The sequence below is a fragment of the Oceanobacillus sp. Castelsardo genome (assembly GCF_001659985.1).
Lineage (GTDB): Bacteria > Bacillota > Bacilli > Bacillales > Amphibacillaceae > Oceanobacillus.
Window position 1 is genome coordinate 115,344 of the sequence record NZ_LYCS01000002.1, and the last position, 115,343, is coordinate 230,686.

The 115,343-nt window shown below is 34.4% G+C and carries 107 protein-coding genes, 1 tRNA gene, 1 other RNA gene and 1 pseudogene (2 of these 110 cut by a window edge); 25 read left to right on the top strand and 85 right to left on the bottom strand.

What is annotated here, in order from left to right; translation table 11 throughout:
- From A9178_RS04810 to A9178_RS04825, 4 genes are all read right to left on the bottom strand, one after another.
- Positions 1-942, bottom strand: partial view of a TniB family NTP-binding protein gene (locus tag A9178_RS04810; protein ID WP_068672904.1) — the 5' portion only. It extends 210 nt beyond the left edge of the window; the window shows 942 of its 1,152 coding nt (coding positions 1-942); it begins with the start codon at positions 940-942; its stop codon lies beyond the left edge, outside the window.
- Positions 943-1,099: 157 nt separating this feature from the next.
- A complete protein-coding gene (locus A9178_RS04815) occupies positions 1,100-2,110 on the bottom strand; it encodes a DDE-type integrase/transposase/recombinase (RefSeq protein WP_068672905.1) in 1,011 nt (336 codons plus the stop codon).
- Complete coding sequence (locus tag A9178_RS04820) at positions 2,111-4,777, bottom strand: Mu transposase C-terminal domain-containing protein (RefSeq protein ID WP_068672906.1); 2,667 nt, start codon at positions 4,775-4,777, stop codon at positions 2,111-2,113.
- The gene (locus tag A9178_RS04825) at positions 4,761-6,128 is read right to left on the bottom strand and encodes a TniQ family protein (RefSeq protein ID WP_068672908.1); all 1,368 of its coding nucleotides are present in this window, start codon (positions 6,126-6,128) and stop codon (positions 4,761-4,763) included. Before A9178_RS04825 ends, A9178_RS04820 begins: the two co-directional genes overlap by 17 nt.
- Positions 6,129-6,422: 294 nt before the next feature.
- Here A9178_RS04825 and A9178_RS04830 point away from each other — a divergent pair, with 294 nt between their 5' ends.
- Entirely contained in the window at positions 6,423-7,232 is an 810-nt protein-coding gene (locus A9178_RS04830) for a hypothetical protein (RefSeq protein ID WP_068672910.1), read from the top strand.
- Between the two features lie 245 nt (positions 7,233-7,477).
- Positions 7,478-7,672, top strand: a complete 195-nt coding sequence (locus tag A9178_RS04835; protein WP_068672915.1) for a DUF7695 domain-containing protein — start codon at positions 7,478-7,480, stop codon at positions 7,670-7,672.
- Between the two features lie 316 nt (positions 7,673-7,988).
- Here A9178_RS04835 and A9178_RS04840 read toward each other — a convergent pair whose 3' ends face one another.
- The gene (locus tag A9178_RS04840) at positions 7,989-8,624 is read right to left on the bottom strand and encodes a YdhK family protein (protein ID WP_068672917.1); all 636 of its coding nucleotides are present in this window, start codon (positions 8,622-8,624) and stop codon (positions 7,989-7,991) included.
- Positions 8,625-9,028: 404 nt separating this feature from the next.
- On the opposite strand from A9178_RS04840, the gene A9178_RS04845 reads away from it, so the two are divergent.
- Positions 9,029-10,543 (top strand): multicopper oxidase domain-containing protein, encoded by a 1,515-nt coding sequence (locus A9178_RS04845; RefSeq protein WP_068672919.1) that lies wholly within the window; start codon positions 9,029-9,031, stop codon positions 10,541-10,543.
- 285 nt (positions 10,544-10,828) lie between these two features.
- Entirely contained in the window at positions 10,829-11,218 is a 390-nt protein-coding gene (locus tag A9178_RS04850; RefSeq protein WP_068672921.1) for a hypothetical protein, read from the top strand.
- Positions 11,219-11,365: 147 nt separating this feature from the next.
- Here the strand turns inward: A9178_RS04850 and copZ are convergent, their stop codons facing one another.
- The 4 genes from copZ to A9178_RS04870 all read right to left on the bottom strand — a co-directional run bounded on the left by copZ (position 11,366) and on the right by A9178_RS04870 (position 15,079).
- Entirely contained in the window at positions 11,366-11,572 is a 207-nt protein-coding gene (gene copZ / locus A9178_RS04855) for a copper chaperone CopZ (protein ID WP_068672923.1), read from the bottom strand.
- 29 nt (positions 11,573-11,601) lie between these two features.
- The gene (locus A9178_RS04860) at positions 11,602-13,986 is read right to left on the bottom strand and encodes a heavy metal translocating P-type ATPase (protein WP_068672925.1); all 2,385 of its coding nucleotides are present in this window, start codon (positions 13,984-13,986) and stop codon (positions 11,602-11,604) included.
- Positions 13,987-13,999: 13 nt separating this feature from the next.
- Positions 14,000-14,305, bottom strand: coding sequence for a metal-sensing transcriptional repressor (locus A9178_RS04865; protein WP_060681789.1), 306 nt, complete (start codon positions 14,303-14,305; stop codon positions 14,000-14,002).
- 165 nt (positions 14,306-14,470) lie between these two features.
- The gene (locus A9178_RS04870; RefSeq protein ID WP_068673598.1) at positions 14,471-15,079 is read right to left on the bottom strand and encodes an NAD(P)/FAD-dependent oxidoreductase; all 609 of its coding nucleotides are present in this window, start codon (positions 15,077-15,079) and stop codon (positions 14,471-14,473) included.
- Positions 15,080-15,368: 289 nt separating this feature from the next.
- On the opposite strand from A9178_RS04870, the gene A9178_RS04875 reads away from it, so the two are divergent.
- From A9178_RS04875 to A9178_RS04910, 8 genes are all read left to right on the top strand, one after another.
- Positions 15,369-16,094: a cytochrome c biogenesis CcdA family protein gene (locus tag A9178_RS04875; protein ID WP_068672927.1), complete on the top strand. Its 726-nt coding sequence runs from the start codon at positions 15,369-15,371 to the stop codon at positions 16,092-16,094.
- Between the two features lie 12 nt (positions 16,095-16,106).
- Positions 16,107-17,495, top strand: a complete 1,389-nt coding sequence (locus A9178_RS04880) for a sensor histidine kinase (RefSeq protein WP_068672929.1) — start codon at positions 16,107-16,109, stop codon at positions 17,493-17,495.
- On the top strand, positions 17,488-18,168 hold the full coding sequence (locus A9178_RS04885; protein ID WP_068672930.1) for a response regulator transcription factor: 681 nt from the start codon (positions 17,488-17,490) through the stop codon (positions 18,166-18,168). The genes A9178_RS04880 and A9178_RS04885 overlap by 8 nt, the downstream gene beginning before the upstream one ends.
- Positions 18,169-18,355: 187 nt before the next feature.
- Positions 18,356-20,527 (top strand): copper-translocating P-type ATPase, encoded by a 2,172-nt coding sequence (locus A9178_RS04890; protein ID WP_068672932.1) that lies wholly within the window; start codon positions 18,356-18,358, stop codon positions 20,525-20,527.
- Positions 20,528-20,713: 186 nt separating this feature from the next.
- Positions 20,714-21,289, top strand: coding sequence for a thiol-disulfide oxidoreductase ResA (gene resA, locus A9178_RS04895; RefSeq protein WP_068672934.1), 576 nt, complete (start codon positions 20,714-20,716; stop codon positions 21,287-21,289).
- Positions 21,290-21,319: 30 nt separating this feature from the next.
- Complete coding sequence (locus A9178_RS04900; RefSeq protein WP_060681782.1) at positions 21,320-22,024, top strand: cytochrome c biogenesis CcdA family protein; 705 nt, start codon at positions 21,320-21,322, stop codon at positions 22,022-22,024.
- 163 nt (positions 22,025-22,187) lie between these two features.
- Positions 22,188-22,715 (top strand): CueP family metal-binding protein, encoded by a 528-nt coding sequence (locus A9178_RS04905; RefSeq protein WP_068672936.1) that lies wholly within the window; start codon positions 22,188-22,190, stop codon positions 22,713-22,715.
- Positions 22,716-22,934: 219 nt separating this feature from the next.
- Positions 22,935-23,270: a hypothetical protein gene (locus A9178_RS04910; RefSeq protein ID WP_068672938.1), complete on the top strand. Its 336-nt coding sequence runs from the start codon at positions 22,935-22,937 to the stop codon at positions 23,268-23,270.
- A gap of 331 nt (positions 23,271-23,601) precedes the next feature.
- On the opposite strand, the gene A9178_RS04915 is transcribed toward A9178_RS04910, so the two are convergent.
- The 4 genes from A9178_RS04915 to A9178_RS04930 all read right to left on the bottom strand — a co-directional run bounded on the left by A9178_RS04915 (position 23,602) and on the right by A9178_RS04930 (position 27,094).
- Complete coding sequence (locus A9178_RS04915) at positions 23,602-24,132, bottom strand: spore coat protein (RefSeq protein ID WP_068672940.1); 531 nt, start codon at positions 24,130-24,132, stop codon at positions 23,602-23,604.
- Between the two features lie 61 nt (positions 24,133-24,193).
- On the bottom strand, positions 24,194-24,754 hold the full coding sequence (locus tag A9178_RS04920) for a hypothetical protein (RefSeq protein ID WP_068672942.1): 561 nt from the start codon (positions 24,752-24,754) through the stop codon (positions 24,194-24,196).
- Between the two features lie 278 nt (positions 24,755-25,032).
- Positions 25,033-26,403 carry a sensor histidine kinase gene (locus A9178_RS04925; RefSeq protein WP_068672944.1) on the bottom strand — a complete coding sequence of 457 codons (1,371 nt, stop codon included), beginning with the start codon at positions 26,401-26,403 and terminating at the stop codon, positions 25,033-25,035.
- Positions 26,378-27,094, bottom strand: a complete 717-nt coding sequence (locus A9178_RS04930) for a response regulator transcription factor (RefSeq protein ID WP_068672946.1) — start codon at positions 27,092-27,094, stop codon at positions 26,378-26,380. Before A9178_RS04930 ends, A9178_RS04925 begins: the two co-directional genes overlap by 26 nt.
- 131 nt (positions 27,095-27,225) lie before the next feature.
- Here A9178_RS04930 and A9178_RS04935 point away from each other — a divergent pair, with 131 nt between their 5' ends.
- Complete coding sequence (locus A9178_RS04935) at positions 27,226-27,465, top strand: hypothetical protein (RefSeq protein ID WP_068672949.1); 240 nt, start codon at positions 27,226-27,228, stop codon at positions 27,463-27,465.
- A gap of 445 nt (positions 27,466-27,910) precedes the next feature.
- On the opposite strand, the gene arsC is transcribed toward A9178_RS04935, so the two are convergent.
- From arsC to A9178_RS04970, 7 genes and pseudogenes are all read right to left on the bottom strand, one after another.
- Positions 27,911-28,333 carry an arsenate reductase (thioredoxin) gene (arsC, locus tag A9178_RS04940; RefSeq protein ID WP_068672951.1) on the bottom strand — a complete coding sequence of 141 codons (423 nt, stop codon included), beginning with the start codon at positions 28,331-28,333 and terminating at the stop codon, positions 27,911-27,913.
- A 13-nt stretch (positions 28,334-28,346) separates the two neighbouring features.
- Positions 28,347-29,644 (bottom strand): annotated as a pseudogene (locus tag A9178_RS04945) (arsenic transporter).
- A 44-nt stretch (positions 29,645-29,688) separates the two neighbouring features.
- Complete coding sequence (locus tag A9178_RS04950; protein ID WP_068672953.1) at positions 29,689-30,096, bottom strand: ArsI/CadI family heavy metal resistance metalloenzyme; 408 nt, start codon at positions 30,094-30,096, stop codon at positions 29,689-29,691.
- 57 nt (positions 30,097-30,153) lie between these two features.
- Positions 30,154-30,480 carry an ArsR/SmtB family transcription factor gene (locus A9178_RS04955; RefSeq protein WP_068672955.1) on the bottom strand — a complete coding sequence of 109 codons (327 nt, stop codon included), beginning with the start codon at positions 30,478-30,480 and terminating at the stop codon, positions 30,154-30,156.
- 223 nt (positions 30,481-30,703) lie between these two features.
- Positions 30,704-31,321 carry a CadD family cadmium resistance transporter gene (locus A9178_RS04960; protein WP_068672957.1) on the bottom strand — a complete coding sequence of 206 codons (618 nt, stop codon included), beginning with the start codon at positions 31,319-31,321 and terminating at the stop codon, positions 30,704-30,706.
- Between the two features lie 79 nt (positions 31,322-31,400).
- Positions 31,401-33,791 carry a heavy metal translocating P-type ATPase gene (locus A9178_RS04965; RefSeq protein WP_068672959.1) on the bottom strand — a complete coding sequence of 797 codons (2,391 nt, stop codon included), beginning with the start codon at positions 33,789-33,791 and terminating at the stop codon, positions 31,401-31,403.
- A complete protein-coding gene (locus A9178_RS04970; RefSeq protein ID WP_060681771.1) occupies positions 33,784-34,152 on the bottom strand; it encodes an ArsR/SmtB family transcription factor in 369 nt (122 codons plus the stop codon). Before A9178_RS04970 ends, A9178_RS04965 begins: the two co-directional genes overlap by 8 nt.
- Positions 34,153-34,811: 659 nt before the next feature.
- On the opposite strand from A9178_RS04970, the gene A9178_RS04975 reads away from it, so the two are divergent.
- Complete coding sequence (locus A9178_RS04975; RefSeq protein ID WP_068672961.1) at positions 34,812-36,224, top strand: hypothetical protein; 1,413 nt, start codon at positions 34,812-34,814, stop codon at positions 36,222-36,224.
- Positions 36,225-36,919: 695 nt separating this feature from the next.
- Positions 36,920-37,888 carry an arsenic resistance protein gene (locus tag A9178_RS04980; protein ID WP_068672962.1) on the top strand — a complete coding sequence of 323 codons (969 nt, stop codon included), beginning with the start codon at positions 36,920-36,922 and terminating at the stop codon, positions 37,886-37,888.
- 907 nt (positions 37,889-38,795) lie between these two features.
- Here A9178_RS04980 and merA read toward each other — a convergent pair.
- Together merA and merR are read right to left on the bottom strand one after the other, a co-directional pair.
- Positions 38,796-40,436 carry a mercury(II) reductase gene (gene merA / locus A9178_RS04985; RefSeq protein WP_068672964.1) on the bottom strand — a complete coding sequence of 547 codons (1,641 nt, stop codon included), beginning with the start codon at positions 40,434-40,436 and terminating at the stop codon, positions 38,796-38,798.
- A gap of 24 nt (positions 40,437-40,460) precedes the next feature.
- The gene (gene merR / locus A9178_RS04990; RefSeq protein WP_068672966.1) at positions 40,461-40,853 is read right to left on the bottom strand and encodes a mercury resistance transcriptional regulator MerR; all 393 of its coding nucleotides are present in this window, start codon (positions 40,851-40,853) and stop codon (positions 40,461-40,463) included.
- Positions 40,854-41,145: 292 nt separating this feature from the next.
- Between merR and A9178_RS04995 the strand changes: the two genes are divergently transcribed.
- The 3 genes from A9178_RS04995 (at position 41,146) to A9178_RS05000 (ending at position 42,191) form a co-directional block, all read left to right on the top strand.
- On the top strand, positions 41,146-41,334 hold the full coding sequence (locus tag A9178_RS04995; RefSeq protein WP_197482153.1) for a nucleotidyltransferase family protein: 189 nt from the start codon (positions 41,146-41,148) through the stop codon (positions 41,332-41,334).
- Positions 41,309-41,428 carry a hypothetical protein gene (locus tag A9178_RS19630; RefSeq protein WP_369801949.1) on the top strand — a complete coding sequence of 40 codons (120 nt, stop codon included), beginning with the start codon at positions 41,309-41,311 and terminating at the stop codon, positions 41,426-41,428. The genes A9178_RS04995 and A9178_RS19630 overlap by 26 nt, the downstream gene beginning before the upstream one ends.
- A gap of 391 nt (positions 41,429-41,819) precedes the next feature.
- Complete coding sequence (locus A9178_RS05000) at positions 41,820-42,191, top strand: hypothetical protein (protein ID WP_068672968.1); 372 nt, start codon at positions 41,820-41,822, stop codon at positions 42,189-42,191.
- A gap of 1,165 nt (positions 42,192-43,356) precedes the next feature.
- Here A9178_RS05000 and ssrA read toward each other — a convergent pair.
- The 6 genes from ssrA to secG form a co-directional block, all read right to left on the bottom strand.
- Positions 43,357-43,722: a transfer-messenger RNA gene (gene ssrA, locus A9178_RS05005) on the bottom strand.
- A gap of 188 nt (positions 43,723-43,910) precedes the next feature.
- Positions 43,911-44,381, bottom strand: a complete 471-nt coding sequence (gene smpB, locus A9178_RS05010) for an SsrA-binding protein SmpB (RefSeq protein ID WP_068672970.1) — start codon at positions 44,379-44,381, stop codon at positions 43,911-43,913.
- A gap of 66 nt (positions 44,382-44,447) precedes the next feature.
- A complete protein-coding gene (zupT, locus tag A9178_RS05015) occupies positions 44,448-45,254 on the bottom strand; it encodes a zinc transporter ZupT (protein WP_068672972.1) in 807 nt (268 codons plus the stop codon).
- Between the two features lie 208 nt (positions 45,255-45,462).
- Positions 45,463-47,697, bottom strand: a complete 2,235-nt coding sequence (rnr, locus tag A9178_RS05020) for a ribonuclease R (RefSeq protein WP_068673600.1) — start codon at positions 47,695-47,697, stop codon at positions 45,463-45,465.
- Positions 47,698-47,746: 49 nt separating this feature from the next.
- Positions 47,747-48,493 (bottom strand): alpha/beta hydrolase, encoded by a 747-nt coding sequence (locus A9178_RS05025; RefSeq protein WP_068672974.1) that lies wholly within the window; start codon positions 48,491-48,493, stop codon positions 47,747-47,749.
- A gap of 173 nt (positions 48,494-48,666) precedes the next feature.
- A complete protein-coding gene (gene secG, locus A9178_RS05030) occupies positions 48,667-48,897 on the bottom strand; it encodes a preprotein translocase subunit SecG (protein WP_068672976.1) in 231 nt (76 codons plus the stop codon).
- Between the two features lie 109 nt (positions 48,898-49,006).
- Here secG and A9178_RS05035 point away from each other — a divergent pair, with 109 nt between their 5' ends.
- Together A9178_RS05035 and ptsP are read left to right on the top strand one after the other, a co-directional pair.
- Positions 49,007-49,927 (top strand): alpha/beta hydrolase, encoded by a 921-nt coding sequence (locus A9178_RS05035; RefSeq protein ID WP_068672978.1) that lies wholly within the window; start codon positions 49,007-49,009, stop codon positions 49,925-49,927.
- Between the two features lie 25 nt (positions 49,928-49,952).
- A complete protein-coding gene (gene ptsP / locus A9178_RS05040; RefSeq protein WP_068672980.1) occupies positions 49,953-51,665 on the top strand; it encodes a phosphoenolpyruvate--protein phosphotransferase in 1,713 nt (570 codons plus the stop codon).
- 49 nt (positions 51,666-51,714) lie between these two features.
- Here ptsP and A9178_RS05045 read toward each other — a convergent pair whose 3' ends face one another.
- The 10 genes from A9178_RS05045 to rpoN all read right to left on the bottom strand — a co-directional run bounded on the left by A9178_RS05045 (position 51,715) and on the right by rpoN (position 62,380).
- Positions 51,715-52,293 carry a nitroreductase family protein gene (locus A9178_RS05045; RefSeq protein ID WP_068672981.1) on the bottom strand — a complete coding sequence of 193 codons (579 nt, stop codon included), beginning with the start codon at positions 52,291-52,293 and terminating at the stop codon, positions 51,715-51,717.
- A gap of 56 nt (positions 52,294-52,349) precedes the next feature.
- Positions 52,350-53,321 carry a nucleoside hydrolase gene (locus A9178_RS05050; protein WP_068672983.1) on the bottom strand — a complete coding sequence of 324 codons (972 nt, stop codon included), beginning with the start codon at positions 53,319-53,321 and terminating at the stop codon, positions 52,350-52,352.
- Positions 53,322-53,443: 122 nt separating this feature from the next.
- Positions 53,444-54,730 carry a phosphopyruvate hydratase gene (gene eno, locus A9178_RS05055; RefSeq protein ID WP_068672985.1) on the bottom strand — a complete coding sequence of 429 codons (1,287 nt, stop codon included), beginning with the start codon at positions 54,728-54,730 and terminating at the stop codon, positions 53,444-53,446.
- A gap of 105 nt (positions 54,731-54,835) precedes the next feature.
- Positions 54,836-56,377 (bottom strand): 2,3-bisphosphoglycerate-independent phosphoglycerate mutase, encoded by a 1,542-nt coding sequence (gpmI, locus tag A9178_RS05060; RefSeq protein WP_068672987.1) that lies wholly within the window; start codon positions 56,375-56,377, stop codon positions 54,836-54,838.
- Positions 56,374-57,132 (bottom strand): triose-phosphate isomerase, encoded by a 759-nt coding sequence (gene tpiA / locus A9178_RS05065; RefSeq protein ID WP_068672988.1) that lies wholly within the window; start codon positions 57,130-57,132, stop codon positions 56,374-56,376. The genes gpmI and tpiA overlap by 4 nt, the downstream gene beginning before the upstream one ends.
- Before the next feature lie 44 nt (positions 57,133-57,176).
- Positions 57,177-58,358: a phosphoglycerate kinase gene (locus A9178_RS05070; RefSeq protein WP_068672990.1), complete on the bottom strand. Its 1,182-nt coding sequence runs from the start codon at positions 58,356-58,358 to the stop codon at positions 57,177-57,179.
- A gap of 191 nt (positions 58,359-58,549) precedes the next feature.
- The gene (gene gap / locus A9178_RS05075) at positions 58,550-59,557 is read right to left on the bottom strand and encodes a type I glyceraldehyde-3-phosphate dehydrogenase (protein ID WP_068672993.1); all 1,008 of its coding nucleotides are present in this window, start codon (positions 59,555-59,557) and stop codon (positions 58,550-58,552) included.
- A gap of 77 nt (positions 59,558-59,634) precedes the next feature.
- Positions 59,635-60,657 (bottom strand): sugar-binding transcriptional regulator, encoded by a 1,023-nt coding sequence (locus A9178_RS05080; protein WP_068672995.1) that lies wholly within the window; start codon positions 60,655-60,657, stop codon positions 59,635-59,637.
- Positions 60,658-60,827: 170 nt separating this feature from the next.
- Positions 60,828-61,088, bottom strand: a complete 261-nt coding sequence (locus A9178_RS05085) for a glutaredoxin family protein (RefSeq protein ID WP_068672997.1) — start codon at positions 61,086-61,088, stop codon at positions 60,828-60,830.
- Positions 61,088-62,380, bottom strand: a complete 1,293-nt coding sequence (gene rpoN / locus A9178_RS05090) for an RNA polymerase factor sigma-54 (RefSeq protein WP_068672999.1) — start codon at positions 62,378-62,380, stop codon at positions 61,088-61,090. The genes A9178_RS05085 and rpoN overlap by 1 nt, the downstream gene beginning before the upstream one ends.
- A gap of 301 nt (positions 62,381-62,681) precedes the next feature.
- On the opposite strand from rpoN, the gene A9178_RS05095 reads away from it, so the two are divergent.
- A complete protein-coding gene (locus A9178_RS05095) occupies positions 62,682-63,545 on the top strand; it encodes a YitT family protein (protein WP_068673001.1) in 864 nt (287 codons plus the stop codon).
- A gap of 119 nt (positions 63,546-63,664) precedes the next feature.
- On the opposite strand, the gene aroD is transcribed toward A9178_RS05095, so the two are convergent.
- Positions 63,665-64,429, bottom strand: coding sequence for a type I 3-dehydroquinate dehydratase (aroD, locus tag A9178_RS05100; RefSeq protein WP_156520703.1), 765 nt, complete (start codon positions 64,427-64,429; stop codon positions 63,665-63,667).
- 311 nt (positions 64,430-64,740) lie between these two features.
- On the opposite strand from aroD, the gene A9178_RS05105 reads away from it, so the two are divergent.
- The 3 genes from A9178_RS05105 (at position 64,741) to clpP (ending at position 66,408) form a co-directional block, all read left to right on the top strand.
- Positions 64,741-64,816, top strand: a tRNA-Arg gene (locus tag A9178_RS05105).
- 163 nt (positions 64,817-64,979) lie between these two features.
- Entirely contained in the window at positions 64,980-65,540 is a 561-nt protein-coding gene (locus tag A9178_RS05110; protein WP_068673005.1) for a shikimate kinase, read from the top strand.
- A 280-nt stretch (positions 65,541-65,820) separates the two neighbouring features.
- Entirely contained in the window at positions 65,821-66,408 is a 588-nt protein-coding gene (gene clpP / locus A9178_RS05115; RefSeq protein WP_068673007.1) for an ATP-dependent Clp endopeptidase proteolytic subunit ClpP, read from the top strand.
- A 46-nt stretch (positions 66,409-66,454) separates the two neighbouring features.
- Here clpP and A9178_RS05120 read toward each other — a convergent pair whose 3' ends face one another.
- The 30 genes from A9178_RS05120 to A9178_RS05260 form a co-directional block, all read right to left on the bottom strand.
- Positions 66,455-66,709, bottom strand: coding sequence for an HPr family phosphocarrier protein (locus tag A9178_RS05120; RefSeq protein ID WP_068673009.1), 255 nt, complete (start codon positions 66,707-66,709; stop codon positions 66,455-66,457).
- A gap of 232 nt (positions 66,710-66,941) precedes the next feature.
- A complete protein-coding gene (gene whiA / locus A9178_RS05125; protein WP_068673011.1) occupies positions 66,942-67,901 on the bottom strand; it encodes a DNA-binding protein WhiA in 960 nt (319 codons plus the stop codon).
- 64 nt (positions 67,902-67,965) lie between these two features.
- Complete coding sequence (locus tag A9178_RS05130) at positions 67,966-68,925, bottom strand: gluconeogenesis factor YvcK family protein (protein WP_068673013.1); 960 nt, start codon at positions 68,923-68,925, stop codon at positions 67,966-67,968.
- A 1-nt stretch (position 68,926) separates the two neighbouring features.
- Positions 68,927-69,814 carry an RNase adapter RapZ gene (rapZ, locus tag A9178_RS05135; protein WP_068673015.1) on the bottom strand — a complete coding sequence of 296 codons (888 nt, stop codon included), beginning with the start codon at positions 69,812-69,814 and terminating at the stop codon, positions 68,927-68,929.
- A 354-nt stretch (positions 69,815-70,168) separates the two neighbouring features.
- Positions 70,169-71,122: a thioredoxin-disulfide reductase gene (trxB, locus tag A9178_RS05140; protein WP_068673017.1), complete on the bottom strand. Its 954-nt coding sequence runs from the start codon at positions 71,120-71,122 to the stop codon at positions 70,169-70,171.
- A 168-nt stretch (positions 71,123-71,290) separates the two neighbouring features.
- Positions 71,291-72,289 carry a tetratricopeptide repeat protein gene (locus tag A9178_RS05145; RefSeq protein WP_068673019.1) on the bottom strand — a complete coding sequence of 333 codons (999 nt, stop codon included), beginning with the start codon at positions 72,287-72,289 and terminating at the stop codon, positions 71,291-71,293.
- Positions 72,290-72,430: 141 nt separating this feature from the next.
- Entirely contained in the window at positions 72,431-74,101 is a 1,671-nt protein-coding gene (locus A9178_RS05150) for a glycerol-3-phosphate dehydrogenase/oxidase (protein ID WP_068673029.1), read from the bottom strand.
- 190 nt (positions 74,102-74,291) lie between these two features.
- Positions 74,292-75,785, bottom strand: a complete 1,494-nt coding sequence (gene glpK, locus A9178_RS05155) for a glycerol kinase GlpK (protein WP_068673031.1) — start codon at positions 75,783-75,785, stop codon at positions 74,292-74,294.
- 20 nt (positions 75,786-75,805) lie between these two features.
- On the bottom strand, positions 75,806-76,618 hold the full coding sequence (locus A9178_RS05160) for an MIP/aquaporin family protein (protein WP_068673033.1): 813 nt from the start codon (positions 76,616-76,618) through the stop codon (positions 75,806-75,808).
- A gap of 471 nt (positions 76,619-77,089) precedes the next feature.
- Positions 77,090-77,635, bottom strand: coding sequence for a glycerol-3-phosphate responsive antiterminator (locus tag A9178_RS05165; protein WP_082918096.1), 546 nt, complete (start codon positions 77,633-77,635; stop codon positions 77,090-77,092).
- Between the two features lie 8 nt (positions 77,636-77,643).
- Complete coding sequence (locus A9178_RS05170) at positions 77,644-78,165, bottom strand: acyltransferase (protein WP_068673035.1); 522 nt, start codon at positions 78,163-78,165, stop codon at positions 77,644-77,646.
- Positions 78,166-78,804, bottom strand: coding sequence for a pyrophosphatase PpaX (gene ppaX, locus A9178_RS05175; RefSeq protein WP_068673038.1), 639 nt, complete (start codon positions 78,802-78,804; stop codon positions 78,166-78,168).
- Complete coding sequence (locus tag A9178_RS05180) at positions 78,779-79,726, bottom strand: nucleoside recognition domain-containing protein (RefSeq protein ID WP_068673041.1); 948 nt, start codon at positions 79,724-79,726, stop codon at positions 78,779-78,781. The genes ppaX and A9178_RS05180 overlap by 26 nt, the downstream gene beginning before the upstream one ends.
- A gap of 52 nt (positions 79,727-79,778) precedes the next feature.
- The gene (gene lgt, locus A9178_RS05185; protein ID WP_068673042.1) at positions 79,779-80,642 is read right to left on the bottom strand and encodes a prolipoprotein diacylglyceryl transferase; all 864 of its coding nucleotides are present in this window, start codon (positions 80,640-80,642) and stop codon (positions 79,779-79,781) included.
- Positions 80,643-80,655: 13 nt separating this feature from the next.
- Positions 80,656-81,594, bottom strand: a complete 939-nt coding sequence (hprK, locus tag A9178_RS05190) for an HPr(Ser) kinase/phosphatase (RefSeq protein WP_068673044.1) — start codon at positions 81,592-81,594, stop codon at positions 80,656-80,658.
- 190 nt (positions 81,595-81,784) lie between these two features.
- Positions 81,785-82,450 carry a bacillithiol biosynthesis deacetylase BshB2 gene (gene bshB2, locus A9178_RS05195; RefSeq protein WP_068673047.1) on the bottom strand — a complete coding sequence of 222 codons (666 nt, stop codon included), beginning with the start codon at positions 82,448-82,450 and terminating at the stop codon, positions 81,785-81,787.
- Between the two features lie 49 nt (positions 82,451-82,499).
- Positions 82,500-82,853 carry a YojF family protein gene (locus A9178_RS05200; protein ID WP_068673049.1) on the bottom strand — a complete coding sequence of 118 codons (354 nt, stop codon included), beginning with the start codon at positions 82,851-82,853 and terminating at the stop codon, positions 82,500-82,502.
- 143 nt (positions 82,854-82,996) lie between these two features.
- The gene (gene uvrA / locus A9178_RS05205; RefSeq protein WP_068673051.1) at positions 82,997-85,879 is read right to left on the bottom strand and encodes an excinuclease ABC subunit UvrA; all 2,883 of its coding nucleotides are present in this window, start codon (positions 85,877-85,879) and stop codon (positions 82,997-82,999) included.
- A 7-nt stretch (positions 85,880-85,886) separates the two neighbouring features.
- Complete coding sequence (gene uvrB, locus A9178_RS05210) at positions 85,887-87,872, bottom strand: excinuclease ABC subunit UvrB (protein WP_231889794.1); 1,986 nt, start codon at positions 87,870-87,872, stop codon at positions 85,887-85,889.
- A 252-nt stretch (positions 87,873-88,124) separates the two neighbouring features.
- Positions 88,125-89,315, bottom strand: a complete 1,191-nt coding sequence (locus A9178_RS05215; RefSeq protein WP_068673606.1) for a PDZ domain-containing protein — start codon at positions 89,313-89,315, stop codon at positions 88,125-88,127.
- 137 nt (positions 89,316-89,452) lie between these two features.
- Positions 89,453-90,919, bottom strand: coding sequence for a S41 family peptidase (locus A9178_RS05220; RefSeq protein WP_068673053.1), 1,467 nt, complete (start codon positions 90,917-90,919; stop codon positions 89,453-89,455).
- Positions 90,920-91,147: 228 nt separating this feature from the next.
- Positions 91,148-92,584 carry a murein hydrolase activator EnvC family protein gene (locus A9178_RS05225; protein WP_068673608.1) on the bottom strand — a complete coding sequence of 479 codons (1,437 nt, stop codon included), beginning with the start codon at positions 92,582-92,584 and terminating at the stop codon, positions 91,148-91,150.
- A 100-nt stretch (positions 92,585-92,684) separates the two neighbouring features.
- Complete coding sequence (gene ftsX, locus A9178_RS05230) at positions 92,685-93,578, bottom strand: permease-like cell division protein FtsX (RefSeq protein WP_068673055.1); 894 nt, start codon at positions 93,576-93,578, stop codon at positions 92,685-92,687.
- Positions 93,568-94,254, bottom strand: a complete 687-nt coding sequence (ftsE, locus tag A9178_RS05235) for a cell division ATP-binding protein FtsE (protein ID WP_068673057.1) — start codon at positions 94,252-94,254, stop codon at positions 93,568-93,570. The genes ftsX and ftsE overlap by 11 nt, the downstream gene beginning before the upstream one ends.
- Before the next feature lie 242 nt (positions 94,255-94,496).
- Entirely contained in the window at positions 94,497-94,904 is a 408-nt protein-coding gene (gene cccB, locus A9178_RS05240) for a cytochrome c551 (protein ID WP_068673059.1), read from the bottom strand.
- Between the two features lie 274 nt (positions 94,905-95,178).
- Positions 95,179-96,280 (bottom strand): peptide chain release factor 2 gene (gene prfB / locus A9178_RS05245; protein ID WP_156520704.1). Its coding sequence is split into 2 segments (ribosomal slippage): positions 95,179-96,207 and positions 96,209-96,280, totalling 1,101 coding nucleotides; the frame shifts between segments, so codons are not numbered across the junction.
- A gap of 68 nt (positions 96,281-96,348) precedes the next feature.
- Positions 96,349-98,868, bottom strand: coding sequence for a preprotein translocase subunit SecA (gene secA, locus A9178_RS05250; protein ID WP_068673061.1), 2,520 nt, complete (start codon positions 98,866-98,868; stop codon positions 96,349-96,351).
- Between the two features lie 285 nt (positions 98,869-99,153).
- The gene (locus A9178_RS18905; protein ID WP_156520705.1) at positions 99,154-99,321 is read right to left on the bottom strand and encodes a hypothetical protein; all 168 of its coding nucleotides are present in this window, start codon (positions 99,319-99,321) and stop codon (positions 99,154-99,156) included.
- Positions 99,322-99,642: 321 nt separating this feature from the next.
- Positions 99,643-100,434: a YibE/F family protein gene (locus A9178_RS05255; protein WP_068673063.1), complete on the bottom strand. Its 792-nt coding sequence runs from the start codon at positions 100,432-100,434 to the stop codon at positions 99,643-99,645.
- Positions 100,431-101,537, bottom strand: coding sequence for a YibE/F family protein (locus A9178_RS05260; protein ID WP_156520706.1), 1,107 nt, complete (start codon positions 101,535-101,537; stop codon positions 100,431-100,433). The genes A9178_RS05255 and A9178_RS05260 overlap by 4 nt, the downstream gene beginning before the upstream one ends.
- A gap of 368 nt (positions 101,538-101,905) precedes the next feature.
- Between A9178_RS05260 and A9178_RS18565 the strand changes: the two genes are divergently transcribed.
- Positions 101,906-103,891, top strand: a complete 1,986-nt coding sequence (locus A9178_RS18565; RefSeq protein WP_082918097.1) for a diguanylate cyclase domain-containing protein — start codon at positions 101,906-101,908, stop codon at positions 103,889-103,891.
- 359 nt (positions 103,892-104,250) lie between these two features.
- On the opposite strand, the gene hpf is transcribed toward A9178_RS18565, so the two are convergent.
- From hpf to A9178_RS05345, 16 genes are all read right to left on the bottom strand, one after another.
- Positions 104,251-104,805, bottom strand: coding sequence for a ribosome hibernation-promoting factor, HPF/YfiA family (gene hpf / locus A9178_RS05270; RefSeq protein ID WP_068673066.1), 555 nt, complete (start codon positions 104,803-104,805; stop codon positions 104,251-104,253).
- Positions 104,806-104,981: 176 nt separating this feature from the next.
- Positions 104,982-105,335, bottom strand: a complete 354-nt coding sequence (gene fliT / locus A9178_RS05275) for a flagellar protein FliT (protein ID WP_068673068.1) — start codon at positions 105,333-105,335, stop codon at positions 104,982-104,984.
- A gap of 1 nt (position 105,336) precedes the next feature.
- Positions 105,337-105,741, bottom strand: coding sequence for a flagellar export chaperone FliS (fliS, locus tag A9178_RS05280; protein ID WP_068673070.1), 405 nt, complete (start codon positions 105,739-105,741; stop codon positions 105,337-105,339).
- A gap of 124 nt (positions 105,742-105,865) precedes the next feature.
- The gene (locus A9178_RS05285; RefSeq protein WP_068673072.1) at positions 105,866-107,326 is read right to left on the bottom strand and encodes a flagellar hook-associated protein 2; all 1,461 of its coding nucleotides are present in this window, start codon (positions 107,324-107,326) and stop codon (positions 105,866-105,868) included.
- Between the two features lie 13 nt (positions 107,327-107,339).
- Entirely contained in the window at positions 107,340-107,696 is a 357-nt protein-coding gene (gene flaG / locus A9178_RS05290) for a flagellar protein FlaG (protein WP_082918098.1), read from the bottom strand.
- A gap of 71 nt (positions 107,697-107,767) precedes the next feature.
- Positions 107,768-107,995: a carbon storage regulator CsrA gene (csrA, locus tag A9178_RS05295; RefSeq protein ID WP_068673074.1), complete on the bottom strand. Its 228-nt coding sequence runs from the start codon at positions 107,993-107,995 to the stop codon at positions 107,768-107,770.
- On the bottom strand, positions 107,995-108,447 hold the full coding sequence (gene fliW, locus A9178_RS05300) for a flagellar assembly protein FliW (RefSeq protein WP_068673076.1): 453 nt from the start codon (positions 108,445-108,447) through the stop codon (positions 107,995-107,997). The genes csrA and fliW overlap by 1 nt, the downstream gene beginning before the upstream one ends.
- 29 nt (positions 108,448-108,476) lie before the next feature.
- Positions 108,477-109,040 (bottom strand): DUF6470 family protein, encoded by a 564-nt coding sequence (locus tag A9178_RS05305; RefSeq protein WP_068673078.1) that lies wholly within the window; start codon positions 109,038-109,040, stop codon positions 108,477-108,479.
- A 71-nt stretch (positions 109,041-109,111) separates the two neighbouring features.
- The gene (flgL, locus tag A9178_RS05310; protein ID WP_068673080.1) at positions 109,112-109,978 is read right to left on the bottom strand and encodes a flagellar hook-associated protein FlgL; all 867 of its coding nucleotides are present in this window, start codon (positions 109,976-109,978) and stop codon (positions 109,112-109,114) included.
- Positions 109,979-109,989: 11 nt separating this feature from the next.
- On the bottom strand, positions 109,990-111,456 hold the full coding sequence (gene flgK / locus A9178_RS05315) for a flagellar hook-associated protein FlgK (protein ID WP_068673082.1): 1,467 nt from the start codon (positions 111,454-111,456) through the stop codon (positions 109,990-109,992).
- Positions 111,457-111,477: 21 nt separating this feature from the next.
- Positions 111,478-111,969: a flagellar protein FlgN gene (locus A9178_RS05320; RefSeq protein WP_068673084.1), complete on the bottom strand. Its 492-nt coding sequence runs from the start codon at positions 111,967-111,969 to the stop codon at positions 111,478-111,480.
- 35 nt (positions 111,970-112,004) lie between these two features.
- Positions 112,005-112,268, bottom strand: coding sequence for a flagellar biosynthesis anti-sigma factor FlgM (gene flgM, locus A9178_RS05325; protein WP_068673086.1), 264 nt, complete (start codon positions 112,266-112,268; stop codon positions 112,005-112,007).
- A gap of 82 nt (positions 112,269-112,350) precedes the next feature.
- Positions 112,351-112,776, bottom strand: a complete 426-nt coding sequence (locus tag A9178_RS05330; RefSeq protein WP_068673088.1) for a TIGR03826 family flagellar region protein — start codon at positions 112,774-112,776, stop codon at positions 112,351-112,353.
- A gap of 34 nt (positions 112,777-112,810) precedes the next feature.
- A complete protein-coding gene (locus A9178_RS05335; protein WP_068673090.1) occupies positions 112,811-113,491 on the bottom strand; it encodes a ComF family protein in 681 nt (226 codons plus the stop codon).
- A complete protein-coding gene (locus A9178_RS05340) occupies positions 113,488-114,609 on the bottom strand; it encodes an ATP-dependent helicase ComFA (protein WP_369801952.1) in 1,122 nt (373 codons plus the stop codon). The genes A9178_RS05335 and A9178_RS05340 overlap by 4 nt, the downstream gene beginning before the upstream one ends.
- Positions 114,610-115,078: 469 nt before the next feature.
- Positions 115,079-115,343 carry the 3' end of a DegV family protein gene (locus A9178_RS05345; protein ID WP_068673094.1) on the bottom strand. It continues 578 nt past the right edge of the window, so the window shows 265 of its 843 coding nt (coding positions 579-843); the start codon falls outside the window, past its right edge; it ends in the stop codon at positions 115,079-115,081.

Below are 115,343 nucleotides of genomic sequence, written 5' to 3' on the forward strand. Positions count from 1 at the left end.
TTTCAAATTTTGATAGGTGATAGTTTTCTCCTCTCTTTCTAGAGCGTCTGAAAGACACCTTTGCAACCAATTCTTTAAAATCCCCGCACACCCAATGGAATTTTCATATATATATTCCGAATACTTCTTTAAATCAGGTTCCTTCTCTACAGGTAACAATTTCTGAAAAGTCAATAATAAAGCTTGGAAGTACTTTCTATCTTCAGCATTGGTATAATCATACCTCGGAAAGTGAATTTCCTTAACCCTTCTAGATAACTGACCATCTAAATTGAAAACAGCATTTAAATCATAAGTTCCAAATAAAACAATTTTTGTGGTACTCATGTTTGCTAATGATTTAATAGAATTAAATTGCCTCTGGTTCTGTTCACTGTTACCCCTTTTTTCTGAATTAATTTTAAAAAAGTGCTGAGCTTCATCAATTAGAAGTGCTTTTGTTTTCCTGTTAAAAAATGCACTCTCTATCGATCTACGTAGCTCTGGCGCAGTATTTGCATTAAGGGGGTTGTTACTGTTACTTTTCTTATTTTTCCTATTTTTCTTGACAATATCAGTAACATCAATCTTATAATCAATTAATGGATCCCTTAATGATGAAAGTACTCTATAATAGAAATCTTTCCAATTGAACTTCCCTAAATCTGGATTTGGAAGCTCTATACCAGAGATAGGGATAATGCTTCTATCTTTCTCAGTTTCTTCTTCCATATCTTTAAGAACAGATAACATTGTTGCAGAAAAGAGTCTGGATTTCCCAACTCCTGATGGGCCAACGACCATAATGATGTTTTGAGAGCCTTTATAAATTTCATTTTTTAATTCATCTGAAACTTGTTTCATTTTTGTATGGCTAACAGTAAAATCATTAAAAAATTTTTCGCGCTCTTTCTTAGATTTTGTTAAAAGCTCTTCTTCAAATAATCTTTGTTTTTTTGTCACCTAAACCAACTCCTCGCAACCCCACAATTATCATATACGCTCTCTGAACAATTGAATCGCCCATAGTTTCACTTTATTTAATCAGATTTCTTCATTATTAATTATCTTTAAGTCAGGCCTTACAGCTTATAATTTTATCCATTCTCTGTCTTACCATTTAAATACTTATAACACTGAGTTGGCATCGAATCCATTGATTATTAACATACGCATATAATATTCCAGTATTTAATGGATCAAATTTAACCTCAACCTTAGTATACTCAATCATTGGATCGTTAAATTGTTCGCACCAATAATATAAATAGTTTAATTTAATCCCCCGTCTTGGTTGAACTTTTCTGGTTTTACCTTTTGGGGAAGGTAGTGTCATCAAAATAAATTTTTCGTCATAAGGAATATAGATATTCGGACGTCCGGATACTTCAAAAGAATTAAGGAATATTTCTTTGGGACTTTGTTGAAGTGATAGGTTTATATAATTGTCATATACATTATAAATCCAATTTTCAAGTCGTTTATTTAAGGTCTCAAGTGTCCATACAACGTAGTTTTTGGAGTCCACAGAATTATTAACCTGCTGTACATTTCTTGTGTTTCCCATAAGGATTTGGATAAATAATTTATTTGTTAAACCAAATAATCTTTCTACCACATTATTAAATCCTGCTTTTAGAAGTGGTCTTTGTTTCGTATGGATTCCATAAGTTGTAAGCAAAGTTTCAAAATCAACACTATTAAATTCCATTCCACTATCTACTACCAATTTTTTTGGAAGCCGGTTATATTTTTTTACGCACTTCCTTATAACCATCATACAACTATTGTAAGAGGGTTCTTCAAAGGTTAGATAAAAGGCAAGAACCCTTCTTGAATAATCATCAATCATTAGTGTTAACCAAAGTCGCTTAGAATGCTTACCATCAATTTCTATTTCTATATCTAATTTGGCATGGTCAATATATACTGTTTCGAAAATACCTTCAGCATATTTCGAATTAGTAAATTCTAGTTCTTTATAAAATCCCTCATATTTATATAAGGTTCTTATTCCTTCCTTTCCAAGTCCATACTTTTGCTCATTTGTAATTTCATTTAAAATATCTTCTCGTTCATTCTTAGATTCTGATGAAGGGTATTTTTCAAATAATCTTTTTTCCTTTGTCACCTATATCAACTCCCCAAATATCTCAAGATCATCGTCATCATAAATATCATCTGTTTCATTAGAATTACATTCTTCTACATTTTCATCATTTGATCTATCATTGCTTTCAAAGACCTTTAATTCAGGTTTAGTTGAAGATAAATTTTCATTTATTAATTCTTCTTCTTTTAATTCAGAGTCTATAATATATTGCGCAATCATTTTTGCTGTCACTGTATTGTTTTGTGAATATAATTTATTCTTTTGCCTGATTTCTTCTGTAATAATTTTCATTTGTTTTTCACTTTTACCATATAAATATTTGTAACCTTCAGATTGGCATTCTACCCATTGATCTCCTACATATGCATATGCAATTCCAATATTGAACGGATCATATTTTACTTCAACTTGGGAATTTTCAATTTTTGGATTTCTGAATTGGTCACACCAATAATATGAATATGATAATTTAATACCTTTACCCGGATGTACTTTTCTAGTTTTCCCTTTTGGAGATGGTAATGTCATTAAAATAAAAGTATCATCATAAGAAATATAGGTATTCGGACGACTTCCAGAAACATTAATTGATTCTTCATATGATTCTTTTGGACTTTGATGAAGCGATGGATTTATTTTATTGTCATAAACTATATTAAACCAGTTCTCAAGGGCTTCATTTAAAGTTTCTAGTGTCCAAATTGCATGGTTTTTCGGATTTACTGATTTAGTAACTTGTCTTACATTTTTTGTTAATTGTGTGTTTCCAGCAAGGTTATGAATAAACAATTTATTAGCTATGCCGAATAATCTTTCCACATCATTTCCATATCTTGATTTTGCAGCAGGTCTCTGTTTCTTGTGAACACCGTAAAAGGCCAGTAAAGACTCAAAATATACACTATGAAATTCTTTTCCCCCATCCAAAACAAGGAAGTTAGGTAGTCGGTTATAATTCTTTACACATTCTCTAATAATCATCATGCAACTCCGGTATGAAGGTGGTTCAAATGTTAGATAAAAGGCAAGGACCCTTCTAGAAAAGGCATCAATCATCACGGTAAGCCACGGTCTCATGGTCTTATGACTAGTAAGTTTTAGTTCAATATCTAGCTCAGTATGATCAATATGCGCCAGTTCGAAAATACGCTCCCCATGCTTCGGAGTAGTAAATTCTAATTCAGTATAAAATTCCTCAAACTTATATGCTGCTCTTCTTCCTTTTCTAGATTCTGCTACTTCATATTTAGAAAGATTATTAATCGCAGTACACAATGTTTGGTATGATGGTGGATCAATATTAAATTCCTCACATTTAACTAACAATTCACGATAAACTTGTTTCGCTGTTTTAGACTTAATGTTTTTATAACTTTGATCAATTACATCATTCATTATTTTTTCTGTTTCCGGTGGCAATTTCGAATTTTTATTTCCTTTTTTTTTTGTTCTGGGAAGAAGTCCGACAAAACCATTTCCATACAATTCTTCTGCATCATTGTATTTTTTTACCCAATTTCTGAGACTTCTTCTAGTAACATTTAAATCAACATTTTCTCCGTTTAGATACTTTGTAACAATTTCATATTTCTTATTTGCCTCTTCTAAGTCCTTTTCACTAGCTTCGGCAATCATCTTGTTTAATTTATTACTTTCTTTATTGTTATTACTTTCCACAGCCTTTATATAACCTTCTGATATATATGATTCAAACAAGTTGATTGGTAATTCAGCATGTTCTTTTGTACTTTTTGAATATAAAAACACTTTTTTATTGCCATTATCGTAATTTAAAATAGTCCAAGCACTATCTCCCCATAAAATACTGTTCCCGTTTTTTATTTCAATCATCTTAGGTGAAATTCTTTTTCTACTTGATTTTTCAATTATCGAAAAACCCTTACGTTGTTCTTTATTTAGATATACCTTTACACTCTCTGGTTCGGTTATTAAATCGTTGTACATATCAATATAGATGATGTTATTTGCTATTAGGTCATATATATCATCAGGGGTAAATCGTTCCTCTGCATTTTGAATAAGCTCTAGTATGGTTATACCGGGCGCTGATATTATTGCCTCCTTAATCTTTGCAATAATTTGATCTTCGGGTATATGCCCATTGGTAATATAATCTTCCAGAAATTCAAGGTTACGTTGAAGTATCCAATTAATCTCAGATGACGAACGTACAAGGAAATCCAAACCAAACTGTATTGCATAATTTTTTCCGAGTGCGAATTCCCATCTTCCATTATCTCTAAAATATCTATCTGGTTTTTCCTGAGACTTCTTAATAAGATGTTCTTCTGTCTTGCACTCTACCCAATAAGCTCTTTTCTTTTCGATTACAAAAAAATCTGCTGTATACCAATAAGCCATTTTTCTATTTTTGTCTTTCTTACTTTGAAAATAATTCATTTTTATTTTGGGTGGTTGATCATAATACTCCAATACATCATCATTAAATTCCATCATATAGATAGCTGGTAATTCAACCTTATGGCTCTCAAATTGAATGGTAACCCCCATCTTTTTACTACTATACCTTCCGCTAACGTTATTTCTACCTCCCCCAACCCGTCTTGCTGGAGGGGACTGTCTTATCCGTTGAATTTCCTTCTTTGCCTCTTCCTTTAAGTCCATTCTTGCTGCCCATTCTTCAAACTCACTTGAACTCATCATTTAAATATGTCCTCCTATTCTTATACTCATAACCACTTTGCACTAATAAAAATTTCCAATAATCTTGTAAAACCTTTTCTTTTAAAACCCCATTTTTATTAATCTTGTCTTCAATTTTTCTACGACTAGGATATAATCCTTCATTTTTCAACTCATTAAAGGCTAGATTAATTTGTTCTTTTAACGTTTTAATTCTTAGCTCTGACTTTTCTTTTATATAGTCGTAATATCTCCTCGATATTTGTTTACAAAGATCCGGAAAATTTCTGTACAATACTCTCTTATCCCGACCAATTACTTTTGCAACTGAATTCATCGATATTGGAGTATCTGTACTTAAATGTTCAATCAGTTTTTTCTCAATCACATCATAATTAAGTGGTTTTCGAGTTTGTTTTGTTTTATTATTAATGACCCGCTTGTCATTAATTTGAAATATATTAACATCTAGTTTTTGAGATTCTAAGAGGAAATCTAAAATTTCTTTATTTAATTTAAAACATATTTTTAGTATGTTATCTAAAGAAGGAAAGTTTTGACCATATAGCCAATATCGGAGAGTGCTTTGTGGGATACTTAGGTGTCTTGAAAAACCCGCAACATTATTTGAAAAACGTTCTTCATTTATTACTTTCAATTTGTTTATAAATGTATGCTTAAAACTTTGAAAATCTATCTTGTTATGATTTATTGATAAAATATCCTTCACATTTTCATAAACATAAAGTTCCCACCTGAATTTTTCTAGATTGATCCTTTTGCTTTCACTTTCTTGGGCTAATATAGAGGTACAATTTGGACAATAACCGGGAACCATTTGCCTGCGTATGATATCAACTTTCTTTTTACATATAGGACATCTATCAACTAAAAAACGACTATGTTTTTTGCAAATCTCTACAGGTTTTAAATGCCATATCAGCGGATAATATATAACCTCTCCATCCTTCTCCCAAGTTCTAATACAGTCAGGACACCAAGTGAGTGTATCCTTCAATAAATTTCTCAATGGAATGAATTCTTTTAGGTTGTACAAGGTTAAATTAATTAGGTCATCTCTGGATGTTAACTTTTCAACTGTCCATGCAAGTTCAACAGCAATTTCCATGTATCCATTTACAGTTTTTGCCTTTTCATAAAAGCGGTTCCCTCCATAAGCTGAAGCCCGTTCTAAATAACTCTTATTCATTTCAGGAAAAATCATCTTATTGAATAAATGACCAACAGAGAGGTTGTGTTCATATGCTACCCTAATTAAATAACTGCTCAGGCTTTCAACTAACTCAGTTTGCAAACCAATTGGTTCAATACTGTATAAATCACTTCTAGAATCTAAATTTATTTCTATCATTCTATTACACCCCATAAATTTAATAGATTAATAGTTATTATTGCCATATAGAACATTTAACTATTCACCTTTTCCATATCAGGTCGTTTTACGGGCATAAACGGTCTGTTTAGGGCCTTATTTGGATTAAAGTAAGGTATATTCACACCTAAAAATAAGGTCTAAATATACAATTCAGAGTACATTTAGACCTTATTTTTAAATTAAAAAATTAAATAAAAAATTATAGTTAGCTATTCGAATAGCTGTTCTATTAGAGTATAATACTTAAAATAATCTTAGGAGGTTTATTAAATGCTATCATTTAGAGCTGTTTTTACTATGGAAGAGGAAAAAAATAATTATAATTATAATCGTGTAGATGTAACTTGGTACGATTGTCCAATTGACGGACCGTTTAACTATCAATACTTCGAAAACGAATCAAATAGCTATATTGCATGGACAGAGGATCTTATTAATTTTCACCGATGGATTTTTAAATATTTTTATCAAGGTTATGTACTCCAACAATTTGAGTTGATAATATACCAAAACCATAATCAGACTGAAGATGAAGTCCTATTCTCGATTCCACATTTTAATATTAAATATAAGGATTGTTTAAATGTAATTCACGATGGATTAGTTAATTATAAAAGAGATATAGTAGAAATTAACTTTATTAAATCAGTGCAAAATTATGAGCAAATTTTTAATAGAATCATTCTATATAAAAATCATTGGTTAAGATTGGCAAATATAGCAAATATAAGTAGTAACAAAGAAAATGAATTAATTGAGAATGACCTTATATTTGACTTACCATTCCTGATATATTTTGCAAATAGCACAGAGGAATTCAAAGAAATAATTAATAAGGTAATCAAGCATTTCAATGGTATATTTAAACTATTAAACAAGAATAGTAATGACCAAAACGTAAGAAAGGTCAAAAATATATTGGTACTACTATTAGATGATTTAAGAAATGAGGAAAGAAATATAAATGAATTTAGTTGGATGTTTAAAATCAATGGAAATGAAATTCATAAAGAAAATAAAGATGATATTGAACTACATTTTCCACTCGAAGAAGAATTCGATGATAATTTACCCCTCTAATTTAAATTAAACTATATTGGCTGTCTAAACAGAACTTAACGGCTCTATGGGCAGCCTATTTTTATGATAAAAACGATTAATTACCTACCCTTAATGACTTCTTTGCTGTTCTAAAACATAGCGCATTGAAATCCAGTTACATTGATTCTGCTTCACTATTTTTCAGTCAATCTATTGTCATTTAATAACTACATAAATTATAATCATATAGAATTCTAAAACATTATATAGAAGGAGACAGTAAAATGAATAAAAAGATAAAAAGAAATAGAATTCGTTGTAAATGCTGCGGAGATATTATTGAATCAAGACAAATATATGATTTTCAACAATGTTCATGCAAAACGGTAGCGATTGATGGTGGACTAGAGTATGCCAAAAGAATTTTTCCTAGTAATCCTTCTGAAAATTTTTATGATGAATTAGTAGAATATGAATGATTCCGTATATATACTTGACGAACTAAGACTGGTCCCACTAGCAAGTATAATTATTGCTGTTATTGCTGTTCTAATCTAGGTAATCGGTTGGTGAATTTCGAAAGATGCCGTTGCCGTATTAATGGGGGTACTCAAAAGAATGTTGAGAACGATAGAACAATAATTAAGCATAAAGGTATAGGCCACGAAACCTTATACAACTGAATCATTTCTTAGATATGTGAATAATAATAATAATAATAATAAATCTCTGTTATAATTCAACTACTACAAAAAGAACTTACCCGATTTACGGATAAGTCCCTAATTTCAAAAATTATTCTACTGGTGACAATTCACTTTCCGTTACCCATTTGTGGTTTTTCACCTCTTCTCCAGAATCGGTAGCTACAAAATCAACCATATATACGGTTGTTTCTTTCGCTGAATCGATCACTGCAGTTGCACGGTCCATACCCTCCATGTGATCTGCATTAAGGGTTACTTCAGTTCCCGGTTCAAAAGGTTCGTCTCCTGCTTCTTCAATCTCTTCATGGATAACCCATTTATGATTTTCTATTGGTTCTCCACCAGTTGTTGGTGTGTAGGAAACAGTATATACCATAGTGTCATATGCGCCAACAATTGTCGCCTCAGCACCATTCATACCCGACATATGATCAGATTCAATTATTGCTTGGCTACCAACCTGATAAGTAGGGTTATCCGCTTCTTGTAAGCCTTCGGGAACTTCGCCAGTGCTAGAATGGTTCATACCAGAATGATCCATGCCTTCCATATCTTCATTGGTATCAGATTCTTCCATATCCATTTCATCATTATTGGATTCCACATTTTCTTCCTTATTAGATTCGGTTTCTGTATTCCTCTTTTCATCTGCACCTGCACATGCAGATAAGATAAGTACTGTGAATATAGTAATTATCCCTATTATGATTTTTCTACTTTGCATTTAAATAATCCCTCCTAATAAAATAAAGCTTGCCTATATTCTAACCAGTAAATTTGCAGGTTATATGCAGACTTCGCAAAATATGAATTACGATTTCTAAAATAAATCTTCATCCCTTTTCCAAGTGGATACAAAAGGTTATGAAAAATACAGTCATTGAATATCAATGACATTTCAGTAGAATAATCCATTTTATACTCAACATCTAAATTAAATAGTGATTAGTTTTTACTCCAATTATGCATTATTTCTCGATATTTGTTCGGTATGATAATTGCGAGAGATTGAATCGTAAGGGAAGGAGGAAAATGTATTAAAGGTTGTTTTCTCACTCGTAGTGATTACAACTATATAACACATCTGAAGTCTAAATGCAAAGAACGAACGAATAAAGGAGCGACCAAATGAAAAAAATTATAATGGCAGGTGCAGGCTTGTTGCTAATATTGACGGGTTGTACAAACGTCACAACAGAACAACAATCTGGAGAACAAACTATGGAATCTGAAGAAATGCAACATGAAGAAAATATGGATATGAACCATGAGAACATGGAAGGTATGGAAGAACACATGGACCATGATAATATTCCCTCTCTTCAAGCCTCCAAAGGCACTCAGGAGTTAGTAATACCACCCCTGCTGGAAAAACAGAAGGACTCAGACTTCGATTATGAGGTGGTCGCACAAGAAGGCACGACGCAATTCTTTGATGGTTCTCTATCCAATACTTACGGATATAATGGGAATTTGTTGGGACCGACTTTACAGCTTAATGAGGGTGAGACCGTAAAAATGAAAGTCAGGAATGAGTTAAATGAACCAACAACATTTCACTGGCATGGTCTTGAAGTACCGGGAAGTGAAGATGGTGGTCCGGGTGATGTAATCCAGCCGGGTGAAAGTAAAGTCGTCACCTTAAAAGCAGATCAGCCGGCAGCGACATTGTGGTATCACCCACATCCACATGAAATGACTGCTGAACAAGTGTTCAAAGGGCTTGCAGGAATGCTCTATGTGGAGGAGACGGATGAAGAAGCTCCTGCTTTGCCTCATACTTATGGTGTAGATGATATCCCTCTCATTTTTCAGGATCGTCTCTTTGACGAAAACAAGCAACTGGATTATAAGAATCTGATGAACAACGATGGAACAATCGGGGATGTATCGCTCGTTAACGGTACGGTCAATCCGAAACTGACTGTGACAAAACCGCTGATGCGTTTTCGAATCCTTAACGGTGCGAATGCCCGAAATTACACGTTCCGTTTAAGCAATGATGCCTCATTCACCCAAATTGCTTCGGATGGCGGGTTATTGCGTGAGCCAGTTGGAACAGATGAGATTACTTTATCCCCATCGGAACGTGCAGAAATCCTAATTGACTTTTCTGCGATGGAATCCGATGAGCCAATTGCCATCACTGATGAGGAAGGTAATGCCCTATTGCCTTTTGATTTGGAATATGATGGCGAAATGAAAAAGATGGAATCCATATCTTGGCCAGACAACACTACCTTCCTTACAGAAGAAGAGAAATCCTTGCCAGTTACCAAGGAAATCGAATTGTTTGGAATGATGGATAAGGTCACCATTAACGGCAAGAAATTCGATCCTGACCGGATTGACTTACGGCAAAAGAAAGGAGTCCCGGAAGTTTGGGAAGTTTATAACAAGCCAGACGAAATGGGGGGAATGATACATCCATTCCATATTCATGGTACTCAGTTCAAAATCATATCGCGTGATGGAAGGGAACCAGCTCCGAATGAACAAGGTCTGAAAGATAATGTTCTTATTGAACCGGGCGAACGAGTCAGACTGCTCGTCACCTTTCCGGAAGAGGGAATCTATATGTACCATTGCCATATTCTAGAGCATGAAGATAACGGTATGATGGGGCAGGTAGAAGTATACTAATTTCACGGAATAAACATTAAGAAGGGCTGTCCGGAATTGTTTTGGATTACGTACAGCCCCTCTCTATTCCATTGACAATTCGCTCTATGACATTGGTTAAAACTGAGGGTGTTTTAATGATTATTAATTATTTAGGTATCCTTGAAATCATCTACTGTCGTCTTAGAAAAATTCCACTAATTTTAATTAACAGTTTAAAATATTTTCATATGATATAATAATAGTAAATTTGTATCTAAATAACTTTTTTGTTTTAGGGAAAAAGTGGAGTAGAGGTGAGATGTTTTGTGTTTTTCCTATAGTTTTATTGAACAACAAACTCATGAAATGTCCAAAAAGATATGGGATAGCTCCTTATACAAATTAATTAGGATTGACTTCGCAGGCGGCAACTGTTTTAAGGTCCAAAGTAATTTAAGTGATTGGGTAAGTCTTGAAACGGAAATGGGGAATAAGTCCACTTTAATTACAAAGGTCATTTTGGAAGACATAGAAGGAAAGCTTTATTCTATTGAACCGAATGACAATGGGTTAAGATTTGCAAAAGGAGAACTCACTTATAAAGAGTATAAAAATCTTCAAGAGAAAGGGAACGCTCTTTGGATTACAATCTTTATTGTTGGGTTTTTATTAATTTTTACGTTGATGTCTGTGTTGGTAAAGTTTGTTCTTTAACACTATCTAATTTCTAAGGATTAACATATTGGTTTCCTTAGTGAAACTAACATTATTTCATCCAAATATAAAACTACCCTTACACCTCATGAAATGTATATTAAAAGGCTGGTCTTCTCTGTGAAAAGACCAGCCTTTTTCATATATTTAGGCAACATCATAGCCTTGTTCTTCAATTGCTTCTTTCATGGCATCAACATTTACCTTCGATTCATCAAAAGTAACATCTACTTTACCAGCTTCTAAATTAACCTCAGCTGCTGATACGCCTTCTAATTTTTTCAATGCACCTTCAACTGACATTTTGCAGTGACCACATGACATGCCTTGAACTTCTAATGTTTTCTGTTCCATAACCTTTTCACCTCCTTTAAATTAGATTTTTATATTTTCACTCGTTTAAGACGAAGTGAGTTAGTAACAACACTTACTGAACTTAACGCCATTGCTGCACCAGCAATCCACGGTGCAAGTAATCCAATTGCAGCAACTGGTATTCCGGCTGTATTATATCCGAATGCCCAGAAAAGGTTCTGACGGATATTTCGAATCGTTGCATGACTGATTTTAATTGCTTTCGGTATAAGCAATAGCTCACCACCAAGAATCGTAACATCAGCAGCTTCAATAGCCACCTCTGTACCAGTTCCAATAGCAATTCCAATATCTGCCGTAACAAGTGCAGGTGCATCGTTTACACCATCTCCAACCATTGCAACTTTCTTGCCTTGTTCTTGAATTTCTTTTACTTTAGCTGCTTTTTCTTCAGGTAATACTTCAGCAATTACTTGGTCGATACCAACTTGTTTTGCAATTGCTTTCGCTGTCCTTTCATTATCACCTGTTAGCATAAACACTTCTATCCCTAAGTCTTTTAATTGTTTAATAGCTTCTGGAGCCGTTTCTTTTATAGTATCTGCAACAGCAACTGTTCCCCGGTACCCACCATCAATGGCAATTAACATGGCTGTTTTACCGTCTATTTCATATTGCACCAATTTTTCTTCATAACCTGTTATATCCACTTGATGATCTTTCATTAGCTTTCTATTACCAACAAGAATGTTTTTTCCAGAAATTGCTGCTTCAATACCATGACCCGGTACTGCCTCGAAATGTTCTACATCTAAAAAGTCGATATTATTCTCTGTAGCGTATGCAACAATTGCTTCTGCAAGTGGATGTTCGGACCCTTTTTCCGCACTAGCTAATAATTGAAATGCTTCCTCATCACCTGAAAAATCAGTTACTTCCGGTTTCCCTTTTGTAATTGTACCTGTCTTATCAAGTACAATTGCTTCTAATTTATGTGTACCCTCTAGGTGTTCTCCACCTTTGAATAAAATCCCACTTTCTGCAGCCTTTCCTGTTCCAACCATAATGGACGTTGGGGTTGCGAGTCCTAAAGCACATGGACAAGCGATAACAAGTACAGCAATCGCCGCAACTAAAGCAGATTCCATTTGTCCGGGTTGAACTAAAGTAATCCATATAATAAAGGTTAAGATAGCAATACCGACGACTATCGGAACAAAATAACCTGAAATAACGTCAGCTAATCGTTGTATTGGAGCCTTTGATCCTTGGGCTTCTTCAACAACCTTGACAATAGATGCTAATGCTGTATCTTTTCCTACTTTTGTTGCTTCCATTTCAATGGAACCATTTTTATTAATAGTAGAACCAATTAATTGTTCCCCTAAATCTTTTTCAATCGGAATTGATTCACCTGTAAGCATAGATTCATCAACAGAAGTTCTTCCCTTGATAACAATACCATCTACAGGTATTTTCTCTCCCGGTTTTACAATTAAATGATCACCAACAACTACATCGCTGGCAGGAATCATTATTTCTTTACCATCTCGAATTACACGAGCTTCTTTTGCTTGCAAATTGAGTAGTTTAGATAAAGCATTTGTTGTTTGACTTTTGGCTCTAGCTTCTAAATATTTACCGAATAAAATTAATGTGATTATTACAGCACTTGTTTCAAAATATAAATGCGGCATATATTCTGGATTTCCAATTGTCATGAACGCTTCATATAAACTATAAAAATAAGCAGCACTTGTACCTAAAGCAACAAGTACATCCATGTTTGCTCCACCATTTTTTAAGTTCTTATAAGCCCCAACATAAAACTGCCAGCCGATAATAAATTGAACTGGTGTTGCTAAAGCAAACTGGAACCAAGGATTCATGAAGATATCTGGTATACTCATGCCAAATAAATGTACAAGCATCGTAACTAATAAAGGTGAAGTAAGGATAGCTGAAACGATTAATTTGGTCTTCATATCTTTTAGTTGTTTTTCTTTATAAGATTGCTTTTCTTTAGCCTCTGCCTTGGGTTTAGCATCATAGCCAGTATTTTTGATTTTATCAATCAATGATTTTACATCAATTAACCCCGGATTATATTCAATTGATGCACTTTCTGTCGTTAGGTTAACAGTTGCAAGTTTTACTCCATCTTGTTTGTTCAATACTTTTTCAATACGGGTAGAGCAAGCCGCACAGGTCATCCCAAAGACATCTAGGTCCGTTTTCTCCGTTAGAACACCATACCCAACATTCTCTATTTTTTTCGTTATATCATCAACAGAGGTTTTCTCCGGGTCATAATCTATTGTTGCCTTTTCAGTTGTTAAATTAACTTGAGCCTTAACCCCATCCATTTTATTCAAAACCTTTTCAACACGATTAGAACAAGCTGCACAGGTCATCCCTGTTACACCAAGTGTTGTATGATTTGTTTCACTCATAATAATTCCCTCCTTACTTGGAAAATTGCTTCATGACAGTCATTAATTCCTCAATAGTTTCCTTTCCTTCACCTTGTTTAATAGCATCACTAACACAATGGTTAATGTGTCTTTCTGTGATAGAAAATCCTACATTTTTTAGTGCTGATTGAATGGCACTAATTTGTACTAAAATATCTACACAATATCGATCATCTTCAACCATTTTCTGTATCCCACGAACTTGACCCTCAATTCGTTTCAAACGATTAATCGTTTTCTGTATTTCATCTTTCGTTCTTGGTTTACTTGGGTGATCATGTAAGAATCTCTCTTCCAAATGAATCACTTCCTTTTCTTTTATACATTTACCATACCCCCGTACAGTATGTTTGTCAATTGGGAAACTTAACTTTTGAAAACATCTTTTAATATTTTACACTTTTTGATGTTAGATATTTTCTTACATAGCTACTAATGGTAAATTGTTATCCAATGTCTATTATTAGCTTTTTAATTGTTCTTTACCTACCCGTTTTAAAAATTTATGGAATGTCTCCCGTTTTTTCCCCTTTTCAGCATATACAGCAATTATTTTTTCCACTGTATCGTATAATTCTTCTGGTGTTAAATTTTCTTTGAGTAAAGAACCTACCTCAGCATCTTTTCCTTTCGCTTTACCACCAACATATAAATTATAATGATCTTCATACTTCATTACACCTAAGTCACTTAACATTGGTTCACCACAACCAATGATACAACCTGTATAAGCAACTTTTAGAGTAAATGGTACAGGTTTTCCTGCTATACGGCGATTTATTTCTTTTGCAACTGGCATCCCTTCCCTTTCTTCCCCTTTGCAAAAATTACAGGTTCTCAAGCTCTTTACGTAATTTCCAACTGGATAACATTTTAAACCAACACTTTCGAATTCTTTAATTACTTCGTCTTTATTATCCTCTGGAATTTCTATATAGAGTTGTTGAAAGGTAGTTAACTCCAGTTCATCTTCCTCATTCATGTATTTTGAGATTGTCATAAGTTGTTTGGATTTAAGTTTGGCACCAAACCCTATTCCACCATTCACAGCGATTTTTATTTTATTCTCCATATTCTTATCTCCCCCAATATTCTTGTAACAATAGATAAAATATACCTTTACAACGTAAAAAGAATTTTGATGCAACATCCTCTTACTTAGATATTACTATACCCCCCTAATGTATGTAAAGTAATAAAAAGTGGTCAAAATTTATGCTAAACAATATTATGAGATTCTTTATCCTCACTATTGTTAATACCTTTAATTATTTTTTGCTGAAATCTGCACAAAAAATGGACATATTTTTTATATGTTAGTTAATGGATAAAACTATTAAATTCAAAGTGAGTGAGTTGGTATGTTCGATCTTTTTAATGAAATAGGCATTATGCTAAATGGACCACTTCAGCAAATTGCATATGGATATGAACACATTCCACTGTTATTTGCATTTTTTCTAGGGTTAATTGGCGCCGTTGCTCCTTGTCAGCTAACAGGCAATATCAGTGCAATGACTATTTATGGTAACAGATCGTTAGTTGAAAAAGTCCCTTGGTTACACGTATTTCTATTTGTTTTAGGTAAGGTAGTTGTTTTTTCAATAATCGGTTTAATAATTTGGTTACTTGGGAAGGAAATACACAGTACTTTAACACAAATGTTCCCGATTCTAAGAAAGGCAATTGGGCCGTTACTTATACTGGTTGGTTTATTTATGATAGGGTTATTTAGCTGGAGAAAAACAGGAAAAATGTTTAAAATACCCACTAAATTTAAAGATAGTTATCTAGGAAGCTTTTTAATGGGTGCGAGTTTTACGTTAGCATTTTGCCCTACTATGTTTGTATTATTTATACTAACCTTAATGCCAGTTGTATTAGAAACATCATATGGATTTGTATTACCTTCTGTATTTGGAATTGGAACCTCTCTTCCACTTTTATTAATTATTTTTCTTATTTGGTATTTTGGGGCAAGTGGCGTTATATTAAAGAGAAGCAGAAAAATAGGGTCACTAGTGCAGAAACTTGCAGGAGTTATCATTCTTGTTATAGGTATTCTGGATACTTTAACTTACTGGTAAAAGAGGTCAATTATGTTTAATAAATTATCCTTAAAAATTGGGCTATTATTCTTTGTGTTCATGTTAATTATCGAGGTTTTTGTTTATTTTATTCTATATACAAATATAGCAAATGAACGTATTGATGAAGTGATGGATAGTTTATTAGCTCGTGCCAATACACATAGTGCTGTCTTGGAAAATAACTTGGATTCATCAACGTTGGAGCATGTTGCTATCATGGAGTCAGAATCAGAATTTGCTGTTATTATTACAGATGCCAATGGTAACATCATCATTAATTCCGATCCTGTTGAAAAGGAAATGTTTGAAGTAATTGATCATACGGATTATAAGGATATACCCAGTGTAGGAAAAGTAGTGGAACAACGTTGGTCAGAAAAACAATATATAGCGGTTGATAGCCCCATTACTATTGATGAAGAACATCAAGGGCATGTCTTTATGTTTGCTAATACCAATATTGTAAAAAATAGGCTTAATCATTTGAGTGATCAATTTGTCATAGTTGGACTAATCACCATTGTTCTAACCATCTTCACCGTTTTTATTCTTTCTCGTTTTATTACGTTACCATTAATGAAAATGAAAGAAGCCACAGAACAGCTAAGCAAGGGGAAAAATAAAGTGCAATTACATATGGAACGAAAAGATGAACTAGGTGAATTAGCTGGTTCTATCATGAGGTTATCTAGTGATCTAGAACGATTAAAAAATGACAGAAATGAATTTTTGGCAAGTATCTCTCACGAACTTAGAACGCCATTAACCTATATAAAAGGATATGCGGATATTATAAATAAGCAAGGCATAACAGATGAAGAAAGAAAAGAATATCTAGATATTATACGGGAAGAAACAGAGCATTTGACAGTTCTAGTTAAAAATCTATTTGATCTTGCTAGAATGGATGAGAATAGGTTTGTAATTAATCGAAAAAAGGTTAATTTTAGACAACTAATCCAAACGATTGAAGAACGAATTTCTCCAGTACTGGAAGAAAAAAATATTACACTTTTTGCTTCATGCCCAGTAGATATCATAGGTAATATTGATCCCGATAGGATCCAACAGGTTTTATTAAATATACTAGATAATGCCAGAAAACATACACCCGAAGGAAAGTCTATATCATTAGAGGTGACCCAGTATGATAGAGAAATTTCTATAACTATTTCAGATGAAGGAGAAGGAATTCCAAAAGAGGAGTTACCTTATTTATTTGAACGGTTATACCGTGTAGAAAAGTCGCGTTCCAGAGAAAGCGGTGGAACGGGATTAGGATTAGCTATTGCAAAAGAAATTATAGAATCTCACGGAGGTACGATTGAAATCGAAAGTGAACTTGGAAAGGGTACAAGAGTTATTGTTCATTTAACAGGAGGTGAATATAATGGTTAAAGCTCTATTAGTAGATGATGAAAAACGAATGCTCGATTTATTAGCATTATATTTGAGACCACATAGTTATATATGTAAAAAAGCTATTAATGCTAAAGAAGCATTATCGTTTTTAAAAGAAGAAACTTTTGACATAGTACTTATAGATATTATGATGCCTAAAATGAACGGCTGGGAGTTATGCCAAGAAATTAGAAAGGATTCGGACATCCCTATCATCATGGTAACTGCTCGTGAACAGAAAGAGGATATTGTAAAAGGGTTAAAATTAGGTGCAGATGATTATGTAACGAAACCCTTTGACGAAGATGAGCTATTAGCAAGAATAGAAGCGGTATTACGTAGAATGAAACCTGCGAGGAAGATTGAAGTAAATGGTCTCTTATGGAATGAGGATGAGTTTGAGTTATCATATAAAAATAATACATTAAAGTTAACGCCAAAGGAATTTACCATGCTAGGTTATTTTATGAGAAAACCAAACCAAGTGTATACTAGAGAACAATTAATTGAATTAATTTGGGGATATGATTCGCACACAGAAGGAAGAACAGTTGATTCCCATGTACGGAACATGCGAGATAAAATTCGTCAATCTGGATTTCCCATAGATGATTATTTAATAACTGTTTGGGGTATTGGATATAAATGGGTAAACAAGCCTTCATTATAGGTATAAAAAGGTCTTTAATACAATTATAAAAGAAGACCTTTTGTTTTGACACAAATCTTTTACATAAAATCATATCCTTATTAATACTATACAGGGGTATAGTATGATATAGTATGGATAGAAGGATGAATAATACAGAAAATAATAGGAAATTCATCTAAATATCCATACCAAAGGAGGAGTAATAATGAATAACAAAGGAAATGAAGAGAATCAACACAACCACAATAGGCATAGAGAACATGACCATCATAATCATAAACAACATGAGGAACAAGAACATCGCAGTCATCAACATCACAATCATGAACATGAAGATATGCATGGTCATCACAAACATGGACATGAAGAACACAAAAATCACGACCACAGTCATGAACATAGTGGGCATCATGGTGGACATGGTGGACACGGCGGACATCACGAACATATGGTAGAAGATTTTAAGAAACGTTTTTGGATATCCCTAGTTTTATCAATTCCTATTTTATACTTATCTCCAATGATTCAAATGCTGATTGGATATGAAGTAAATTTCACAGGTGATACCCTCTTACTTTTCTTGCTTTCCACGATTGTCTTTTTCTATGGTGGAAAACCATTTTTACTTGGTGCATGGGATGAGTTAAAAGAGAAATCGCCTGCAATGATGATGTTAATTTCTTTAGCTATCATCGCCGCTTATGTATATAGCACACTGACAGCATTCTTTATCGAAGGCAGCGACTTCTTCTTTGAATTAGCTACTCTTATTGTAATTATGTTGTTAGGACATTGGATAGAAATGAAATCCCTGATGGGTGCTTCAAAGGCACTGGAAGAGCTAATCAAGTTAATGCCAAAAGAAGCCCATAAACTGGACAAATCCGGAAATATTGTTGAGGTAACAGTCGAAGATTTACAACCGGGTGACCTGATTTTAGTTAAATCGGGTGAAAAGATTCCAATTGATGGTGAAATTTACGAAGGAGAATCTACCGTCGATGAGTCTATGCTTACAGGAGAATCTGTCCCTGTTGAAAAAGGACCCGGAATGGAAGCGATAGGTGGTTCCGTCAATGGTGATGGTGTATTAAAAGTTAAGGTAAGTAAAACAGGAAATGACACCTACCTATCCCAAGTTATTAAATTGGTAAGCGATGCAGAAAAATCGAAATCAAAGGCCCAAGGCTTTGCGGATATTGCTGCTAAGTGGTTATTCTATGTTGCTCTTGTAGTAGGGATTATAACCTTTGCAGTTTGGTGGACTAACGGGGATTTAGATTTTGCTTTGGAACGAATGGTTACCGTTTTAATTATTGCTTGTCCACATGCACTTGGTTTGGCAACACCACTAGTAACATCTAGATCTACTTCCATTGCAGCTAAAAACGGCTTGTTAATTCGAAATAGAGTAGCATTTGAAAGTGCATTTAAATTGGACCGCGTGGTGTTTGACAAAACAGGTACACTTACGGAAGGTAATTTTGGTGTTACAGATATCCATCCAAGCGAGGGTATTAGTGAAGAAGAATTATTGAAATTAGCTTATTCTGTTGAAACACAATCAGATCATCCAATTGCTAAAGGAATTGTAAAAGAAGGAAATGATCGTAATTTGAAAGCCTTTGATGTTAAGGATTATCAGAATTTAACTGGAAAAGGGTTAATAGCAAAAATAGGTAATGCTGAAATAGCTGTTATTAGTCCCGGTGCTATGAAAGCAAATAAAATTTCTTTTGATGAAAAAACATATGACCAACTGGCTTTACAGGGGAAAACAGTCGTATTTGTCCTTAAAGACAATGTCTTACAAGGAATGATAGCCCTAGCTGATATCATCCGTGAATCTTCTTATAAAGTTATTAAAGAATTAAATGACCGTGGCATAGAGACGGTTATGATGACTGGTGACAACACACGTGTAGCAAATTATGTAGGAGAAAAACTAGGTATTTCCAAAGTCATCGCTGAAGTACTTCCCCATGAGAAATCAAATAATGTGAAGTATTTAAAACAAAATGGAAAAAAAGTAGCGATGATTGGAGATGGAATTAATGATGCCCCCGCCCTAGCGGAAGCTGATTTGGGAATTGCTATTGGTGCGGGTACAGACGTTGCGATTGAAACAGCTGATGTCATACTAGTTAACAGTAATCCAGTAGACATTTTAAATATCATTAAATTGTCTAAGGCAAGTCGCAGGAAAATGGTTCAAAATTTAGGATGGGCTGCTGGGTATAACATCATTGCCATTCCTTTAGCTGCAGGTGTATTGTACAATATTGGGTTTGTCATAACTCCTGCCGTCGGAGCCGCAGTTATGTCACTCAGTACCATTATTTGTGCAATAAACGCTCAATTATTAAAAATCGATTAATGGAAATAAATAGTCTATATTTGGCTAAGCAAGTATCGTATTGCTTAGCCTTTTATTTTTCTATAGGTAAATTTCTGTTCATAAATAGTACAAAGAATCTGCTTAATTTCTGCAAACTTGTAACGTAATCTAACAGAGAGTGTCTGTACCGTTATACTATATTTCTATAAGGAGTGATACATACTTATGAGTTTGGAGGAAAAGAAAAAGAAGAAGAAAAATAAAAGGAAAAATCGATTAATTTTTAGAACTTCTATATTAATTGTAATGGTTGGAGCAATTATATTTGCATTAGTGTCTAATATACAAGCGGATAAAACCATTTATCAGGTCGGAGATGAAGCACCTGACTTTGAATTAAAGCAAATTAATAAAAATAGTGAATTAGAATCTATACGACTAAGTGATTTTAAAGGGCAAGGAATTATGCTGAACTTTTGGGGTACTTGGTGTAAACCGTGTGAGGATGAAATGCCTTACATGCAAGCACTTTATCCCGAATATAAAGAAAAAGGAATTGAGATTATTGCAGTTAGTTTAGATAGTACAGAATTGGTTGTAAATCGTTTTATTGATAAATATGATCTAACCTTTCCAATTCCCCATGATAAAACAGGAGAAGTAAGGGATTTATACAAAATAGGACCAATTCCAAGTTCCATATTCATTAATCCGGATGGAAAAATTCAGAGAGTTGTAAATGGAGCCTTATCATTAGAGAGTTTGGAGACTTATTTTAAAGAAATATTACCAAAACAATAGACTGCGATTTTCTAAAAAGGGGGATAAAATTTGAATGAAATAAATATATTTCTAGCTTTTGGTGCTGGTTTCCTTTCTTTTATTTCACCGTGTGTATTACCACTATATCCAGCATTTTTATCTTATATTACCGGAATGAGCGTAAGTGAGATAAATGAAGAAAATAAAAAGATGAATAAAAAAGCTCTTTTACATACCGTTCTATTTTTACTAGGGTTCTCAAGCATTTTTATTATGATTGGTTTTACCACCTCTTATATATCGGAATTTCTATTAACCTACCAAGATGCCATTAGACAAATTGGTGCTATTTTAATTATTTTCTTTGGACTAGTGATTGTTGGAATTTTTAATTTTAAATTTCTAATGAAGAATAAAAAAATCACATTCAAAAATCGTCCCGGCGGTTATGTTGGTTCTTTCATCATAGGAATGGCATTCTCTTTGGGATGGACTCCTTGTACCGGTCCAATACTAGCTATTGTGTTATCATTAGCTGCAACAAATCCTGATGTTGGTATGATTATGATGATTAGTTATGTTTTAGGTTTTTCGATCCCATTTCTATTATTGGCATTGTTTATTGGTAAAATTAAATGGATTAAAAAACATAGCCTAAAATTAATTAAAATTGGTGGATACATTATGATTTTCATGGGAGTAGCACTATTCTTTGATTGGTTGACGAAATTAACTTCCTTCTTAGCTGGATGGTTTGGTTTTTATGGATTTTAAAATATATTTCCCATAATTTATCTATTACATCTGCACGAATAATGCATATTTGAGCATTATAATTTGTCTTGTAGATTTAGTTACAATGTAGAATATCGTTTGTTTTACATGGTAGTATATATTAAGATTTAACAAATTAGATGAAAGAGGAGTCGAACAATATATGAAAAAAGGATTAATGGCAGTTATTGGATTATTACTTATTTTAATAGTTGCTGCTTGTAGTGAAAGCGAAAGTACATCAAATGAAAAAGAACCACAAGATATCAAGAAAATGGTCCAAGAATACAGTGTCGGGGATTCCGATGATGTGTCTGCTTCTATTACTTCAGAAGAGCTTATTGTAACTGATATTGATAATAAAGAGACTACCTACGATCTTCCCGAAGATGAATTTTTTGTTTCCATCGCACCATTTGTTGAGACGACACACCCTTGTACCAATCATAGCTTAACTGGTTGCCAAGGAGAATTAGTAGAAAAAGAATTTGATGTTTATATTGAAGATGAAGAAGGTAATGTAGTTGTGGATGAAACCATGACATCATTAAAGAATGGATTTATTGATTTTTGGTTACCACATGACAAATCATATAACGTGAAGATTCAATATGATGGAAAAACAGCTGAATCTGAGATTTCCACTTTTGAAGGTGACAATACTTGTATAACAACAATGCAGTTAATTTAGTGTTGATTGATTCTAGGATTCCTATACTTTTAAAACAAAAGAAATGAAAAAAGTGTGGATTTTATATGTGATACTTTCATTAGAATCGGGTCTTATCAAAGATAAGTAACCCGATTCTTTTCCTTTAGCTAATTATCTCCTCCTCACTTTTTATTTTTCTGCAGAATTTTTTTATATTTTCTTGTTATAATTCTTTAAAAAACATTGAGGTGTTTGTTTATGTACGAAGATACTTCCCAAAATAAACTAATTAATACAGGTTTATTTTGTATTCTAAATAAATCCCAGTGTATAACACTTCCAATTACTATTAGAAATTCACTGTCATTAATAGTAGGAGATGAAGTTACAGTAAGTTTAACTACACACTCAAAAGAATTGATCATTAAGAAGCTGATTGGTGAAACAGTGGAAAACATAATGATTATTTCTAACAAAGGATCTATTCGAATTCCAGAGGAAATAATGAGGACATTACATTTAAAAAGAGGAGTAGTGTTTCATATTTATGTTTCAATTGACGAATCATTCATTTTACTGAAAAAAAGATCATAAATTAATAGACCCGTTCGCGTGAAATGGTAAAGAAGCACTAATTACAGTTTGGAGGTATACTGTTATCAGTGCTTTTCAATACAATAAACTAATATTCTAATTACAATGATCTAAATCATCCAATGAAATGAATGACGCTTTTTTATTATTCGGAAATCATTTTATTATTAATTTATTTAGCAGGTAATAAATATCGACAAATAAATCCCAAGTTAATCTGGGATAAATCTAATTACAACTATCATACCAATATTTTATTAATTTTCCCAACTAAAATAGTTTATATAATTTTCTCTTCTTCTTCATAACGTTATTAAGACTTTTTCTATATTTAATTATTTAACAAGTGCTGAAAATGTTGATAGGTCTTTACTTGTTCCTGAGCGTCTACATTGGGAACAAATGACCAACCCATACGATTGATAAAATCAGAATATCTTTTTTGAATTTCTAACTGTTGCAAAGCCATTTCCACATGGGCATTTCTAACATTTCTATTTTTCATTAATAAAGCAGAAGTATAATTTTCATTTTCATTTGACATCAATTTAGCACCAGCATGTGCTTCTAATGCAATCCATTTATCGTTGTATTTATTAATTCCCGTACCATCTGCTCTTTGGTTGCTTACATCATACATATTTAAATCCGGAACCTCAACATACTCATTATTATCAGGATTAATTAAAGATAACATTACCCTAACATGCGACATCATGACATTTATCTGGAGAGCAATAATACTTTTCAAATCTGGGTTTGTAGTGTTAATATGATAGACTTTTAACTTATTTATCATTCCTTCGTGTGTAGACAAATGTTCGGCCATTAAGCCAAGGTCTACGGATGGTAAAGTTGACATATAACTCACCTTTCATTAAATAAAATCCCTTTAATTTATGCTGTTTAATGAAAATCTGTTATTAATGCCCACTCTTATCTAGAGAGTGAAAATCGAGTGGATCAATGTAATTCAATACCAAGAATAATATTGCAATGGTAAAAATCATTAAGAATGGATATTTAAAAAAGGAAAGAATTTGTTGGTTGGCTTGTTTACGAATCGATTCTTCTGCTGTATATAAAACAAGTAACAAAACCATTGTTATCATCACAGCAATAATGTTAATGATTGCATTCGGCCTCGTCATTGCTACCATATCTCCTAGCATGGCTCCCATCATCCCCCCCATTAGTCCAGAGAGTATGCCATCAATGACAGCAGGAAGACCTATAGGTAATCCTGCTAAAAACCCAATAACCAATCCAATCAATATAGCGAAAATGGTTGATTTAAATAAATCACCATGATAGATGACGCCTAAAATAGTTCCCATTAGAATTCCTGCCGACATCCCTAATGACATGGATATCATCATTCCATACATTTTTGTTACCCAATTTCGGTAATATGCTACATAAATAATGGTTGTTATAACTTGGGTGGCACACAACAAAAGTATAAAAAATAATGAAATTGACATTATTTCAACCCCAATCTTAGTTTGTCCACTTTTATTGTATTCACTGTTAACCCGCATTATGATATACCCATAGGAGGTTTATGTATTTAAAAATAAACATAAAAGAGTTAACTGCATAAAACTGTAATTTCATTATTAATGAGTTTAGATATTCCTTATGCTTAGTTAAGATAATAATATTTACTTAGCGAAAAACGCTCCAAGTTTTCAACTTAGAGCGTTACTAGGGTCTTATAGTTTGGTAAACTTCAAATAAATCACATTAAACATGCATTCCTTCAATGCTTTGGAAAAAGAATAGAAACCTTCGTTCCAATATTTAATCTACTATCTATCTGAATTTTCCCTTGATGTGCATCTACTAATGCCTTCACAATGGACAATCCAATACCTATTCCACCTGTTTTCCTATCTCTGGATTTATCCCCACGATAAAACCTTTCATAAAGATAAGGAATATCTTCCTCAGCAATTCCAATCCCTTCATCTTTCACAAGGAAACCTATATAATCAGTAGAACCCTCTAGCTTTATCGATACCTTTTTTCCTTTTGGGGTATATTGAAGAGCGTTATTTATTATATTCATCAAAATCTGTGCAACACGATCACGATCCGCTTTAAACCAATATTCTCTTTTAGGTTTTTGAATGTTTAATATAACACCTTTATCCTGAAATACTGACAAAAATTGCCCTTCCATTGAACGTAATATTTCACCTGCTTCTATATTAGTTTTGTTCAACTTTATTTGTGGATTTTCAGCGGCAAGTAACTCTTCTAATTCACCGACAAGGCGCACTAAACGCATCAATTCATCATGACTTTGCTGCAACCTTTTTGGCGTTGGCTCAAATATCCCATCCTGAAAAGCTTCCATTTGACTTCTTAGTGTCGCAAGTGGGGTTCGTATTTCGTGAGCAAAATCAGCAGTAAACTGTTTACGAAGCACCTCTTCTTTTGATAATGATTCAGCAAGTCGATTAAACGATTCACCAAGTGGCTTCATTTCATTTGACAATTCCTTAACTGGTACACGCGTTCGCCATTTATGGTCTTGTAATTCTTGAATAGCTTTTGATAATTTTCGAAACCCAGTTGTTAGGCGCTTAGAAAACAATAGGCTAAACACGAACGCTAAAACAACTGTAACTATAATAGCAAGATAAATATTCGATTTAATTGTATTTAAAAAAGCAATGTCTTCCCCTATCATTTCCTTTGGGTAATAAACTTTCATATTGCCTATATGTCTTTCATCAAATGTTAAATCATAAGAATGTATCTGGTATTCCGTTTTCATATCGGTTTCCGAATGCATCCCCATGCTATCCATCATTCCAAGCATCATCGTTGTATCAGCTATTATTTGTCCGTCTTCATCAGAAATTCTATAAAATAAATTATCCGTCATAGCTTGTTGATGCATTAAATTTGTTAGTTGGTTATCAATAAGTTCCCCTGTTTCTTTATAAGAATTAATTGCTTCATTTTCTATAAGTTTACTGCTTTCCTCTCTATTATTTTGTAAATATTCGTTGAATTGATCTTCAAACCCCCATAATATAGAGAAACTAGTAAGAAAAATACCACAAAGTGACACAACTAATAGGTAAAACAGGATTTTAGAACGAAGTGTCAATCGACGCATCAGATGTTCCTCCAAACTTATATCCCATCCCAAAAACAGTTAAAATATATTCTGGGTGACGAGAATCTGTTTCAATCTTTTTCCGAAGGTTTTTTATATGCGTATCAACACTTCGTTCATATCCTTCAAAATAAGTTCCATCATCCTGAATCTTTTCCAGTAAATCCAAACGACTGTAAACTCGTCCGGGATAGCTTGCCATAGCTATTAAAAGCTTATACTCAATAGGAGTTAGTGGGATGATCTGATTATTCAATGTGATTTCCTTCTTTAAAAGATCTATTGTTAGCTTTCCTTCATTGAACGATAAATGCTTTCCACTATTTATTCTTTTTAACCTACGTAAAATAGCCTTAGCCCTTATTACGACTTCTCTTGGACTAAAAGGCTTTGTAACATAGTCATCCGCCCCAATAACGATTCCGTTAATTAAATCGTCTTCTGTCGATTTTGCTGTTAACATAATGATAGGAACATCACTTTCATTTCTCGTTAATCTACATATCTCTTCACCTGATATATCTGGTAGCATAAGATCTAAAATAATAATATCCGGATTATTTTCTTTTATTTTTTTTAACGCTTCTATTCCATTAGAGGCAAGAATGGTTTCCCATCCCTCTTTTTCAAAATAAGCTTCTAACACTTCAAGAATCATATCTTCGTCGTCAACAATAAGAATTTTAGTCATGTTAAACCACCTCTTTCATATAGTATCATCAATTAAAATGAAAATGATAATCTTCACAACTTCCACATAAGTTCACCACAAATTCTCCATATATGAAAGGTATGATGTAGTTAAGAAAGGAGATGTTTTATATGAAAAAATTAGTAGTAGGGTTATTAACTGGAGCGGTTCTATTAGGAAGTGCAACTTTTGTTGCGGCCGAATCAAATGAAAATGGCATCTTCAACTTTGAGGAAATGCAACCGCATATTGAAGAAATGCATCCTAATTTATCACCAGAACAGCAGGAAGAAATGTTTAATAACTGTCATGGCGACAATGGTATGATGCAAAACGATACTGAATTCCGTGATATGATGTATAATTTATAGTTTAAAGAGGTGATCCTGTATAATGGGGATGATGAATATGATGGGTTATGGGTTACTTGGATGGATACTTAACCTTGCATCTATCGGTATCGTTGTGTATTATGCCACCAAATTAGCATTAAAAAATTATCAGAAGGATTAATTTAATCGTAATCTCTTTATAAAGGAGCGACTGTAAGTGTGATCATTCCTTTTAAATCATGATAATCGATGTTACTGTTTAACCCGTTTAACATAAAACTTTAACTCATGCATGAAATGATAGTATTTTGCAAATCAAAGAACCTTCAATATAAAACCAATGTATAATTGATTGTATATTGAAGGTAATCCTAACACTTATTTCATCAAACTTCCGTTAGTTTAAATGAATTATTCACAATATTTATTAGTAAAGACTTATATATTACAAGAGAAAACACCAAGAGAATTTCTTGGTGTTTTTTTATTCCCCTGTCTCAGCAAAGTGTTTGATTCGATTGCCAATTTCATCACGAACACGCTGGAAAACTGCCCATTTTTCTTCTTCCGTTCCTTCTGCTCTTGCAGGATCATCAAATCCCCAGTGTTCCCTTTTGACTTTAGGTGGTGTAACAGGACATTTATCTTTTGCATCACCACAAAGGGTAACAGCTAAAGCTGCGTTGTTTAGTATTTCAGAATCGATAATATCCGATGTTTGATTTGATATGTCAATTCCTGCTTCTTTCATTGCTTTAACTGCATTCGAGTTCAGTCCGTGTGCTTCAATTCCACCACTTTTAACTTCCCATTCCTCTTGGTTTAAGTATTTTTTTGCCCAACCCTCTGCCATTTGGCTTCGGCACGAATTCCCAGTACATAGAAAGTAGATTATTTTTTTTGTCATAGCTCATTCTCCTTTAGAAAAATAGTAATGAAATATAAAGTCCAATTAATGTTATCAATAGGATGGGTATCGTTAAAACAACCCCAGTTTTAAAATACGTTCCCCACGATATTTTCATCCCTTTTTGGGATAAAACGTGAAGCCATACCAATGTGGCGAGTGACCCAATTGGAGTGATTTTTGGTCCTAAATCAGATCCTATAATATTCGCATAAACAAGTGCCTCTCGTATTACACCTGATGTATTTGTTTCTGCAATTGGCAAAGCATCAATCATAACAGTTGGCATATTATTCATAATTGCAGATAGAATAGCTGCTATAAAGCCCATAGAAACGGTAGCAATTAACAATCCTTCTTCAGCCACTTCTTGAATAACACCTGCCAAGACAGAAGTAAGTCCTGCATTTCCTAATCCATAAACAACGACATACATTCCTATTGAGAAAAATCAATATTCCAAGGCGCTCCTTTAATTGCTGATTTTGTATCTACTACTTCGCTTCTTCTAGCCATCAGAATAAAAAGTATCGCAACAATACCTGCCACAATGGAAACAGGAATATGAATGAATTCACTAGTAAAGTAACCAATTAATAATACAGTTAAAACAAACCAAGACAAACGGAACAATTTTTGGTCCTTGATCGCTTCTACTGGTTTTCTTAATTTAGACAAATCGTATGTTTTAGGGATACTTTTTCTGAAATAAATGAGTAAGACGGTAATCGTTGCAATTAGTGAAAAAATGTTTGGAATAACCATCCTCACAGCATATTCGAGGAATCCAATTCCAAAGAAATCAGCAGAAACAATATTTACCAAGTTACTTACGATAAATGGTAATGATGTTGTATCAGCAATAAAACCACTAGCAATAATAAACGGAAAAAACATTTTTTCCTTGAATTTCAAATGACGAACCATTGCAAGTACAATTGGTGTTAATATTAATGCAGCTCCATCATTGGCGAATAATGCAGCAACAATCGCACCTAAAATACTCACATAGACAAACATTTTAATTCCATTTCCTTTTGCAATCCTCGCCATATGTAGAGCAGACCGCTCAAACAAACCAATTTGATCTAATATTAATGAAATAAGGATGATTGCAACAAACGATAATGTTGCGTTCCAAGTAATGTCTATTACTTCTAAGACATCACTAAATCCAACAACTCCTACTAAAAGAGCAATGATTGCTCCAGCACAGGCAGACCAACCGATATTTAATCCTTTAGGCTGCCAAATAACGAAAATTAATGTAGCAATAAAAATAATAAGTGCTAATATCAATGTTGTTGACAAAAAATAAACCTCCAATTAATAGCAAGAAATATCTTCGATGTTTATTAACCTACACAACAAGTTTCTCCATCAACTTGTTCTATATCACTATCTTCTTTTGTATAAAAGAACTCCCATTCATTCCCATCTGGATCTGTAACCCAAAATTTATCTTGAACAGCATAGCAGCATGTTGTATTCATTTCATCACGAGCAAAGAATCCTTCTTTTTCTAATCTCTCTTTATGAGTAAGTACTTCTTCAACATTATTAACTTGGAACCCAAAATGGTTTACTTGATTACCTAGTACTTCACCTTTAACATTTAATGTGAAATTTAATCCCGGCTCCTCTAATAAGAATTTCGCATAATCAGCTTTTGTTTTTACAGCCTTCATACCAAATACTTTTTGATAAAAGTCAATTGATCTTTCCAAATCGGTTACATTAATCCCCACGTGAACATATTTCATCTAAAATTCCTCCCAGATATTCATTAAATCAAAAAAGGTTGATTGATAGTATAAATATTAACAACAACTATTATTTGCAGCTTTATTCTCCGTTTTTCTAAAAATACAGCAAAGTTCTTCAGAGAGTAACCCATTTACTTCTTTTTCATTTATATCGTAATAACTCCAAGTACCCTTCGTTTCTTTAACAATTAAGTTTGCATCTAATAAAATTTTAAGATGATAAGATAATTTTGACTGTGAAACACTAAATTCTTCCGTTAAATCACATACACAAGTTTGACCTCTTTGAGCAAGCTCATACATTATTTCTAACCCTTTTTGATCAGCAAAAGCTTTAAACTTTTTTTCAAATTGTTGAAATGTTGGTTTTACTGCTTCCAAATTAAAATCCCCCTTTCATCAATTTTTTTTGATATATAAATCATAATTTACGCATAATTTATTTTTTTAATAAAGGCAATAACTAAATCAAAAAAATTGATTTATTGAAAGTACTTCTTAACTCTAAGTGATATCTTAATCGTATTACACCACTATTGCACTACCCAGTTAGCATAAAAACAAAGGGTGCGTGAATCCTTCTTGGATCAACGCACCCCGTTTGTTAAAATAGGAATGAGAATAATGCTTTTAATGTACCATTTTCAAACATAATATATATCCCTAGCCCAATAAATACAATTGGTACAATCCAACGTTCATATTTCTCAATTTTTTCCGATACAAAATCTAAGGAAGCTAAGCGATAGCTAATAAAGCATAAAACCCCAACCATAATGAAAAAGACAATACTAGCAACAAGGATTTCTATCGTATTTAATGTCGTGAAATAAGGTATATAGATAGAAAAGTCATCTGCACTGGAAGACAGGACAATAAATGTAACGGTTAAATATAATTGATTAAATCGATTGGAGGAAAATAGAGATAATATATTGCTTTCACTTTCATCCTCCTCTCCCATGATCCAAATCTTAATACCAAGATAAAGGGGAATAAGCCCAAGGAGACCTAAAACCCATTGCTCAGGAATTAACCATGTAATACCTAGGGCAACCAATAGACTTGCAGCTATAATAATTGCTGTACCTATGTATTGTCCAATCCATATATGTTTTGCTTGCCCTTTTTTTATTTGCGAAAACAAAAGGATTAAAATAATAAGATAGTCAATCCCTGTTGCTACATAAACTGCAGCTGCTGTAAGTGCCGTTGCAATCATTATTTCATCTCCAATACTTCTGGATAGGGCTTTTCAATGGCAAGAAAAGCCCTTAATTTTACACACACATATTTATATATTAATTTTCTTTTACCCGCATTAACCTTAAACCATTTAAAGCGACTAAAAGAGTTGCTCCCATATCTGAAAGGATGGCAATCCAAAGTGTTAGCCAACCGGGGATAACCAATAATAAGGCAATGAATTTAATAGCTAATGCGAATGTGATATTTTGCTTAATTATAGTCAGTGCTTTTCGGCTTAGTTTCACAGAAAATGGAAGTTTTCTTAAATCGTCTCCCATTAAAGCTACATCTGCTGTTTCAAGGGCAGTATCTGTACCAGCTCCACCCATTGCGATTCCAACAGTAGAGGCAGCTAACGCAGGGGCATCATTGACACCATCTCCAACCATCGCTACGTTGCCATATTTAGATCTCAATTGTTTAATAAATTCTAATTTGTCTTGTGGCAATAGTTCTGCTTGGATATCCGTTACCCAAACATGACCTCCAATTGCATTGGCTGTACCTTTGTTGTCACCTGTAAGCATGATGGTTTTTTTGATTCCAAGTTGATGTAACTTATGAATAATTTCCTTGCTGGATTCACGTACTTCATCAGCTACTGCAATGACAGCAAGGATTTCTTTTTCAGTTCCAACAACCATTGCAGTTTTCCCTTGATTTTGAAGGGTCTTAATAAGTTGATCTTGCTCGTTATTAAAATCGACTGATAGATTCTCAAATAATTTCGGATTTCCAATGTAATAAGTCGTGCCGCTGATAGTCCCCTTAATTCCTTTTCCCGTTATAGAAGAGAAATCATCCACGATTACATCAGTATAGGAAATGTTCTCCTCTTTTGCTTTTTTCATAATAGCTGAAGCTAGAGGGTGCTGAGAACGATATTCTAATGCAGTAATGATAGATAACATTTCTTTTGCATTTACCTGACTGTTCAACACATTAAAATCTGTTACAACTGGAATCCCTTTTGTTAATGTACCCGTTTTGTCAAAGGCAATCGCTTTTAAGGCGCCCATTTCTTCTAGATAAATTCCGCCTTTGATAAGCACACCTTTTTTAGCTGCATTTCCAATTGCTGAAACAATAGAAATTGGGGTTGAAATAACTAATGCACAAGGACAACCAACGACAAGAACAGCTAGCCCTTGGTAAACCCATGTTCCCCAGCTCCCACCAAATAATAATGGTGGCACAACAGCAACCAGTCCTGCGATAATCATAATAATAGGTGTATAATATTTTGCAAATTTATCTACAAACGCTTGAGATGGCGCACGTTCCCCTTGAGCCTCTTCAACAAGGTGAATGATTTTGGAGATTGTTGTATCTTCAACAAGCTTTGTTACTTTAACCTCAAGTATTCCCTCTTCATTTAATGTTCCTGCAAAAACTTCATCATCAGTCGTTTTTTCGACAGGGACTGACTCGCCTGTAATAGCCGCTTGATTAACAGCAGAGTAACCATTTACTACTACACCATCCATAGCAAGCTTTTGACCGGGTTTCACAATCATAATATCGCCAACAGCAATATCATCAACATGAATCATCATTTCTTGCCCATTTCTTCTAACAAGCGCCTCTTTAGGAGCAATATCCATTAGAGATCGAATCGATTGTCTTGCTCGGTCCATTGAAAATCTTTCTAGAGCTTCACTAATCGCAAAAAGAATAACAACAATTGCACCTTCTGCCCATTCCCCAATAATAGCTGCTCCAATAATTGCCACTGTCATAAGGGTTTTCATGTCAAATTCAAAATGTAGCAAGTTTTGAAACCCGACTTTAAAGAGTGAATATCCGCCAATTACTATCGCTGCTGCAAACAATAGGGAAGTAATAATATTTTCTTCTCCATTAACAAACTGAGAAATATAACCAAAAATGATTAATAAAGTAGCATATAGTAACGTGCTGTGTTTTTTATAAAATGGCTCTTTTTCTTCTTTAACCTCTTGTTTCTCTTCCCTTAATGGTTTATCTTGAGTCACTTTAAGATTTTCAAAAGCACCGGCTTTTTCTAATTCTTCAATGGTTGTATCGCCATATACCTCGATTTTAGACGCACCAAAATTTACTTTTGCATCCTGAACCCCTGATAATTTTTTTACATTCTTTTCGAATTTACCAGCACAATTAGCACACGAAAATCCTTCAACCCGGTACACATTTTTATCCTGATGAACAACAATTGGTGCTTGCCGTTTTAGTTTTTCAGGCATTACTTTAAGATTTTCAAAAGCTCCCGCTTTCTCTAATTCTTCAACAGTTGCATCACCATACACGGATATTTTAGATGCGCCGAAATTAACTTTTGCGTCTTGAACATTGGGTAGTTCCTTAACATTTCTTTCAAATTTTCCTGCACAATTTGCACATGAAAAGCCTTGTACTCGGTAGGAAGTCATTTCTAATTCTAATCGTTCTGCTTGTTCAGACATTTACCTCCACCTCTTTCTTGTGTGTTAATGCAATCATCATAATTTGTTTGATATGTTTATCGTTTAACGAATAAAAGGAGAGCTTTCCTTCCTTCCGATATTTGACAATCCTTTGCTTATAAAGTGTTCGTAAATGATGAGAAGCATTAGCAACCGTAACTCCTAAGATATTTGCTATATCACAAACACATAGCTCATCATCTTGACACAGAGCATAGGTGATTTTTGCTCTATTTTCATCGGCAATTGCTTTTAACATTTGAGATATACCAGAAATATCTACTGTTTGTAAATCACCCTGTATTCGATTAACCTTTTCCTCGTCATAACAAAAAACTTCACAAGTATCCTTTTTATTCAAATCATCACCTCATTCAAATATTCATTTGAATATATCATAACTTTTTCCCGTTACATATTCAAGCGATTACTTGAATGATTAAAAAAAGAACTGAGATTTCCCAATTCTAATAACATCTTCTTGAATTTTCATTTATTAGCCTTAATAAGATGGACTCACAAAAATTTGGATAGTCCTAATAATAGTTCAAGAAAAAGTGAATATTATTCTTTCTTCAATAAAGCTAAGTTTTCACGTATGACTTAAATAACAAAAAGTTGGTTAGACTGATATTAGAATATTAGAAACATTCTTCACTAGAATGATAAATATATTTGGGTTGTATTATTTTATAGAATCCCGTCCTTATTTTGATTTTAGCAGATCGATTAAAATAAGGATGGGATTTCTCATTATATTAGTGTTGATACTATTTTTATATATTTGCTTTAGAAAGTAAATGAAGTTATAATGTAAAGTATTAATTTTATTTTTAGTATTTATCTTGCTATTTCTATATTGTTTACTATATAATAGCACCACTAAACTTTATAAGATAAAATCAAAATTTCATAATAAAAAAGGGAGAACCCCAAATCTATGTTAGGTCTTTGTTAGTACAAAGGCGTTCTTAGATTTGGGGTTCTTTTCTTTTTGCACAAGTTTTGGAGGGTTAAGTAATGACAATGTTAAGTAGAGAAATGTTAAAACAACAAAAAATATTAAAGAGTCTTTCATCTGTTTCTCTTCGTCTAATCCCATTTTTAGCGGCAAATACAGATTTAGACAAACGAATTAATGTAACCTTAGAACAAATTGAAGCAGCTAATATTATGACTCCGCGTCTAATAAAGGAAGCATTAGGAAGACTGGAGAAAGCTGAGTGGATCTATCGGGATAAAGATGGTTTCTTATATAGTAAATTCAACACTATTTCAACAGCTGATAACCATAATTTCCACTATATAAATTTGTATAAATTCTTTCAATCTGATGAATATAAAAAATCATACAAGCGCCAATTACAATTCCTATTTTATATTCTAACAGCAAAGCTTCCTGGTCACGAGCATTCTTTAGCTATTGAGCATCTTTATCAAAACCGAACCAATGCAAAGCATGTAAAATTAGACTTTTTTATTAGTTTTGAAGATATGATGTCCAACCTTTTAGATTTAATTAAAAAAGGTTTCTTTGAAGTGCGGATTGGAGTGAGCAAAGAAAAACTAAATAAAAACACTAGAAACCTAAAAGAAAGATTATATACTTTTGCCGAAAAAACAGGTAAAAGAAAGAAACGTATGAGTCAAAAAGAAGAAAAACACCATATCATTCATATTTGTATAGCAAAAAATTTAGTATCAAAAGATCAAATTTGCGACATTTATGATATGACAAGATTGGCAACTTTGCAGGATTTAAAATCTATTGCAAAAGATTTTGGATGTAGTTTAGACAGCTTTGATGTAAAAGCCTTAGAGAAGGTCCATATGGTAAAAGCAAAAATATATAAGGTATTCGGTGATGTAGGAATACAATTATACCGTGAAGGCTTAAAGGATTTTTTCAATAATAGAAGCCATGCTTTTCAAAGCCTAATGGAAAATGGTGATTTCGGTAATACAATCAAAAACTTTTATGTTATTCCTAGAATTGAACAAAGACTTAAATCCTTATTCGAACAGGTGAAAAATGATTATTTTACTAAAGTAAATACATTCCCATATCAATCTTTAAATTTAAAACATGCTATCCAAGACAGTAAACCGTTTATATCTTACATTATGGAGGAATCATATAACGACAACCTTATCATATTAGATCGTGAGTTAGAAGCAGCATATAGCTTCATTTATAACCAATTCACACAAGTAGATAAGACTTGGTATGAATTTAAAGAAAAAGTAGAAAAAATCTATAAAGATGAGGCCGAAGCTTATGGTAATGATAGGAATAAAGTATTTTATCTTGCTAACGAAAGGCAATTAAATCAAAAAGAACGTACTATCACTAAAATCAAATGGGACAGTAACTATAAAAGAGAAAGAAGAGAAAAGTTACTTTATAATCCTTACGTAGCAATTACCGAGTAATATCGTATCCTTTTTAAAAAACTATTATTACTTTTTTTTAGGTCAAAAATACGGGAATTACCTAATTGTAATTTTTTTAAAATATAAAATATAAATTCTGCCTTTCTGCCCTAATGGAGAAGGGTTATTTGGCATGACCATTTTTCAAACAATACCTTTTTATAAAAATGTATAGGACGATTCTCTTGTTTCTGTATTGATTCTTTCACAATAAGGCCATTTTAAAAAGGATAAAGTCCAATTATTTCAGGAAATTTTTATAGTATCTGTATAAATATCTATATTTTAAGACAAAAATCTGATTTACATTAATTAATTTCATATTATAGATATCTGATTTATAGTATCCTTGAAATTAATTGTCATATAAACTCTTCAATCCCTTGCCAAATAAGGGTGTCTTAAAGTAACTTTAAGACACTAATGTATCTTATAATGTTTTATATTATTAACTTTTATTACTATATATATCACTATTCTAATTAAATGCTAAGTGATGTATTTGGCATTTAATTTATGTATGAAATGGCAGTATAAATTTTGTATTAAAGTTACCCAACATATAAATAGGTACTTTTATATTTGTATTCCTGTTCAACAATCGCCCCAATAATGAATAAAAATGAAAGAAATAAAAATGTGATTGCACTATACTTGCTATAAATTGGGTTTTTAGAGAAAGGAAAGAATTCTTTATGGGGATATTAGATAAACTACAAACTGTTATTATACTATTTGCTGTTGGGTTAGGTCTCTTATTAGGACAGATAAACATAATTGAACAATATGCGGAAAACTTTATTACACCGTTTCTTTTGTTAATGCTATACGGGTTATTTTTAACAATTCCATTGCAACAATTAAAAAGGGCTTTTTCAAATATTAAATTTCTAGGATCCAGTACGATCATTAATTTTATCTGGACACCAATATTTGCTTGGGGTTTAGGTTCCATTTTCTTATCTGATTATCCTGCTTTATGGATTGGTTTTATTATGCTTATGGTGACACCTTGTACAGATTGGTATCTAGCGTTTACTGGCATAGCAAAAGGAAATGTGTCTCTTTCAACATCTGTTTTGCCGATTAATTTAATTTTGCAAGTCGTACTTTTGCCAGTGTATTTGTTAATATTTGCTGGAACTATTGAATCGATACCTATATCAACGCTTATAGAAAGTATAGTTATTGTATTAGTTGTCCCATTTATAATTGCTCATCTTACACGATTCTTATTAAGAAAAAAATCTGTTTTAAACAACAAAATCATTCCCTTTTTTGGCAATACTCAAATAATCTTTTTATCATTAGCTATTATGGCAATATTTGCTTCCCAAGGTTCTTACTTACTTGAAAACCTTGAAGTGATTTACATTCTAATTATTCCAGTTTTATTATTTTTTATCATTAATTATGTAGTAGGACGATTTGTAGGGAAATTTTTAGGATTTTCCTATGAAGATTTAGTTAGTTTAAATATGACGATTATTGCTAGGAATTCCCCTGTTTCTTTGGCTATAGCTGTAACAGCATTTCCTGATCAACCTCTTATTGCTTTAGCTTTGGTTATTGGACCTTTAATTGAATTACCCGTGCTTGCCATAGTCTCGCAAGTTCTACTTTTTACAAGGAAAAAGAGTGAAAATAAAGATTATCCTATATAATTGAGGATAATCTTTATTTTATCTAACAATCTGGCCCATAAGCGATATAGCGCTATTCTTTATTAGGAAAAGAGCGCCCGTAATAGATATAGACATTCACTGAATTTCTGACCTTCTCATAAAAGAAGAATATTATGGTAATTCCAACAGGTAGGAAGTGTGATGATATTTAGTCCTTCAAAGATATTTCCCTTTATTGAATCTAAATTTGTTGTGTCATCTTCATATATTCCATCATCATTTGTTTCATTTTATCCATCCGCATCATGGGCATACCGGCTTCTGTTCTTCCAGTATAATTTGGATAATAATAGTATGGGTATTGATAATATAATTTTGCTCACTCCTGTTCCTGTAATACAATAATATCTAATATTTTATATATGCCTTTAACATAATACGTAATGTTTCCTTCAAAAAAATGACCCGATTGCTGAAGATTAGGGTTCCTACTTTTGATTATAAATACTTATGTATATTCACACTATTTATATAATAAATATACTGCCGAAGTATACATAGATTAAATACCATATACAAGTAATTAAGCTAATCCAAAAACTATTCTTTAAATAAACATATAACATCTTCTATTATATCCTTGTCACACTTCTTATTTATCAATTGTTCAATGACCATTACTAAAGTCTCTCTCTGATAAATCTTCGTTAATATTTTAAGAATGGATTGACTATCGATTGTTCCATATTGTCCATTTGATATCGAAATCATCAGAGCTAAATTATTTTTGTGACCATAAATGCACTTAGCAAATCCCTTAAAGCATTTATATAATGAGTGATCGGAAAATAGTGTATGAAATCCTTTTGTAGACTTTGCTTAACTACTGCACCCTTTAGTAATTATTAGCCGGTTTACTTGAATAGGTAGTTGTAAAAAGGTTGCATTAGCCTGCACAACAAGATAATTTCGATACATCCTTATCGAATGTAAGTGCAGCTAATTTTAGCCCTTCAGCCATTGTTAAATATGGTGCTAGGGTTTCTATTAAATTTTCTATCGTTAAGCCAAATTTAACAGCTAATGTCGCTGCATAGATGACATCTCCTGCATTCTTAGATACAATATGAACCCCTAATACTTTCAATGTATTTGCATCTGCTACTAGTTTAAATACACCGGTGGTTTCACGGTTTACAATTGCTCTTGGAACAGCATCTAAGGGTAATACAGATGTCTTCACATCATACCCTTTCTCTTTTGCTTGTTCTTCTGTTAAACCAACCGTTGCAACCGATGGATTTGTAAACGTAACAGCAGGAACTATTGATAAATCTATATTTTTGTTTAATCCACCGATAGCATTATCAGTAGCAATTCCACCTTCATAGCCTGCTACATATACAAATTGCGGTCCTAACGTCACATCCCCTGCTGCATAAATCTTTTGATTACTTGTTTGACCAAAATCATTGATCAGGATTTTATTATTTTTTCCAATTTCAACATTTGCAGCACTTAAATTTAAAGAATCCGTATTTGGTTTTCTTCCAGTAGCAACAAGTAACTGATCTGATTCAATGACTTTTTTACTGCCATCCACTGTTACGTAAACCTTTTTTATCTCTCCACTTTGTTCAACACGCTCAAAAGTTGCCCCTTTGACAAGGTTTATACCCTGTTCAATTAAGGCTTTTTCAACTGTATCTGAAATCTCAGGATCATATTCTTTTAAAAGTCGCTCACTTCTTTGGATAAGCGTTATTTCTGAACCTAGATGATAAAATAGTTGTCCAAGCTCCATTCCAATATATCCTGAACCAATCACCGTTAACCGTTTTGGTACTTTCTTTAATTCAAGTAGTGTTGTACTAGTTAAATAGTCCACTTCTTCAAGTCCTGAAATTTGTGGTAACGAAGGAGATGCACCTGTTGCAATTAAAAAGCGTTTTGCAGATAACTTTGTCCCATTGACCTCAACCGTACTAGCATCAATGAATTTTGCTTCACCTTTAATTAAATCAAAATTATATTCATAAATTAAATCCACATATTTTTGATTCCGAAGTTCAGTCACCAATTCATTCTTTTGCTTGATTAAAGAATCTAAATCCACTTCTCCAGCAGATGTTTGTAAACCTATAAACGGGTTTTCTTTTGATAAATGATTTATTTCCCCTGCCCTAAGAAGAGTTTTTGACGGAACACAGCCAATATTCACACAGGTTCCCCCAACCGTTCCACGCTCAATCATTCCAACTTTTGCACCGTATTCTATGGCTTTAATTGCCGAAGAAAAGGCAGCTGCACCAGAACCAATAATAAGAAGGTCATAATTGTCTTCATTACTTAACGCCACGTTTTCTAGTGATGATACTTCTTCAATTTCTCCGGTTTGGTAATTTGCTTCATCAATCGCCATTATTGCACTTTCAACCTCAATATCATCGGACAGTTCAAATACTGCTTCACCACGACGAAAACTAGACTCAATATTTTTAGCACCTATCTTTTCAAGTGCTGATTCTACGTGTTTTTCACAACCCGTACAAGTCATTCCTTGAATGTTTACCTTAAATTTAATCATAATAAAGCTCCCTTCGTTAATCTCTCATGTTAATGTTTCAATTATTGGACACGAATGTAATTGCTTTTCATCTGGACATCGTTGTTTTAAGTCATCTAACATAGTTTCAATACGTTTTAAATCCTCTATTTGCTTTTGAACTTCCTCTTGTTTTTTAGAAACAAATTCGAACATATCTTGACAACGAACTTCATCTTTATCTACAACGCCAAGTAATTTATAGATCTCACTTAAAGAAAAACCAAGTTCCTGTATTCGTTTAATAAACCCAACACGCTTTACTTCATCATCTGAAAACATCCGATAACCAGCTTCCGTTCGGTAAGGTTCTTGTAATAAATTTTTTCGTTCATAATATCTAATAGTTTCTTTGTTAACTCCACATTTATTTGCGAACTCACTAATTCGATAAATCAAATTATTTCACCCCATGAATATTATAAACCGTGTACCATAGTACATGGTCAAACAAATTGGACTATTTTACTTTTCTCCCGACGCACCACTCGTATGTGATTGATACTTTTATGATACTATTGATTGTCCTAATATCCCACCGGATAATCCGATTTAAACACCAGTTGTTTTTAAACTATTAAAAAATTAATTCCACTATATATTCCGAAGACCCCAATAAATATATATTTAGAAAGATTTTAGTCATGATATAAAGATTTCAAAGAACTTTTAAAAATGGGAGGGATATGTTGTGTTATATGATATTCTTAATGAAAAGCGTGACCTGATTCTAAAAATAGCAATTGAACATGGTATTAAAAATGTACAAGTTTTTGGTTCAGTAGCAAGACTTGAAGATGGGCCTAATAGTGACCTTAATTTACTTGTGGAGTTTGAAAAAGGGCGAAATTTATTTGATTCGATTCAAACAAGAAATTGAAGAATTACTTGATGTAAAAATAGATGTAGTAACAGAAAACTCAATTCATTGGAGCATTAAAGAAGATATAGTAAATGGAGCAATCCGACTATGAAAAACAATAAACATTATATAACTCATATTTAAGAATGCATAACCAATATAGGATCCTACATCTCAAATTGAAAAGATATTTCTTAGATTTTAATTAAAGATTCAGCCATTTATTCAATTATAGATATAATACACCTTTTATTTAGCATCAAAGAACATAGTACTGAAACCACAAGTTTAAGCACTTCACTTAAATTAAAGCAGTACCTTTTACTTTTATTGTTAACCTCAAATTGAATCAACCGTTTAGGTCTCAGCAAACTACTTACTTATCCCCGTAGCCCTTATTAGTTCCCATTGAATAGTCTTTCATTAACATAGTCAATAATGTTTGAAGTGTGTATATAAGGTCTTGTTTTGCTTCATAATGAAATGAACAAGGAGTGTATATAATGAATATTGAGTACATTTTTAAGCATGGTTCTTTTGAGGAATTTCAACAAATAACGACGTTAAGGGAAAATCAGCTTTACTGGTTAAATTATATTGTCAGCTCAATTGAAAAGAGACAGGTTGCGGAAATTTTGTTTGGTAAGGGATATTCTATTAAAGAAGTGGAAGATATTCTTGTATTACCAGACGGTGAAGCTTCTTTGATGAAAATGCATTTAGATAAATTCGGAACAATCGATACAGAAAATATTCTAAAAGCACTAACAAATATATATAAGAGACAAACATTGGAAGCAGTTATTGAACGCTTGTTAGACAAAAATTACAACAAAGATGTTGTTGAAGATGTGATACAGTTGTTTAATAAATAGATGGGAAGAGTTTTTAAAATCGTAGTATAATTAACTTTGATAAACTATTTTAGTGGTTCTTCCTCAATATTATTAAAAGGATGAGAAAAATGGATAATAGTATTGAATATTGTCCCTTCTGCAATTCAAACTTGCAGGGTAAACCTATCCCAAAAGAGTTACGCAAGCACTATGGTAATTCAACTCATTTCACAAGAAAAATTGGCATTTCTAGTATGGAAGAAGACAGAGTAACAAAATGGGAGTGTCCAGACTGTCGCCAACAGTGGAACCGGGTTTAGATTAAAATAATTTATACTCATTGCTATACGTATTCTTATGACGTTATTATATTAAAATCTTAGAAAAGAAGCAAAAAGCCAACACTGTATTTAGTGCTGACCTTTTTGCTTCTTTGCACATTTTTATGTATGTGCAAATTTGTTGAAATTCATAAGACAACTAATTAACGATTTATACATATAATCTCCAATTAAATTTAAATTATACTTTCAATATAAAAATAAAGGAAAGGAAAGTCCAAAGGAAAGGCAATCTTCTAGTAAAAATGTTTTTCCAAAAACGATGTTTAATGGTTTAATTATGCCGATGCACATGGAACAATACGATGATGGTTGGAAACAGCGGCTTTTGGATTGCCTTCTTTGAATAAATTATATATTTTTGGAAATAATTATATATGTTAGTGCAACTTGTATTTCAGACATAAAAAATAAGGAAGTAATTACTTCCTTATTTTTTATGCAATCCCCTTAAAGCGGCTCCATTTTTAATTTATCAAATACGCTTTTCTTTCTAGAAGTGATTAGATTTGATATCCTATGGAAATGAAATCTATCTATTTTCCTCATCTAGAAGAAGCGTAATATAAAATCCTACATCGATTCTTCAATACTATTCATTTATTACCATAATTCAATTACCAATAAAGTATTTTTTGTGTCCTTAATGAACTGAACCACAATAATAAGTGTAAAGTGATTTACAATTTTATCTTAAAATTAGATTTTATTGTCGATATTAATGATAATTTCTTAATATATTAGCTAAGAAAATTGAAGAATCAAGCATAAAATTTCCTAAAAAAAAATAAAGCATAAAGCTTCCAAACGGAAAACTTATGCTTTACGTCACACAAACACAAAAAAACCACCAACTTATGTATTGGTGGAGACGGTGGGAATCGAACCCACGTCCAAAGGCATCGCCACTAAGGCTTCTACGCGTGTAGTTGGTATATTATCATTCGCCATTCCTTCAGCCTACCAACAGGCTTCCAGACGGCTAGTCTGATTAATTTCTGCAACAATCCTCAGACTGCGGATTGAAGCAAAAGCCCGCTACATTTGAGACCCTTCAAGACTACCACACGGGCGATGGTAGGAAGGATCGCTTTAGGCTACTTATGCAGCTGCTAAAGCAGGTTGATTGTAAGATTTGCCAGTTATTATTAGGCGATAACGTTTTACGAGCCGTAACCTCGACGCGCGACCAAAGCTCGACCTACCCCTGTCGAATCCGTAACGTCCCCATATAAATGATGTTATCAAATATGATTTGAAAACATACTTTAATGAGAAACGCTCAAGGATAAATGAGCATTCGCTTTAACTTGTATCTTTATTATAACAAATTGAAAGAAGAAATCAAGGACTGGTAGAAATTACATATTAGAGGTAATCAAATGGTCCGTAAAATTTCTCCTTTTGACATGCACCATTACCGATTCATATGATCCTTGAGTGCCCGATCTATATCTCTCTTCATTTGTTTTTTCTTCAGATCTTCACGCTTATCATATTTTTTCTTCCCTTTTCCTAAACCGAGAAGAATTTTAGCATAACCATTTTTTATATATAGTTTCAATGGAACAAGAGCATAGCCTTGTTGTTGAATCAACCCGATTAATCGATCGATTTGTTTTCGATGCAATAGTAATTTTCTTGACCTCGTTGGATCATGATTGTAACGATTCCCTTGTTCATATTCGGAGATATGCATGTTTACTAATTGGACTTCCCCATTACGATCTATTCTTGCATGGGAATCCTTTAAATTCACCCGGCCATTGCGGATTGATTTGATTTCTGTACCTTTTAACACGATTCCTGCTTCGAAAGTTTCTTCAATGGCATAATCATGATTCGCTTTTTTATTTTGTGCAATTGTTTTTCCTTGTCCTTTAGGCATCAGGCGTATCCTCCTACAACTCACGTAAATTCTATTTTATCAAATTATGGATGCAATTCCAATTGATTAGGCAAGTAGTATTAAACTAACAGCCATTATTGCCATTCCAACTATAACTCCATAAATAGACATATGGGCTTCATCATATTTTTTTGCAGCAGGTAATAATTCATCTAAAGAAATGAATACCATAATACCTGCAACCATGGAAAATATAATTCCAAACAATACATCACTTAAAAATGGCATAAGGATTAAGAAAGCTACTAAAGCACCAATAGGTTCTGCTAAACCAGATAGAAAAGATAGTTTGAACGCTTTTTTCTTGTCATTAGTGGCATAATACACCGGCACAGATACAGCAATTCCTTCTGGGATATTATGAATTGCAACTGCAACAGCAATTGCAACACCGATACTAGGATTCTCTAATGCTGAAATAAAAGTAGCAATTCCTTCCGGGAAGTTATGAATCGCCAGAGCCAGTGCTGTAAAAAGTCCCATTTTCATCAAATCTGGATCATTCATAGGGGAAGTCGATTTTTCCATATCTTCTACCTTTTTCACTTCATGGGGATTCGAATATTTTGGAATGAATCGGTCAATCAGCCCAATTAATAGCATTCCAGCAAAAAAACCAATTACGGTAACCCAATAGCCACTAGTTTCATCAAGTGCCATCGTTAATGAGTCTTTTGCTTTAAAGAAAATTTCAACCATTGATACATAAATCATAACACCTGCTGATAAACCTAAAGCGAATGATAAAAATTTAGTATTCGTTGTTTTTGCAAAAAAGGCAATTAAACTTCCTACACCGGTTGCTAACCCAGCAAATAATGTCAATAAAAAAGCAAGCATTACTTCATTCATTTGAAGTACTCCTCTCATGATGCATCTTCAATTATACCTTATAATGAATTAGTTATTAATTAGTATAAAAGGCCATAATTCAGCTGTCAAACAGATTTTCCTTAAGGCAAAACTTATTATTTATCTATAATATTGTATTATATGCAGGACATTAGTCCAATGTTTTATTTTTTTTCGAAAAGAAAGTGAGCCTAATCAATTAGACGGCTCACTTTCTTTTTTTCTTATTTTTTTTATGTTTCTTTTGTTGCTTATTTTTTGGAGGACGGCCATTTTTAGAAGGTTTTTCATTTTTGAACGGCTTTCTCTTTCTGGCTTTTGTACCAGCACTAACCAATTCAAAATCAATCGCATGTTCATCCATATTAACAGCAGCGACTCTTACCTTTACTTCATCACCTACACGGTACACATTGGCCGTTCGTTCACCAATTAGCGCATGGCTTCTTTCATCATAGTGATAATAATCATCTGTTAGGAAACTAACATGGATAAGACCTTCTACTGTATTAGGTAGTTCTACAAACATACCAAAGTTTGTTACGGAACTAATAACCCCGGTGAACTCTTCACCAATTTTATCTTGCATATATTCCGCTTTTTTCAAATCATCTGTATCCCGTTCTGCATCTACAGCTCGTCTTTCCCTTTCTGAAGTATGACGGGCTATTTCAGGCATACTTTCTTTCCAGTGTTGAATGGTTTTACTGTCCATCCTTTTATCAAGTAAATATGTTCGGATTAAGCGATGCACAATTAAATCCGGATATCTTCTAATTGGAGACGTGAAATGCGTATAAAATTCTGTCGCTAAGCCAAAGTGTCCAATACTTTGTGGATCATATTTTGCTTGTTTCATGGAACGAAGCATTAACTTAGAAACAATCATTTCCTCTGGTTCACCTTTAATATCTTCTAAAACCTTTTGAAGAGCTTGAGGGTGAACTTCATTAGCAGTACCTTTTACTTTAATTCCTAATCCACCAAGAAATTCAAAGAAGTTTTGTAGTTTACCATCATCAGGATCTTCGTGAATACGATGGATAAATGGGACATCCATCCAATGAAAATGTTCCGCAATTGTTTCGTTTGCTGCTAACATAAATTCTTCAATTAAACGTTCCGCAACAGAACGTTCACGTAAAACAACATCAAATGCCTTTCCTTCTTCATCCACTACTACTTTTGCTTCTTTGAAATCAAAGTCAATGGCACCGCGTCCCATTCGTTTCCCTCTTAATATTTCCGCAAGCTTTTCCATATTTTCAAACATCGGAACGAGCAATTCATAACGTTTACGCAATTCTCCATCATGGTCAACAAGAATTTTGTTCACATCACTATACGTCATCCGCTCCGTCGTCCTAATAACACTTTGGAAAATTTCATGGTTTACTACTTCTCCCGTTGAGGTAATTTCCATTTCACAACCTAGTGTTAATCGATCAACTTGTGGATTTAAAGAACAAATTCCATTGGATAAACGATGTGGGATCATCGGTATAACCCTATCAACTAAGTATACACTTGTTCCTCGTTCAAAGGCTTCTACATCAATAGGGGAACCTTCTCTTACATAATAACTTACATCTGCAATGTATACTCCTAGTTTATAGTTGCCATTATTTAATTGTTTAACAGAAACAGCATCATCTAGGTCTTTCGCATCGGCACCATCAATCGTTACAATCATTTCATCCCGTAAATCTCGACGTCCTTCGAGTTCATCTTCCGAAATTGTTTCTGGTGTGTTAGCTGCTTGTTCTAAAACCTCTTCCGGAAAATCAATGGTGATTCCATGTTTATAAATAATCGATAGTATATCAATACCTGGGTCATTTTTATGCCCCAATATTTGAATGACTTCCCCTTCCGCACTCTTACGTCCTTCTGGATATTTTGTAATCTCTACAATAACCTTATGTCCATCTACTGCACCATTTGTTTTTCCTTTTGGTATGAAAATATCGTTTGGAATTCGTTTATCATCTGCTATGACAAAACCAAAGGAGCGATTATCTTCAAACGTACCAACTACTTTTGTCACTGCCCTTTCTAAGATACGAATAACTTGTCCTTCAGGGCGATTTTCCTCGTCAGACGTTTTCTCGATTCGTACGAGAACTTTATCATTATTCATGGCAGAAGCTAAGTCAGATGCATGTATATAAACGTCTGTTAATCCCTCCTCATCCGGAATTAAAAAAGCAAAACCCTTTTGATGCATTTGAATTTTACCACGTATGAGGTTCATTTTTTCTGGTAATCCAAATCTATTTTTCCTAGTACGTACTAATTCACCAGCTTCCTCTAGTTCATTTAACGCAATGACTAGCTCCTTAAATTCACTAGAATCATCTATTCCAAGTTCACGCTCAATCTCATCTACAGCCAATGGCCTCATCTCAGTTTCTTTGAACATGCTTAGTATTCTATCTTTCATATTCTCACCTGCTTTCCTAATTATTGTTTGCTTCATATACTATTTATACTCATTCATTCCACTGAAGATTTTCTAAAAATTGATAAATATCTTCATACAATTCTTCTTTTTCATCTCCCAATGTAATGACATGGGTAGAATTTTCATACCATTTTATGTTTTTCTCGTCAGACTCTACGTTCTCAAATATATATGTCGCGCTATCTGTATTTATCATTTCATCATTGCGAGCTTGCACAACAAAGGTTGGGGTATAAATTGTATCAATATTACTTCTCACTTCGTTGATAGTTTCTCCTAATTCATCGAATAAATCGAATGAATCTTCCATTAACTGGTTAACTTCTTTCTCGATGGTTTGCTCATCTTTGCCTTCTAATTGTTTATACTCTTTGGCAAATAGTTTAAACCCCTTCGATAATTGAAATTCATTATCATAAAACATAGGGGCACACATGGAAATTACTGCTTTGATCGGCGTGGAGTAAGCCAATTTCAGACCTAAAACACCCCCAAGGGACAATCCAGCAACAGCTATTTCTTCATACCCTAATTCCTTTAAATGATCTAACCCTTTTTGGACGTCTTCCCACCATTGTTTTGGATTAGATTTAAGAATCTCTTCAGGTGGCAAACCATGTCCCCTATAAATCGGCGCATGAGAGGTATATCCTTTTTTCTCAAGAAATCGACCAAGCATCCGTACATCAGCAGAATGCCCGGTAAATCCATGTAATAAAAGTACAGCACGTTTACCCGCTTCGAAAGTAAATGGTTTTGGTTGAACTATTTTCATGATGTTACATCTCCTATCTTTATAGGTTGTTCAAAAAGTCCGGTAAAAATAGCCGACTCAGTCCTTTTATCCACCTTTTGAACACCCACTAATAACTATTCCCTTATTCTTCCAATTCTAAATATCATAATTAAACCCTTATCACTTCTCATAGTGATAAGGGTCGAATATAATTATACTAAATATCCACTTATAAAAGCTAATACAAAAAATAAGATCCCAGTAATTACTGTACCACGATGTAAAACTAAATCCATACCACGAGCTTTCTGTTTACCAAATAATTGCTCGGCACCCCCAGAAATAGCTCCGGACAGTCCAGCACTTTTTCCAGATTGTAGTAGAACTAAAGTAATTAAAATTATTGCATCAATAATTAATAATGTATTTACTAATCCAGACATGTTTCCAAGATACCTCCTATTTCCGACACTAACTACTATTTACTTTAGCACAATTAATAAAAGAATAGCAAGCTATACTTTACCTTTATTTAAAAGAAAGGATGATTAGATGAAACAGTCCTTTTGGTTAAAAGCAGAAGATCATACCGATTTATACATAAAAAGATGGCAAACAGAAAATGCTAAACCAAAAGCAATTATACAAATTTCCCATGGTATGGCAGAACACATAGGAAGATATGAGTCTTTTGCAACATTCCTAACAGATAAAGGATTTACCGTATATGGTAATGACCATCGAGGACATGGACAAACTGGATTAAAACAAGGTTTACTCGGTTATTTTGATAAAAACAATGGCTTCTTTAAAGTGGTGAATGATCTACACCAAATAAACACTCACATAAAAGAAGAACATCCTCACGTACCCATTTTTCTTTTCGGTCATAGTATGGGTTCCTTTATCGCAAGAAATTTCATACAAAAATATAGCCATTCTATTAATGGAGTTATTTTATCCGGAACCGGTTATTTTCCAAACATCGTAACTGTACCAGGTAAATTACTTTCCGTATTATTGCCAAGTAAAAAGCCATCGAAGATTATGAATCATTTAGCATTTGGGAATTATAATAAGAAAATTAAAGGGCATAAAACAAAGCATGATTGGATATCTAGTGATGAATTAGAAGTTGAAAAGTATATGAATGACCCTTTATCCGGATTCATTCCAACTGCTCGTTTCTTTTATGATTTAATGTCTGGATTATACCAAATGCAAAAGCAAAATGAATTGATAAGAAAGGACTTACCGATGCTTTTTATAAGTGGTTCTGATGATCCTGTAGGAAATTATGAGAAAGGTGTTTGGAAAAGTGTGCAATTATATAAAAATGCAGGTATAAGGTCGATAGATACTCATTTATTCAAAGGTGCTCGACATGAGATAATAAATGATTCAGTTAAGGAAGAAGTATACTCCGTCATTTGTAACTGGATTAATCAGCAATTATCAAACACAGTAAATTAGAGATGGAAAGGTTGTAGAAGTAAAAATGACACTAATCGAAGGTATAGCAGCATCGACAGGAATTGCAATAGCAAAAGCATATCAACTTACCACTCCTGATTTATCTTTTGAAAAGAAAACCATCGACAATCCTATTGAGGAAATAGAAAGATTGAATCGGGCATTAGATACATCTAAATCAGAACTTGAGAAAATTAAAGAACATACAAGAAATTCCTTAGGAGATGAGCATGCTGAAATCTTTTCTGCACACTTGCTTATTTTAAATGACCCTGAAATGATTAATCCAATGAAGGATAAAATCAAGGAAAAAAACGTGATGGCGGAGACAGCTCTTGATGAAGTTGCAAACATGTTTATTGAAATGTTTCAAAATATGGATAATGAGTACATGAGAGAACGTGCTGCTGATATTAGAGATGTGACCAAACGTGTAATGGCTCATTTATTAGGTGTGTCATTTCCTAACTCTGCATTAATAAATGAGGAAGTAATCGTAATTGCGAATGACTTAACACCATCTGATACGGCACAATTAAATCGCCAATATGTGAAAGGTTTTGCTACCAACATTGGCGGAAGGACTTCCCATTCAGCTATTATGGCGAGGTCTCTTGAGATTCCAGCTGTCGTAGGAACGAAAAATGTAACTACCTCTATAAGTCAAAATGATATGGTAATTATCGATGGTATGGAAGGGAAAGTAATTATTCATCCTAGTGAAGAAGAATTAGCAAATTACCGTGAGAAACAAAACACTTTCCGCAAACAACAAGCAGAATGGGCAAAATTAAAAGGTGAACCGACATTCTCGAAAGACGGGGAACAAGTTGAATTAGTTGCTAACATTGGGACCCCAAATGACATTGATGGAGTTTTAAATAATGGTGGCGAAGGAGTAGGACTTTACCGCACAGAATTTCTTTATATGGGTAAAAGTGAACTACCTTCAGAAGAAGAACAGTTCGAAGCGTATAAAACCGTTCTAGAGAGGATGGATGGGAAGCCTGTTGTTGTTCGAACGTTGGATGTGGGTGGAGACAAGGAACTTAGTTATCTTAATCTTCCTAAGGAAATGAACCCATTTCTTGGTTTTCGAGCAATCCGTTTTTGTTTAGAAAATGAGGACGTTTTCCGTCCACAATTACGAGCATTGCTCCGCGCTAGTGCTTACGGAAACTTGAAAATTATGTTTCCTATGATTGCAACGTTAGAGGAATTCCGTCAAGCTAAATCTATCCTTTTAGACGAAAAGGAATCTCTAAAGGCTAGTGGTGTGAAAGTTGCAGAGGATATTGAAGTTGGAATTATGGTCGAAATTCCATCGACTGCCGTAACAGCGAAACAGTTTGCAAAAGAAGTGGATTTCTTTAGTATCGGAACGAATGATTTAATACAATATACGATGGCTGCAGACCGTATGAATGAACGGGTTTCTTATTTGTATCAACCATATCATCCAGCTATTCTTAACTTAGTAAACAATGTTATTGAATCCGCACATAAAGAAGGAAAATGGACTGGTATGTGTGGTGAAATGGCTGGTGACCCGATTGCTATTCCAATACTTTTAGGACTTGGTTTAGATGAATTCAGTATGAGCGCAACATCTATTTTACCTGCACGGACACAAATAAAAAATCTATCTCAGAAAGAAATTGCCAAACACAAAGTGCAAATTTTATCGATGGGGACTGCAGATGAAGTGGTGGAATTTATTAAAGGAATAACTGAGTAAAACGCTAAACACCTTGTCTTTACTTGTTGGACAAGGTGTTTTTTATTGTTTAACATTCAACAAACTCTAACTTTTCGTCAATCGGCGTCCTTCCTTTATCAATTGGAATCTTTTTTGGATATCCCATTTGCATTACAGCAGCTATTTTAATTCGTTTGCCCTCTAACCCGATTTCTTTTACAAATTGTGGATCGTGCATATAGGGTGTGATAGTCCATAACATACCTACCCCAAACTTCCATGCGGCTAGTTGAGCATTTTGTATAAAAGCACAAATGGATGCATATTCTTCTTCATTTCGAATCTTATCGTTGGGCTGTTCATAATAAATCACAGCATGGTGAGGGATAGCAAGAAGGAAACTGGATAAGGAATCTATCGTTTTTAACGTTTTCGGATGGTCATCATCTTTAATCATGCCAATCCTCTGGTAACTTTTCATGATACTTTGAATAAAGCCCTTCCTTCCGTCACCTTGATATACTTTAATTTTCCAACGTTCTTTCATATAATGGGTCGGCGCAAAGGAGCCATAGGTGAAGATTTGCTTTAATGTTTCTTTATTTACTTGTTCTTCTTTAAATGAATGGATAGATCTACGAGACTTAATCCCCTCTAAAATATCAATAACGTTCTCCTCCTGCCCACATTCTTACTACTATTTTAACATACATTCATATTTTTCTATTTAAATTCTACCCCTGTCATCACTTCCATAAAATGCTTGAAAAATTTTGGATAGTCTAGCTGTAACGCAATTTGATGTTTTTTAATGACCGCTTCCGTTTCTTCTTCTAAATCTCCAAATGGTCTTATGTCAGCAATACTCTGACCCCGTTCCGTTCCATTCATTGACCGTACGACATAAACCGGAAAACTCTCATACTTAAGCATATCATCATAATATACAGCCATTAAGGTGAGTACATCATGTAAAGGACTTCCTTGTACACTTGGATCACGTTTTTTATAAAAATCATAATAGTAATCAAGGAGGGTTTTTATTAGAGGTACTTTCCCGACTTGATCAATATAATTAACCATTTCAGGTGTAACAATTGCTCTAGATGTTACATTTAAAGGATAAATTTTAACCTTACTTGCATAACTAAGAACTAATTGTGCAGCTATCGGATCGCCATGGAAGTTAGCTTCAGAAACTGATGTAACATTACCTGGATACCAGAATGCTCCTCCCATAATATAGTATTCTTTAATTTGTTTCATCAAATTAGGATGCAGAATAAACAATGTAGCTAAAGAGGTCAATCGACCAATATTAACGATAATAAGATCATCCAAATGTTCTTTAATGATTTCAATGACTTCAAAGAAATTTTCACTTAAAACCTGAGCCCCATCTGTAGGGGGTATAATAGGCCCAAGTCCATATTCCCCATGAATTTCCGGGAAAAACTTAGGAATTTCTCCCGTCATCGAAAGTTCCGCTCCTGCAATAATTTTAAAATTTTCTATTTCTAATATATCAAACATCTTATAAACATAATTAATATTAGCTATCGCATTTTCTCTAGGTATGTTACCATAATCGGCTACCACACCTACTACGTCAATATCTTTACTTAAATAAGAAAAGATGAGAGCTACAGTATCATCTATGCCAATGTCTCCAAAGAGCAATACTTTTTTCGCCATTCTTCCTCCCTCCCTATGCTATGATATTAATTCTATAATTTGTCCTATGCCTTCATGGAAACAATAAAAAAATAGAGTGCTAAACCTTTCCGGTTTTGCACTCTATTGATTTTGTAACTAACTTATTTTTTCAAGTTATAGAATGAACCTAATCCACCATATTCGCCCATGCCAGCCAATTCATCTTCAATACGTAATAATTGATTGTATTTAGCTACACGGTCTGTACGTGATGGAGCACCAGTCTTAATTTGACCAGCATTTGTTGCAACAGCGATGTCAGCAATAGTTGAATCTTCAGTTTCACCAGAACGGTGAGAAATTACTGCTGTGTACCCAGCGCGTTTCGCCATTTCAATTGCATCAAATGTTTCAGTTAGTGTACCAATTTGGTTAACTTTGATAAGGATAGAGTTACCTACACCTTGCTCGATACCTTGTGCAAGTTTTTTCGTATTTGTAACGAATAGGTCATCTCCAACTAGTTGTACACGGTCACCAAGACGGTCTGTTAATAGTTTATGACCTTCCCAGTCGTTTTCATCTAAACCATCTTCAATGGAGATGATAGGATATTTGTTAACCATTTCTTCATACCATTCAACCATTTCTGCAGAAGTACGAACAACGCCTTCTCCTTTAAGGTTGTATTTACCGTCCTCATAAATTTCAGAAGAAGCAACGTCCATTGCTAATTTAACTTCTTCACCAGGTTTATAACCCGCTGCTTCAATTGCTTCTACAATGGTTTGAAGAGCTTCTTCGTTTGAACCTAGGTTAGGAGCGAATCCACCTTCATCACCTACTGCAGTATTGTAACCTTTTGAACCCAATACTTTTTTCAATGCATGGAAGATTTCTGCGCCCATACGAAGTGCTTCTTTAAAGCTTTCTGCGCCAACAGGCATAACCATAAATTCTTGAATGTCTACGTTGTTATCCGCATGCTCTCCACCGTTAACAATGTTCATCATTGGCGTTGGAAGTGTTTTAGAGTTAAATCCACCTAAGTAGTTATATAATGGTACATCAAGTAAATCAGCTGCAGCACGAGCACAAGCCATGGAAACACCTAGAATTGCGTTTGCACCTAATTTACCTTTGTTTTCAGTACCGTCCAATTCAATCATTGTTGCATCAATGATGTTTTGACGAGTAACGTCCAATCCAACTAGTTCTGGAGCAATTACTTCATTTACGTTATTCACAGCTTGAAGAACGCCTTTACCTAAATAACGGTCTTTATCTCCATCGCGTAATTCAACTGCTTCATATTCACCAGTTGAAGCACCACTTGGAACTAACGCTCTACCGAAAGCACCTGATTCTGTATAAACTTCTACTTCTACTGTTGGGTTACCACGTGAGTCTAATACTTCACGTGCGTATACGTCTGTAATGTATGGCATAATTTTTTCTCTCCTTAATTATAGTAGTTTTTTATTAAGTCCATTTTTCCAATCAATGAGTGGCTAGCCAATCTTAGCTCATTACTGGAGTTTTAGGATATATATTTATTTTTCAATCAATGAATTCCCAGTCATTTCTTCTGGTTTTTCAACATTCAATAAATCAAGTAAGGTTGGTGCTAAGTCTGCAAGAATTCCACCATCACGTAATTTAATATCCTCTTTCGTAACGATGACAGGTACAGGGTTTGTTGTATGAGCTGTCATTGGTTCACCTTCCAATGTTACTACTTCATCCGAGTTACCATGATCAGCTGTAATAATTGCATTCCCACCAAGTTCCACGATTTTATCGACAACTTTGCCTAAACACTCGTCCACTGCTTCGATTGCTTTAATAGTTGGTTCTAACATTCCGGAATGCCCAACCATATCAGGGTTAGCAAAGTTAAGAATAATAGCATTTGGACGTTCTTCAGAATCAAGTTCTTGAAGCAACGCGTCCGTCACTTCGTAAGCACTCATTTCTGGTTTAAGGTCGTAAGTCGCTACTTTTGGTGAATTAATAAGAATTCGTTTTTCTCCGTCGAATTCTTGTTCACGTCCACCACTCATGAAAAAGGTTACGTGTGGGTATTTTTCTGTTTCTGCAATACGTAATTGTTTTAAACCATTTTGAGACAGAACCTCACCAATCGTGTTATCCAAGTTCACCGGTTTATAGGCTACATAACCATCAACTGTTTCACTAAAGTTTGTTAACATCGTGAAATCAAGATTTTTCGGAACACCAGGTCCACGATCAAAATCACGGAAGTCTTCATTTGCAAAAGTACGAGAGATTTGGATTGCACGGTCAGGTCGGAAATTATAGAAAATGATAGAATCATTATCTTGTACTTTTCCAACTGCCTCTCCATTTTCATCAACAATTACAGAAGGAATAACGAATTCATCATAAACTCCGTTTTCATAGGAGTCTTCTACAACTTCCATAGCGGTATGGTAGCTAGGTCCTTCCCCATATACCATGGCATCATATGATTTCTTCACACGATCCCAACGTTTATCCCTATCCATGGAATAGTAACGCCCAGAGATGGTAGCGAACTGACCTACACCTAGTTCCTCCATTTTTTCTTCTGTTTGTTTAATGAATTGTTTCGCTGTTTGTGGTCCAACATCACGACCATCAAGGAAACCATGAACATAAACTTCTTTAAGTCCTTGATCACTTGCAAGCTTTAACAAAGCGAACAAATGATTAATATGACTATGGACCCCACCATCAGATAATAAACCAAATAAATGTAACGCACGGTTATTATCTTTGGCATGTTGGATCGATTTTAGAAAAGCTTCATTATGGTAAAATTCGCCTTCTTTAATAGACAAATTCACTCTTGTTAAACTTTGATAAACGATACGGCCTGCACCAATATTCAAATGTCCAACTTCAGAGTTACCCATTTGTCCTTCAGGTAATCCTACCGCTTCTCCACTAGCTGTTAATTGATTATGTGCAAATTGGTTCCAGTAACGGTCAAAGTTTGGTTTTTTCGCCTGTGCAACTGCATTCCCAAATTGTTCATTACGAAATGCGAATCCATCTAAGATGATTAATGCAGCTAGTTTTTCATTACTCATTTTGCTCCAGCCTCCACAAGCTGTAAGAAAGAGTCAGCTTCTAGGCTTGCTCCACCAACAAGTGCACCATCTATATCAGATTGTGCTAATAATTCATCCACGTTAGCAGGTTTTACACTTCCACCATATTGAATAATGACTTGTTCTGCAGTAGCTTCTGAAGTTAATTCTCTTACAACATTACGAATATGTGTACATACTTCATTAGCTTGTTCACTTGTCGCTGTTTTACCAGTTCCAATTGCCCAAATTGGCTCATAAGCAATGATTGTATTTGCTACTTGTTCTTCGGATAAACCTTCAAGCGCTTTTTGTACTTGAGTTCCGACAAGACCCATTGTTTCGTTAGCTTCACGTTGCTCTAATGTTTCACCAACACAAACAATTGGCGTTAAACCATGATTGAATGCAGCATGAGTCTTTTTGTTAACTGTCTCATCTGTTTCCTCAAAATACTCACGGCGCTCAGAGTGACCTAATACAACGTGAGTTACTCCTAGGTCCTTTAACATAACGGGACTTACTTCACCAGTAAATGCTCCATCATTTTCAAAGTGCATATTTTGTGCAGCAACTTTTAATTTAGAAGCCTTTGATTTCTCTACAAGAGAAGCTAAAAATGGATATGGTGCACATACGATTGCTTCTACTTGATCACTATTAGGTATTTTTTCTTTTACTTCATCTACAAAACTATTTGCTTCGGATAAAACTTTATTCATTTTCCAGTTACCAGCAATTACTTTTTTACGCATTGTCTCACCTCAAAATAAATTAAATGCAGGATTTAATTTTTATATTATTTGTCGTCTAGAGCTGCTACTCCTGGTAAAACCTTACCTTCCATAAACTCTAGGGAGGCTCCACCACCAGTAGATACGTGGTCCATCTTATCTGCTAGACCGAATTTTTCAACTGCAGCTGCTGAATCTCCACCACCAATTACAGTATATCCTTCTGTAGTTGCAAGAGCATTTGCTACAGCTTTTGTTCCATTAGCAAATATATTTAATTCAAATACACCCATCGGTCCGTTCCAAATCACTAATTTAGATTCAGATACAATCTTGCTGTATTTCTCGCGAGTATTCGGCCCAATGTCTAATGCTTCCCAATCTGCTGGGATTTCTTCAATGGATACTTCCTTCGTATTTGCTTCTTCAGAGAAATCATCTGCTATAACAACATCTTCTGGAAGAACAAAATTTACACCTTTTTCTTTAGCTTTTTTCATAAACTCATTTGCTAAATCAATCTTATCTTCTTCTAAAAGGGATTTTCCTATTTCATGACCTTGTGCTTTAATAAATGTATAGGCAAGGCCACCACCGACGATTAGATTATCTACTTTTTCTAGCAAATTATCGATTACATCAATCTTGTCTTTTACTTTAGCCCCACCAATAATCGCTGTAAATGGGCGCTCTGGATTTTCTAACGCTTTGCTTAGTACACTGATCTCTTTTTCCATCAAAAAGCCAGCTGCAGCAGGTAATTTTTCCGCAACACCGGTTGTTGAAGCATGTGCACGATGAGCCGCTCCAAATGCATCATTCACATATAAATCTGCCATAGCTGCGAAACTTTGCACTAATGCAGGATCATTTTTTTCTTCTCCCGCTTCGAAGCGAACATTTTCTATTAATAATAAATCACCATCATTAAGATTTGCGATTGCTTCATTTACTTCGTCGCCATAAACCGCATTTGTTTTTACTACTTCTTTACCACTTAATTCACTAAGTCTTTTAGCTACTGGGTCCAGTCGTAATTCTTCTACTACTTGTCCTTTTGGTCGACCTAGGTGACTCGCTAAAATTACTTTAGCCCCATTGTCTGATAAGTGTTTAATTGTTGGTAATGCGGCTTTAATTCGGGTATCGTCGGTTACTTCCCCATCCTTCATAGGCACATTAAAATCGACACGGCAAAAAACTTTTTTCCCTTTTACATCAAGGTCTTTTAGTGTTTTCTTATTCACGTTAGATCCTCCTATATTATGTAGATGTCTTGTATTTAGGGTCTGCCATTTCCCGCATACTTATCCATTATATACTAAATGAAATAAGAAGAGATAGGAAAATGGGAAAAGGGGGAGGAGCTGCCTCCTCCCCCTCAGGAAATTTATACTTTTTAGCGGAAGCGCCAAGATTAGCACTTCTACTTCATTTATTATAGCCCTTGTTCAGCCATGTAAACAGCTAAGTCTACACAACGAGTGGAATAACCCATTTCGTTGTCATACCAAGAAACAACTTTTACCATGTTATTTTCCATTACCATTGTTGATAATCCATCAACGATAGAAGAGTGAGTGTTTCCAACAATATCTCTAGATACTAATGGTAATTCACTGTATTCCATAACTCCTTTTAATGGTCCTTGTGCTGCTTCTCTGAATGCATTGTTAATATCATCAACTGTTACATCTTTTTCAAGTTCAGCAACAAGGTCAGTTAATGAACCATCTGGAGTTGGAACACGAACAGCCATACCATTTAATTTACCTTCTAATTCAGGTAATACTAGACTTACCGCTTTAGCAGCACCTGTTGTTGTTGGAATGATATTTTCAGCAGCTGCACGAGCACGACGATAGTCTTTATGTGGTAAGTCAAGAATTTGTTGGTCATTCGTATAAGAGTGGATAGTTGTCATTAAACCACGTTTGATTCCAAATGTATCATTAAGTACTTTAGCAAATGGTGCTAAACAGTTTGTTGTACAAGATGCGTTTGATACAATGTTGTGTTGGCTTGGATCATATTTATCATTGTTAACACCCATAACGATTGTTAAGTCTTCATTAGATGCAGGTGCAGAGATAATTACTTTTTTAGCTCCAGCTTCAATGTGTTTCTTCGCATCTTCTGCATTAGTGAAACGACCTGTAGATTCAATTACGATATCTACTCCAAGATCTCCCCATCCTAATTGTGCAGGGTCACGTTCTGAAAGTACTTTAAACTCTTTACCGCCTACTGCAATATTGGAACCATTTACAGTAACTTCTTCTTCTAAAATTCCGTGAATAGAGTCATATTTAAGAAGGTGAGCTAGCATATTTGCATCAGTTAAGTCATTAACTGCAACGATTTCTACATTATCATTTTTTAAAGCTTGACGGAAAACATTACGTCCGATTCTTCCAAAACCATTAATACCTACTTTAACTGCCATTAAAAATTCCTCCTAATGTTTTTTTGTATAGGTTTGTTCAAGTATAGAAGGTTTCCCCTAATTCCTTGAACATATATTTAAAAGGATTTCCCTCTTAAAATTTGTTCCGCAGCTGCCTCATCTGTAATTAATAAATCACTTTTCCCTTGTTTAAAGTATGATTCTATCGCTTCTGCCTTAGAAGTTCCCCCAGCAACCGCGACAACATGATCAACTGATGATAAGTCTTCCAGTTGTAATCCAACTGTTCGTACTTTATGAACAACGGACCCATCTTGATTGAAATAATATCCAAATGCTTCACTAACCGCATGCTTCATTAAAAGCTTATGCATCGTTTCTTCGGATGTCTTTCTACGCTTGGCCATTGTATTTGCATCACCTATACCATGAATAACAATGTTCGACCCTTTAATATGGTCTAAAACATCCTTAATCATCGGTTCGTTAATTAATGTTTGGTATGCTGATTCACTAATTGGGTCTGGAACGAATAGTTGACGATATTCACCATTCGCTTTTTGCGCCATCTGAGAAACAATACTACTAGCTTGGTTCTCGGCTTTCTCTCCAATCCCACCACGAGCAGGAACAAATAAAATATCATGACTTAAAGGAGTCATTACATCAGCAATGGCTGCCATTGTTGTTCCACCAGTTACAGCAATAACGGAATGAATAGAGACAATCTTTTTAAGATAAGCAACACATGCCTTACCCATTTCCTGTTTTACCCATTCATATTCATCACTGTTTCCAGGGACAATAATAACGTTTCTTACATTTAACTTTTCCCGAATTTGCTTTTCTAAAACAGATAATCCGACAATTTCTCGCATCATGTCAGATAATTGTTCAAGAACTAATTTACCCTCTTTTGAAATATACATACCCTTCGACGTTACATCAAGGAGTCCTTGATTATGTAAAAAATCAACTTCACTTCGGACATATCTTTCTGTCATATTTAAATGATCTGCTAAGCTTCTTCTTCCTATAGGTTCAAAGTTCTCAACAGCTTGTAAAATAAAGTAACGTTGTTGCATAATTTTCAAAAGGTCTGGTACCAATTTCTTTTGCAATTCAGTAAAAGTTCTCATATAATCCCTTCCTAACTGGACATAATTCGTCCCATGCGGTTCTATTATGTCCCAGCCGATTTTAATTATAACATAGTTTAATGAATATACAAATAAAAGGTTCCAAATAATGACTAGCAAGTGTGTTAGTTTTCTAATCCTTCCTTAATACCAAAAAAAAAGGAAAACCGTTATTTTCCGGCTTCCTTTTCAAATTCTTGTTTTAATAACTCTTCAACTGAGTCATAATTGATTTCTTCACAATTTAATTGTTTACCATTTACCTCTATTATCGGGATTAATAGTTGATATTTTTCCAACCATTGATCATTAGAGTATATATCCCGCATTTCTATTTCATACGGATAGTCGTGTCTAAAAATAGAAAGCAATCCTTCCGCATCCACACATAAAGAACAATTTTCTTTTGTGTAAAAGTTAATATGTAACATTATTTTTTTCTCCTTCTATTGGTTGATGATGGTATACGTAATTGTTCTCGATATTTCATAATTGTCCTTCGAGCAATTTGAATTCCAAATTCCTCCTCTAATATGTTTTTTATTTTTTGGTCTGACAATGGATTACATTTATCTTCCCCATCAATCAATTGATTCATAAGATTTTGAATGGCTGCTTTTGCTATATTTTCCCCTGTATTTTTCCGAATTCCCGATTGTAAGAAAAATTTTATTGGTAATACACCAAATGGGGTTTGCACATATTTATGACTAATGGTTCGACTTACTGTAGAAATATGAACTTCTAATTGGGAGGCTATTTCCCTCAGCGTCAACGTTTTCAACTTAGCCATTCCATATTCAAAGAATAAAAATTGATTTTCTATTATTACTTTAATGATTGACTCTAGTGTATTCGTCCGAAAATAAATCGCTTGCTTTAACGTTTCAACCTGATTATATTTTTCTTTTAGAAATAAATCCGTTTCCTTTTCTATCCCTTTAAATTTTTCATATTGATGATTAACTTTTATTATCGGGGATGCCCAATTATAAAACTTCAATTTCCATATGTCATCTTCTTTATAAATCATCGCTTCTGGTATGATATATTCTACCGATTGTTCATTTAACAGTTGACCCGGTTTTGGATGGCATAATCGAATATTCCGAATTAATTCTTTTGCCACGGTTTCCGTAATTCCATAACTCCTTGCAATTAAATCTATCTCTTCGTTTGCAATCCAATCTAAATGATTATTTAATAACTCATTAAGAAAAGGCGGAGCTTTATCCATTTTCCTTAATTGCAAAATGATACATTCCGAAAGAGTACGGGCTCCTATTCCAACAGGTTCTAACATTTGTATAATATCTATCGCTTTTTTAATTACATTTAATGTAGTTGAACATTCTTCGGCCCAATGATTTAAATCAATATCTAGATAACCATCTTCATTCAGCGAATCAATCCCATATTCAATGACGGGTTGTAAATCTTTCGAGTAGCCTAACGTAACGAGCTGTTTCTTTAAGTGTTCATACATCGAATCTTTCTTTTCATTAATTTCCCCAATATCTGGTTTCTCATATGAATGAGAACGTCGATAGTTTACCATATCATAGTCATAATTAACTTCTTCTATTAATGGATTTTCTTTAGCAATCTGATTGATATAATCCATAAGCTGTACACTGTTATATTGCAATAATTGAATGGATTGCATTAAAGATTGATTCATTTTCCATTGTAATGTTTGATTTTGAATTAACCTTGTTTTCATCCATTCCCTCCTTTGGAAAAACTCCTATTCACTGGCGCTTTAGCGAATGATTTAGTTTTTCTTATACTTGTATTGGGACGTTAAAAATTCCAACATCTTCTTACTAAAATTTTATACATTCCTAACGTAAAAAAGCCCTTACAATTATTTTGCCATTAAATAATAAGAATGTCATTTGGCATACTACAATTGACAGATGGATTTATAAATATATATGATATTTAAGTAATTATTAACTTGCTATTGTTACATAGTTTTTTTATTACCCCATTCTGGAAATAGTTAGGAAGGAAGAATACATATGATTGAAAAAGAATCAAAAAGCGTTTCCCTGCTTATAAGAAGATACGTCATGTTATTTATCGGTGCTTCGTTAGCAGCTGTTGCCCTTGAGTTATTCTTAGTGCCGAATAACATTATCGATGGGGGCGTAATCGGTGTTTCGTTATTAATAAATCATTTATCTGGCATTAACTTCGGGATATTAGTTCTAATTATAAATATTCCGTTCCTTATCGCAGGTTATAGAAGAATTGGAAGGGAACTTCTATTTTCTTCATTATTCAGTATCATCACCTTATCGATTATGGAAGGTTTTCTCCAACGGTTTAATACCATTACGGATGAACCTTTACTAGCAACTGTGTTCGGAGGTCTTCTTCTAGGTGCTGGGGTAGGAATTGTTATCCGTAACTCAGGTGCGCTAGACGGAACGGAAATACTGGGAATTCTAGTTACGAAAAACATGCCGTTTTCCGTCGGGGAATTTGTCATGTTTATCAATATTTTTATTTTTGCATGGGCTGGTTTTGTTCTAGGTTGGGAACAAGCAATGTTATCTATTTTAACTTATTATATTGCTTCAAAGACCATCGATGCTGTCGGTCAGGGAATTTTAAATGAAACGAAGGCTGTCATAATTGTTTCTAAAAATCCAGATGGCATAGCAGAAGAAATCGGTAATCAATTAAAACGCGGTGTAACCATTTTTTACGGTAAGAACAATTATAAAGATACAGATACAGAAGTATTATATGTTGTTGTCGCTCGTTTGGAAGTTGCTAAATTGAAAAGTATTGTACACCATATTGATCCCAAAGCCTTCACTACAATAATGGATGCTCAAGAAGTTCATGGCGGAAGATTTAAAACCGCGTCCCATTAATGAATTGTCCTCCAAATTAGTATTATGAAAAAGACCCTTAGGACCTTCCTTTCATCAAAGAAGGTCCTTCTCTTTTAGTTATCCCACAAACAGTAAAAAGTTTACCATTCCTTTTACAATTAAAGACTTTTATGTAACAAAGTTAACGTTCTTTTTAATTCATCCACTGCTATTTGTCCTGGTGCAGAGGCCTTTTTCGCTGCTCCAAACGTTAATGCCGACCCAAATAATTCACCAGCTAAGCGCGAAATCACACCCTTACCTGCCATTGACATCGTAATAATCGGACGATCTGCATAGTGCTCTTTCATTTCTCTTGTCGCATCTAATAAGGTCAATACATCGGCCGTGTTTGTCGGCATCACAGCAATTTTAGGAATATCCCCACCTAATTCCTGCCCTTTTCGTAATCTTGCTATAATTTCCTCTTTATTTGGGGTTTTATGAAAATCATGATTCGAAATAATAACATAAACGTCATGGTCATGGGCAACCTCAACCAAATGTTTTACATCCTTTTCCTCGTTAAACAATTCTACGTCAATCATGTCCACTTGTCCGGTCTGAACAATCGAACAATTTAGTTCAATATAATAGGAGGTGCTAATTTCCTTTTCTCCCCCTTCTCTTAAACTACGAAATGTAAAAATGATAGGAGTCTGTGGTAGTAGTTTTCGTATTTCCTTTAGTGCCTCTTTTACTTGATAGATATCTTCTACGTGCTTAAATAAATCAACTCGCCACTCTACAACATCAACCTCTAAGGTAGCAAGATACTTTACCTCTTCTACTATTCTTTCAATGGTTTCTCCTACAATTGGTACACAGACTTTCGGTATCCCTTCCCCTATGATTATATTTTTCACTTTAATTGGATTCATTATTTAAGACTCCTTTTTAGTTAGATTTTAAATAGGGTCATGCCATTACTCTAGTGCCAGTTCTCATTTATTAATTTAAAGATAGAATAAACGTTTCCGTGACTTTTATCAATATTTTCTTTCAATTCCTGGATTAGTACCATTTTCCAAATAAGCCTGCAGTCGACCGTGAGATGTCACTCTATCACTATTTAACTTTGTTCAATACCTTTACCAAACGAAAATATTTCCATACCTGCGAAAATGAAGCAATTAAGGACTTGAATCTAGTAAAAATTAAGGTTATAATATTACATGTCTCAAATTTATTATATGTGCCCATAGCTCAGCTGGATAGAGCACTGGTTTCCGGTACCAGGTTTTGCGGGGGTTCGAATCCCTCTGGGTGCGTTAAAGCACAAAAACGATATAGAAACGCAGTGAAATTCATAGTTGAATTCACTGCGTTTTTTTATTCATACATTTGATTTTTTGTTCTGTGCTTAGTCTCTTTTACAAAATTAAGAATTTACATTATAATATCTTTAACTTATCAAAGAGGAAGAGGATTGAAATGGGATTAAACAATATATCTCTTAGGGAACAAAATATTGTGCTTATCGGATTTATGGGAGCAGGCAAAACCACCATTGGCAAAGCCGTTGCAAGAAAACTTTATCGAGACTTCATTGATATAGACGACGTAATCGAAAAAGAATTTAACATGCCTACCTCTCAAATATTCAAGGTATTTGGTGAAAAAACATTTCGTGAAAAAGAGAAAGAAACCATTCAAAATCTTTGTAAAAATCAAAGACTCAAGGTTATTTCACTTGGTGGTGGAGCGTTTTTACAAGATGAGATTAAAGAGGCATGCTTATCTAATTCCATCGTTTTCTATCTTTCATTATCCTGGGAATCATGGAAAGAACGGATTAGTATGATTATTGATAGCCGACCAGTTCTTCAAGGGAAAAATTATGAAGAAATGAAACAACTGTTTGACAAAAGACAACCAATCTATGAAGAACATCACTCCAAGGTAACAACAGACAATCAAGATGTTGAAGAAATAGCAAATTATATCGTATCCTCATTAAAAACAGCTTGGGACATTTATGAACCAAATCGTTAATTCATAATTTAAGGAAAGAAAGTAGAAATATACTTTCTTTTTTTATGAAAACAATAAATATATATACCTTAATGTCTTAATCACGAGGGCGCAACGGGATTATAACCTCCCAAAATTCTTTGTAATTAACATACTCTTTTGGTTTATTATATAAAATTATGGGAAAGATGGAAAATGTACCCAACTTGTCGAACGTTTTTGTTTGACCTTCATTGACCATTGAGCTATTATGGAAATATAACATTTTGGCTAAACTTTTGTTATTAAGGGAGGATTAACTATGAATTTAGTACCTACAGTTATTGAACAAACTAATCGTGGTGAACGTGCCTATGATATTTACTCACGCTTATTGAAAGACCGTATCATTTTACTAGGAAGCGGAATCGATGATAATGTATCAAACTCTATTGTTGCACAATTATTATTCTTAGAAGCAGAAGATCCAGAGAAAGATATTTCATTATACATTAACTCACCAGGTGGTTCTATCACTGCTGGGATGGCAATTTATGATACGATGAACTTTATTAAACCAAATGTATCTACTATTTGTATTGGTATGGCTGCATCTATGGGAGCATTTCTACTTGCAGCTGGTGAAAAAGGGAAACGATATGCCCTACCAAATAGTGAAATTATGATTCACCAACCATTAGGCGGAGCACAAGGTCAAGCAACCGACATTGAAATTCACGCAAGACGTATTATCGAAATCAAGAAACGCATGAATGAAATCCTTGCTGAAAAAACAGGACAGCCTCTAGAAGTAGTAGAACGCGATACAGAACGTGATAACTTCCTGACTGCTCCACAATCAGTTGAATATGGATTAATCGATAAAATTTTAGAACGTAAACCAGAATAATAATAAAAACTCCCTTTCAAAAAAGTTGAAAGGGAGTTTTTATATTTTATTTTTTGGAAACAAATTCACATAAATGATCAATTGCATTTTCTTCATCAGGACCATCCGCAATTAGTTTAATTTCTTCCCCATAAGCAACAGCTAAACTCATTAGCCCCATTATACTTTTTGCATTCACTTTCTTACTGTCTTTCTCTAAAAATAAATGTGCTGCATAGCGGTTTGCTTCTTGAACAAATTGTGCCGCTGGCCTTGCCTGTAAACCGGATTCTATTTCTACCTTTATCTGTTTCTCAATCAATCTTCTCATCCTCCCAAATAAGTAAGCGCTAACATTAATTTTCTTTAATAATATGAAATATCTTTAAATCGATTATCTAAAAATTACATTTTTATTCTGTAAATTACCTGTATTATATCATATGTAAAGCTAAAAGGAAAATATCCCCTTTTAACTTTACAATTATTAGAAAAAGCGAATTTGTATGGTTCTGGTAAATGCTCTCGTTGTAATTATGCAGGACAAGTAAGTTCTATGCCTTCTTATCTGCTAAAACAAATTCACCTTGCTTAATCTTTTCTGCAAACTCATCTATCTTTTTAAGACGGTGGTTTACACCAGATTTTGAAATTTTACCGCTTCCTACTAATTCACCTAATTCTTTTAACGACACATCTTGGTGTTCTACCCGTAATTGAGCAATCTCTTGTAGTTTTTCTGGTAGTTTATCCAAACCAACCGTATTTTCTATAAGTTTAATATTTTCTATTTGACGAAAAGCCGCTCCGATTGTTTTATTTAAATTCGCCGTTTCACAATTCACCAATCGATTAACAGAATTTCGCATATCCCTCACAATTCGAACATCCTCAAATTTAAATAATGCATTATGCGCACCAATTATGCCTAGAAACTCAGTAATTTTTTCCGCCTCTTTCATATAGACAATATAACCTTTTTTACGCTCCAACGTTCTGGCACGTAAACCATATGAATTAAGCAATTCGCAAAGTTCATTATTATGGTCCTCATAGTTATTAAAAATCTCCAAATGGTAAGAGGATGTTTCTGGATTATTAATGGAACCACCAGCCAAAAATGCTCCTCGTAAATAGGCACGTTTACAACATGACCTAGATAAATATTTATCAGATATAGTTCTTACAACAGTATATGAATCTTTTATAATTCCTAATTCAGTTAAAAATTCACGTACCTTCTCCTTTAAACGAACAATGTAAACATTATTTTTTTTAAGCTTCATTTTCTTTCTAACAAGTAGCTCCACTGGTGGATCATAATTTGCTTTGATGAGTGTATATATTCTACGAGCGATTGCAGCATTTTCAGTTTGAACATCTAACGCGTATTGTAATCTATTGACAGAAATAACACCGTTCATTCGAATTAATGCAGTTAATTCAGCATGTTTACAACATTCATCAACTTCTAGCCCTGTTAGTTCTTTCTTTATTTCTGAAGCAAAGGACATCGTAATCCCCTCCCTTCCCTTACAAGCTGTTCAAAAAGCGCGGTGAACCCGCGCTATACACCTATTATTTGTCGATGATTGAAAATAATAAATTTGCAATTTTCTTTTTATCATGTCTTACGGTCTTATTAGAATGATTAATAATATCTCCCTCAATTATCTCTAATCCCATATCGACCAATTTTTCAATATCATAAATGACTGGTTCGGCGTTTTCCTCTGCATAAATTGCACGAATTGATTGTTCGATAGGTTCGTTATGAACAACAATGGAGTCCACACATCCAGTACCAATATGATTCTGGATAGCCTGAATATGGTCAGAAGCAGTAAAACCAGTTGTCTCTCCCGGTTGTGTCATTACGTTACAAATATAGACAACTTTCCCTTGCGTTTTCCTTAATGCTACATCAATTTGAGGGATTATTAAATTAGGCAGAATACTAGTAAATAAACTCCCCGGGGAAATAATGACTAAGTCCGCATTCTCTATTGCATGTACCGCATTAGGTAATGGCTTTATCGGCTGTGGTTCTAAAAACACACGTTCAATTTTTTTATTTGCTTTAGGAATATTGGATTCCCCAAATACATATGTCCCATCTGTGAACCTAGCATGTAATGTCATATTTTGATCGGAAATAGGGTATATATTTCCCTTTACATTAAGTACTCTCGAAATTTCCTGTATTCCATCATAAAAATCCCCAGTAATAGAGGTCATTGCAGCTAAGAGTAAATTTCCTAGTGAATGACCTGACAAACCATTACCTACAGAAAATCGATGTTGAAAGAGATCAAGTAACATAGGCTCCGCATCAGACAGTGCTGCAATTACATTTCTTATATCACCTGGAGCAGGAATTGCCATTTCGCTTCGAATTCTTCCTGTGCTACCGCCGTCATCAGCCACAGTAACTAGTGCCGTAAGATCAATTGGTAAATTTTTTAGACCTCTTAAAAGAACCGGCATACCAGTTCCGCCCCCAATGACAACTACACGCGGCTGCTTTTTCTTCACCATGTTAGGAGTTTCCCTTTCTTTTATCAATATCGCGATGACTTACATGTGTAATATAGTTAGAAGAAAGTTCTTTACCAAAGTATTCAGCTAATGCTACAGAACGATGTTGTCCACCTGTACAACCGATACCTATGACTAATTGAGTTTTTCCTTCCTTTTTATATTGTGGGAGCATAAATCGTAATAAATCTAAAACTTTCTCGATAAATGTTTGGGTCTCAGACCACTTAAATACGTATGAAGAAACTTCTTGATTCAACCCAGTTAACGGTTGTAAATTACCCACATAATGTGGATTTGGTAAGAATCTCACATCAAATACAAGATCCGCGTCAATTGGAATCCCATGTTTAAATCCAAAAGAAACCATGTGTACAGAGAAAATTTCTTGTTCTTCTTCAGAATATATATTAATAATCTTTTCTCTTAATTCTCTCGGTTTTAAATTGGTTGTATCAATAATTCGTTGGGCTCTACCACGGAGTAGATCTAAAATGTCTCGTTCCTGTCTAATACCATTAAGCGGTAAACCACCAGGATCAAGCGGATGGGAACGTCTTGTTTCTTTGTACCTACTCACTAACTTTTCATCTTTCGCATCAAGAAATAGAATATGATCATCTAACCATTTTTCTTTTCCTAAAGTTTCCAATGCATCAAATAAGAAGTCAAAAAATTCCCGTCCCCTTAAATCCATGACAACTGCAACTTTTTGTATCGTATTAGCAGAATCCTTCATTAATTCAAGAAACTTTGGTAATAAAGTAGGGGGCAAATTATCTACACAGTAATATCCTAAATCTTCAAAGCTCTGTACAGCTACTGTTTTACCAGCGCCTGACATGCCAGTAATAATAACTAATTTTGTTTCTGTATTTTTATCGCTCATCCTATATCTCCCCTTTAAAAACACCTAAATGGAAGGATTGTATATCATTACAATGTATTTTTCATAAGATAATTAGTCTTCCTTACACATTATACTATGAATAATACTAAACTTCCATGACAGTAGAATTTTTGTTTTGCCTAGTTTTGACAATATTAATTATTTGATGCAGAAACTTGTTGCAATCATATTTATGTAGCTGCCAAAAAAGAACAAAAAAAGCACAGGTTTCTATACCTGTGCCTAGTAACTAATCTATTTATAAAAGGGGGTCAATTAGTTACTTTTATTGTACCCCTTCTTTATTTCACCCGTGTTACAGCAGGATTAAAACTACGTAAAAATCACTAACTTTTATGAATTAGAGACTTTTGATTTTTCTTGCCATTCTTCAATATATTTAATAGCCGATTCTGCAGCAATACTTCCATCACCGGTAGCTGTTACAATTTGTCTAAGTTGCTTTTCTCGAATATCACCAGCAGCAAAGATTCCTGGGACATTCGTTTCCATATTTTCATTTGTTGGAATATATCCTTCATCATTTGTAATCCCTAATGAAGCAAATGGTGAACTCAATGGAACCATACCGATGTAGATAAATGCTCCATCAGCTGGAAATTCTGTTACTTCACCAGTTTTTGTGTTTTCTAACGTAACACTACTCACTTTACCTTCAGGACCATTAATTTTCTTCACAACACTATCCCAAATGAAGTCAATTTTCTCATTGTCAAATGCGCGGTTTTGAAGGATTTTTTGTGCTCTTAATTCGTCACGACGGTGAATAATTGTAACTTTATTAGCGAAGCGTGTCAAGTAAACACCTTCTTCAACCGCTGAATCACCACCACCGACTACAACTAGTTCCCTTTCTTTAAAAAACGCACCATCACAAACCGCACAATAAGAAACACCACGGCCAGTTAATTCATCCTCACCATCGACACCAAGCTTTTTATATTCTGCGCCTGTTGCGATGATTATTGCTTTGGTCTTATATTCCTTATCGCCAGCTTTAACTATTTTATAGTCAGCCTCATTAATTATTTCTTTTATATCTCCATACGCATATTCTGCACCGAATTTTTTAGAGTGATCAAACATTTTGTTCGATAAATCTGGTCCTAAAATATGGTCATATCCTGGATAATTTTCGACATCTTCCGTATTAGCCATTTGTCCACCAGGAATTCCTCGTTCAATCATAAGTGTTGATAAGTTTGCACGTGAGGCATAAACAGCAGCAGTCATACCAGCTGGACCTGCACCTGCGATAATTACATCATACATACGTTCATCGGACATTTTATTCGCCCCTTTAATCCTATTTATTTTAGAGAGTGTTCAAAAAGTCCGATAAAAATGACATCCTACTTTTTGAACATGCACTTTAAGTCATCTCTAGCTTATTAAAATAAACGCAGTACGTCTAATATTCTGCTCATTGACTTTTTTCGGTTCGAATCAAAGTTTTTAAGAATCCCAAGGCCCTTTTTCTTTTGCTAAATGGGGATGTAAGTTACATCCTTCTTTCCATAATTCTAAGGCTTTGGACGTCTCACCAAGATGGTAAGCGGTTCTACTATACCAGCGATAATAAGAGGAATGATTTTTCACTTTTCCTTTTGTCATTGAACGGAATCGAAGGTGTGCTTCTTCATAATTTGCAGTACGAGCTAACGTCACCGCTATTTTTAGTTTTTGCTGTTCATGTATTGGATATACATTACTTATAGCTTGAATAAAACGATCACTTTTTTCCTTTTCACCTAATTCATAATAAAAGATAGCTAAATTCGTTAGGCTATATAATGAATTTGGGTATTCATCAAATTGTTCTAATTCCTTCCCTAAAGCATCTTCCTTTCTACCAGAAAAGAATAATGCTTGTGTATAGTCGTGTTTAGGATTTTCATGATTCGGAAATAGTTCAATCATTTTTTCTATTACCGGTAACGCTTTTTCCCATTCCATCTTTTCCATATGAAAAAAGGCAGTTTCTTGATAAATAAGAAGCTCATCCTCATCTTCTAGATCAAATTCATCCAATTCTTCATCATCAATTTCAATTAACTCTAACAACTGTTTGGCATCATCACTGAAATCGCCATCTGGTTCTTTATCAAGATATGAAGTTGCATATTTTTTCGCATCATTTAATAGACCAAGATGTGCATAATTATTAGCAATTAAATAATAACAGTCAATGTAATCACTTGATTGTAATACGTTCGTTAATAATTGATTGGCTGCATGGTATGCACCAATCTCTGTATATATAATAGACATTTGACATTGGTATAGTGGTTCATTTGGCTTTTGTTCCACAGCCTTTTTCATCCATTTCAAAGCAATATCAAATTTCCGATTACGGAATGCCTCAACACCTTTTGTAAAATAAAAATCACCATCTGGAATATAAGGGACAATATTATTTACTTTATTTTCTTCTTTATTCGTTACATGTGACATGTGTATCCCCCTATTTTCTTACATACGAAAAAATTATATCATATATAACCTCCTAAATATATACCTATTTCTTGGATAAAAATTTAAAAGGACAGCCATAAAAACGGCTGCCCTTAAGTATTCGATTCTATTTAGGGAACATTATTCCTTGATTGGGTGTACAGCTTCATAAAGTAATTGGTCTAATTCTTTGGTGTAATCTTCTTTTTGTTGCTTACTCCATTTTAGAACTTTTTCCATATAATTGATGACTGTTTCTTTATGTTGATGGACCCAATTTATATCAAAGAATAACGCACCTGTTCTTCGGATAAAAAAGTCAACAGGCTTATAAACTAACTCATGCTCGATGGCATACGATAGCATCGCTAACACATCAGGTTCAATATTTTCCTTCTTCGCTTCCTCCAGACAGTTCTGATAGATATTAAATACCGTATCTACGTTTGAACCATATTTTTGAATAAGTTTTAGAGATGTTTCTTTATCTAAACCTAAACGAATTCCTTCTCCCACTTTTTGTTCTTTAAAGCGTTCAAATCCTTTGGAACCGCCTGTATCCCCACCGGAGATTGGTAAATGTTCCGTATTTGATTCCATATAGAGAATTCCTTCTTCTTCTTTTAGTTGCTTAACTACAGTATTTACAGCTTGTTCTGCCATTTTCCGATAACCAGTTAATTTACCACCAGCCATGGATATAAGTCCAGAGTCGGATACAAAAATCTCATCTTTTCTAGAGATTTCGCTCGGATTATCGCCTTTACCCTCTTCAGCAATTAACGGTCGTAGTCCCGCCCAACTTGATTCAACGTCGTTTGGTCCTAAATTCACTGAAGGGAACATATAGTTTATCGCTTTTAATAAATAATCACGATCTTTTTCAGTCATTTGTGGATGTGCAATATCGCCCTTGTAAGTTGTATCCGTTGTTCCGACATACGTTTTATTTTCACGCGGTATTGCAAAAACCATCCGACCATCAGGCGTGTCAAAATATATAGCCTGTTTCAACGGAAAAGCTTCTTGTGAAATGACCAAGTGTACACCTTTTGTTAAATGAAGTGCTTTTCCCTTTTTAGACCCGTCCATTTCTCTCAGATCATCTACCCAAGGTCCACCTGCATTAATTATCTTTTTAGCATACACCTTATGTTTTTCACCGGTAATTTGGTCTTCTACAACTACACCGACCACTTTATGGGTTTCGTTATAAAGAAGTTCGACTACTTTGGCATAGTTTATGGCAGGGACTCCTTTTTCTACTGCTTTTTTCATCACTTCAATGGTTAACCTGGCATCATCTGTCTTATATTCAACATAATACCCTGCACCTTTTAGTCCTTGATCTTTAACTAACGGCTCTTTTCTTAATGCTTCTTCAACACTAAACATTTTTCGACGCTCTGTCTTTTTCACTTTTGCAAGAAAGTCATAAACACGAAGACCTATATTTGTTGTAAACGGACCAAATGTACCACCCTTATGGAATGGTAGCATCATCCATTCAGGTGTAGTTACATGTGGCCCATTTTCATATACGATGGCCCTTTCTTGCCCTACTTCTGCTACAATTTTAATTTCAAATTGTTTTAAATAACGAAGACCACCATGAACAAGTTTGGTGGATCGACTTGAAGTACCAGCAGCAAAATCTTGCATCTCAACTAGTCCTGTTTTAAGTCCCCTTGTTACAGCATCCAATGAAATTCCAGCGCCTGTAATCCCACCGCCAATTACTAATAAATCTAATTTTTCCTTTTTTAAAGTATCAAATATATCATTACGTTTATAGCTTGAAAAATTATTCATGTCCTACACTCCTTATAGGTAGCATACCCTTTTTGAAAAAATCTACTCAAAAAAAGAACCGCAAACAGACTAATGCCATTTTGCATTAGTTGAGTGCGGTTCTCCATTTCTCCGAGCAGATTATTAACTTAATACCTATTATAGCACTCGGTAGTAAATCTTTCAACAGGTTTCATAGAAAACAGCCTACTTACTTAAATACCCTCGTTGCTTCAACTGCTTTTTTCCATCCATCATACAATTTTTCCCTATCTTCCTCATTCATTTGATTCGTAAATGTGTGTTCATTCTTCCATTGTTTTGCAATTTCTTCTTTGCCACTCCAAAACCCAACAGCTAAACCAGCAAGATATGCTACTCCCAGTGCCGTTGTTTCCTTTATAGCCGGACGTTCTACTTGAGCACCTAAAATATCACTTTGGAATTGCATTAACAAATTATTCTTAACAACACCGCCATCCACTCTTAGTGTCTTTAATTCTACACCAGAATCTGAAATCATAGCATTTAAAACATCTCTTGTCTGATATGCTAAGGACTCTAAAGTAGCACGAATGAAATGTTCCTTGGTTGTTCCGCGAGTTAACCCAAATACAGCACCCCTTGCATTACTATCCCAGTATGGAGTACCAAGTCCGACGAATGCCGGAACCATGTAAACACCATCTGTAGAGTCAACTTTTGATGCAAAGTCTTCACTTTCAGAACTAGAGTTAATCATTCTTAATCCATCTCGTAACCATTGTATGGCAGAACCCGCAACAAAAATGCTACCCTCTAACGCATATTCAACCTTACCATCCAATCCCCATGCAATGGTTGTTAATAGCCCTTTTTTAGAACCGACAGCTTTTTCACCTGTATTCATTAACATGAAACAACCTGTACCATACGTATTTTTTGTCATACCTTTCTCAAAGCATGCTTGGCCAAACAAGGCAGCATGTTGATCACCGGCAATTCCTGCTATTGGTACCTCATGTCCAAAGAAATGATAATCCACTGTTTTCGCATAGATTTCAGAGGACGGACGTACTTCAGGTAACATGCTTTCTGGAACGGATAAAATGTCCAGTAATTCCTCATCCCATTTCAATTCATGAATATTATACATTAAGGTTCTTGAAGCATTAGAATAATCAGTTACATGTGCTTTTCCTCCAGAAAGCTTATAAACAAGCCAAGTATCAATCGTACCAAATAACAGCTCATTATTTTTAGCCTTTTCTCTCGCACCATCCACATGATCAAGAATCCATTTTACTTTTGTGCCAGAAAAATATGGGTCGATTAATAACCCTGTTTTTTCCCGGATGATATCATGATAGCCCTGATCAGCTAACTCTTTACAAATATCTTCTGTTTGTCGTGATTGCCAAACTATTGCATGATAAATTGGTTTGCCTGTCTTCTTATCCCATACAACTGCAGTTTCTCTTTGGTTCGTAATTCCAATGCCCGCAATTTTTGAGGCTTCCACATCTGCTTTTCGTAATACGTCAGAAATACATGCTAAAATACTTGTCCAAATCTCATTAGCATCATGCTCAACCCAACCAGGATGCGGAAAAAATTGTTCAAACTCTCTTTTTGCTGTCTGAACTATTTCTCCATTATGATTAAACAATATTGCACGCGAACTTGTCGTACCTTGATCCAATGATAAAATAAATTTCTCACTCATTTTCAACACTCCTAACTAATTCATGTTTCTGATACGATGTCTTTCCTTTTCAATTCAGTACTCACCGCACCTATAAATATTAAAATTATCATACCACTTAGTATCCAGAACATCACGGAAAACTTCGCTAAAAATATCGCATTATAGAATAAAGCACCATATACCCCACCAATTATTGGACCAATGATGGGAATCCAAGCATATCCCCAATTCGATTTACCTTTCCTCGGGATTGGTAGAACTGCATGAGCAATTCTCGGTCCTAGGTCACGAGCTGGATTAATTGCATATCCTGTTGTACCACCTAACGACATACCGATTGCTACAATTAAAGCACCAACAATAATCGGATTAAGTCCTTCTGTAAACTCATTTGCACCGATAAACATAAGTCCCATCAACAAGACAAATGTACCAATAATTTCGCTAACTAAATTGGATAGTGGACTTCGTATTGCTGGATCCGTGGCGAAAACACCTAATTTTGCCCCTTTATCTTTTGTTTCCTTCCAATGTGGCAAATAATTAAGGAAAACAATGACTGCTCCAATAAATGCACCTATGAGCTGTGCTGTAATATAAAGTGGGACTTTTGCCCACGGGAATTCACCAGCCGCCGCAAAACCCAGCGTTACTGCAGGATTAATATGAGCACCAGTAAAACTACCTACCGCATATACCCCCATTGTTACAGCAAGACCCCAGCCAATAGTAATAACAACCCAACCTGAATTCTCAGCTTTCGTCTTTTTTAATACTACACCACCTACAACACCGCCACCAAAAATGATAAGTATCATTGTTCCTATAAGTTCAGCTAGAAATTCTGACATCTCTAACACTCCTCCATTTCTCTTGATGAATTGTAAGCAAGTTATTTAATAAGAAAAACTGCATCCGTTCGTTTTTCTTATGGAGATTAGAATATATAAAAATTTAACTTAAAAATTCTTTCGTTTTTACCCGGGACGTTCAAATTTTAACTGTGTTGGACCCACTTCTTGCTAAATTTTATATTTCCTAAATAGAAAAAAAGCCCACACTAATTATTCATACCCTTTTTTACAAAAAGTACAATAAAAGTGTGGACTCCAATTCTCCGTCACATCATTAACTTGTGGTTAAATATTACTATACGCTGAAAACGTTGTCAAGAACAAAAGCGCAACCACTCGTTCTCTCGCTAGTCGGTGGGCGCTGGAGCCGGACGTGGCTGTTCCTGGGGTTATTAACAAGGTGTTTATAATTTACTAAACTACAATGAAATGTCAAGTTAACAACTAGAGAACTGTAATCACTCGTAATTACGAATACCATAAATTCTTTCTTGAAGTAGAAACAGCTATTGCCCCTGCATCAAATGCATTATTAACATCATCTGTGTTTGTTATTAACCCTCCTGCTATGATTGGGAGATTTGTTTTTTCATAAACCTGTTTTATAATGGTTGGCATAATGCCTGGGAGCACCTCAACACAATCGGGTTTTATTCGATCAATCAATTTCAAATTATTTTCAAGTGCGATACTATCTAACAAAAACATACGTTGAATCGCTAGTAATTTATGTTTTTTTGCTAACGTAACCACATTTCCCCTAGTAGATAAAATACCATCTGGTTTCATTTCATGTACCAAGAATTCCATTCCATAATCATCTGACTTTAGGCCATGGATTAAGTCAAAATGTACAAGTACATTTTTATTTTCCTGTTTCGCATAACGAATCATACTTTTCAATTGACTAATTCTAGTTTCCAAAAAAACAACTGTGTCATATGGTGTCTCAAGGGCTAATTCAAATTCTTTCATTCTTCTTACTGCTGGTAAAATACCAGTAGGAATTTCCAATTTTTCACCTACTCTTCTTTATTGCCAATTTTTCTTTTTTCCATTTGATCTTTTGTGTAGATAATTCTCATTGGATTTCCACCAACTAATACACCTGGGGGAACATCTTTATGTACAAGTGTTCCCGCCGAAACAATCGCCCGATTTCCGATGGTGATTCCAGGTAAAATGGTGGAGTTCGCTCCGATCATTACTTCATCGCCAATCTTCACTTCTCCTATACGGTATTCATCAATCAAGTATTCATGGGCTAATATCGTTGTATTATAGCCAATGATGCTGTTATTCCCAACGGTTATTTTTTCCGGGTACATAATATCCGGAACAACCATAAAGGCAAAGGCCGTTTTATCGCCAATTTTCATATGCAAAAACGTGCGGTACATCCAGTTCTTTAAACGCATAAATGGAGTATATCTGCCAATAATAATGACAATCGTATTTTTAAATACTGTAAAGAATGAGATTGTTTGATATATTTGCCATAAAGAATTTGAATTTTGTACTGGATATCGCTTTGTTTTTCGCATTTATTCGACTCCTACGATTTTTAACAAATCACGCATGTCTTCTAACATATAAGTTGGATTATATTTCATTAATCGCTCTTTTCCCTTAAAAGACCATGCCACTCCTGCAGTTTTCACTCCTGCATTTTGACCCGCTTCAATGTCATGAGAGTTATCCCCAACCATTAATGTTGTCGCTGATTCTGCATCTAATTGTTTCATCGCCTTCATCACGGGTTCAGGATGTGGTTTAGAGTGTTTAACATCATCAAGTGTTACAATCGTACCGAAATAATTTTCTATTCCCGCTATACTAAGTCCGCGATGGACGCTATCATTCATTTTCGTCGTCACGATTCCTAGCTGAATTCCTTTTTCTTTAAGTATATCTAATACTTCTACTACATTAGGAAAAGCTTTTACATAATGATCGTGTTCCCTTAAATTATGTTTCCGATAAACATCTATCATTTCTTCCGTACGATTTTTATCTATGTTTGAAAAAGTTTCCATTAACGGTGGGCCATTAAATTCTATAATTTCCTCTCTTGTATATGGTAAGTTATAATGGTTAAATGTATGTTCAAAAGAAGCGATGATTAATTCATTTGTATCAATTAATGTTCCATCTAAATCAAATAGTATTGTACGTATGCTCATTTTCTCTATCCTTTCCAGCATATTTATTCACAACTACAGCTATAGATGCTGTTAGAATGATTGCTGTAATTAATCGAATTAATAATAATGGCCAAACCGGGATGCCTAATGGGATAAAAATTAAGGTATCTTCTATTACAGCATGACATGAAACAAGAAAAATAATGGCCAAATACATATCCTTCTTAGATACCCCATCTTCTTTCACCGCTTGAATCATTAGACCCGCTCCATATGCTAAGCCTACTGTTAATCCCGCTACCATTGTCATCGATGTATTCTTGTTCATTCCAAGCACTTTCATGAATGGAGCAAAAGCGTTGGATAATTTATTTAACCATCCTTTTTCCCGCAATATTTGAGTGAAAATCATTAAAGGTATTACGATTGCAGCTAATTGAATAATTGCTAATATTGCAGTCTGTATACCATGGAAGATAATTTCGCCCCATCCATTAGGCATTTCTTGTGCAGCAATAAATCCATATTGTGCAGCTTCGGTTCCACCATTCCAAAACAAGTTTATGATAACTGCGGAAAATATTGCTAAACCTACTCGAACACTAATAATAATCCACCATTTTACACCAACTCTCGTGGCTACAGCGGATTCAATAAATAGATTATGGGAGAAAGAAAGCATCATAGCCATAATAAATACTTCTTTTACAGTAAAGTCAAATGAAATAATGGCACCAATAGCTGCATACAGATTTAAAAAATTTCCTAAGACTAATGGTACTGCAGCTTCCCCTGATAAACCAATCAATCCCATTACGGGCTCTAGCACATTGATTAGCCATGGTAGTAAAGGAGTAAACTGTAAAATGGTAACTATTAATGTAACTGGAAAAATTACTTTTCCAAGTGTCCATCCGGTTATTAACCCTTGTTTAAAACCACGTTTTAAAACACCTGTCATAGCGTAATCCCCTTTATCTTTTTCTTAACTCACCCATATGATAATTTTCTATTTATTTTTTCTTCTTTTTTGGTTGAGATTTTTTCCCTTTTTTCTTTTTATTATTCGGAATATCATTATATCTGATTGTTGTGGTTTTACGTCGATAAATAATCAATATAATTGCAGCAACAATAGCAATGATTGAAACTAATTGGGCTGTCCTTAATTCACCAATAAAATATAGACTATCGGTTCTCATACCCTCGATAAAATAGCGCCCAATCGAATAGCCTATCACGTACGTTAAGAATACCTCCCCACGTAATGGATTGTATCTTCTTAAGATAATAAGCAAAACAAAGATTAAAATATTCCACAATGATTCATATAAAAACGTTGGATGATAAGTAATCCCGTTAATGGTCATTTGATTTATAATAAAATCCGGGACAATATCATAAATAATGGAACCTTCTGGTAGAGGACCACCATGGGCTTCTTGGTTCATAAAATTTCCCCAACGTCCAATTGCCTGGGCCAGAATCAAACTCGGAGCCACAATATCAGCCAATTGCCAAAAAGGTATTTTCCTTACACGTGAAAAAACGATAGCCGTTAATACTCCTCCAATAATGGCACCATGAATAGCTATACCACCTTCCCAAATTGCAAACACTTTCCAAAATGGGCCGCTCGCATAACGTTCATTCCATTCAAATGTGACATAATAAATTCTTGCACAAATAATTGCTATAGGTACTGCGTAAACAATAAAGTCGATTAGCAACTCTTTATTTAGATGAAGGCGATTCGCTTCTTTCATTGCTAACCATAGTCCTAAGCCAGCACCTACTGCAATGATAACCCCATACCAATAAATGGTTAATGGGCCGATTTCTATAAATACTCTATCTAATGGTGCAGTTAAGATCATTTTTTAACCTCACTTAATCTATAAAGTCTTTTTCATGTTCAATCATTTGGGTTAAACGTTCTGAAAACTCCTCTGCAGCATTCACACCCATTCTTTTTAATCGGAAATTCATTGCCGCTACTTCTATAATAACTGCAAGGTTTCGCCCTGGACGTACTGGTATTGTTACCTTAGGCAAATCTACGTCCATAATTCTCATTTTAGCCTCATCCAAGCCAAGTCTATCGTACTGTTTCTTATTATCCCAAAGTTCCAAGTTGACAGATAAAGCAATCTTTTTATAGCTACGGACTGCTCCTGCCCCAAATAATGTCATGACATTAATAATTCCCAATCCGCGAATCTCAAGCATATGTTCAATTAATGGCGGAGAAGTTCCAATTAATGTATCATAATCTTCTTGTCTGATTTCCACACTATCATCTGCAACTAAACGGTGGCCTCTCTTAACCAATTCAAGTGCAGTTTCACTTTTTCCAACACCACTTTGTCCGGTAATGAGTACACCTACCCCATAAATATCAACTAAAACACCGTGTACGGCTGTAAATGGTGCAAATTTTGCTTCCAAATAGTTTGTTAACCGACTAGTAACTCTTGTCGTTTTTCTTGGTGAAAGTAAAATTGGTACTCCCGCATGATCTGCAGCTTCAATTAACTCCTTTGGAACCTTCATACCACGAGAAATGACGATACAGGGAGTGATATCTGTACACAGTTTTTCTGCACGGTCTTTTCTTTGTTCAGGAGATAATTCTAGAAAATATGTCATTTCCGTCTTCCCAATTAGCTGTAAACGCTCTTTAGGATAATATTTAAAATAGCCAGTCATTTCAATTCCTGGACGTGATATGTCGCTTGTAATAATTTCTCTATGTATACCATCTGCCCCTGCAACTAGAGTTAGATTAAAAGTATCCAATAGATCTTTTGTGCGTACTATTGCACCCATTCAGGTAGCCTCCTTCAATAATAACTGCTAATATTGTAGCATAAAAAATGTAGGCAATACACTACTATTAGAAAACTCGGTATTCACTTTAGGTCGGGCGAATGCCCTAGTTGCGCTTATGCAGACGGGAAAGATTTTATACATTCCTACCTGCCAAAAAAGAAACCTAACATAAGTAGGTTCCTAAGGTTTAATACTTCCAAATATAGAATCTTTCTATTCCCATGTTGTGCTTTGCAATTTCTTTTAAATCAATATCGCCGCTTGCTTCGTCTCTTCGTTGTCCTAAAACACCTTGTGCTTGGGAAGCATGCGCTAATATTGCATCCATTTTCTTATCAAAAATAGCTGTTATGTCATTCTCAATTTCCGGTTTTCCTAGTACCTCTTCATAATCATTCGATATAGCTTGTGCCCAAACAATTGGTCTATCTTCAGAAGGCATTAGGCGAACAGCTTCAATAGCAGCAGCCCCTAATGCATTATGATCTGGGTGAACTGCATAGTCTGGATAATGTGTAATGACTAGGCTAGGCTTTATTTTATCTAAGTATGATTTTAAATCTAAAGCAATTTGATTACGATCTTCAAATTCAATTGTTTTATCCCGGTAACCTAACATTTTTAAATCCATATCTAGAATTTCACATGCATCGATTAGTTCTTTTTTTCTAATATCAGGTAATGTCTCGCGGTTTGCAAAAATAGGGGATCCCATATTTCTCCCCATTTCTCCTAGCGTTCCACATAAGTATGTAACAGGAACACCTTCTTCTCGAAATTTCGCAATGGTTCCCGCTGCTCCAAATGATTCATCATCTGGATGTGGATAAATAACAACAACGTGTTTTTCCATAATAACGTTCCTTCCTTATCATTAATTTTTAATAACGTGTACAACCCTCTTAATAACTAAATGGAGTTTCACTTATTTGTAGGGAAACCATTAAACGTCCTTCTCTATCATGTCCAGCCATTAATAATTTCGAATCTTCATGAATGGTCCAATCAGTTAGACCTTCTGCATAAATCCATCCCATTTCCATTTTAAGACCGACGCGATATGATTTTCCATTACCTACTATTTTCGCTTGGTTAAAGGAAACTTTCGCATTTCTTATGTATGCACCGACATTATATGCTTTCTTATTAATATGACTTGCATATGCGCCATTTGTTGTTTCTAAATGGACATATACTTCTTTATTTTTAAATCCATCAATTATTTTTTGAACTTTTTCCAATTCAATTGGTTTCATTATTGTTCCTCCCATTCTTCTCTATTTAAATGTAACGGATGAACAAAATACAGTCAAAAATTTGGTTTGACCAATGAATTTCAGCCCGAATACATTTTTCCACGGGCGTTGTGTATTCGGGCTGCTTAGTGCTTTTACTTCTATTATTTTGTACTAATTTTCTCTTTTTCGGTTATTCGTTCTTTCATACGTTTTTGATCTCTTTCTAATACTGTTTTTAGGTAATGGCCCGTAAAGGAAATATCGGATGCTTCAGCAATTTCCTCTGGTGTTCCGGTTGCGATGATTTGTCCACCACGGTCCCCACCTTCTGGGCCTAGGTCAATAATGTGATCGGCACATTTAATAACATCTAGGTTGTGTTCAATAATTAAGATGGAATCTCCGTTTTCCGCTAATCGTTGCAAGACAGACAACAAGCGTTTAATATCGTCAACATGTAAACCTGTTGTAGGTTCATCTAAAATATAGAAGGTTTTCCCAGTTGAGCGTTTATGGAGTTCACTTGCTAACTTCACACGTTGGGCCTCCCCACCCGATAATGTAGTAGCCGGCTGTCCCAATTGAACATAACCTAATCCAACATCTACTAATGTTTGTAGTTTTCGCTTGATTTTAGGGATAGGAGCAAAAAATTCTAATGCTTCCTCAATTCGCATATCCAATACATCTGATATACTTTTTCCTTTATATTGTACTTCTAATGTTTCACGATTGTATCGTTTCCCATGACAAACTTCACAAGGAACGTAAACATCAGGTAAGAAGTGCATTTCAATCTTTATAATCCCATCTCCCCGGCAAGCTTCACATCGACCACCTTTTACATTAAAACTGAATCGACCTTTTTTATAACCTCTTACTTTTGCTTCATTCGTTTGAGAATAGACATCACGAATATCATCAAAAACTCCCGTATATGTCGCTGGGTTAGATCGTGGTGTCCTTCCTATTGGGGACTGATCTATATTAATTACTTTATCTAGATGTTCTAATCCCTTAATTGTTTTATGTTCCCCTGCTTTTATATTCGCTCTGTTCAATTCCTTCGCTAACGTTTTATAAATAATTTCATTAACTAACGTACTTTTACCAGAACCCGAAACCCCAGTAACTACAGTCATTAATCCAATCGGAATTTTCACAGAAACATTTTTTAAATTATTTTCTGAAGCACCAATAACTTCTAGTTTTCGTTTATCTCCTTTTCGTCTGCTTGTAGGAAGTGGAATGAATTTTTCCCCTGATAAATATTTACCAGTAAGAGAATTGTCATTTTTCATTACGTTTTCTGGTGTATCACTTGCTATGACTTGACCACCATATTCTCCAGCCCCGGGGCCTATATCGATTAACCAATCAGCTGCAAGCATGGTATCTTCATCATGCTCTACGACTATTAACGTATTATCTAAATCACGCATATGCTTAAGCGCGCCTATAAGACGGTCGTTATCCCTTTGATGTAAACCAATAGAAGGTTCGTCTAGTACATATAACACTCCAGTTAACGCGGATCCAATTTGAGTTGCTAATCGAATCCGTTGCGCTTCTCCACCAGATAGAGTACCAGCGGCACGGGATAAGTTTAAATAATCCAATCCTACATTGACTAGAAATGATAAACGATTCTCGATTTCTTTTAAAATCATTTTGGCAATTTGTTTTTCTTTATCCGTGAAATCCACTTTGTTAAAGAATTCCATTGCTTCCATAATAGAATAATCCGTTATATTACTTATATGTAACCCATTAATTAACACCGCTAACGCTTCTTGTTTCAAACGGTGCCCTTTACATGTAGGGCAATTTTTTTCTGTCATATATTTTTCTAGTGTATCCCTTGTAAAGTCAGAGCTCGTTTCCTTATAACGTCTCGCAATGTTGTTCATGACACCTTCAAAATAAATATCGGTATCCCTAATATTTCCGAATTCACCTTCATAATAGAAATGAATTTTTTCGGTTCCACTGCCATATAACACTTTATCCATTTGTTCTTTTGGTAAATCTTTCACCGGGATATTCATGTCAATATTATAATGCTGACAAACACTTTTCAGTAATTGTGGGTAGTATTGTGAACTAATAGGTTCCCAAGCAACAATAGCATTTTCGTTCAACGTCCTATCCCAGTCAGGTATTACTAAATCGATGTCTACTTCTAGTTTTGTACCAAGTCCATCACACGCAGTACAAGCACCAAATGGACTATTAAATGAAAATAAACGCGGTTCTAATTCTCCAATAGAAAAGCCGCAAATCGGGCAAGCATGATGTTCACTAAAAGTTAATTCTTCTTCTCCAATCACATCGACAATGATTTTTCCTTCACCCAATTTCAATGCTGTTTCAATGGAGTCACTCAATCTACTTTCTGTACCCGGCTTTACAACAACACGATCAACAACTACTTCAATCGAATGCTTTTTGTTTTTTTCTAGTGTAATATCTTCCGTTACTTCACGCATTTCCTTGTCCACACGAATTCGGACAAAACCTTCTTTTTTCAACTTCTCTAGAACTTTTTTATGTTCACCTTTTTTGCCCGAAACAACTGGAGCAAGGATCTGCATTTTTGTTCGTTCTGGATAATCCATGATTCGATCAACCATTTGTTGAACAGTTTGTGAAGCTATCTCAATTCCGTGTTTTGGACATGTTGGGTGCCCCACTCTTGCAAATAAAAGACGTAAATAATCATAAATCTCTGTTACTGTTCCAACTGTTGACCTTGGATTACGACTCGTTGTTTTTTGATCGATTGCAATTGCTGGGGATAAACCTTCAATCGAATCGACATCTGGTTTATCCATTTGACCTAAAAACTGTCTTGCATAGGCAGATAAAGACTCTACATATCGACGTTGTCCTTCTGCATAGATGGTATCGAAAGCGAGCGAAGATTTTCCCGAACCAGATAAGCCTGTCACTACTACAAGTTTATTTTTCGGGATACTAATATCAATATTTTTTAAATTATTGGCCCTTGCTCCCTTTATTTGTATCGTTTTATTCGTAGACATCTTGAAATCACGCTCCCGCTTTCAGCTCAAAAATAATATCTCGGAGTTCAGCAGCCTTTTCAAAATCAAGCGCTTTTGCTGCCTCTTTCATTTCCTTTTCCATCTGTTCGATTACCTTTTCTCTTTCCTTCTTCGGTAATTTTTCTATCGCTTTAGACTTGCTATCGTATTTTTCAGTATCTTCAGCAACCATCGTTGCACGAATCACATCACGTACCTCTTTCTTAATCGTTTTTGGTATGATGTTATGTTCTTCATTATATGCCATTTGTTTTTCACGACGTCGGCTTGTTTCATCGATTGCTTTTTGCATGGAATCTGTTATTTTATCTGCATACATAATAACTTCGCCGTTTGCATTACGAGCAGCACGGCCGATCGTTTGAATTAAGGAACGTTCGGATCGTAGGAACCCTTCCTTATCTGCATCTAAGATAGCTACTAACGACACTTCCGGAATATCTAATCCCTCACGTAGTAAGTTAATTCCAATTAAGACATCATATTTTCCTACTCGTAAATCACGAATAATCTCAATCCGCTCTAGGGTCTTAATTTCCGAATGTAAATAGGCAACCTTCATCCCGATTTCTTTTAAATAATCGGTTAAATCCTCTGACATCTTTTTCGTTAAGGTGGTCACAAGGATACGTTCATTTTTATCAATTCGTTGATTCATTTCTTTAATGAGATTATCAATTTGCCCTTCAATCGGGCGTACTTCTATTTTCGGATCCAATAATCCTGTTGGACGGATAATCTGCTCCGTCATTTCTGGAGAATGTTCTAATTCATATGGTCCAGGTGTTGCAGAAACATAGACAAGTTGATGTGTTTTCCCTTCAAATTCCTCGAATTTTAAAGGACGGTTATCCAAGGCAGATGGCAAACGGAAACCATGATCCACTAGCACTTGTTTTCTCGCTTGGTCCCCATTATACATTCCCCTTATTTGTGGCAATGTAACATGGGATTCATCAATAACAACTAGGAAATCCTCGGGAAAATAATCAATCAATGTATATGGTGTTGCACCTGCTTCTCTTAATGTTAAATGTCTAGAATAGTTTTCAATCCCGGAACAGAAACCCATTTCCCGCATCATTTCTAAGTCATAATGGGTTCGTTGCTCCAAACGTTGTGCTTCTAATAGTTTGTTATCATCACGTAATTCTTTTAATCTTTCTTCTAATTCCTTTTCGATATTAGAAATAGCGATTTTCATCTTTTCTTCTCTTGTAACAAAGTGAGAAGCAGGGAAAATAGCAACGTGTTCTCTATCACCAACAATTTCCCCTGTTAAAGCATCTACTTCTCTAATTCGGTCAATTTCATCCCCAAAGAACTCAATACGTATGCAATGTTCTTCCCTCGAAGCTGGAATAATTTCAACCGAATCTCCCCGAACTCGGAATGTACCGCGCTGAAAATCAATATCATTTCTAGCATATTGAATATCCACTAATTCTCGTAACAATTGATCACGGTCTTTTTCCATTCCCATACGTAGAGAAAGTACTTGACTGCCATATTCTTCTGGAGAACCTAAACCATATATACAAGACACACTTGCTACAATTAATACATCATTTCTTTCAAAGAGAGACGACGTAGCAGAGTGTCGTAATTTATCTATTTCATCATTAATGCTTGCGTCTTTTTCAATAAATGTATCGGTAGAAGGGACATATGCCTCAGGTTGATAATAATCATAATAGCTTACAAAATATTCCACCGCATTATTTGGGAAAAACTCTTTAAATTCACTATATAATTGCCCTGCCAGTGTTTTATTATGAGCAATGACTAATGTTGGACGATTAATTTCTTTGATTACATTGGACATCGTAAATGTTTTACCAGTTCCAGTGGCACCTAATAATGTTTGATGTCGTTGACCAGCCAACACCTTTTCCGTAATTTCTTTAATTGCTTTTGGTTGGTCCCCCGCTGGTTCATACTTAGAAACTAATTCAAACTTATTATGATCCAAAATGTCCGCCTCCGTTCCTCTTTCCCTATATTCTATCATATCCACTTCATATTTTAACACAGCACGAACAAATATTCGATTATGGAACACTTATATCTTACTATTCTAACCATGATTTATGAAGAAGATAACAGGCATAGATACAAGTGGAACAGAATTTCCCCAATATATATTTCGAGCCAACGTACCCGTCCCCTTGCCTCTTGTTATAGTCAAAAAAAAGAGCCTATACCTAGACTCTTTTTTACTTCGTTAATTTACTTTTTTCATCTTTTTCTTATGAGGTTTCTCGGAAAAAAGTAATCCCAATTCATGATGCTCCCCTTCATAATAGGCACCCTGAACGAACCTTATTTCTTTGTTATCATCTAAAACATCTAATTTAAAATAAGCTCCACTGTTTTGTAAAGCTAGATAGAATTGATGAACATTATTTACCCTTACCCCGTTTACCTTAGCGATAATTTCTCCGACCAAAAGCCCACTTCGGTCTGCAGGAGTGCCAGGAATAATACTTACAATTTTGAGCCCATCATTCTCTGGATGAAAATAAGGCAACCTTACTTTATCTCCATACCTATAACGATAATGGATATATTCTTTTCCTAAAATGGCTACAATCAAAGCAACAAAGGATAACCAATGAATGAAAATACCACCAACTGCAATGGCGATAATGGCTAACCCTAGCAACATAATATATTTTGAAAGTTTCCCTGCGGCTTGTTTTGGCATATGACCTTTTGCTATGTAGTCAAATCCAATAATAAAAGGAATCAGTACAATGCCGAAACTCTCATCACCAAAGGTAACAACTGGCCAATAAGGTGCAATAGGAACAATATTACCAGTAGGAATTAGCATAAAAAAAGGAATAACCGCCATTCTCTTCAACCGATGTTGACCTACCCAAATTCCCCGTCTACTTAATGATATACTTGGATAAGTTCGATTCCTTTTCATACTTTTAACTAAAACTGCCTCTACTACTAAAAACAAACCTAATAAGATTGATAATACGGTAAAGTTTGTTTCCAATGTAAAGGATATACCGAATAGCTCTGTGTCTTTCCATACGTAAGGCAAAAATAAAAACAATAAGTACGTAATACCTATCGTATAAATTGGAGAAAGCATCGTAAAGCTTATTGTTATACTTAGTAGAATAGTTATTATACTAAGTATAATAATAGTTTCATAGTTAAGAACCATACCTGTTCCTAAAGTAATAACGGAAACGATTATACCGGAAATGATAGCAATCCAGTGTGTACCTTTCCACTCCGAAAAAACATCAAAAACTTTAGAACCAAAATCAAGGCGTTCTTCTTTAATGCGTTTATAACCTGAAAAAATAACTAATAATATAGACCAATATACGAGAGGATTCAAGAAAAACCTTCCAATTCCCTTTACTGCTTCCATGAGCCAATGTTCTATCAAGTTAATCACCTTCCAACAGATCCCTTTAAAATAATATTCGATATATAAATATATTTCCCTGCATCTTACTCTAATTTGAAGTATAACAAAAATATGAAATAAAATCCGTGGTTTCCCACGGATTTTATTTTCTTTCATCATTTATACAATTCTTCTAATGCATTTTCCAATTGTTGATCATCGTCGCCATTTCGTATATGTTCTATTACTTTAGCTTCAATAACACCTGCAGTATTCTTATCTACCTTTCCTGTCGCATCTAAATCATTGTCTGCTTGGAACTGCTTCACTGCTTTTTCTGTTTCCTTATTAAAATATCCATCTGTACGACTTGTGTCATAACCTAACCCACTTAACATCGTTTGCATATTTCCGATGGCTTCATTAGATTGATCATATTGCAACGTTTCTTCAAGTATAATTGGATTTGTATAATAATAATCAGGTTGACTTACTTCGATAGTTGGTTCTACCCCAACTTCATTAATCCATTCCCCTTTTGGAGATAACCATTTATTAGTAGTAAGCTTAATGGAACTTCCATCTCCTAAAGGAATTGCTTGTTGGACCGTTCCTTTTCCATAACTAGTATGACCAACTATATCATAACCTAATTCCTTCATCGCAACGGCCAATATTTCTGATGCAGAGGCACTACCTTCATCTATTAAGACACTAACTGGATAAGGCTTTTTCTCCTCAAGATTCGAGTAATATGGCGCCTTATTACCATTTGCATCTTCAATCTGAATATATGGGATGTCTTTTGGTACGAACAAGGATAATATTTCTTCAATTACATTTAGTAGTCCCCCAGGATTACCTCTTACATCAATAATTAATCCTTCTATACCTTCATCCTCTAACGTATCCAATTGTTCTTTAAACTCGGTATATGTATGCTCAGAGAAGTTTGTAATCTCAAGAATACCTGTTTTCTTTCCATCCATTTTTTCCACTTTATGATATACCGTCTCAACTGGGATTTCATCACGGGTTATCGTCAAATCAAAAGGGTCTGTAGCCCCGGCACGTCGAATTTCTAATACCACTTTCGTCCCTTTTTCTCCACGAATTTTAGCAACGGCTTCATTTAAATTTAAACCTTCCAGACTTTTTCCGTCCACAGAAAGCACTTCATCATTCGGTCGCATTCCCGCTTTTTCAGCCGGTGAATCTTTAATAGGTGCAACAATCGTAACAACACCATTCACCATACTGACTTCCGCACCTATTCCTTCAAAAGATGATTCGATTTGTTCATTAAACTGATCCATCATTTCAACATCTAAGTAAGAACTATGTGGATCCTCTAGAGTGGCAAGCATTCCCTCAATGGCGCCTTCAGTTAGCTGCTTATTATCAATATCTTCAATATAGTTATCTTGAATCAACGCAAAAGCCTGTGCTACTTTTTCCATATTCTCAGGCAATTGTTCAGATTGAACTCCTTTTTTACCAAAAAGCACGGAATCATCCGTAATTGATACTTGCCCCTTACCATCATCATTTTGAGCCAACTTCACACCTGTGTATGCACCAACGCCACCTAGAAGTAAAGCCCCTACTAAAATGAGGACAATATGTGAATTTTTAAGTCTCATTTTTCCACCTCAATGTTTTAGTTAACTATTAACCATTGTATATCCAACTTTTATTTTCAAATACATTTATTTAAAGTAGTAAAAAAAGCATAACATTTTATATCGCTTTTTACTATTAGAAAAACTCACACTTGCTCGTCCTTATTTGTATACTGAAGTCATAAAGTAAATTATATCAGAAAATTAAAAAGAAGACACTGCTCATAGAACAATGTCTTCCTTGTTTATTTAAGGTAAATAGCTTCTTGGATTCACAGCGTTTCTATCGCCGCTCCATCCACCTTTATGAATTTCAAAATGCAAATGTGGTCCAGTTGAATTTCCAGTATTACCAGAATTACCAATTACTTGTCCCGCACTAACAACACTTCCAGCTGATACAGACATAGAACTTAAATGAGCATACAACGTTGTATAGGTTGTACCGTTTATAGAGTGCGCAATTAGGATTACATTTCCATATCCGCTCATTCCTGGACCATGTTCTGTATTTGTTTGTATAACAACACCTGGTGCTGCTGATTTAACTGGTGTACCCACTGACACAGCAAAATCTAAACCTCTGTGAAGTTTACCCCATCTATGACCAAAAGGTGAACTAATAGTTCCTGATGGAGCTGGCCAAGTAAACATTCCATTACCACTACTACTTTGTGTGGTAGCTTTCGTTGTAGACTGTGATGAACTGGAAGAACTTGATTTAGAACTTGAACTAGATGATGAAGATTTATTATTTTCGCTAGCTTGCTTCTTAGCAGCTGCAGCAGCCTCTGCTTCTTTTCTAGCTTTTTCCTCTTCCTCTTTGGCAATTTGTTCTAATCTACCTTTTTCTTTTTCTGCTAGTTCCTTCGCTTTAGCAACAGCAGCAGCTTGATTCGCTAAAATTTGCTTCTCATCTTCTATAGATACTTTATATTCCTCAAGATGATTATGTTCCTCTTCCAATTTATCCATAATAGCTTCTTTTTGTGTCATTTGTTTATCTAAATCTTGTTTTAATGAAACTAATTCTTTTTTCTGAGCCTCTAAGTTGGCTTTTTCAGTTTCAATCTTTTTCTTCTTGTCTTCTACTTCTATTTTTGCAGCTTCTAAAGTTGCTTTGTCCTTCTTTTGCTGATCCATTATTTCTTTATCAGAATCCATTATTTTATTGATAGATATCGATCTACTAATAAAGTCTCCAAAACTTTGAGAACCAAAAATAACTTCTATGTATGGCATTTCTCCACCATTTTGCTGGATGGAACGCAATCTATCTTTTAGTAACTTATCTCTTTTTTCAATTCTTTCTTCTAGCTCTTTAATTTCTACCTTTAATTTTTTAATCCGATTCGTTAAATCTTCAATTTCTTTATTCGTTGCAGCTATTTGATTCTCTTTCGCAGTAATCTTATTTCTTGTATTCGTTAATTCCTCGTCAATAGTATCTATATCTGACTGCGTCTTATTCTGTTCTGCTTTATTATCTTTTATTTTGTCTTCTGTCTCATTTTGTTTATCTTCTAGTTTTTGCGTTTCATTTTGTTTAACTTTCTGTTCTTTTTCTAAATTCTTAATTTCTTCGTTTAAATCTTGAACAGATTGTGCTGAAGCCTGCAATGAATGAATGGGACTACATGTTATTACCAAACTCGCGATAAGCGCACATGATAATATCTTTTTCATTTCTATATCTTCCTTCCCCGTAATATTAGAAAACTTGGCATTCGCCACTTAGAAATCCCCTCAAGTCAATTGAGGGGATTGGCTTGTAATCTTTTTACTATTAAATCTTAAGGAATTTGCGAATACTCATGACACTACCCCAAATACCAATGATGGCACCTATTGCTAAAATTAATAAGGAGAGTTGCCATGCAAATGGACTATATGGTATCACTTCAACAAAGTTAAATGACACTTGTTTCGCTATCGCATCTTCAACATAATGGTAACCAACCAAGATGAGTGTGATTGGTAAAATCGAACCTAGTATGCCGTGAAGCATACCCTCAATAAAAAATGGCCAGCGGATAAACCAATTCGTTGCACCTACTAATTTCATAATTCCTATCTCTTTACTACGTGCCATAATGGTAATTTTAATAGTATTAGAAATAAGAAATATAGCTGTAAAGACTAATGCAACGATAAGTACAACTCCAATGGTTCTCGCATAATTATTAAACTTGAATAACTGTTCTACTACGTCTTGTCCAAAGACTACTTTCTCCACATGATCAAATTCTTTTATTTGATCAGCTATCTTTTCCGTGTCTTGTGGATTCTTTGCTCGAACAATAAAAGCATGGTTAAGTGGATTATCCTGCTCTAATAATTTCCATGCTTCTCCTTCTTCTCCCATACCTTCAATCAGTTTATTTAACTCATCGTCATTGGAGGAGAAGAAAACCGTATCTACTCCATTAATTTCTTCAATTTGATTCCCAAGATTTTGTACATCTTTTTCATTTGCTGTATGATCAATTAGCGTTTGAATCTCAACATCATCTTCAATGTTCTTTGCCATTTCATTTAGGTTCAAGATTAACGCAAGAAATACAGCTACAAGAATAAGGGTAGTTGTAACGGCACCTACTGAAGCCACCGTCATCCAGCCATTACGAATAATGTTGCTACACCCTACTCGTACATGTCTTAAAAATGTTCTAAACTTCATATCCGTATTCTCCTCGTTGTTCGTCTCTTGCTATAACTCCATCCTCAATCGCAATAACTCGTTTCTTAAAGCGGTTCACTATTGCTTTACTATGAGTTGCCATAATCACAGTGGTACCACTGTCGTTAATCGACTCAAACGTTTTTAAAATATCTAGTGACGTCTCGGGATCTAAGTTTCCTGTAGGTTCATCAGCAATTACAATTTTTGGACGATTTACAATGGCGCGAGCAATGGATACACGTTGTTGTTCTCCTCCTGATAGTTCATCTGGTATGGATCTAGCTTTATTTTTCAGTCCAACAACTTCTAAGACATCCATTACACGATTGCGAATATTACGCGGGGATTCTTCTATTACCTCTAAGGCAAATGCAATATTTTCATAGACTGATAGTTTTGGAAGAAGTTTAAAGTCTTGGAATACAACACCTATATTTCTTCGTAAGTAAGGTATCTTTTTCTCCTTTAATTCCGAAAGATTAATATCGTTTATAAAAATTTGTCCACTACTTGGTTTTTCTTCTCTAAACATTAATTTAACAAATGTCGATTTTCCTGCACCACTCGGACCAACAATATATACAAATTCACCTTGCTCGATTTTTACATTTACACCGTTAAGTGCTGTTACCCCATTTGCATAGGTTTTATATACGTCTTTCATTAAGATCATTTTAAAATCACCTTTATAATTTTGATTTTCAATGCATGTCGAAAAATATTTTTACCGTTACTCTTTTCAACAAGTCTTTTACATTATATCATTTTTCGACGAAATGTTTAGGTATAAAATTATTACATTTATGTTTCATTCGTTAGTATTTAGTAATATTTGTCAATTCATGTCTTTTTGATAAGATTTTTAGGAAAAAGAAAAAAGCTTATCTAAATCGACAAGCTTTTAAAGTTAATCATTTATTTTTTTTCTGCTAACCAGTTTGCCAAGTTATCTAGATCTTCACCCGTAACTTGTTTTTGTGGTTGCATATTTCCTATCCCATTTTGAACGATGTCTTTGATTTCTTCAGCAGAGTATTTAGATCCAACTTTTGTTAAATCTTTACCAGCTCCACCTGATAAATCAGCACCATGACACATTGCGCAGTTGCTTGCATATACTTCTTCCCCTGCTGCAGTATCAACTGTTTCGCCTGCTCCATCGTCTGTTTCCTCTTCAGTAGCAGTATCCCCTGTATCTGCTTGTTCTTCCGTTGCATTATCATCTGCCGGCGGCTCTTCTGCATTATCATCATTGCTTGCTCCGCCACATGCTGCAAGTGTTAGCACTGTACCGAAAATAATGGCTAATAACCATTTTTTCATTTTGTCTCATCCTCCTATTGAAATATAAAGTACTTCCCTATTATTATACCCCTATCATTTTTTTTTAAAAGTAAAGGACAATGATACCTTTTCAGTTTTTTTCGCTATACCTCATTGTTACCAAGGTATTTGGATAATTATGGCAAATTTATGAAATAATGGAAGGGGGTTTTTCCACCTATTAGAAAAAGCTATTTTAAAGGACAAGTTCTGACCTTTAAAATAGCTTAATTCATATCAATTAGCAGGAAAGGAACTGCTCCTGAATGAAGTATTACTTTATCTGTAATCGTAAGTAAGCATCAATAAATGGATCTAATTCCCCGTCCATTACAGCCTGAGTATTCCCAATTTCTGTATTGGTTCTATGGTCTTTTACCATAGAATATGGGTGGAATACGTAAGAGCGGATTTGGCTTCCCCAGCCGATTTCTTTTTGTTCCCCACGGATTGCCGCAAGTTCTTCTTGTTGTTTTTCAATTTCTAATTGATACAACTTGGATTTTAACATTTTCATTGCAGCTTCACGGTTTTTAATCTGTGATCGTTCATTTTGGCACGTCACAATAGTATTTGTAGGTATGTGTGTAATACGAACAGCCGAATCTGTTGTGTTAACGTGCTGACCACCTGCACCACTTGCACGATACGTATCAATTTTTATTTCTTCCGGTTTAATGTCAATATCGACATCATCATCCATTTCGGGTGTCACATCACAAGAAACGAATGAAGTATGTCTTCTTCCTGATGAATCAAATGGAGAAATACGTACTAAACGATGCACGCCTTTTTCTGCTTTCAAATATCCGTAAGCATTATGTCCTTTAATGAGTAATGTTACACTTTTAACCCCTGCTTCGTCCCCGGGTAAATAATCTATTGTCTCTACTTTAAATCCTTTATCTTCTGCCCAGCGCTGGTACATTCTTAGAAGTAAACTTGCCCAATCCTGTGATTCTGTTCCACCAGCACCCGGATGAAGTTCTAAGATGGCATTATTCGCATCATATGGTTCATTGAGTAAAAGTTGTAATTCAAAGTCATTAATATCATTCAAAAATGAAGTCATTTCTTCATTTAATTCATCAAAAAGTTCTTGATCCTTTTCCTCTTTAACTAATTCATACGATACTTCCATGTCTTCATATCGTTCTTCTATTCCCTCAAAATTGGTAATATAGTTTTTTAAGTTATTTGATTCGTTTATTACTTTTTGTGCAGCATTTTGATCATCCCAGAAATCTGGCTCTGTCATCATTTGTTCTAATTCTTTCACTCTTTCTCTTTTCCACTCTAAGTCAAAGAGACCCCCTAAAATCTTCAATTCTAGAAGCTATTTTGTCTAATTCATGTCTAATTTCAATTAATTCCATTTCATTCACCTCATGTTTAATTCAGGATGGAAGGCACTCCCTTAGCAGAAAAGGAGTGCTTTCTAATCTTATTCATTTTTGCCGTGACAGTTTTTGTATTTCTTCCCGCTACCACAAGGGCAAGGGTCATTACGACCAACATTAACTTTTTTCACGTATGGTTTTCTTACTTTTTTCTTCTCTTCACTTCCACCTGAAACGGCTTGAGTATTTTTAACTACCTCTTCACGTTGTAGGTTTTCACGAATTTGTGCTTTCAAAATATATTTGGTAGCTTCTTCTTCAATACTTGCTACCATATCTTCAAACATATGGAATCCTTCCATTTGATACTCACGTAAAGGATCGTTTTGTCCGTATGCTCTTAAATGAATACCTTGACGAAGTTGATCCATCTGGTCAATATGATCCATCCATTTCGTATCAACTGTACGTAATACAATAACTTTTTGAAACTCTTGAAATTGGTCTGATGGTAACTCTTCAGATTTTTGATTATATTTTTCTTTTGCTTTTTCCATTAAAATTTCTGCGATTTCATCACTTTCTTTTCCTTTCAAATCATCAACGGAAATATCTTCTGGATCCATTAAGTTACCATGTGCATATTCGACAATCGCTTGTAAGTCCCAATTTCCTTCATCATTATCTTGTGTATGCGTGGATACAATACGGTTGATGGTGGATTCCATCATATTTTCAATAATTTCACTCATATCTTCTGTGGCATCAATTATTTCAAAACGCTGTTTATAGATGATTTCACGTTGCTCTCTTAGTACATCATCATAAGAAAGAACTTGTTTACGGGCATCAAAGTTATTACCTTCCACTCGTTTTTGGGCAGACTCCACGGCACGAGTTACCATTTTACTCTCGATTGGTTGAGAATCGTCCATGCCTAAACGTTCCATCATATTCTTCAAATTATCCGAGCCGAAACGTCGCATTAACTCATCTTCCATAGAAAGATAAAATTGAGTGACCCCTGGATCACCTTGACGTCCGGAACGTCCACGTAACTGGTTATCAATCCGACGAGATTCATGACGCTCTGTACCAATAACAGCAAGACCGCCTAATTCCAAGACACCTTCACCTAGTTTAATATCCGTACCACGACCAGCCATATTTGTAGCGATAGTAACTGCTCCTTTTTGACCTGCGTGTTCAATGATTTCCGCTTCTTTAAAGTGGTTTTTGGCATTCAAAACATCATGTTTAATTCCTGCTTTTTTCAAGTAATTAGCAATCAACTCAGATGTTTCTACTGCTACTGTACCTACTAAAACCGGCTGTCCTTCTTTATGTCTAGTCTTAATTTCCTCTACGACAGCACGGAATTTCCCATCCATCGATTTATAAATTAAGTCCGGTCTGTCATCACGAATAATTGGTTTATTGGTTGGAATCGCAATAACATCCATATTATATATATTTCTAAATTCTTCTTCTTCTGTTTTCGCGGTACCAGTCATCCCAGATAGTTTATTATACATACGGAAAAAGTTCTGGAAAGTGATAGAAGCCAGTGTCATACTTTCATTTTGGATTTGTAAGCCTTCTTTTGCTTCAATTGCTTGATGCAATCCATCACTATAGCGACGACCTTTCATTAATCGACCAGTAAAGGAATCAATGATTACTACTTCTCCTTCTTGCACCATATAATCCACATCACGATGCATAGAAGCATGTGCCTTTAAAGCCTGATTAATATGGTGAGTTAAGGAAACATTGTTTAAATCAAATAAATTCTCAATTTGGAAGAATCTTTCTGCTTTATTTATACCCTCTTCCGTTAATTGAACACCTTTTGTCTTCTCATCATACGTATAGTCATCTTCTTGCTTAAGTGTAATGACGAAACTATTAGCTTGTTGATATAAAGATGCCGATTTTTTAGCTGAACCAGAAATAATTAATGGCGTTCTTGCTTCATCGATTAAAATAGAATCCACTTCATCAATAATGGCAAAATTAAGTTTCCGTTGAACCATTTGATTTTTATAAAGCACCATATTATCACGTAAGTAATCAAAACCAAATTCGTTATTTGTACCGTACGTAATATCACATTCGTATGCTTCACGCTTTTCTTCTTTTGATAAACCATTCGTATTTAATCCAACCGTTAATCCAAGAAACTCATATAACTCACCCATTTGTTTCGAGTCACGATCCGCTAAGTAGTCGTTCACTGTAATAATATGAACACCTTTACCCTCGAGTGCATTTAAATATGCCGGCAAAGTAGACGCGAGTGTTTTACCTTCCCCTGTTTTCATTTCTGCAATATTACCTTCATGAATGGCTATTCCACCCATTAATTGTACAGGAAATGGTCGCATGTTTAATACTCGTTTAGACGCCTCTCGCACGACAGCAAAAGCTTCCACAAGCAAATCATCCAAGCTTTCACCATTTTGACAACGTTCCTTAAACTCCGTCGTTTTTTCTTTTAGTTCATCATCTGATAATTTTTCAATTTGGGCTTCTAAAGCTTCTATTTGATCAACCTTTTTTTGAATTCGATTCAGTTGTTTTTTATTACCATCACCAAAAATCTTTGTGAGTAATCCTGCCATTTTTATATACGCTCCCTTAGAAAACTTGGCATTTAGTTAAATGCCTTCGTTGTTCTGATGCAAATTTTTGGGACGAGTCATCCAAGCCCCAGGTAGAAAGCTTTTTGCTTTCCTATCTGCGAATAAAAATCATAATACATCTATTATTTAATAATAACACTTCGCACAGAACTATGACAACCTTGTACACATGGATAGAAAAAGAGAGTAATCTGGGGATAGATTACTCTCTTAAGGAGTTGTAATTCGTGGACTTTTGGGAGAAAATTGGGGATTTTAGAGGAATTATTTAATAAGTAATCTACTTGCTGTGGTGTTATTTTGATTCATCATTAATTCCGTCATTTTTTTATTTGTAGAAGCTACAATTTTCACTAATTGACTAATGGTTTGTTCATGTTGGTAAATTTTATTTTGTAATTCCAGTAAAACTAATTTATCACGCTCATTCATATTTCTACCTCCTAGTTCCATTGACTTATTTTTACCACGTATAGTGCCTAAAGTACCAATTGCAAAAATGTAATTTTGGTATCGATTAGTTCTATAAAATACGCACTATTCATCATTATCTACTATAAACCAAATTATTTTATTAAAAATCGACTCTAATTTTAACCATTTTTGAAATTTGGGTAATCCTTCGACATTTTTCGCCATGCAACTACGATAGAAGAAGCAATAACCTTTTAGCTACGTACTAGAGCTACTTTTCAACGTAAAAAAACAATCCAATCTATGTTAATTGGACTGTTATAGTTGATAAGACCTGTCTTACCGTTGGATAATTTTATCATCACTTTGTTTACCCCTTATTTTAATTAAATAATGAGCATTAACGAGAGATGCAATGGGAATAATTAGGGCTATCCCAATCCCAGCACAAAATATCGTGATCATCTCAGCGCTAAATATTTTCGAATTAACGATTTCACCAAAAGAGTAAGATAAATCCTTATACCAAATAAGTAAAGCCATATAACCACCAATAAAAGCGAAGAATAATGTATTTGTATTGGAACCCAAAATATCTTTTCCAATAGTTAATCCTGATGTGAACAATTCTTTTTTACTAATGGACGGATGTTGATTAAAAATTTCCTGCATAGGAGATGTAATAGAGATTGCGACATCCGTAACAGCGCCAATAGTACTCATAATGATTACCGCAGCAGCAATTTTAACAAAATCTACCCCAAGATAAAGAGAGAATATAACACTAATTTCATCCATCTCCTCTTCCCCAAAGCCTTGAATCATGGCTTTTTTTGTTACAAAATATATAAATAATAGTAGAATAGCAACTGTAATAACGGTAGAAACAAAAGCTATTATTGTTTTATTGTTTACTTCATTAATATAAAAAAGATTGATGCTACTTATTACTGTACAAGCAATTAATGTGATAATAATTGGGTTAGCATGTGGATCCATCATGATAAATACAGAGACTAGAAGTACCGCAAAATTTAAAAACAAGGAAATAAAAGATCGCGCCCCTTTTTTTCCACCAATCCATATCATCGATACGAATAAAATGATTGCTAATAATACTAGTACATTCATAATTTTTCCCTCTTTCGATTAATAAAGAAAATAGATGTATATAGACCAATCGGAATGGTTAGAACAATTCCAATACCACCTGCTAGAGCACGGGCCAGTTCCAATGAAAGATTGATCGAAAGGGTAAAACCTAACAACGAATAATTTTTTAAATATAATATAAGCATTGGAATGGATCCACTTATATAGGCAAAAAATAAAATATTGGTCATCGTCCCCATAATATCTTTACCAATTTCTATTCCACTTTCTTTAAGAGCTTTAACTGATATATCGTTATTTTTGTTGTATAACTCAAACGTAGCAGATGATAACGAAATAGCAACATCCATTACAGCTCCTAATGACCCAATAAATAATCCGGCTAAAAATATTAGTCGATATGGTCTTGTCAAATATTGCATTTCTTCGTAGTAAAGTCCATTTTCAGAAGTTATCCGCATAGCAAGATAAGTAATCAAAAGGGAAATAAATGTCCCTAATAAGGTCGCAATAATAGCGGCATACGTTTTTTCATTAAAGCCGTTTACTAGTAACAAAGAAATAACGGTGAATAAAACAACGGTTATCCCACATATCCACAATAAATTCATATCCGTCCTAACATAGATATCCAATGCATACGACAATAAAAGTATATTCACTGCTAAACTGATACTAGCAAACAATCCTTGTTTTTTTCCAACAAGGAGCAATGTAAAGATAAATATCCAAGCCACAATAACTGTATATTTATCACGTTTTACATCTGTAATGTTTCCGGTTAATGTGGAACTTTCATTTGGATTTTTTTCAAAAGAAACAAATAACTCATTACCTTTTTCGTAAGGTTGATCATAGGCTCCAGATAATGAATACTCGTTTGTTAAATGGATAATCCGACCTTTTTCTTCGCCATTTTTTATTTCACCTATAATATGCTGGGTAAAAATACGATCTTCATTTCCATGTATATCCTTTAAATCGGTTGAATCTTCTAGATTTGTTTGGATGACTTTAGCAATTGGACGTTCATAGAAAGCGTAGTTGTGATACACAAAGTAAATGGAAGTAATAAAGCAAATAAAGATAATGGTATAAAATATAATATGATTTAATGACATATTCTTAAACTTATAAAAAATAACAATCACTCCAAACATATAAATAGAATGCAAGTATTTAAATAGATTAATGGCTCCAATACCCCACTAATATGTTAAGTAGACAATGAATCTCCAAGGCAGCAACAATGGAGATAGGATAGCAATAATAATTTTTGTGGTCAAGGGGAGTTATCCCTCGTTTTAGAATGTCTTATCATTATTGAATGATGGGACATGAAACATTGGAAAAAATCGTTTGAAGTTTATTTCATCGTGATATATTATAAAATACGTACTACGAATTAAGTACCAAAAGGGATTAAAATGAATGGTGCTTGGTCTTTTTTTATGGGAAAGAATGCTTCGGAAGGGAAGTTTATGTTAAATTGTTTAGTCGTATATTTAAAACATTTCGGATATCAAACTTTAAAGCAAGACTACGGTTTTGGTTTATTTGTTTTATTATATTATTAGTATTCACGGCCGCTATCCCATTTATTTTCGTTGGAAGACAACATAAAAAAGAGGACGCTAGTGTTGCAATAGAAAAAATGATTAATTTGCAACAAATAGTAATCAATAATTGGTTTGAGGAGAGGAAAGCCGGAATTAAGTTTATCTCTGAATTACCAAGCGTAAAGAACTTGGATTTGCCAAAAATGAAAGAAGAATTTGAAATATTTGATAAAAACAGTCCTGAATTTAATGGCATTGTATATGTAAATGAAAATGGTATAACTGAATTGGATACAACTGGGCCTATTGGAATTGATATATCCGATCGAAATTATTTTAAAGAGGCAAAGAGTGGAAATGATTTTATTACAGACGTATTGATTGGAAGAGAGTCTCGCACACAAATTATCATATTTTCTTATCCCATTTTTGATCATAATAAGCAATTTCGTGGTTTAGTATTCGGATCTGTCCCATTACGAACGATTACAAATGTTATGGGGCATTTTCAAGATGGCACAAGAGAAACATATTTAGTAAATAGAAATGGTATGTTAATTAGTGAATCACGTCAAGGTAAAATTGGGGAATTTATTAATTCAGAAATATATAGAGAAGCGTTAGCGAGGAATACGATAACTAAATTTTATAAAACTCATAATGGAAAAAAGGTGTTAGGAGATTATAGATGGGTACATAATGATCAATGGCTTATTATTGGCGAAATAACAGAAAAGAAGATATACGAACCATTTTATCAAATGGCAATGATGTTTTCGTTCGTAATTTTAATTATAACCTTCATTGGTTATAGATTTATCATAAAAATAACTGATCAAGTATCGGCTCCATTACATAAAGTATTAATAGCAACAAGGAAATTAGGCGAAGGTAATTTTAGATATCGGTTGGAGAAGAGTCAATTTAAAGACGATGCCATTGAATTTCAGGAGCTTTGCAATAATTTCAACCTTATGAGCGAGTTGATAGAAATTTATATAGACTATCTTGCTGAAAGTGAAGCTCGATTCCGTATGATTGCCGAAAATTCAAGTGATATAATTACTATTCATGATACATCAGGAAACTACCTCTATGTATCACCGGCTGGAAAAGAAATATTACAATATGAGGATGAAGAAGTTATAGGCCATGACGCCTATCTTTTTATTCATCCAGACGATATAGAAATGATAAAAAAGAATCATGAGACATTACTCAATAAAGGAAGTGTTGTCTCTACGTATAGAATACGAAGAAAAGATGGGGAATATCTTTGGTTTGAAGCCTCCCTTAAATGCTTACAAGTAAAAAAACCAGAAGATCCACAGTTAATAGCGATAGTTCGAAATATAACAGAAAGGAAAATTGCAGAACATAATCTTAAAGAGGATAATAGAATTTTGCATGAACTATCTACAAAGGATGGTCTGACAGGAATATGGAACCGACGAGTATTTGATGAACGGATAGCAACGGAATGGAATAATGCTTTACGGAATTCAACGCCATTATCAATCATTATGCTTGATATCGATTATTTTAAAACATATAACGATATTTTAGGTCATCAAGAGGGAGACGATTGTTTAAGGAAAGTGGCAAGTGTTATTAAAGATACCGTAAAACGAAGTGGAGATATGGTCTTTAGATATGGTGGAGAAGAGTTCATTATAATCTTACCGCAGACGAATCAGCAAGGTGCTGAAAAAGTAGCTGAAAATATTCGAAAAGCCGTGATAAATTTAGAAATCCCACATCCCGGTTCAAAAGTAAATAAGTATGTAACCACTAGTTTAGGAATAAATACGATAATACCTACTGATGACTGTACAATAAAAAAATTTATAGAAGATGCAGATAAAGCTCTTTACAAAGCAAAACAAAACGGTAGAAATGGTTTTAAAAGTTCATAAAAATTTAAAGTAATTATCCGATTAAGGCCCTCTTTTCGTAAAACGAATTAGGGCCTTTTTGGTGAATTGTACTCTATACTTTTTGGAAGGGTTTAAATAAGCTTCTATTTCCTAATAAATAACGGATGATGAACATTAAATACAAGGGGAATTTTCCACAATATATATGATTCTACTTCTCTCGGTTGACTTCGTGCGATTTCATGGAGTACTAAGCCGTGATAACGCTTCTCTCGGTTGACTTTAGAGGATTTCATGAGGTACTATACCGTGATATTACTTCTACCAGTTGAAACGTCAAAAAAAGACAACCCCTTATATAAAGAGTTGTCCTTTTATAAATCTATTAAACTTTCATTTTAAACAGTCGGTTCTATTAAACCGTATTTTCCATCTTTACGACGATATACCACATTAGATTCACCAGAACTATCATTTGTGAATACAAAGAACTCATGACCCAGCATATCCATTTGTAGAATCGCTTCCTCAGGGTTCATCGGTTTTAAATTAAATCGTTTTGTACGAACGATTTCAAAATCGTCATCATCTGCCAATTCATTATTTGTTATTTGTTTTTCCATTTTAGCAAAGGCATATTTAGGAGCTCCGTTTTGTCGAGATTTGCGATTTACTTTTGTTTTATACTTACGGATCTGTCTTTCTAGCTTATCCACTACTAAATCTATAGCAGCATATAAATCAAGATGTTGAACCTCAGCACGTAATAGTAAATTCGGCATAGGTATAGTTACCTCAATACGTTGCTCGTCATTATAGACACTTAAATTAACATGTACCTCGGATGCAAGTGGGGAATCGAAGTATCTTTCCATTTTACCAATTTTCTTCTCCACATATTCCCTTATTGCCCCAGTGACCTCAATATTTTCACCACGAATGTTAAATTTCATGTAAGTGTCCTCCTTTCCTTATACTTAAATTATACAATATTTCGACGTATTTTTCCTTCTTAAAGGTAAAGAAACTTTGTAAAAAATTTAAATATTTAATGAAAAGTTAACTAATTCTTCACATATCACTTATTCATTCGTTTTATATTTATTAGAAAGATTAAGAAACATTCCTGTTATTTTTTCTTATCTAAATACATACCATCCATTACTTGTACATTATGATAAGGATTCGTATAATTCTTATTCGATTTCTTTTGTCTATTCATTTGCTTCATTTCTATCTTCAACGTTGAAAATAATTGATCCATTAAATATTGAACTTCTTGATTTAATCGTACAAGTTTTTTCCCCAACTGATCCTCTTCCTCTGAAAAAGGTGGCGTTAGTTGTTCTAGTAACGGTTCTCTTTGAAGTAATAAGTTATTTAATTGTTCGATTCTAGCTTCTCTATCATTAGATGAAATATTTTCATCTAGAATGTTCTTCATTTTTACCGTTATATCAAAAACTGATTGTAGTCGGTTCATATTATACTTGGGCACCTTGCTTCATGTAGTTTTGTTTTCTAGTTTGAATGATTACTTGTTTCCAAGTGTCTCTAAATTCCGTTACTAAGCCTAGAACTTCTTCCAAAATAACTGGATTATTTTTCACATTGGCTTCTTTTAATTGGAAATGCATATATTCATAGAGCGGCATAATTTGGTTCGATATCTCCGCTTTAGAATCCAAAGTTATCATTAGTTCTTGTATGATATTTTGTGCCTTTTGGATGTTCGTATTTTTCGCTTCAAAGCTATTACTTTCAATGTCTTTCATTGCTTGCTTAATAAACTTCATACATCCATTATATAACATAAGGGTTAATTCCCCACCAGATGCAGTATTAACAGCATTATTTTGGTAAGTGCTGTATGCTTTATTGGTTCCCATATTAATTACGCTCCTCCGAAGGGTTATAGGAAGATGTTCAAAATGTTCGGGGAAAAAGTGACTCCGAAGTTCTTCACTGGCTTGCTTTTCATCCTCTTTTTTGAACACACACTATAACATTAATTTATTGGAAAAAATTATTCATCAACATCGCAGATTGATTATTCATAGTTGAAATTGCTTTTTCCATCGCCGTAAATTGTCGCCAATAGCGAGTTTCGATTTGTTGCAAGCGATCTTGGAAAACATCCATTCTGTTATCGATATCCTTTATTCGTTTTCCTAAAGTATAGTTTGATAACGTATCTGAACTTCTACCTGCCCGCTCATGGATTTGGGTTTTAAGAGTTTCCAACGAATCATCTATGTGATCCATAATCCCCTTACCATCACCATTACCAGCAAATAGTTTGTGAACACTATCCGGATCGGTTTGTAAGGCTTCACGTAATTTATCCTCATTTATTTCAATTTTTCCGCCGTCTAAATAATCTTTCGTTGTTGTCAAGCCTATTTGAGTTATTACATTATACGTACCACCTGTATCAACAGACTGATACCAATTTTGACGGAGATTTGTCATAGTAGAGGTAATAATAGAGTCTCCACGAAGAATTCCACTTTTTGCCTTTTCTTCCCAGAGTTCAATTTCTCTTTCCTCTAACTCCTTCTTCTGCTCCTCTGTAAGCGGTGGAAAATCACGATATTTTTCTTCACGTTGTGTTTGATTCATCATATCAATTAGTTCATTGTATTTCTCCACAAACTCTTTAATACGATCGACAGTAGTATCAATATCGTTAGTTAACGTAATCGTAGCCGGTCCTTCAGTTGTATTTTTAAATTCAAAATTTATACCATTTAGAGTATAATTGTTCTCTTTCGAGGTCACAGTATATGCATCATTATATTTAAATGTTGCATTTGTAGCATCTCTTTCTTTAGAAGAATCATGACCCATTTTAAATATCTCCGCAAATTTTTCATCAAATACTATTTCTTTTCCATTTCCTTCATTAGTATCATTATTATATTTACCGGTTCTTGTCGTTTCCATTATGACTTGATTCGTATTTTCATCATAAAACATCCGTACATTAATGTCGGCTTCATTAATTTTCTTAATTAAATCATCTAATGTATCGCCTTGTTCAATTGTATACTCAAATTCATTAGTGGGATCATTATCATTATCATTAAAAGTTTTCAATGAAAATGTATTACCCACCTTTTTAGATAAATCTGTGTCGGTAATTTTATCACTTACATTAATATATGACGTTGCTAGCTTTGTTACTTCAATCTTATACGCTCCCTCTGAAGATGTAGGGCTACCAGTAGCAGTCACCGCATTTTCTTGGGACGAGTTAACCGTTTTTGTGTTAAACGTCTTTGACAATTGCAAATCAAATGCCATATCATCAATTTTTTGGCGCAATGTATTTATTTCACGGAATTTATCACGTTGCCATTCCATCTTCGTTTTATCTTGTTCCATCTTATCAAGAGGCATTTTCTCGACTTTCATCAAGTCATTTATGATTGATTCCGTATCCATTCCTGTGGCTAATCCACTAATTCTCATAAGAAATTACTCCTTACACTTTTTTATCAATTAAAAATCCCATAAAGTCAGCCATTTCCGCGTACATATCTAATAACTTTCTAGCTGGGATTTCTCTTATTAATTCCTTTGTTTCAGAATTTACAACAGTAACATAATACCGTTCTAGTTTTTCATGAAATTCAAATTTAATATTTCTTCGCTCTGGTTTTAAAAAATCATTCAAAGCATTTACTGTTTTTTCTAATTCGGTTTTGTCCACTTTAGGATCAATATTTCCTGTAGGATTTACCCCTTCGCCCGATATTAACTTATCCGACATAGTAGAAGTTTCCTTTTTATATGGAACTTCCACTGTTTGTGTAATTGGCATTAATTTATCGATTGCCATTTTTACATCTCCCCTAAATCGTTTGATCACCATTAATATCGGATATTTCTAACTAAATTCAAGTCATTCACCTAATTTTTATTAGAATCCTTAAATAACTTTAATATATCTAAGGAAATATTAGCTGCTGCGTTATTCTGTTCTTTAATGTCTAAATAAATTTCTTTCCGATGTATTTCTACCGATTTTGGTGCAGCAATGCCTAACTTTACTTGATCCCCTTCAATCCCAAGTACTTTGATTTCTATATCATCGCCAATTTGGAGTGCTTCATTTTTCTTCCGAGTAAGTACAAGCATTATTTTTCGGCAACTCCTTCCAAAATTGGATTAGGGTCAATGGATGCTTTAGACGGATAAGCTTCCTGATTTAAAATATATTGTTTTCCGAGCATTTGATTGGAATTAATCACAATAGGGGCTTTTAAGTTGATGGTACTGGAATGAAATGGATCCTTTAAAGTGACGATAGAGAGAATCACAACTTCATCTTCACTATTAATTTGAAGAATTTCAATCGTGTTTTCGTCTAAATCAAAACTATAATCCTTATAAAGTAGAAAAGGATTGATAACAAAAAAAGCAGTATATGTGGACTCAACCGATTGTAATATTTGAAAAACTGGATTATCGGGTACATCCAATAGAACAAATTGTTTTTCATTAGGAAACCCTGGAATACCATTTGCGAAATAAATTTGTTTTTGCTCCTCTATTTCCATTTCACCTAAATATTTTGTTTGTAATTTCATTTCTTTTCACCTCTTATGGAACATCTTCTTTAAACCGTGATGTTGACAAAGTCAATTTGTAAATCCTCTTTTAGTTTTAGTGATGTTTCAACTGATCCTTTTTCATAATGAATGACTGGCTTATTAATCGAGCTCTCGATTATTGGTTTATTGACTTTCACATCCACTTGTACCTCTGCTGGTTGATAGTTCATTTTTACAGAAAAAGGAGAAGGTATGAAAGTGATTCCCAATCGTTTCATCGGTTCAAACGCATGATTAACTGCTTGGGATACTAATGGATCCCCTCCATTTTCAATCTGCATTAATTCAGCTCCCTCACTTGCACGTCTTCCAATCCCCTCCAAGGATTTACTCCTACCTTCTGCAGCAAAATCTTGAACCAATTGCGGAATCGTTTTTAAATTCATTTCGGCCCATGCTTGTGACTGGTCTATATTTAGCTTGCCAGGAGTCGTACGAATTGATAGTTCAGCAGGAGGTTGTTGAATGGAAAGATCTGCTTTCGGTTGCTGCATTTCTAATGTTGCATCCTTAATACTTAATTGGATTTGTGCATGTTGTGATTGCAAACGTATTTGCGGAAACTGCATAGATATCCTCTCCTGATTTTTTTATCTATCAAATAAAGGCCCACCCTCCATGAAGGTAGGACCTTTTATTATTATCTTAAAAAGTCAAGTAATGTTGGTTGAATAATTCGTGCCCCAGCAGAAAGCGCAGCACGGTGAATACTCTCCTGTGTGATTAATTCAGTAATCGTTTTGGCATAGTCTACATCCTCATTATTAGACATCGTTTTCGTAGCTATAGTTTCTTGCTCATTCAAACGGTTCTCTACTAATTCTAAACGATTCATTCGTGCACCTAAATCTGCTCTAGCATTAATAATTTTATCTATACCTGTGGAGATTTCTCCAATACTATTATTAATTCCATTAGTGTCATCACTATTTAGTTGGTTAACAAATGTATCCAATGTATTAACCAATCCTTCAAAAACATCCTGTCCATTTACACTAGCGGTTAACGTTGTTCCTTTAGAGACCTCTATTTCAACCGGTACATAAGTATCAAAGTCCGCACCATTTTCCTTCACAAGCGGTGCATCCGTATGGGAACCATTAAAAATATATTTATCATTTACTTGTGTATTCGCAATTTCAATGATATGTTCCTTTAATTGCGCCACTTCTTGTGCAATACTTTTGCGTTCATCTTCATCATATGTTCCATTACTAGCCTGGACCGCTAATTCTCTTACACGTTGCATCGCTTGGGTTGCCTTATCAAGAGCAGCGTCAGAATTATCGTACCAGTTATGTAATTCATTGGTATTCCGTTGGTATTGTTTCACCTGAAGAACCTCGGAACGATAACCCATCCCTTTCATAGCAACAACAGGATCATCAGACGGTCTTGTAATTTTTTTACCCGTACTTAGCTGATTCATATATTTTTCCATTTTGGAATTACTGTTTGATAAATTATGAAGCAAACTGTTCGAAATCATTCCTTGTGTAACACGCATGCTTCATTCACCTACCTTCCTACTAAGCCCATACTATTAATAATTCGATCAAGCATTTCATCTACGGTTGTCATGCTTCGAGCTGCTGCATTATATGCATGTTGGAACTGAAGCATATTTGTCAGTTCTTCATCTAAGGATACAGCACTAACTGACATACGCTGATTTTCCACCTGTGATTTTAAAATATTGGTATTGTCCGTCATTCTTTTTGCATGCTCTGCAATAACCCCTAGATCACCAATAACTGATTCATAGAAACCCATCATCGAAGAATCATCTAAATCTGTTAATGGTTCATGCAATAAATCAGCTAAATCAAGTGCATTTTGCCCGTTACCTGATTCACTTCCTGCATTGATTTTTGTCGGATCATCTAAAACTACTTTAATGGCACCCGCTGCTCCGTTTTGATCGGTAATGGCGTCATCAAACCCGAAAAAATCATCTCCATGTTGGTTATTGAATGCTCCGGCAAATTCATAAGCCATCTTATCTAGTTTGGATAGGATTGTAGGATAATCTCCTTCTGCACTTTGTCCATCCATTGTATATCCGAGCGATTCAATCAAACCACTTAGAGAACCTTTTGATGATAGAAGCTGATCCATTGAAATAGCTGTGTCTCCCACTTTTATTTGTGAAACTACTTCCAAGTTATTTACTTCAGAATAAAGACCCGTTTCCGAAAAAGTATTCACTGTGTCCGTTTCGCCATCAATTAAAGTCACAATCGGATTTCCTGTATCATCCACAATGGATACAGTCGCAACTCCATCACCGTTATTTTGTTTATCGTACGACACTTGAATCGGAACAATTTTCGATAATTCATCTAATAATACGTCCCGTTTATCATATAAGTCATTTGCGGTATATCCGTTCGTTTCTAAATTCCTTACTTCCTTATTGATTTTATTAATTTCCACAAGCATGGTATTCGCATCTTTTAATGTGACTTCAAGCTGATTCTTTAAATCACCACGAATTTTATTTAAGGAATCTGACATATAATTAAACGTACCTGCAAGTGCCTTTCCACGTTGAAGAACAACAGATCTTGCCCCAGCATTTTCCGGGTTAACCGATAAATCCTGTAAAGACTGCCAAAATTGATTCATCGATGCAGACAATCCAGTATCAGAAGGTTCATTTAATATATTCTCCATCCGCGCTAATGCTTCATTCCTTGTTTCATAGTAACCAAATTTACTGTTCTCTCCACGGAATTGAATGTCTAAAAATTGGTTTCTTATACGTTGAATCGAACCAGCTTTTACCCCTGTCCCAATTTGTCCTGGTAATTCTTGTCGGTTTCTAGATGCACTTGGGAATGGGCTCGTTGTTTCAAAGTTTACACGTTGTCTCGTGTATCCTTCCGTATTGGCATTTGCAATATTATGTCCAGTTGTGTGAAGTGCAGATTGTTGTGTAAATATGGCGTTTTTTGCCATTTCTAACCCACGAAATGTACTCATTGTCTTCTCCTCTTTACCTTATTATGCTTGTGAATCGAAAATCGACCGATTGTAAGATTTCATTTCTTGCTTTTGCTTTCCGTAGTTCAAATTGGAAATAGACGGATTTAGTAAGTCCAACGATAATTGTACGAATTGTAATGATTGATCGATTAATGTTTGATTTAATGATTCTTGTTGTTTTAATTTCATCATATAATCCGTTAATTGTTCTGATGCTTTGGTAATCTCTACTTTTTCCGATTCATTTTCAAGAGTTTCTAATATAGTTGTGATTGTTGCATCACTCGTAGGAAGGCCTTGTATAGAAAACCATTTTTCCACTTCTTGCTGTCTTTTTCCTTCCATTTGTTCTAATAGTCGGATTTGCTTCCGTTCTTTTACTATCAGTTGTTGCAATTTATCTATCGTTCCTGCTTTTACTAATTCTGTTTTTTGTTCAGAAATAGAAAGTAATTCTTTGTGCAAATCAATAAGTTTAAATAATGATTGAATGATAGGTTTTATGGACAAAATAAGTCCTCCTTTTGAACACGAATCTATACCCCTTATTTAATTGACCAAAATTCAATCATCTTCTTTGCTGTTTTTTCTGGGTCTACTTGATATTCCCCAGATTGAACTAAATTTTTAATTGATTGAACATATTCCGCGCGTTTTTCATTTGGTCTTTCACTTTCTTGTAATTGCTTCGCTTCTTTCGATATTTCAATTTGATCTTGTTTATTAACTTCCCGTTTAACTTCCGCTTGTTTCTTTAAAATATTTTTATAGGGATTAAAATTTGTCTGATTTGAACCATTTATTCTCAAAATCCTTCACCCTTTCTCCCATAAACATCTCTATTATATATTATCGGCATATTCATGGAAAAATAAAGATTTACGTACAGATTTATTTTCTATTTTTCTTATCTAACGTATAATACGTATTCGCAACAGAACTTGTTTTTTTGTACCTTTCTGCTTTCATTTCCAGTTCTTCTTCTCTTTTTAAATCTTTTATAATGGATTCCTGGCAATCTTGACAGAGTTTACCAGACGTTATACCCGTTCCACAAGTTTCACATGGATATGATAAATTAGGAAATTTGGATAATAATAAGCGTTTCTCTCTAATAAATTTTGTAATATACCAATCTTCAATTCCTGTAGCATCTATTATATCCGTCCTCGTTGCCTTACGATTATTCTGATTAAGTAAAAATGAATACACCGCTTGAAAAGCTCTTTCTTCTTCTGTATAACAATCTTGACAAATATCCCGGAGTGCCTTGACATAGACGGCTCCACAGCGGGAACAATTAGCTAGTTCTGCCATCTTGATACCCTCTTTTCTCGTATACTGAAACAACTTATCCCCGTACCAATGTTAACGCATAAACACTTGGACAACCATGTTCCATTAATAGTCGAGCAGCATGGCGTAAAGTTGTTCCTGTTGTATATATATCATCGACCAATAAGACTGGTTTGTTAATAGTTTCTGTTATAAAAAAAGGACTTCCCGTTAAAATTCTCTCCTTACGAGACTTTTTCGACTGTTTTTCACCATGTAATCTCGTTAAAAGTTCCTTTGTTTCTAACGGTAAAAAATCAGCTATCATTTTCGCTTGATTAAACCCTCTCTCTAACAATCGTTCTTCACTCAATGGAATGGGAACGACTAACCCTTCCTTCTTTAAAAAAGAAAACTTTTCTCGAAATGCTTCCATTACATAATTTTCAAAGATGTAACCTAAATAATAATCCCCACGATACTTCCATTTTGCAATAACTTCTTTCATAAATGGATTATAGGAAAAAATAGAATAGTTGAATAAAAAGGACCCATTTTCCTTTTGTTTTTCCCACCATTGGCAGTCCGTGCATCTTTTTTCATTCGTATTTCTACTACAGCGGTCACACCGATTCCCCTGAATCCATTCTAAATCAAACTTACACTCGGGACATAAGATCTCTGCTTTTTCCAACATCATTAAATTGGCCCAACTTAATTGTAAAATTATTTCCGTGTCACACCATGCACAATTCATGTTTCAAATCCTCCACGTTTATTCATTTTATTAATAGAGGCAATTGCTCTTTCCATTGCTTCCGTCTTCCCATCATGAAAGAAAATTACTTCTCCATTTGGGTCATCTGCACTCCTTCCCGCTCGACCAGCAATTTGGACTAAAGCAGCTTCATCAAAAACAACGTGGCCTGCATCAATTATTGCCACATCCACAGAAGGAAACGTCACTCCTCTTTCTAGAATGGTCGTTGTAACCATGACAGTTATTTTTTTCTGTCTAAACTGGATTACTTTCTCTTCTCGATCTATGTCTTCCGCATGAACGGAGGTGAGCATTTTTTCTGATGAAATTATATTTTCCTTTTTTAAAATACTAGCAAGCGAATCTTTCATTTTTTCGGCTAATTTAATAGTAGGGACGAAGATTAAAAGCTGACGTTTGCTATTTTCTCTTTTTGACAGCCATTTATAAAATGCTTTTGGAAACCGATATTCATCTAGGTCTTTTTTTAGAGAAAAACAGATTCTTGTTGTTGGGATTGGTAAAGGATGCCCATGAAACCGGACAGGAACAAATGTATGTGGAAGCGACTGTTTCATTATCCGTCTTTGATGGTCCTTTCTAGGGGTTGCGGTTAAATAAATCATCGTACTATCTTGTTTTTTTGCTCGATTAGCGGAGAACGGGAGGGAAGGATCTTTATTGAAAGGGAAGGCATCAATTTCATCAATAATGATTACATCAAACGCATGTTGAAAACGAAGTAACTGGTGGGTTGTTGCAATAATTAACTGTGCGCTTGCATCCTTTGTTTCGCTCCCACCATATAATGCTTGAACTGGGACTTCTTCAAATGCTTTTTGCAATCTTGGATAAAGTTCACGGACGACATCAGCTCTCGGCGTAGCAATACAGATGCGTTTTCCTTGTTGGAGGGTCTCCGTTATTGCCGGGAATATCATCTCCGTTTTTCCAGCTCCGCATACCGCCCAAATCAGGTATTCTTTTTCACCATTCCGAATCGCTTGAACCATATGATTGGATGCCTGTTGTTGCCCTTGTGTCAATGTTCCATCCCATGAACAAGGTTGCTCATACGTAGGCCAGTTTGGAGGTGGTCCCCCCCATGTATACAAGGGCTCACATTCCGTCACTCGTCCCATCTGAATACATTTTCTACAATATAAATGTATCCCATTACAAATAGAGCAAGGGATCTTTGCAAATAAAGATTTCTTTTCATTGCCACACCGTAAACACTGATGGGTAAATACTTTATTTATGATGGATTGCTGAGGTATTAAATATTGATGTTCGAGGAAGTGTTGAAATGTAGGTTTATCTAGGGGAATTTCTTTTCGTAATAAAATTCTACCTGAAAAGCCCTTGGATAGATCTTCTAATTGAGTAGAAGTTATTATTTCCATTAATAAATTCACTCACTTTCTTATAAGATAATATGTTTACTGAAGGATATTGCTTAGAAAACTTGGCATTCGCCAAGCCTTTGGGTGAATGCCTTAGTTGCACTTATGTAGACGGGAAAGTTTTTCTTTCCTTACTGCCAAAATAAGGAAACAGAAAAAACCTGCTTCCCCATTTTATTTATTTCACATACCAAGCAACACCAATTGCACCTTCGCCAAGATGGGTACCGATAACAGGTCCAAAATAGCTAATAATGGTATCCATGTTTGGATATTTTTCTAAAAAAGAATCTCTAAGATCCTTAGCTGCCTGTTCATCATTTCCATGAATAAATGTAACTTTTAATTCTTTTCCTGTTGCCGCTACTTCATCAAGCATTCCCATGATTCGATTAATTGCTTTTTTACGGGTTCGAATTTTTTCGAATGGAACGATGACCTTA

Excerpts from the sequence above, each read along its gene's own strand:
- flgL (WP_068673080.1), bottom strand. The coding sequence starts at position 109,978 with ATGCGTGTTACACAAGGAATGATTTCGAACAGTTTGCTTCATAATTTA.
- A9178_RS04875 (WP_068672927.1), top strand. The coding sequence starts at position 15,369 with ATGTTCGATCTTTTTAATGAAATAGGCATTATGCTAAATGGACCACTT.
- rapZ (WP_068673015.1), bottom strand. The coding sequence starts at position 69,814 with ATGAGCGATAAAAATACAGAAACAAAATTAGTTATTATTACTGGCATG.
- resA (WP_068672934.1), top strand. The coding sequence starts at position 20,714 with ATGAGTTTGGAGGAAAAGAAAAAGAAGAAGAAAAATAAAAGGAAAAAT.
- merA (WP_068672964.1), bottom strand. The coding sequence starts at position 40,436 with ATGATTAAATTTAAGGTAAACATTCAAGGAATGACTTGTACGGGTTGT.
- fliS (WP_068673070.1), bottom strand. The coding sequence starts at position 105,741 with ATGGGAACCAATAAAGCATACAGCACTTACCAAAATAATGCTGTTAAT.
- A9178_RS04885 (WP_068672930.1), top strand. The coding sequence starts at position 17,488 with ATGGTTAAAGCTCTATTAGTAGATGATGAAAAACGAATGCTCGATTTA.
- fliW (WP_068673076.1), bottom strand. The coding sequence starts at position 108,447 with ATGAAATTACAAACAAAATATTTAGGTGAAATGGAAATAGAGGAGCAA.
- A9178_RS04840 (WP_068672917.1), bottom strand. The coding sequence starts at position 8,624 with ATGCAAAGTAGAAAAATCATAATAGGGATAATTACTATATTCACAGTA.
- A9178_RS04935 (WP_068672949.1), top strand. The coding sequence starts at position 27,226 with ATGAAAAAATTAGTAGTAGGGTTATTAACTGGAGCGGTTCTATTAGGA.
- trxB (WP_068673017.1), bottom strand. The coding sequence starts at position 71,122 with ATGTCCGATGAACGTATGTATGATGTAATTATCGCAGGTGCAGGTCCA.
- A9178_RS05000 (WP_068672968.1), top strand. The coding sequence starts at position 41,820 with ATGAATATTGAGTACATTTTTAAGCATGGTTCTTTTGAGGAATTTCAA.
- smpB (WP_068672970.1), bottom strand. The coding sequence starts at position 44,381 with ATGCCTAAAGGACAAGGAAAAACAATTGCACAAAATAAAAAAGCGAAT.
- A9178_RS04890 (WP_068672932.1), top strand. The coding sequence starts at position 18,356 with ATGAATAACAAAGGAAATGAAGAGAATCAACACAACCACAATAGGCAT.
- A9178_RS04965 (WP_068672959.1), bottom strand. The coding sequence starts at position 33,791 with ATGTCTGAACAAGCAGAACGATTAGAATTAGAAATGACTTCCTACCGA.
- A9178_RS04950 (WP_068672953.1), bottom strand. The coding sequence starts at position 30,096 with ATGAAATATGTTCACGTGGGGATTAATGTAACCGATTTGGAAAGATCA.
- A9178_RS05110 (WP_068673005.1), top strand. The coding sequence starts at position 64,980 with ATGGGATTAAACAATATATCTCTTAGGGAACAAAATATTGTGCTTATC.
- A9178_RS04925 (WP_068672944.1), bottom strand. The coding sequence starts at position 26,403 with ATGCGTCGATTGACACTTCGTTCTAAAATCCTGTTTTACCTATTAGTT.
- A9178_RS04880 (WP_068672929.1), top strand. The coding sequence starts at position 16,107 with ATGTTTAATAAATTATCCTTAAAAATTGGGCTATTATTCTTTGTGTTC.
- A9178_RS05260 (WP_156520706.1), bottom strand. The coding sequence starts at position 101,537 with ATGTCATTAAATCATATTATATTTTATACCATTATCTTTATTTGCTTT.
- flgK (WP_068673082.1), bottom strand. The coding sequence starts at position 111,456 with ATGAGTACATTTCGTGGGTTAGAAATGGCAAAAAACGCCATATTTACA.
- A9178_RS05255 (WP_068673063.1), bottom strand. The coding sequence starts at position 100,434 with ATGAATGTACTAGTATTATTAGCAATCATTTTATTCGTATCGATGATA.
- A9178_RS05145 (WP_068673019.1), bottom strand. The coding sequence starts at position 72,289 with ATGTCACATGTAACGAATAAAGAAGAAAATAAAGTAAATAATATTGTC.
- secA (WP_068673061.1), bottom strand. The coding sequence starts at position 98,868 with ATGGCAGGATTACTCACAAAGATTTTTGGTGATGGTAATAAAAAACAA.
- hprK (WP_068673044.1), bottom strand. The coding sequence starts at position 81,594 with ATGGGTGCAATAGTACGCACAAAAGATCTATTGGATACTTTTAATCTA.
- A9178_RS05160 (WP_068673033.1), bottom strand. The coding sequence starts at position 76,618 with ATGTCAGAATTTCTAGCTGAACTTATAGGAACAATGATACTTATCATT.
- tpiA (WP_068672988.1), bottom strand. The coding sequence starts at position 57,132 with ATGCGTAAAAAAGTAATTGCTGGTAACTGGAAAATGAATAAAGTTTTA.
- flaG (WP_082918098.1), bottom strand. The coding sequence starts at position 107,696 with ATGGCAATCGATAAATTAATGCCAATTACACAAACAGTGGAAGTTCCA.
- zupT (WP_068672972.1), bottom strand. The coding sequence starts at position 45,254 with ATGAATGAAGTAATGCTTGCTTTTTTATTGACATTATTTGCTGGGTTA.
- A9178_RS05285 (WP_068673072.1), bottom strand. The coding sequence starts at position 107,326 with ATGAGAATTAGTGGATTAGCCACAGGAATGGATACGGAATCAATCATA.
- A9178_RS05080 (WP_068672995.1), bottom strand. The coding sequence starts at position 60,657 with ATGAGAACTTTTACTGAATTGCAAAAGAAATTGGTACCAGACCTTTTG.
- A9178_RS05305 (WP_068673078.1), bottom strand. The coding sequence starts at position 109,040 with ATGCAGTTTCCGCAAATACGTTTGCAATCACAACATGCACAAATCCAA.
- A9178_RS04915 (WP_068672940.1), bottom strand. The coding sequence starts at position 24,132 with ATGTCAACTTTACCATCCGTAGACCTTGGCTTAATGGCCGAACATTTG.
- A9178_RS05050 (WP_068672983.1), bottom strand. The coding sequence starts at position 53,321 with ATGGCGAAAAAAGTATTGCTCTTTGGAGACATTGGCATAGATGATACT.
- A9178_RS05025 (WP_068672974.1), bottom strand. The coding sequence starts at position 48,493 with ATGAAAATAGTTCAACCAAAACCATTTACTTTCGAAGCGGGTAAACGT.
- secG (WP_068672976.1), bottom strand. The coding sequence starts at position 48,897 with ATGTCTGGATTAGTAAATACATTATTAATTATTGATGCAATAATTTTA.
- A9178_RS05200 (WP_068673049.1), bottom strand. The coding sequence starts at position 82,853 with ATGAAACCAATTGAATTGGAAAAAGTTCAAAAAATAATTGATGGATTT.
- lgt (WP_068673042.1), bottom strand. The coding sequence starts at position 80,642 with ATGATCTTAACTGCACCATTAGATAGAGTATTTATAGAAATCGGCCCA.
- A9178_RS05335 (WP_068673090.1), bottom strand. The coding sequence starts at position 113,491 with ATGAATTGTGCATGGTGTGACACGGAAATAATTTTACAATTAAGTTGG.
- whiA (WP_068673011.1), bottom strand. The coding sequence starts at position 67,901 with ATGTCCTTTGCTTCAGAAATAAAGAAAGAACTAACAGGGCTAGAAGTT.
- A9178_RS05085 (WP_068672997.1), bottom strand. The coding sequence starts at position 61,088 with ATGTTACATATTAACTTTTACACAAAAGAAAATTGTTCTTTATGTGTG.
- clpP (WP_068673007.1), top strand. The coding sequence starts at position 65,821 with ATGAATTTAGTACCTACAGTTATTGAACAAACTAATCGTGGTGAACGT.
- A9178_RS05180 (WP_068673041.1), bottom strand. The coding sequence starts at position 79,726 with ATGACAGGTGTTTTAAAACGTGGTTTTAAACAAGGGTTAATAACCGGA.
- gap (WP_068672993.1), bottom strand. The coding sequence starts at position 59,557 with ATGGCAGTTAAAGTAGGTATTAATGGTTTTGGAAGAATCGGACGTAAT.
- A9178_RS04920 (WP_068672942.1), bottom strand. The coding sequence starts at position 24,754 with ATGTCAATTTCATTATTTTTTATACTTTTGTTGTGTGCCACCCAAGTT.
- A9178_RS04845 (WP_068672919.1), top strand. The coding sequence starts at position 9,029 with ATGAAAAAAATTATAATGGCAGGTGCAGGCTTGTTGCTAATATTGACG.
- A9178_RS04835 (WP_068672915.1), top strand. The coding sequence starts at position 7,478 with ATGAATAAAAAGATAAAAAGAAATAGAATTCGTTGTAAATGCTGCGGA.
- A9178_RS05130 (WP_068673013.1), bottom strand. The coding sequence starts at position 68,925 with ATGGTGAAGAAAAAGCAGCCGCGTGTAGTTGTCATTGGGGGCGGAACT.
- gpmI (WP_068672987.1), bottom strand. The coding sequence starts at position 56,377 with ATGAGTAATGAAAAACTAGCTGCATTAATCATCTTAGATGGATTCGCA.
- A9178_RS05170 (WP_068673035.1), bottom strand. The coding sequence starts at position 78,165 with ATGCGAAAAACAAAGCGATATCCAGTACAAAATTCAAATTCTTTATGG.
- ppaX (WP_068673038.1), bottom strand. The coding sequence starts at position 78,804 with ATGAGCATACGTACAATACTATTTGATTTAGATGGAACATTAATTGAT.
- A9178_RS04825 (WP_068672908.1), bottom strand. The coding sequence starts at position 6,128 with ATGATAGAAATAAATTTAGATTCTAGAAGTGATTTATACAGTATTGAA.
- glpK (WP_068673031.1), bottom strand. The coding sequence starts at position 75,785 with ATGAGTGAGAAATTTATTTTATCATTGGATCAAGGTACGACAAGTTCG.
- A9178_RS04975 (WP_068672961.1), top strand. The coding sequence starts at position 34,812 with ATGACAATGTTAAGTAGAGAAATGTTAAAACAACAAAAAATATTAAAG.
- A9178_RS05225 (WP_068673608.1), bottom strand. The coding sequence starts at position 92,584 with ATGAAAAAGATATTATCATGTGCGCTTATCGCGAGTTTGGTAATAACA.
- rnr (WP_068673600.1), bottom strand. The coding sequence starts at position 47,697 with ATGAAAGATAGAATACTAAGCATGTTCAAAGAAACTGAGATGAGGCCA.
- csrA (WP_068673074.1), bottom strand. The coding sequence starts at position 107,995 with ATGCTTGTACTTACTCGGAAGAAAAATGAAGCACTCCAAATTGGCGAT.
- fliT (WP_068673068.1), bottom strand. The coding sequence starts at position 105,335 with ATGAACCGACTACAATCAGTTTTTGATATAACGGTAAAAATGAAGAAC.
- uvrA (WP_068673051.1), bottom strand. The coding sequence starts at position 85,879 with ATGTCTACGAATAAAACGATACAAATAAAGGGAGCAAGGGCCAATAAT.
- rpoN (WP_068672999.1), bottom strand. The coding sequence starts at position 62,380 with ATGAAAACAAGGTTAATTCAAAATCAAACATTACAATGGAAAATGAAT.
- hpf (WP_068673066.1), bottom strand. The coding sequence starts at position 104,805 with ATGAAATTTAACATTCGTGGTGAAAATATTGAGGTCACTGGGGCAATA.
- cccB (WP_068673059.1), bottom strand. The coding sequence starts at position 94,904 with ATGAAAAAATGGTTATTAGCCATTATTTTCGGTACAGTGCTAACACTT.
- ftsX (WP_068673055.1), bottom strand. The coding sequence starts at position 93,578 with ATGAAGTTTAGAACATTTTTAAGACATGTACGAGTAGGGTGTAGCAAC.
- arsC (WP_068672951.1), bottom strand. The coding sequence starts at position 28,333 with ATGACAAAAAAAATAATCTACTTTCTATGTACTGGGAATTCGTGCCGA.
- bshB2 (WP_068673047.1), bottom strand. The coding sequence starts at position 82,450 with ATGGAAAAACACGTTGTTGTTATTTATCCACATCCAGATGATGAATCA.
- A9178_RS18905 (WP_156520705.1), bottom strand. The coding sequence starts at position 99,321 with ATGAATGAGCGTGATAAATTAGTTTTACTGGAATTACAAAATAAAATT.
- A9178_RS04860 (WP_068672925.1), bottom strand. The coding sequence starts at position 13,986 with ATGAGTGAAACAAATCATACAACACTTGGTGTAACAGGGATGACCTGT.
- ptsP (WP_068672980.1), top strand. The coding sequence starts at position 49,953 with ATGACACTAATCGAAGGTATAGCAGCATCGACAGGAATTGCAATAGCA.
- A9178_RS04830 (WP_068672910.1), top strand. The coding sequence starts at position 6,423 with ATGCTATCATTTAGAGCTGTTTTTACTATGGAAGAGGAAAAAAATAAT.
- A9178_RS04870 (WP_068673598.1), bottom strand. The coding sequence starts at position 15,079 with ATGGAGAATAAAATAAAAATCGCTGTGAATGGTGGAATAGGGTTTGGT.
- A9178_RS04930 (WP_068672946.1), bottom strand. The coding sequence starts at position 27,094 with ATGACTAAAATTCTTATTGTTGACGACGAAGATATGATTCTTGAAGTG.
- copZ (WP_068672923.1), bottom strand. The coding sequence starts at position 11,572 with ATGGAACAGAAAACATTAGAAGTTCAAGGCATGTCATGTGGTCACTGC.
- A9178_RS04980 (WP_068672962.1), top strand. The coding sequence starts at position 36,920 with ATGGGGATATTAGATAAACTACAAACTGTTATTATACTATTTGCTGTT.
- A9178_RS04910 (WP_068672938.1), top strand. The coding sequence starts at position 22,935 with ATGTACGAAGATACTTCCCAAAATAAACTAATTAATACAGGTTTATTT.
- A9178_RS05220 (WP_068673053.1), bottom strand. The coding sequence starts at position 90,919 with ATGAGACTTAAAAATTCACATATTGTCCTCATTTTAGTAGGGGCTTTA.
- A9178_RS04820 (WP_068672906.1), bottom strand. The coding sequence starts at position 4,777 with ATGATGAGTTCAAGTGAGTTTGAAGAATGGGCAGCAAGAATGGACTTA.
- A9178_RS05330 (WP_068673088.1), bottom strand. The coding sequence starts at position 112,776 with ATGGCAGAACTAGCTAATTGTTCCCGCTGTGGAGCCGTCTATGTCAAG.
- A9178_RS05095 (WP_068673001.1), top strand. The coding sequence starts at position 62,682 with ATGATTGAAAAAGAATCAAAAAGCGTTTCCCTGCTTATAAGAAGATAC.
- A9178_RS05150 (WP_068673029.1), bottom strand. The coding sequence starts at position 74,101 with ATGAATAATTTTTCAAGCTATAAACGTAATGATATATTTGATACTTTA.
- A9178_RS05035 (WP_068672978.1), top strand. The coding sequence starts at position 49,007 with ATGAAACAGTCCTTTTGGTTAAAAGCAGAAGATCATACCGATTTATAC.
- A9178_RS04905 (WP_068672936.1), top strand. The coding sequence starts at position 22,188 with ATGAAAAAAGGATTAATGGCAGTTATTGGATTATTACTTATTTTAATA.
- eno (WP_068672985.1), bottom strand. The coding sequence starts at position 54,730 with ATGCCATACATTACAGACGTATACGCACGTGAAGTATTAGACTCACGT.
- A9178_RS04960 (WP_068672957.1), bottom strand. The coding sequence starts at position 31,321 with ATGATTGCAACGGCACTTACAGCAGCTGCAGTTTATGTAGCAACAGGG.
- ftsE (WP_068673057.1), bottom strand. The coding sequence starts at position 94,254 with ATGATCTTAATGAAAGACGTATATAAAACCTATGCAAATGGGGTAACA.